This window comes from Mycobacterium sp. BMJ-28 (assembly GCF_054404835.1).
Genome location: NZ_CM136783.1, coordinates 3859545 through 3966878, shown reverse-complemented (window position 1 = coordinate 3966878; position 107334 = coordinate 3859545). Strand labels below are relative to the sequence as shown.

At 67.3% G+C, this 107334-nt stretch carries 123 protein-coding genes and 4 tRNA genes (1 of these 127 cut by a window edge); 65 read left to right on the top strand and 62 right to left on the bottom strand.

The window, feature by feature from the left end:
• Positions 1-1666: the 3' portion of an FtsK/SpoIIIE family DNA translocase gene (locus ACXPWS_RS19685; RefSeq protein WP_458708265.1), read on the top strand. 917 nt of this gene lie to the left of the window's left edge; only the last 1666 of its 2583 coding nucleotides appear in the window; its start codon lies off the left edge, out of view; it ends in the stop codon at positions 1664-1666.
• On the opposite strand, the gene ACXPWS_RS19680 is transcribed toward ACXPWS_RS19685, so the two are convergent.
• Positions 1663-2145 carry an amino-acid N-acetyltransferase gene (locus tag ACXPWS_RS19680; protein WP_458713611.1) on the bottom strand — a complete coding sequence of 161 codons (483 nt, stop codon included), beginning with the start codon at positions 2143-2145 and terminating at the stop codon, positions 1663-1665. The two genes, ACXPWS_RS19685 and ACXPWS_RS19680, sit on opposite strands and share 4 nt — an antisense overlap.
• A gap of 82 nt (positions 2146-2227) precedes the next feature.
• Between ACXPWS_RS19680 and pgsA the strand changes: the two genes are divergently transcribed.
• From pgsA to pspM, 4 genes are all read left to right on the top strand, one after another.
• A complete protein-coding gene (gene pgsA, locus ACXPWS_RS19675; RefSeq protein WP_458708264.1) occupies positions 2228-2815 on the top strand; it encodes a CDP-diacylglycerol--glycerol-3-phosphate 3-phosphatidyltransferase in 588 nt (195 codons plus the stop codon).
• A 72-nt stretch (positions 2816-2887) separates the two neighbouring features.
• The gene (gene clgR / locus ACXPWS_RS19670) at positions 2888-3211 is read left to right on the top strand and encodes a transcriptional regulator ClgR (RefSeq protein WP_458708263.1); all 324 of its coding nucleotides are present in this window, start codon (positions 2888-2890) and stop codon (positions 3209-3211) included.
• A 73-nt stretch (positions 3212-3284) separates the two neighbouring features.
• Entirely contained in the window at positions 3285-4097 is an 813-nt protein-coding gene (gene pspA, locus ACXPWS_RS19665; RefSeq protein ID WP_458708262.1) for a phage shock protein PspA, read from the top strand.
• 8 nt (positions 4098-4105) lie between these two features.
• A complete protein-coding gene (gene pspM, locus ACXPWS_RS19660) occupies positions 4106-4918 on the top strand; it encodes a phage shock envelope stress response protein PspM (RefSeq protein WP_458708261.1) in 813 nt (270 codons plus the stop codon).
• On the opposite strand, the gene ACXPWS_RS19655 is transcribed toward pspM, so the two are convergent.
• Both ACXPWS_RS19655 and ACXPWS_RS19650 read right to left on the bottom strand, forming a co-directional pair.
• Positions 4915-5334 carry a DUF5313 domain-containing protein gene (locus tag ACXPWS_RS19655; protein ID WP_458713610.1) on the bottom strand — a complete coding sequence of 140 codons (420 nt, stop codon included), beginning with the start codon at positions 5332-5334 and terminating at the stop codon, positions 4915-4917. The two genes, pspM and ACXPWS_RS19655, sit on opposite strands and share 4 nt — an antisense overlap.
• Complete coding sequence (locus ACXPWS_RS19650; protein WP_458708260.1) at positions 5331-5771, bottom strand: limonene-1,2-epoxide hydrolase family protein; 441 nt, start codon at positions 5769-5771, stop codon at positions 5331-5333. Before ACXPWS_RS19650 ends, ACXPWS_RS19655 begins: the two co-directional genes overlap by 4 nt.
• A gap of 42 nt (positions 5772-5813) precedes the next feature.
• Between ACXPWS_RS19650 and ACXPWS_RS19645 the strand changes: the two genes are divergently transcribed.
• The 4 genes from ACXPWS_RS19645 to recX all read left to right on the top strand — a co-directional run bounded on the left by ACXPWS_RS19645 (position 5814) and on the right by recX (position 8886).
• Complete coding sequence (locus tag ACXPWS_RS19645; protein WP_458708259.1) at positions 5814-6986, top strand: glycosyltransferase; 1173 nt, start codon at positions 5814-5816, stop codon at positions 6984-6986.
• 9 nt (positions 6987-6995) lie between these two features.
• Positions 6996-7187 (top strand): DUF3046 domain-containing protein, encoded by a 192-nt coding sequence (locus tag ACXPWS_RS19640; protein ID WP_458708258.1) that lies wholly within the window; start codon positions 6996-6998, stop codon positions 7185-7187.
• A 153-nt stretch (positions 7188-7340) separates the two neighbouring features.
• On the top strand, positions 7341-8384 hold the full coding sequence (recA, locus tag ACXPWS_RS19635; RefSeq protein ID WP_458708257.1) for a recombinase RecA: 1044 nt from the start codon (positions 7341-7343) through the stop codon (positions 8382-8384).
• Positions 8353-8886: a recombination regulator RecX gene (recX, locus tag ACXPWS_RS19630; protein ID WP_458708256.1), complete on the top strand. Its 534-nt coding sequence runs from the start codon at positions 8353-8355 to the stop codon at positions 8884-8886. Before recA ends, recX begins: the two co-directional genes overlap by 32 nt.
• On the opposite strand, the gene ACXPWS_RS19625 is transcribed toward recX, so the two are convergent.
• Positions 8883-9638, bottom strand: a complete 756-nt coding sequence (locus ACXPWS_RS19625) for a 3-oxoacyl-ACP reductase family protein (protein ID WP_458708255.1) — start codon at positions 9636-9638, stop codon at positions 8883-8885. The genes recX and ACXPWS_RS19625 overlap by 4 nt on opposite strands.
• A 120-nt stretch (positions 9639-9758) precedes the next feature.
• Between ACXPWS_RS19625 and ACXPWS_RS19620 the strand changes: the two genes are divergently transcribed.
• Entirely contained in the window at positions 9759-10352 is a 594-nt protein-coding gene (locus ACXPWS_RS19620; protein WP_458708254.1) for a TetR/AcrR family transcriptional regulator, read from the top strand.
• On the opposite strand, the gene ACXPWS_RS19615 is transcribed toward ACXPWS_RS19620, so the two are convergent.
• The 5 genes from ACXPWS_RS19615 to ACXPWS_RS19595 form a co-directional block, all read right to left on the bottom strand.
• Positions 10324-11052 (bottom strand): hypothetical protein, encoded by a 729-nt coding sequence (locus tag ACXPWS_RS19615; RefSeq protein ID WP_458708253.1) that lies wholly within the window; start codon positions 11050-11052, stop codon positions 10324-10326. The two genes, ACXPWS_RS19620 and ACXPWS_RS19615, sit on opposite strands and share 29 nt — an antisense overlap.
• Before the next feature lie 64 nt (positions 11053-11116).
• Positions 11117-11983 carry an amino acid ABC transporter permease gene (locus ACXPWS_RS19610; protein ID WP_458708252.1) on the bottom strand — a complete coding sequence of 289 codons (867 nt, stop codon included), beginning with the start codon at positions 11981-11983 and terminating at the stop codon, positions 11117-11119.
• The gene (locus tag ACXPWS_RS19605; protein WP_458708251.1) at positions 11980-12660 is read right to left on the bottom strand and encodes an amino acid ABC transporter permease; all 681 of its coding nucleotides are present in this window, start codon (positions 12658-12660) and stop codon (positions 11980-11982) included. Before ACXPWS_RS19605 ends, ACXPWS_RS19610 begins: the two co-directional genes overlap by 4 nt.
• 14 nt (positions 12661-12674) lie before the next feature.
• Positions 12675-13478 (bottom strand): glutamate ABC transporter substrate-binding protein, encoded by an 804-nt coding sequence (locus tag ACXPWS_RS19600; protein WP_458708250.1) that lies wholly within the window; start codon positions 13476-13478, stop codon positions 12675-12677.
• A gap of 17 nt (positions 13479-13495) precedes the next feature.
• Positions 13496-14224 (bottom strand): amino acid ABC transporter ATP-binding protein, encoded by a 729-nt coding sequence (locus tag ACXPWS_RS19595; protein WP_458713609.1) that lies wholly within the window; start codon positions 14222-14224, stop codon positions 13496-13498.
• A gap of 81 nt (positions 14225-14305) precedes the next feature.
• Here ACXPWS_RS19595 and miaB point away from each other — a divergent pair, with 81 nt between their 5' ends.
• Both miaB and ACXPWS_RS19585 read left to right on the top strand, forming a co-directional pair.
• The gene (gene miaB, locus ACXPWS_RS19590; RefSeq protein WP_458708249.1) at positions 14306-15844 is read left to right on the top strand and encodes a tRNA (N6-isopentenyl adenosine(37)-C2)-methylthiotransferase MiaB; all 1539 of its coding nucleotides are present in this window, start codon (positions 14306-14308) and stop codon (positions 15842-15844) included.
• The gene (locus ACXPWS_RS19585; RefSeq protein WP_458708248.1) at positions 15832-16410 is read left to right on the top strand and encodes an Rv2732c family membrane protein; all 579 of its coding nucleotides are present in this window, start codon (positions 15832-15834) and stop codon (positions 16408-16410) included. The genes miaB and ACXPWS_RS19585 overlap by 13 nt, the downstream gene beginning before the upstream one ends.
• Here ACXPWS_RS19585 and ACXPWS_RS19580 read toward each other — a convergent pair.
• Positions 16407-17738, bottom strand: a complete 1332-nt coding sequence (locus ACXPWS_RS19580; RefSeq protein WP_458708247.1) for a DUF349 domain-containing protein — start codon at positions 17736-17738, stop codon at positions 16407-16409. The two genes, ACXPWS_RS19585 and ACXPWS_RS19580, sit on opposite strands and share 4 nt — an antisense overlap.
• Before the next feature lie 279 nt (positions 17739-18017).
• Here ACXPWS_RS19580 and ACXPWS_RS19575 point away from each other — a divergent pair, with 279 nt between their 5' ends.
• From ACXPWS_RS19575 to hflX, 4 genes are read left to right on the top strand one after another with little or no spacing between them, the layout of a single operon-like run.
• The gene (locus tag ACXPWS_RS19575; RefSeq protein ID WP_458708246.1) at positions 18018-18698 is read left to right on the top strand and encodes a class III extradiol ring-cleavage dioxygenase family protein; all 681 of its coding nucleotides are present in this window, start codon (positions 18018-18020) and stop codon (positions 18696-18698) included.
• The gene (miaA, locus tag ACXPWS_RS19570; RefSeq protein ID WP_458713608.1) at positions 18698-19597 is read left to right on the top strand and encodes a tRNA (adenosine(37)-N6)-dimethylallyltransferase MiaA; all 900 of its coding nucleotides are present in this window, start codon (positions 18698-18700) and stop codon (positions 19595-19597) included. Before ACXPWS_RS19575 ends, miaA begins: the two co-directional genes overlap by 1 nt.
• Complete coding sequence (dapF, locus tag ACXPWS_RS19565) at positions 19594-20469, top strand: diaminopimelate epimerase (RefSeq protein ID WP_458708245.1); 876 nt, start codon at positions 19594-19596, stop codon at positions 20467-20469. The genes miaA and dapF overlap by 4 nt, the downstream gene beginning before the upstream one ends.
• A 52-nt stretch (positions 20470-20521) precedes the next feature.
• The gene (gene hflX, locus ACXPWS_RS19560; protein WP_458708244.1) at positions 20522-21925 is read left to right on the top strand and encodes a GTPase HflX; all 1404 of its coding nucleotides are present in this window, start codon (positions 20522-20524) and stop codon (positions 21923-21925) included.
• Positions 21926-21933: 8 nt separating this feature from the next.
• Here the strand turns inward: hflX and ACXPWS_RS19555 are convergent, their stop codons facing one another.
• Positions 21934-23460: a PE-PPE domain-containing protein gene (locus ACXPWS_RS19555; RefSeq protein WP_458708243.1), complete on the bottom strand. Its 1527-nt coding sequence runs from the start codon at positions 23458-23460 to the stop codon at positions 21934-21936.
• Between the two features lie 183 nt (positions 23461-23643).
• Here ACXPWS_RS19555 and ACXPWS_RS19550 point away from each other — a divergent pair, with 183 nt between their 5' ends.
• The 4 genes from ACXPWS_RS19550 to ACXPWS_RS19535 are packed head-to-tail and all read left to right on the top strand — an operon-like array spanning position 23644 to position 28116.
• Complete coding sequence (locus tag ACXPWS_RS19550) at positions 23644-24849, top strand: thiolase family protein (RefSeq protein ID WP_458708242.1); 1206 nt, start codon at positions 23644-23646, stop codon at positions 24847-24849.
• Positions 24850-25263, top strand: a complete 414-nt coding sequence (locus tag ACXPWS_RS19545; RefSeq protein WP_458708241.1) for a Zn-ribbon domain-containing OB-fold protein — start codon at positions 24850-24852, stop codon at positions 25261-25263.
• Between the two features lie 13 nt (positions 25264-25276).
• Positions 25277-27505 carry an acyl-CoA dehydrogenase family protein gene (locus ACXPWS_RS19540; protein WP_458708240.1) on the top strand — a complete coding sequence of 743 codons (2229 nt, stop codon included), beginning with the start codon at positions 25277-25279 and terminating at the stop codon, positions 27503-27505.
• Between the two features lie 5 nt (positions 27506-27510).
• Positions 27511-28116, top strand: coding sequence for a TetR/AcrR family transcriptional regulator (locus ACXPWS_RS19535; RefSeq protein WP_458713607.1), 606 nt, complete (start codon positions 27511-27513; stop codon positions 28114-28116).
• On the opposite strand, the gene ACXPWS_RS19530 is transcribed toward ACXPWS_RS19535, so the two are convergent.
• Entirely contained in the window at positions 28089-30371 is a 2283-nt protein-coding gene (locus ACXPWS_RS19530; RefSeq protein WP_458708239.1) for a molybdopterin guanine dinucleotide-containing S/N-oxide reductase, read from the bottom strand. The two genes, ACXPWS_RS19535 and ACXPWS_RS19530, sit on opposite strands and share 28 nt — an antisense overlap.
• Before the next feature lie 94 nt (positions 30372-30465).
• On the opposite strand from ACXPWS_RS19530, the gene ACXPWS_RS19525 reads away from it, so the two are divergent.
• Together ACXPWS_RS19525 and ACXPWS_RS19520 are read left to right on the top strand one after the other, a co-directional pair.
• A complete protein-coding gene (locus ACXPWS_RS19525) occupies positions 30466-31623 on the top strand; it encodes an acyl-CoA dehydrogenase family protein (protein WP_458708238.1) in 1158 nt (385 codons plus the stop codon).
• A 135-nt stretch (positions 31624-31758) separates the two neighbouring features.
• A complete protein-coding gene (locus ACXPWS_RS19520) occupies positions 31759-33801 on the top strand; it encodes an LGFP repeat-containing protein (protein ID WP_458708237.1) in 2043 nt (680 codons plus the stop codon).
• A 10-nt stretch (positions 33802-33811) separates the two neighbouring features.
• On the opposite strand, the gene lexA is transcribed toward ACXPWS_RS19520, so the two are convergent.
• On the bottom strand, positions 33812-34486 hold the full coding sequence (lexA, locus tag ACXPWS_RS19515; protein ID WP_458708236.1) for a transcriptional repressor LexA: 675 nt from the start codon (positions 34484-34486) through the stop codon (positions 33812-33814).
• 195 nt (positions 34487-34681) lie between these two features.
• Between lexA and ACXPWS_RS19510 the strand changes: the two genes are divergently transcribed.
• Entirely contained in the window at positions 34682-35260 is a 579-nt protein-coding gene (locus tag ACXPWS_RS19510; protein WP_458708235.1) for a LysM peptidoglycan-binding domain-containing protein, read from the top strand.
• A gap of 90 nt (positions 35261-35350) precedes the next feature.
• Positions 35351-35812, top strand: a complete 462-nt coding sequence (gene nrdR, locus ACXPWS_RS19505) for a transcriptional regulator NrdR (RefSeq protein ID WP_458708234.1) — start codon at positions 35351-35353, stop codon at positions 35810-35812.
• 3 nt (positions 35813-35815) lie between these two features.
• On the opposite strand, the gene ACXPWS_RS19500 is transcribed toward nrdR, so the two are convergent.
• From ACXPWS_RS19500 to ACXPWS_RS19490, 3 genes are read right to left on the bottom strand one after another with little or no spacing between them, the layout of a single operon-like run.
• Positions 35816-36511, bottom strand: a complete 696-nt coding sequence (locus tag ACXPWS_RS19500) for a PhzF family phenazine biosynthesis protein (protein WP_458708233.1) — start codon at positions 36509-36511, stop codon at positions 35816-35818.
• Between the two features lie 39 nt (positions 36512-36550).
• Positions 36551-37573, bottom strand: coding sequence for an alpha/beta fold hydrolase (locus ACXPWS_RS19495; RefSeq protein WP_458708232.1), 1023 nt, complete (start codon positions 37571-37573; stop codon positions 36551-36553).
• Between the two features lie 14 nt (positions 37574-37587).
• Positions 37588-38556, bottom strand: a complete 969-nt coding sequence (locus tag ACXPWS_RS19490; protein WP_458708231.1) for a proteasome assembly chaperone family protein — start codon at positions 38554-38556, stop codon at positions 37588-37590.
• Between the two features lie 144 nt (positions 38557-38700).
• Here ACXPWS_RS19490 and ACXPWS_RS19485 point away from each other — a divergent pair, with 144 nt between their 5' ends.
• Positions 38701-39471, top strand: coding sequence for a trypsin-like serine peptidase (locus tag ACXPWS_RS19485; protein WP_458708230.1), 771 nt, complete (start codon positions 38701-38703; stop codon positions 39469-39471).
• On the opposite strand, the gene sthA is transcribed toward ACXPWS_RS19485, so the two are convergent.
• A complete protein-coding gene (sthA, locus tag ACXPWS_RS19480) occupies positions 39468-40874 on the bottom strand; it encodes a Si-specific NAD(P)(+) transhydrogenase (RefSeq protein WP_458713606.1) in 1407 nt (468 codons plus the stop codon). The genes ACXPWS_RS19485 and sthA overlap by 4 nt on opposite strands.
• A gap of 171 nt (positions 40875-41045) precedes the next feature.
• On the opposite strand from sthA, the gene ACXPWS_RS19475 reads away from it, so the two are divergent.
• The gene (locus ACXPWS_RS19475) at positions 41046-42083 is read left to right on the top strand and encodes a DUF4192 domain-containing protein (protein WP_458708229.1); all 1038 of its coding nucleotides are present in this window, start codon (positions 41046-41048) and stop codon (positions 42081-42083) included.
• Here the strand turns inward: ACXPWS_RS19475 and ACXPWS_RS19470 are convergent.
• The 3 genes from ACXPWS_RS19470 to ACXPWS_RS19460 form a co-directional block, all read right to left on the bottom strand.
• Positions 42080-42784, bottom strand: a complete 705-nt coding sequence (locus ACXPWS_RS19470; protein WP_458708228.1) for a metal-dependent transcriptional regulator — start codon at positions 42782-42784, stop codon at positions 42080-42082. The genes ACXPWS_RS19475 and ACXPWS_RS19470 overlap by 4 nt on opposite strands.
• A gap of 129 nt (positions 42785-42913) precedes the next feature.
• On the bottom strand, positions 42914-43873 hold the full coding sequence (locus ACXPWS_RS19465; protein WP_458708227.1) for a sigma-70 family RNA polymerase sigma factor: 960 nt from the start codon (positions 43871-43873) through the stop codon (positions 42914-42916).
• 193 nt (positions 43874-44066) lie between these two features.
• Entirely contained in the window at positions 44067-44474 is a 408-nt protein-coding gene (locus tag ACXPWS_RS19460) for a DUF3099 domain-containing protein (RefSeq protein WP_458708226.1), read from the bottom strand.
• A 36-nt stretch (positions 44475-44510) separates the two neighbouring features.
• Here ACXPWS_RS19460 and ACXPWS_RS19455 point away from each other — a divergent pair, with 36 nt between their 5' ends.
• A complete protein-coding gene (locus ACXPWS_RS19455) occupies positions 44511-44747 on the top strand; it encodes a DUF3039 domain-containing protein (RefSeq protein ID WP_458708225.1) in 237 nt (78 codons plus the stop codon).
• Here the strand turns inward: ACXPWS_RS19455 and ACXPWS_RS19450 are convergent.
• Positions 44737-45681 (bottom strand): YihY/virulence factor BrkB family protein, encoded by a 945-nt coding sequence (locus ACXPWS_RS19450; RefSeq protein WP_458708224.1) that lies wholly within the window; start codon positions 45679-45681, stop codon positions 44737-44739. The genes ACXPWS_RS19455 and ACXPWS_RS19450 overlap by 11 nt on opposite strands.
• A 17-nt stretch (positions 45682-45698) precedes the next feature.
• Complete coding sequence (locus ACXPWS_RS19445) at positions 45699-45890, bottom strand: DUF7455 domain-containing protein (protein WP_458708223.1); 192 nt, start codon at positions 45888-45890, stop codon at positions 45699-45701.
• Between the two features lie 135 nt (positions 45891-46025).
• On the opposite strand from ACXPWS_RS19445, the gene ACXPWS_RS19440 reads away from it, so the two are divergent.
• A complete protein-coding gene (locus ACXPWS_RS19440) occupies positions 46026-46406 on the top strand; it encodes a DUF952 domain-containing protein (RefSeq protein WP_458708222.1) in 381 nt (126 codons plus the stop codon).
• On the opposite strand, the gene ACXPWS_RS19435 is transcribed toward ACXPWS_RS19440, so the two are convergent.
• Positions 46391-46762, bottom strand: coding sequence for a RidA family protein (locus ACXPWS_RS19435; protein ID WP_458708221.1), 372 nt, complete (start codon positions 46760-46762; stop codon positions 46391-46393). The two genes, ACXPWS_RS19440 and ACXPWS_RS19435, sit on opposite strands and share 16 nt — an antisense overlap.
• A 17-nt stretch (positions 46763-46779) precedes the next feature.
• Between ACXPWS_RS19435 and ACXPWS_RS19430 the strand changes: the two genes are divergently transcribed.
• The 3 genes from ACXPWS_RS19430 (at position 46780) to ACXPWS_RS19420 (ending at position 48972) form a co-directional block, all read left to right on the top strand.
• Positions 46780-47574 (top strand): SDR family NAD(P)-dependent oxidoreductase, encoded by a 795-nt coding sequence (locus ACXPWS_RS19430; RefSeq protein ID WP_458708220.1) that lies wholly within the window; start codon positions 46780-46782, stop codon positions 47572-47574.
• A gap of 26 nt (positions 47575-47600) precedes the next feature.
• Positions 47601-48389, top strand: coding sequence for a hypothetical protein (locus tag ACXPWS_RS19425; protein ID WP_458708219.1), 789 nt, complete (start codon positions 47601-47603; stop codon positions 48387-48389).
• 190 nt (positions 48390-48579) lie between these two features.
• The gene (locus ACXPWS_RS19420) at positions 48580-48972 is read left to right on the top strand and encodes a nuclear transport factor 2 family protein (protein ID WP_458708218.1); all 393 of its coding nucleotides are present in this window, start codon (positions 48580-48582) and stop codon (positions 48970-48972) included.
• Positions 48973-49047: 75 nt separating this feature from the next.
• On the opposite strand, the gene ACXPWS_RS19415 is transcribed toward ACXPWS_RS19420, so the two are convergent.
• Both ACXPWS_RS19415 and ppgK read right to left on the bottom strand, forming a co-directional pair.
• The gene (locus ACXPWS_RS19415; RefSeq protein WP_458713605.1) at positions 49048-50433 is read right to left on the bottom strand and encodes an RNA polymerase sigma factor; all 1386 of its coding nucleotides are present in this window, start codon (positions 50431-50433) and stop codon (positions 49048-49050) included.
• A gap of 196 nt (positions 50434-50629) precedes the next feature.
• A complete protein-coding gene (ppgK, locus tag ACXPWS_RS19410; RefSeq protein WP_458708217.1) occupies positions 50630-51427 on the bottom strand; it encodes a polyphosphate--glucose phosphotransferase in 798 nt (265 codons plus the stop codon).
• A gap of 75 nt (positions 51428-51502) precedes the next feature.
• Here ppgK and ACXPWS_RS19405 point away from each other — a divergent pair, with 75 nt between their 5' ends.
• On the top strand, positions 51503-52336 hold the full coding sequence (locus ACXPWS_RS19405) for an inositol monophosphatase family protein (protein WP_458708216.1): 834 nt from the start codon (positions 51503-51505) through the stop codon (positions 52334-52336).
• A gap of 3 nt (positions 52337-52339) precedes the next feature.
• On the opposite strand, the gene cei is transcribed toward ACXPWS_RS19405, so the two are convergent.
• Entirely contained in the window at positions 52340-52990 is a 651-nt protein-coding gene (gene cei, locus ACXPWS_RS19400) for an envelope integrity protein Cei (RefSeq protein ID WP_458708215.1), read from the bottom strand.
• 161 nt (positions 52991-53151) lie between these two features.
• On the opposite strand from cei, the gene ACXPWS_RS19395 reads away from it, so the two are divergent.
• Positions 53152-53454, top strand: coding sequence for a DUF4193 domain-containing protein (locus ACXPWS_RS19395; protein ID WP_090356478.1), 303 nt, complete (start codon positions 53152-53154; stop codon positions 53452-53454).
• Between the two features lies 1 nt (position 53455).
• Here ACXPWS_RS19395 and ACXPWS_RS19390 read toward each other — a convergent pair whose 3' ends face one another.
• Positions 53456-53932, bottom strand: coding sequence for a DUF3093 domain-containing protein (locus tag ACXPWS_RS19390; protein ID WP_458708214.1), 477 nt, complete (start codon positions 53930-53932; stop codon positions 53456-53458).
• Between the two features lie 25 nt (positions 53933-53957).
• Between ACXPWS_RS19390 and dut the strand changes: the two genes are divergently transcribed.
• Both dut and ACXPWS_RS19380 read left to right on the top strand, forming a co-directional pair.
• The gene (dut, locus tag ACXPWS_RS19385; RefSeq protein ID WP_458708213.1) at positions 53958-54422 is read left to right on the top strand and encodes a dUTP diphosphatase; all 465 of its coding nucleotides are present in this window, start codon (positions 53958-53960) and stop codon (positions 54420-54422) included.
• Positions 54422-55138, top strand: coding sequence for a DUF3710 domain-containing protein (locus ACXPWS_RS19380; protein ID WP_458708212.1), 717 nt, complete (start codon positions 54422-54424; stop codon positions 55136-55138). Before dut ends, ACXPWS_RS19380 begins: the two co-directional genes overlap by 1 nt.
• Here the strand turns inward: ACXPWS_RS19380 and ACXPWS_RS19375 are convergent.
• On the bottom strand, positions 55135-55842 hold the full coding sequence (locus ACXPWS_RS19375; protein ID WP_458708211.1) for a serine aminopeptidase domain-containing protein: 708 nt from the start codon (positions 55840-55842) through the stop codon (positions 55135-55137). The genes ACXPWS_RS19380 and ACXPWS_RS19375 overlap by 4 nt on opposite strands.
• A 122-nt stretch (positions 55843-55964) precedes the next feature.
• On the opposite strand from ACXPWS_RS19375, the gene ACXPWS_RS19370 reads away from it, so the two are divergent.
• The gene (locus ACXPWS_RS19370) at positions 55965-56336 is read left to right on the top strand and encodes an OB-fold nucleic acid binding domain-containing protein (protein ID WP_458708210.1); all 372 of its coding nucleotides are present in this window, start codon (positions 55965-55967) and stop codon (positions 56334-56336) included.
• A 74-nt stretch (positions 56337-56410) separates the two neighbouring features.
• On the top strand, positions 56411-57013 hold the full coding sequence (locus tag ACXPWS_RS19365) for a DUF3159 domain-containing protein (protein ID WP_458713604.1): 603 nt from the start codon (positions 56411-56413) through the stop codon (positions 57011-57013).
• Here the strand turns inward: ACXPWS_RS19365 and ACXPWS_RS19360 are convergent.
• Together ACXPWS_RS19360 and ACXPWS_RS19355 are read right to left on the bottom strand one after the other, a co-directional pair.
• Positions 57010-57675, bottom strand: coding sequence for a potassium channel family protein (locus ACXPWS_RS19360; protein ID WP_458708209.1), 666 nt, complete (start codon positions 57673-57675; stop codon positions 57010-57012). The two genes, ACXPWS_RS19365 and ACXPWS_RS19360, sit on opposite strands and share 4 nt — an antisense overlap.
• 5 nt (positions 57676-57680) lie before the next feature.
• On the bottom strand, positions 57681-58343 hold the full coding sequence (locus ACXPWS_RS19355; protein WP_458708208.1) for a potassium channel family protein: 663 nt from the start codon (positions 58341-58343) through the stop codon (positions 57681-57683).
• Between the two features lie 110 nt (positions 58344-58453).
• On the opposite strand from ACXPWS_RS19355, the gene ACXPWS_RS19350 reads away from it, so the two are divergent.
• Both ACXPWS_RS19350 and ACXPWS_RS19345 read left to right on the top strand, forming a co-directional pair.
• The gene (locus ACXPWS_RS19350) at positions 58454-60445 is read left to right on the top strand and encodes an APC family permease (protein WP_458708207.1); all 1992 of its coding nucleotides are present in this window, start codon (positions 58454-58456) and stop codon (positions 60443-60445) included.
• Positions 60433-61629 carry a class I SAM-dependent RNA methyltransferase gene (locus ACXPWS_RS19345; protein WP_458713603.1) on the top strand — a complete coding sequence of 399 codons (1197 nt, stop codon included), beginning with the start codon at positions 60433-60435 and terminating at the stop codon, positions 61627-61629. The genes ACXPWS_RS19350 and ACXPWS_RS19345 overlap by 13 nt, the downstream gene beginning before the upstream one ends.
• A 5-nt stretch (positions 61630-61634) precedes the next feature.
• On the opposite strand, the gene ACXPWS_RS19340 is transcribed toward ACXPWS_RS19345, so the two are convergent.
• Positions 61635-62894, bottom strand: coding sequence for an HNH endonuclease signature motif containing protein (locus ACXPWS_RS19340; protein ID WP_458708206.1), 1260 nt, complete (start codon positions 62892-62894; stop codon positions 61635-61637).
• A gap of 197 nt (positions 62895-63091) precedes the next feature.
• Here ACXPWS_RS19340 and ACXPWS_RS19335 point away from each other — a divergent pair, with 197 nt between their 5' ends.
• From ACXPWS_RS19335 to ACXPWS_RS19315, 5 genes are read left to right on the top strand one after another with little or no spacing between them, the layout of a single operon-like run.
• The gene (locus ACXPWS_RS19335; protein WP_458708205.1) at positions 63092-63649 is read left to right on the top strand and encodes a hypothetical protein; all 558 of its coding nucleotides are present in this window, start codon (positions 63092-63094) and stop codon (positions 63647-63649) included.
• 43 nt (positions 63650-63692) lie between these two features.
• Positions 63693-64688: an NAD(P)H-quinone oxidoreductase gene (locus tag ACXPWS_RS19330; RefSeq protein WP_458708204.1), complete on the top strand. Its 996-nt coding sequence runs from the start codon at positions 63693-63695 to the stop codon at positions 64686-64688.
• 56 nt (positions 64689-64744) lie between these two features.
• Positions 64745-66013 carry a Na+/H+ antiporter NhaA gene (gene nhaA / locus ACXPWS_RS19325; RefSeq protein WP_458708203.1) on the top strand — a complete coding sequence of 423 codons (1269 nt, stop codon included), beginning with the start codon at positions 64745-64747 and terminating at the stop codon, positions 66011-66013.
• A 27-nt stretch (positions 66014-66040) separates the two neighbouring features.
• Positions 66041-67951, top strand: coding sequence for a 1-deoxy-D-xylulose-5-phosphate synthase (gene dxs / locus ACXPWS_RS19320; protein WP_458708202.1), 1911 nt, complete (start codon positions 66041-66043; stop codon positions 67949-67951).
• A gap of 15 nt (positions 67952-67966) precedes the next feature.
• Entirely contained in the window at positions 67967-68857 is an 891-nt protein-coding gene (locus ACXPWS_RS19315) for an alpha/beta fold hydrolase (protein ID WP_458708201.1), read from the top strand.
• On the opposite strand, the gene ACXPWS_RS19310 is transcribed toward ACXPWS_RS19315, so the two are convergent.
• Complete coding sequence (locus tag ACXPWS_RS19310) at positions 68837-70084, bottom strand: HRDC domain-containing protein (RefSeq protein WP_458708200.1); 1248 nt, start codon at positions 70082-70084, stop codon at positions 68837-68839. The genes ACXPWS_RS19315 and ACXPWS_RS19310 overlap by 21 nt on opposite strands.
• Positions 70084-70620 carry a DUF3000 domain-containing protein gene (locus ACXPWS_RS19305; RefSeq protein ID WP_458713602.1) on the bottom strand — a complete coding sequence of 179 codons (537 nt, stop codon included), beginning with the start codon at positions 70618-70620 and terminating at the stop codon, positions 70084-70086. Before ACXPWS_RS19305 ends, ACXPWS_RS19310 begins: the two co-directional genes overlap by 1 nt.
• Before the next feature lie 124 nt (positions 70621-70744).
• Here ACXPWS_RS19305 and hemE point away from each other — a divergent pair, with 124 nt between their 5' ends.
• Genes hemE through hemQ form a run of 3 tightly spaced genes read left to right on the top strand, consistent with a single transcriptional unit; the run spans position 70745 to position 73844 of the window.
• Positions 70745-71794 carry a uroporphyrinogen decarboxylase gene (gene hemE / locus ACXPWS_RS19300; protein ID WP_458708199.1) on the top strand — a complete coding sequence of 350 codons (1050 nt, stop codon included), beginning with the start codon at positions 70745-70747 and terminating at the stop codon, positions 71792-71794.
• The gene (locus tag ACXPWS_RS19295; RefSeq protein WP_458708198.1) at positions 71791-73146 is read left to right on the top strand and encodes a protoporphyrinogen oxidase; all 1356 of its coding nucleotides are present in this window, start codon (positions 71791-71793) and stop codon (positions 73144-73146) included. The genes hemE and ACXPWS_RS19295 overlap by 4 nt, the downstream gene beginning before the upstream one ends.
• Before the next feature lie 5 nt (positions 73147-73151).
• A complete protein-coding gene (hemQ, locus tag ACXPWS_RS19290) occupies positions 73152-73844 on the top strand; it encodes a hydrogen peroxide-dependent heme synthase (protein ID WP_458708197.1) in 693 nt (230 codons plus the stop codon).
• A gap of 12 nt (positions 73845-73856) precedes the next feature.
• On the opposite strand, the gene msrB is transcribed toward hemQ, so the two are convergent.
• Genes msrB through ACXPWS_RS19270 form a run of 4 tightly spaced genes read right to left on the bottom strand, consistent with a single transcriptional unit; the run spans position 73857 to position 77943 of the window.
• The gene (gene msrB, locus ACXPWS_RS19285; protein WP_458708196.1) at positions 73857-74273 is read right to left on the bottom strand and encodes a peptide-methionine (R)-S-oxide reductase MsrB; all 417 of its coding nucleotides are present in this window, start codon (positions 74271-74273) and stop codon (positions 73857-73859) included.
• A gap of 9 nt (positions 74274-74282) precedes the next feature.
• A complete protein-coding gene (gene aftC, locus ACXPWS_RS19280; protein WP_458708195.1) occupies positions 74283-75542 on the bottom strand; it encodes an arabinofuranan 3-O-arabinosyltransferase in 1260 nt (419 codons plus the stop codon).
• A gap of 35 nt (positions 75543-75577) precedes the next feature.
• Positions 75578-77134 carry an alpha/beta hydrolase gene (locus tag ACXPWS_RS19275; RefSeq protein ID WP_458708194.1) on the bottom strand — a complete coding sequence of 519 codons (1557 nt, stop codon included), beginning with the start codon at positions 77132-77134 and terminating at the stop codon, positions 75578-75580.
• A gap of 20 nt (positions 77135-77154) precedes the next feature.
• On the bottom strand, positions 77155-77943 hold the full coding sequence (locus ACXPWS_RS19270) for a pyrimidine reductase family protein (protein WP_458708193.1): 789 nt from the start codon (positions 77941-77943) through the stop codon (positions 77155-77157).
• A gap of 35 nt (positions 77944-77978) precedes the next feature.
• On the opposite strand from ACXPWS_RS19270, the gene zapE reads away from it, so the two are divergent.
• Positions 77979-79016 (top strand): cell division protein ZapE, encoded by a 1038-nt coding sequence (gene zapE, locus ACXPWS_RS19265; protein WP_458708192.1) that lies wholly within the window; start codon positions 77979-77981, stop codon positions 79014-79016.
• Positions 79017-79048: 32 nt separating this feature from the next.
• On the opposite strand, the gene ACXPWS_RS19260 is transcribed toward zapE, so the two are convergent.
• The 5 genes from ACXPWS_RS19260 to ACXPWS_RS19240 are packed head-to-tail and all read right to left on the bottom strand — an operon-like array spanning position 79049 to position 81853.
• Positions 79049-79573, bottom strand: coding sequence for an N-acetyltransferase family protein (locus ACXPWS_RS19260; protein ID WP_458708191.1), 525 nt, complete (start codon positions 79571-79573; stop codon positions 79049-79051).
• Positions 79574-79578: 5 nt separating this feature from the next.
• Positions 79579-80112 (bottom strand): hypothetical protein, encoded by a 534-nt coding sequence (locus ACXPWS_RS19255; RefSeq protein WP_458708190.1) that lies wholly within the window; start codon positions 80110-80112, stop codon positions 79579-79581.
• 52 nt (positions 80113-80164) lie between these two features.
• Positions 80165-80590, bottom strand: coding sequence for a PPOX class F420-dependent oxidoreductase (locus ACXPWS_RS19250; RefSeq protein ID WP_458708189.1), 426 nt, complete (start codon positions 80588-80590; stop codon positions 80165-80167).
• An 8-nt stretch (positions 80591-80598) separates the two neighbouring features.
• The gene (locus ACXPWS_RS19245) at positions 80599-81327 is read right to left on the bottom strand and encodes a Clp protease N-terminal domain-containing protein (protein WP_458708188.1); all 729 of its coding nucleotides are present in this window, start codon (positions 81325-81327) and stop codon (positions 80599-80601) included.
• A gap of 49 nt (positions 81328-81376) precedes the next feature.
• Entirely contained in the window at positions 81377-81853 is a 477-nt protein-coding gene (locus tag ACXPWS_RS19240; protein WP_458708187.1) for an SRPBCC family protein, read from the bottom strand.
• 49 nt (positions 81854-81902) lie between these two features.
• Between ACXPWS_RS19240 and ACXPWS_RS19235 the strand changes: the two genes are divergently transcribed.
• Positions 81903-82088 carry a hypothetical protein gene (locus ACXPWS_RS19235; RefSeq protein ID WP_458708186.1) on the top strand — a complete coding sequence of 62 codons (186 nt, stop codon included), beginning with the start codon at positions 81903-81905 and terminating at the stop codon, positions 82086-82088.
• Here ACXPWS_RS19235 and ACXPWS_RS19230 read toward each other — a convergent pair.
• A complete protein-coding gene (locus ACXPWS_RS19230) occupies positions 82064-82579 on the bottom strand; it encodes a glycine-rich domain-containing protein (protein ID WP_458713601.1) in 516 nt (171 codons plus the stop codon). The genes ACXPWS_RS19235 and ACXPWS_RS19230 overlap by 25 nt on opposite strands.
• A 98-nt stretch (positions 82580-82677) precedes the next feature.
• Between ACXPWS_RS19230 and ACXPWS_RS19225 the strand changes: the two genes are divergently transcribed.
• The gene (locus ACXPWS_RS19225) at positions 82678-82956 is read left to right on the top strand and encodes a hypothetical protein (protein WP_458708185.1); all 279 of its coding nucleotides are present in this window, start codon (positions 82678-82680) and stop codon (positions 82954-82956) included.
• A 9-nt stretch (positions 82957-82965) separates the two neighbouring features.
• Here ACXPWS_RS19225 and ACXPWS_RS19220 read toward each other — a convergent pair whose 3' ends face one another.
• The 5 genes from ACXPWS_RS19220 to ACXPWS_RS19200 all read right to left on the bottom strand — a co-directional run bounded on the left by ACXPWS_RS19220 (position 82966) and on the right by ACXPWS_RS19200 (position 84381).
• The gene (locus tag ACXPWS_RS19220; protein WP_458708184.1) at positions 82966-83265 is read right to left on the bottom strand and encodes a hypothetical protein; all 300 of its coding nucleotides are present in this window, start codon (positions 83263-83265) and stop codon (positions 82966-82968) included.
• A gap of 344 nt (positions 83266-83609) precedes the next feature.
• Positions 83610-83684 (bottom strand) — tRNA-Val (locus ACXPWS_RS19215).
• 10 nt (positions 83685-83694) lie between these two features.
• Positions 83695-83768: transfer RNA gene (locus ACXPWS_RS19210), tRNA-Cys, on the bottom strand.
• Between the two features lie 28 nt (positions 83769-83796).
• A tRNA-Gly gene (locus ACXPWS_RS19205) sits at positions 83797-83869 on the bottom strand.
• A 95-nt stretch (positions 83870-83964) separates the two neighbouring features.
• Positions 83965-84381, bottom strand: coding sequence for a DUF6636 domain-containing protein (locus ACXPWS_RS19200; RefSeq protein WP_458708183.1), 417 nt, complete (start codon positions 84379-84381; stop codon positions 83965-83967).
• A 116-nt stretch (positions 84382-84497) separates the two neighbouring features.
• On the opposite strand from ACXPWS_RS19200, the gene ACXPWS_RS19195 reads away from it, so the two are divergent.
• The 4 genes from ACXPWS_RS19195 (at position 84498) to ACXPWS_RS19180 (ending at position 86440) form a co-directional block, all read left to right on the top strand.
• Positions 84498-84572: transfer RNA gene (locus tag ACXPWS_RS19195), tRNA-Val, on the top strand.
• A gap of 242 nt (positions 84573-84814) precedes the next feature.
• A complete protein-coding gene (locus tag ACXPWS_RS19190) occupies positions 84815-85249 on the top strand; it encodes a DinB family protein (RefSeq protein WP_458708182.1) in 435 nt (144 codons plus the stop codon).
• Between the two features lie 162 nt (positions 85250-85411).
• A complete protein-coding gene (locus ACXPWS_RS19185) occupies positions 85412-85885 on the top strand; it encodes a DIP1984 family protein (protein ID WP_458708181.1) in 474 nt (157 codons plus the stop codon).
• A gap of 222 nt (positions 85886-86107) precedes the next feature.
• Complete coding sequence (locus ACXPWS_RS19180; protein WP_458708180.1) at positions 86108-86440, top strand: alpha/beta fold hydrolase; 333 nt, start codon at positions 86108-86110, stop codon at positions 86438-86440.
• On the opposite strand, the gene ACXPWS_RS19175 is transcribed toward ACXPWS_RS19180, so the two are convergent.
• Positions 86401-87105, bottom strand: coding sequence for a VIT1/CCC1 transporter family protein (locus ACXPWS_RS19175; RefSeq protein WP_458708179.1), 705 nt, complete (start codon positions 87103-87105; stop codon positions 86401-86403). The two genes, ACXPWS_RS19180 and ACXPWS_RS19175, sit on opposite strands and share 40 nt — an antisense overlap.
• A gap of 253 nt (positions 87106-87358) precedes the next feature.
• Between ACXPWS_RS19175 and ACXPWS_RS19170 the strand changes: the two genes are divergently transcribed.
• From ACXPWS_RS19170 to ACXPWS_RS19160, 3 genes are read left to right on the top strand one after another with little or no spacing between them, the layout of a single operon-like run.
• Entirely contained in the window at positions 87359-87961 is a 603-nt protein-coding gene (locus tag ACXPWS_RS19170; RefSeq protein ID WP_458708178.1) for a helix-turn-helix domain-containing protein, read from the top strand.
• Complete coding sequence (locus ACXPWS_RS19165) at positions 87954-88232, top strand: hypothetical protein (RefSeq protein WP_458708177.1); 279 nt, start codon at positions 87954-87956, stop codon at positions 88230-88232. Before ACXPWS_RS19170 ends, ACXPWS_RS19165 begins: the two co-directional genes overlap by 8 nt.
• Positions 88226-88891, top strand: a complete 666-nt coding sequence (locus ACXPWS_RS19160) for an FMN-binding negative transcriptional regulator (RefSeq protein ID WP_458708176.1) — start codon at positions 88226-88228, stop codon at positions 88889-88891. The genes ACXPWS_RS19165 and ACXPWS_RS19160 overlap by 7 nt, the downstream gene beginning before the upstream one ends.
• Positions 88892-88906: 15 nt before the next feature.
• Here ACXPWS_RS19160 and ACXPWS_RS19155 read toward each other — a convergent pair whose 3' ends face one another.
• Positions 88907-89332, bottom strand: coding sequence for a three-helix bundle dimerization domain-containing protein (locus ACXPWS_RS19155; RefSeq protein WP_458708175.1), 426 nt, complete (start codon positions 89330-89332; stop codon positions 88907-88909).
• A 165-nt stretch (positions 89333-89497) separates the two neighbouring features.
• On the opposite strand from ACXPWS_RS19155, the gene ACXPWS_RS19150 reads away from it, so the two are divergent.
• On the top strand, positions 89498-90328 hold the full coding sequence (locus ACXPWS_RS19150) for an NADP-dependent oxidoreductase (protein WP_458708174.1): 831 nt from the start codon (positions 89498-89500) through the stop codon (positions 90326-90328).
• Positions 90329-90347: 19 nt separating this feature from the next.
• On the opposite strand, the gene ACXPWS_RS19145 is transcribed toward ACXPWS_RS19150, so the two are convergent.
• Positions 90348-90746 carry a DUF6319 family protein gene (locus ACXPWS_RS19145; protein WP_458708173.1) on the bottom strand — a complete coding sequence of 133 codons (399 nt, stop codon included), beginning with the start codon at positions 90744-90746 and terminating at the stop codon, positions 90348-90350.
• Positions 90747-90911: 165 nt separating this feature from the next.
• On the opposite strand from ACXPWS_RS19145, the gene ACXPWS_RS19140 reads away from it, so the two are divergent.
• Complete coding sequence (locus ACXPWS_RS19140; protein ID WP_458708172.1) at positions 90912-91241, top strand: DUF732 domain-containing protein; 330 nt, start codon at positions 90912-90914, stop codon at positions 91239-91241.
• A gap of 23 nt (positions 91242-91264) precedes the next feature.
• Here the strand turns inward: ACXPWS_RS19140 and ACXPWS_RS19135 are convergent, their stop codons facing one another.
• Positions 91265-92086: a lytic transglycosylase domain-containing protein gene (locus ACXPWS_RS19135; protein WP_458713600.1), complete on the bottom strand. Its 822-nt coding sequence runs from the start codon at positions 92084-92086 to the stop codon at positions 91265-91267.
• Between the two features lie 218 nt (positions 92087-92304).
• Here ACXPWS_RS19135 and ACXPWS_RS19130 point away from each other — a divergent pair, with 218 nt between their 5' ends.
• On the top strand, positions 92305-93123 hold the full coding sequence (locus ACXPWS_RS19130) for an enoyl-CoA hydratase/isomerase family protein (protein WP_458708171.1): 819 nt from the start codon (positions 92305-92307) through the stop codon (positions 93121-93123).
• On the opposite strand, the gene ACXPWS_RS19125 is transcribed toward ACXPWS_RS19130, so the two are convergent.
• Positions 93120-93875 carry a DUF1906 domain-containing protein gene (locus ACXPWS_RS19125; protein ID WP_458708170.1) on the bottom strand — a complete coding sequence of 252 codons (756 nt, stop codon included), beginning with the start codon at positions 93873-93875 and terminating at the stop codon, positions 93120-93122. The two genes, ACXPWS_RS19130 and ACXPWS_RS19125, sit on opposite strands and share 4 nt — an antisense overlap.
• Positions 93876-94017: 142 nt before the next feature.
• Between ACXPWS_RS19125 and ACXPWS_RS19120 the strand changes: the two genes are divergently transcribed.
• Positions 94018-95151, top strand: a complete 1134-nt coding sequence (locus ACXPWS_RS19120) for a glycoside hydrolase 5 family protein (protein ID WP_458708169.1) — start codon at positions 94018-94020, stop codon at positions 95149-95151.
• Here ACXPWS_RS19120 and ACXPWS_RS19115 read toward each other — a convergent pair.
• From ACXPWS_RS19115 to ACXPWS_RS19095, 5 genes are all read right to left on the bottom strand, one after another.
• Complete coding sequence (locus ACXPWS_RS19115; protein ID WP_458708168.1) at positions 95148-96044, bottom strand: alpha/beta fold hydrolase; 897 nt, start codon at positions 96042-96044, stop codon at positions 95148-95150. The two genes, ACXPWS_RS19120 and ACXPWS_RS19115, sit on opposite strands and share 4 nt — an antisense overlap.
• Before the next feature lie 45 nt (positions 96045-96089).
• Positions 96090-97109 (bottom strand): DNA-binding protein WhiA, encoded by a 1020-nt coding sequence (gene whiA / locus ACXPWS_RS19110; protein ID WP_458708167.1) that lies wholly within the window; start codon positions 97107-97109, stop codon positions 96090-96092.
• Positions 97110-97226: 117 nt separating this feature from the next.
• Complete coding sequence (locus tag ACXPWS_RS19105; RefSeq protein ID WP_458708166.1) at positions 97227-97820, bottom strand: LppU/SCO3897 family protein; 594 nt, start codon at positions 97818-97820, stop codon at positions 97227-97229.
• A gap of 151 nt (positions 97821-97971) precedes the next feature.
• On the bottom strand, positions 97972-98301 hold the full coding sequence (locus ACXPWS_RS19100) for a nuclear transport factor 2-like protein (RefSeq protein WP_458708165.1): 330 nt from the start codon (positions 98299-98301) through the stop codon (positions 97972-97974).
• A 43-nt stretch (positions 98302-98344) separates the two neighbouring features.
• Positions 98345-98722, bottom strand: coding sequence for a helix-turn-helix domain-containing protein (locus ACXPWS_RS19095; RefSeq protein ID WP_458708164.1), 378 nt, complete (start codon positions 98720-98722; stop codon positions 98345-98347).
• A gap of 377 nt (positions 98723-99099) precedes the next feature.
• On the opposite strand from ACXPWS_RS19095, the gene ACXPWS_RS19090 reads away from it, so the two are divergent.
• The gene (locus ACXPWS_RS19090) at positions 99100-99753 is read left to right on the top strand and encodes a hypothetical protein (RefSeq protein ID WP_458708163.1); all 654 of its coding nucleotides are present in this window, start codon (positions 99100-99102) and stop codon (positions 99751-99753) included.
• A gap of 106 nt (positions 99754-99859) precedes the next feature.
• On the opposite strand, the gene ACXPWS_RS19085 is transcribed toward ACXPWS_RS19090, so the two are convergent.
• Complete coding sequence (locus ACXPWS_RS19085) at positions 99860-100744, bottom strand: helix-turn-helix transcriptional regulator (RefSeq protein ID WP_458708162.1); 885 nt, start codon at positions 100742-100744, stop codon at positions 99860-99862.
• Positions 100745-100856: 112 nt separating this feature from the next.
• Here ACXPWS_RS19085 and ACXPWS_RS19080 point away from each other — a divergent pair, with 112 nt between their 5' ends.
• Positions 100857-102407, top strand: coding sequence for an MFS transporter (locus ACXPWS_RS19080; RefSeq protein WP_458708161.1), 1551 nt, complete (start codon positions 100857-100859; stop codon positions 102405-102407).
• 36 nt (positions 102408-102443) lie between these two features.
• Here ACXPWS_RS19080 and ACXPWS_RS19075 read toward each other — a convergent pair whose 3' ends face one another.
• Positions 102444-103814 (bottom strand): alpha/beta hydrolase family protein, encoded by a 1371-nt coding sequence (locus ACXPWS_RS19075; protein ID WP_458708160.1) that lies wholly within the window; start codon positions 103812-103814, stop codon positions 102444-102446.
• A gap of 9 nt (positions 103815-103823) precedes the next feature.
• Positions 103824-104573 carry an MBL fold metallo-hydrolase gene (locus ACXPWS_RS19070; protein WP_458708159.1) on the bottom strand — a complete coding sequence of 250 codons (750 nt, stop codon included), beginning with the start codon at positions 104571-104573 and terminating at the stop codon, positions 103824-103826.
• Positions 104574-104667: 94 nt separating this feature from the next.
• Between ACXPWS_RS19070 and ACXPWS_RS19065 the strand changes: the two genes are divergently transcribed.
• Together ACXPWS_RS19065 and ACXPWS_RS19060 are read left to right on the top strand one after the other, a co-directional pair.
• A complete protein-coding gene (locus ACXPWS_RS19065) occupies positions 104668-105579 on the top strand; it encodes a fumarylacetoacetate hydrolase family protein (protein ID WP_458708158.1) in 912 nt (303 codons plus the stop codon).
• On the top strand, positions 105576-106256 hold the full coding sequence (locus tag ACXPWS_RS19060; RefSeq protein WP_458708157.1) for a TetR/AcrR family transcriptional regulator: 681 nt from the start codon (positions 105576-105578) through the stop codon (positions 106254-106256). Before ACXPWS_RS19065 ends, ACXPWS_RS19060 begins: the two co-directional genes overlap by 4 nt.
• A 36-nt stretch (positions 106257-106292) precedes the next feature.
• Here the strand turns inward: ACXPWS_RS19060 and ACXPWS_RS19055 are convergent, their stop codons facing one another.
• Positions 106293-107321, bottom strand: a complete 1029-nt coding sequence (locus tag ACXPWS_RS19055; RefSeq protein WP_458708156.1) for an AraC family transcriptional regulator — start codon at positions 107319-107321, stop codon at positions 106293-106295.
• Positions 107322-107334: the final 13 nt, after the last annotated feature.

Below are 107334 nucleotides of genomic sequence, written 5' to 3'. Positions count from 1 at the left end.
GGGCACGCCGATGGAGAATTACCCGCTGCCGTCGGACGAGCCGACCCTGCCTGAGCCGCGTGCGATAGAAGCGCCCAAGCCGGTCCGCAAGAAGCTGGAAGCGCCGAAGAAGAAGAAACAGGACGACACCCTGGTACTCGACCGGGTGGTCGAGGGGCCGTACGTGTTGCCCTCGCTGGAGCTGCTGGTCGCCGGTGACCCGCCCAAGAAGCTGACCGCTGCCAACGAGACCATGAAGGACGCCATCACCTCGGTGCTGCAGCAGTTCAAGGTCGACGCCGCGGTGACCGGCTGCACCCGCGGCCCGACCGTCACACGCTATGAGGTGGAACTCGGCCCCGGCGTGAAGGTCGAGAAGATCACCGCCCTGCACCGCAACATCGCCTACGCGGTGGCCACCGAGAGCGTGCGCATGCTCGCACCGATCCCGGGCAAGTCGGCCGTGGGCATCGAGGTGCCCAACACCGACCGCGAGATGGTGCGATTGGCCGACGTGCTCACCGCGCCCACCACTCGCCGCGACCACCACCCGTTGGTGATCGGCCTCGGAAAGGACATCGAGGGCGAATACGTCTCGGCGAATCTGGCCAAGATGCCGCACCTGTTGGTGGCCGGTTCGACCGGCTCGGGTAAATCCAGCTTCGTCAACTCGATGCTGGTGTCGCTGCTGGCCAGGGCCACCCCGGAGGAGGTCAGGATGATCCTGATCGACCCGAAGATGGTGGAGCTCACCCCGTACGAGGGCATCCCGCACCTGATCACCCCGATCATCACCCAGCCGAAGAAGGCCGCGGCCGCGCTGGCGTGGCTGGTCGAGGAGATGGAGCAGCGCTACCAGGACATGCAGGCGTCCCGGGTGCGCCATATCGACGTGTTCAACGAGAAGGTGCGTTCGGGGGAGATCAGCGCGCCGCTGGGCAGTGAGCGGGTGTACAAGCCCTACCCGTACATCCTTGCCATCGTCGACGAGCTGGCCGACCTGATGATGACCGCACCGCGCGACGTCGAGGAAGCCATCGTGCGGATCACCCAGAAGGCCCGTGCCGCCGGCATCCACCTGGTGCTGGCCACCCAGCGTCCGTCGGTGGACGTCGTCACCGGTCTGATCAAGACCAACGTGCCGTCCCGCCTGGCGTTCGCCACGTCGTCGCTGACGGACTCCCGCGTCATCCTGGACCAGCCGGGCGCCGAGAAACTGATCGGCATGGGCGACGGGCTGTTCCTGCCGATGGGCGCGAACAAGCCGCAACGGCTGCAGGGCGCGTTCATCACCGACGAGGAGATCCAGGCCGTCGTCGAGGCCACCAAGGCCCAGGCCGAGCCCGAATTCATCGACGGCGTCACCAAGGCCAAGCCCACCGGGGAACGCACCGACGTCGATCCCGATATCGGTGACGACATGGACGTCTTCCTGCAGGCCGTCGAACTGGTGGTGTCCTCGCAGTTCGGGTCCACCTCGATGCTGCAGCGCAAGCTGCGGGTCGGTTTCGCCAAGGCGGGACGCCTGATGGACCTGATGGAGACCCGTCAGATCGTCGGGCCGTCGGAGGGGTCCAAGGCACGCGAGGTGCTGGTCAAGCCCGATGAGCTGGCCGGCACCCTGGCGCTCATCCGGGGCGGGGCGGACGCCAACGGCGCCGACGCGGACGACGAGGACGAGTTCTAGAGGTTGAGCAGCATCCGGGTGTTGCCGAGGATGTTGGGCTTCACGTAGGACAGGTCGAGGAACTCGGCGACACCGGTGTCGTATGAGCGGCACATCTCGTCGTACACCTCCGCGGTCACCGGTGTGCCCTCGATCTCGGTGAACCCGTGGCTGCCGAAGAAACCGGTCTCGAAGGTCAACACGAAGATGCGCCGCAGGTGCAGTTCGCGCGCCACCTCGAGCAGTTTGGCGACCACCCGGTGCCCGACGCCCTTGCCGCGCACCTTGGGGTGCACCGCGACGGTACGCACCTCGCCCAGGTCGGCCCACAACACGTGCAGGGCGCCGCAGCCGACGATCTCGCCGCCGAGTTCGGCGACCCAGAACTCCTGCACCGCCTCATAGAGGTTGACCAGGTTCTTCTCCAGCAGAATCTTGCCGGCATAGATGTCGATGAGCGCCTTGACGGCCGGTACATCGGACGTGCGCGCCCTGCGCACAGTCAGGGAATCGACCGGCTGATCAGGCGCCTCATTCACAGCAGCGAGAGTATCGGTTCGCACAACCGATATTGTGTTGCCCGTGCCGGGCCAACAAGACACTGATCCCACGGTGCCCCGTGCGTCCGTCGCGAATGTCGCCAATCTGCTGACGGGTGTGCGCCTGGTACTGGTCCCGGTATTCGTCTACGCGTTGTTCGTCGGCGACGGCCATGAAACGGTCTGGCGGACAGTTGCATTCATCGTCTTCACGGTGGCGGTCATCACCGACCACTTCGACGGCGCACTGGCCCGCAGCTACGGCATGGTGACCGAGTTCGGCAAACTGGCCGATCCGATCGCCGACAAGCTACTCATCGGTGCTGCACTCATCGGCCTGTCGATGCTCGGCGACCTGCCGTGGTGGATCACCGTGGTCATCCTGGTCCGCGAGGTCGGGGTGACGGTGCTGCGGCTGGCGGTGCTGCGCCACGGGGTCATCCCGGCCAGCCGGGGCGGCAAGCTGAAGACCCTGGTCCAGGCCGTTGCGATAGGGCTGTACATCCTTCCGCTGTCGGGGCTGTGGCTGACCACCGCGACGGTGATCATGTGGGTCGCGGTGGTACTGACGGTGTTCACGGGTATCGACTACGTGGTGTCGGCCGTCAAGGATTCCCGGACGCGTTCCTGAGATCGGGAACCGACGGCGCACCGGTCGCGTTGACCCAAGTAGGTCAGCCCGTTGACGTTGAAGGAGACCGCGATGACCACCACTTTGTTGCGCGAAGTGATCGGCGACGTGCTGCGGCATGCGCGGACCACTCAGGGCAGGACCCTGCGCGATGTGTCCGACGCCGCCAGGGTCAGCCTGGGCTACCTCTCCGAGGTCGAACGCGGCCGCAAGGAACCGTCGAGTGAGCTGCTCGCCTCGATCTGCGACGCGCTGGAGGTGCCGTTGTCCCGGGTGCTGTTCGATGCGGGCGAGCAATTGGCACGCCGTGAGGTGGGTGCAGGCCGGAGCGTCGGGCGCATCGATGCCACCACAAAGGTCGTCATTCCTCAGGTCGTCTCAATGGCGGTGGCCTGACATGTGCGCGAACCGATAGGTTGGCACCAAACAAAAGCGCAATCCCGACAGATTCGAAGGCGGAAACGTTCCCATGGCCAATCCGTTCGTCAAGGCGTGGAAGTACATCGCGGCGCTGTTCAACTCGAAGATCGACGAGTACGCCGACCCGAAGGTGCAGATCCAGCAGGCCATCGAGGACGCGCAGCGCCAGCATCAAGCCCTGACCCAGCAGGCCGCTCAGGTCATCGGCAACCAGCGCCAGCTGGAGATGCGGCTGAACCGCCAGCTGGCCGATATCGAGAAGCTGCAGGCCAACGTGCGCCAGGCGTTGACCTTGGCCGACCAGGCCACCGCCAACGGTGACACCGCCAAGGCCACCGAGTACACCAACGCCGCCGAGGCGTTCGCCGCGCAGCTGGTCACCGGCGAGCAAAGCGTCGAGGACCTCAAGTCGCTGCACGACCAGTCGCTGCAGGCCGCGGGGCAGGCCAAGAAGGCCGTCGAGCAGAACGCCATGGTGCTGCAGCAGAAGATCGGCGAGCGCACCAAACTGCTCTCGCAGCTGGAGCAGGCCAAGATGCAGGAGCAGGTCAGCAAGTCGCTGCAGTCGATGAGCGAGATCGCCGCTCCCGGCACCACCCCGAACCTCGACGAGGTGCGCGAAAAGATCGAGCGCCGCTACGCCAACGCGATGGGCGCGGCCGAGCTGGCGCAGAACTCCGTGCAGGGCCGGATGATGGAGGTTCAGCAGGCCAGCGTGCAGATGGCCGGGCATTCCCGGCTGGAGCAGATCCGGGCCTCGATGCGCGGTGACCAGCTGCCCGCCGGTGGTGCCGCCGCCGCGCCGTCGACCCCGGCGGTCAACCCGCCGGCCGCGGCCCCCGAAGATCGTCTCTCCCAGTAGGTTTCGACATGGCGGGGAGTTCGCATCAGGGCCGGCGGGACACCATGTCCGGGCTGATCCAGCGCGGCGTCGACACCGCCGCGGAATTCTCCGACGTGCTCGCCCAGAAGCTCGCGGCGGCGGCCGACCCCCGGGCAAAACTGCTGCGTAAGCGGCGTTGGGCCCGGCGGCTGGGCTGGTTCTTCGCGGCCACCACCGGGTTCTGGATTCTGCTGACTGCGCTGCTGGCGTCCTGGAGCACGCCGGTGTGGGCGCTGATCGTCACCGGTTGTATCGCGGCGGCGGCTGCGTTCCCGGCCACCCTGTTGTTCCTCCGGTATCGATGGCTGCGTCGTGAGTCGCTGCCGGAGACCCCGGCACCGCGCAGGCTCCCGCCCCGGGGGTCGGCGGCACGTCAGCCGATGGGCGCATTGGCATCATCGGAACGCGGGCTGCTGTCGCTGCTGGGCGTGCTGGGGCGGTCGCGGCTACTGCCGGCGGGCGAACTGCGGGAGATATCCGCCGTGGCGGCGCAGACGGCGTCGACGATGGCCGCGACGGCCGCCGAGGTGGTGGCAATGGAACGTGCGGCCGCGGCGTCACCGCAATCCCGCGCACATCTGACCCCGACCATCAACGCTTTCGCCGCCCAGTTGCATTCGGGCGCTCGACAGTATGACGACATGGTCACCGCGGCAGCCCAATTGGTGTCGACGGTGAATGCGGGACCGGTATCTCAGATCCCCGCCCAGCGCTACCGTGACGAGCTGACCGGGGCAACCGATCGGCTGCATGGCTGGGCAATGGCCTACCACGAGCTGGGCCGGTTACGCGGAGCCTAGATGTCGTGGGTGCCCTGCTCGGCCGAATCCGGACGGGGGCCGAACCGTTCGATGTACGACTGATGCTTGGCAGAGTCCTTCTGCCGTTGCAACTTGTCGATCAGGGCCGGGTCCAGGCCGTGCACCCGAAGCATGTGACGCCGCCAGATCTTGTTCAGCGCGTGTGAGAAGTAGATGAACGGGATCAGGATCGGGATCGTCATGCTGGCCCGGACCACGAAATCGGCGGGCACGAACCAGAACGGGGTCAGGATCAGCACCGCAGGAACCAGCACCCGGACCATCACCCGCCTGGTGGCGCCGGGACCCGTGAGGTCGTTGCGCACCCAGTCCAGCATGGAGTCGGGCAGTCGTGTGCCCAGGCAGTACCTGATCAGCTGAATCAGGTTCGGTTTGGTTCTGGCCACGGAGGTCAGAGCTTGGGCCGAAGGGCTGGGATCACCGCGCCGAGCACGCCGCGCACGATGGCCTTGGCGAAGTCGAACTGGTCGAAGTAATCGCGCCACAGGGTGATCCGGCCGTCGTGCACCTCGAACACGCCGCACACCCAGAACTGAAGTCGCACGGGGCCGAAGATCAGGACATCGGTGCGTTCGTTGAGCACGGACGCCCCGTCGGCGGCCGAGCGGTGAATCGCCACATCGAATCCGAGACCGGGCCGTTCCATGGCCCGGAATATCTTGATGGTGCGACGCCTGCCGTGCACGGTCGGAAAACCGACGTTCTGGTAGACGAGGTTGTCGTCCAGGAGTTCCGCGGCGGCATCCAGGTCGGGTGCACGCAACGAGTTCAGGAACGCCTCGACGGTGGCGATGTTGGCGGCCCCGACGGGGGCGACCTGCTGCTCGGTCATGTCCCTCAGGGTAGTTGGTGCAGCGTGTGGCAGGGTGGGCGCGTGCGTGTCGCGGTGGTTGCCGGGCCTGATCCCGGGCATGCGTTCCCGGCGATCGCCCTGTGCCTGCGGTTTCTCGCCGCCGGGGACACCCCGACGCTGCTGACCGGGGCGCAGTGGCTGGACACTGCACGCGCCGCCGGTGTGGATGCGGCGCCGTTGGCCGGACTCGATCTACAGGACGGCGACGACGACGGCGACGCCGGAGCCAAGATCCATCAGCGTGCGGCCCGGATGGCGGACCGCAATGTTCCCCTTTTGCGTTCGCTGGCAATGGATCTAGTGGTCTCCGACGTCATCACAGTGTGCGGCGGAATGGCCGCCGAATTGCTCGGGGTGCCCTGGGTCGAACTCAGCCCGCACCCGCTGTATCTGCCGTCGAAGGGTCTGCCGCCGCTGGGCAGTGGCCTGGCACCCGGCGTGGGAGTGCGCGGGCGGGCCCGCGACACGCTGATGCGGGCGCTCACCGCCCGATCGGTCCGCGATGGCGACCGGCAGCGGGCGCGGGCCCGGATCGGGATCGGGCTGCCCGGCGCGGACCCGGGTCCCTTGCGCCGGCTGATCGCGACCCTGCCGGCCCTCGAAGTGGCCCGGCCAGACTGGCCGGCCGAAGCCGTGGTCGTCGGGCCGCTGCACTTCGAACCGACCCCGGCCGTACTGGAACCCCCGCCGGGGGACGGCCCGCTGGTGGTGGTGGCGCCCTCGACGGCCACCACCGGAACCGGTGGGCTGGCCGAACTGGCGCTGCAGTGTCTGATCCCGGGCCGGACTGTGCCCGACGGGACGCGGGTGGTGGTGTCCCGGCTGAGCGGCCCCGCGGTGGAGGTGCCGCCGTGGGCGGTGGTGGGTCTGGGCCGCCAGGACGAACTGCTCGCGCGGGCCGACGTGATGGTGTGCGGTGGCGGGCACGGCATCGTGTCAAAGACGCTCCTGCACGGTGTGCCGCTGGTGACGGTGCCCGGTGGCGGCGATCAGTGGGAGATCGCCAATCGCGTTGTGCGACAAGGAAGCGGTGCGCTCGTCCGCCCGTTGGCCGCGGAATCGTTGGCGGCGGCGGTGTCCGGGGTGCTGTCCGGGCCGGCCCATCGCGCGGCGGCGCGGCGGGCGGCGCAGAGTCTTGCCGAGGTGGCAGATCCGGTACGGGTGTGCCATGACGCGTTGTCGGCTGCTGGGTAGGTTGGTGGCGTGCGGCTCACCGAATTCAACGAACGCGTCAGCGGTCAGTTCGGCGCAGCCTACGGCGCCTCGGTGTTGGTCGATCACGTGATGAGCGGGTTCGGGTGTACCGCCGCGCAGGCCATCGAGGCCGGAGTCGAGCCGCGCGAGGTCTGGCGGGCGCTCTGTGCGGACTTCGAAGTGCCCCGCGCCGAGTGGTGAATCGCGCCTCGGCGTGTCTGTCTTGCCATCGAACACCTGTTCGTTAATGTGGGTGCAGTTCGACCGCAGCCGACTTGTCGGTGGCCTGTCCTAGTGTCACGGCCAACCGATCGGAACACCGGTCAACCGCACGACTACCGGAGAGGTATCACCATGGCGCCACAGGCACCGGATCGCGAAAAGGCACTCGAACTGGCATTGGCCCAGATCGAGAAGAACCACGGCAAAGGCTCGGTGATGCGCCTCGGTGAGGAGGTGCGCCAGCCCATCTCGGTCATCCCGACCGGGTCGATTGCGCTGGACGTGGCGCTGGGCATCGGCGGGCTGCCGCGCGGGCGCGTCGTCGAGATCTACGGACCGGAGTCATCGGGTAAGACCACCGTCGCACTGCATGCGGTGGCCAACGCGCAGGCCGCCGGCGGTATTGCGGCGTTCATCGACGCCGAGCACGCCCTCGACCCCGACTACGCCAAGAAGCTCGGCGTGGACACCGATGCCCTGCTGGTCTCCCAGCCCGACACCGGGGAGCAGGCACTCGAGATTGCCGACATGCTGATCCGCTCGGGCGCGCTGGACATCCTGGTCATCGACTCGGTGGCCGCGCTGGTGCCACGCGCCGAGATCGAAGGCGAGATGGGTGACAGCCACGTCGGCCTGCAGGCCCGCCTGATGAGTCAGGCGCTCCGCAAGATCACGGGTGCGCTGAGCAACTCGAACACCACCGCGATCTTCATCAACCAGCTGCGCGAGAAGATCGGCGTGATGTTCGGGTCACCCGAGACCACCACCGGCGGTAAGGCACTGAAGTTCTACGCCTCCGTGCGTCTGGATGTCCGGCGGATCGAGACCCTCAAGGACGGCACCGACGCGGTCGGCAACCGCACCCGCTGCAAGATCGTCAAGAACAAGATGGCGCCGCCGTTCAAGCAGGCCGAGTTCGACATCCTGTACGGCAAGGGCATCTCCAAGGAGGGCTCGCTCATCGATATGGGTGTCGAGCACGGCTTTGTCCGAAAGTCCGGCTCGTGGTTCACCTATGAGGGTGAACAGCTCGGGCAGGGCAAGGAGAACGCCCGCAACTTCCTCCTCGATAACCCCGATACCGCCGCCGAGATCGAGAAGAAGATCAAGGAGAAGCTCGGCATCGGAGCCGTGGTGACCAACGATGACGTTCTTCCCGCCCCGGTCGACTTCTGAGACCGGGCCGGCTGAGGGTCTCAAGCGCGACGAGCAGGCGCGGGATGTATGTCTGCGCCTGCTCACCGTGCGAGCCCGCACCCGGGCCGAGTTGGAAGGGCAGCTGGCCAAGCGCGGCTATCCCGATGACGTCGCCGCCCGGGTGCTGGACCGGCTCGCGGAGGTCGGGCTGATCGACGACGTCGCCTTCGCCGAGCAGTGGGTGCGTGAGCGCCGGACCAACTCCGGAAAAGGCAAGCGCGCCTTGGCCGCCGAGCTTCGTACCAAGGGTGTCGACGCCGACGTGATCGCCGAGACACTGGGCAGTGTCGATGCGGGGGAGTGGCGGGTGCAGGCCGAGCAACTGGTGGCGGCCAAGCTGCGCCGGGAAAGCCTCGACGATGAAGTCAAGATCACCCGGCGGCTGGTCGGCATGCTGGCCCGCCGCGGTTATCACCAGACGATGGCCTTCGACGTGGTCAAAACTCAGCTGGCGCAGGAACGGGCCCGTCGGGCCGTCTAGATGACGAAACCGCCATCGATGTTCCAGGTCGCCCCGGTGACGTAACCGGCCTCTGGCGACGCGAGATAGGCCACCGCACTGGCGATATCGCGCGGCTGCCCGTAACGCCCGACGGCGATGAACGGACGCACCTGGTCGGAGAACCCACCCACCTCGGGGTTCATATCGGTGGATACCGGACCCGGCTGGATGGTGTTGATGGTGATACCGCGCGGCCCCAGCTCGCGGACCAGGCCACGGGTGAGTCCGGCCACGGCCGCCTTGGTGAGCGCGTACACCGACAGCCCGGTCATCGGTGCCCGGTCGGCGTTCACGCTGCCGATGGTGATGATCCGGCCACCGTCACCCAGATGCGGTACCGCCCGCTGGATCGCCGCGAAGACGCCGCGCACGTTGACCGCCACCAACCGGTCGAACTCCTCCAGCGGAAAATCCTCCAGCGGTGCGGCATAGGCGATGCCGGCATTGTTGACCAGAATGTCCAACCCGCCCAACCGCGACACCGTCTCGTCGACCGCGGTGTTGACCGCATCGGCGTCGGCGCTGTCGGCCCGGATCGCCACCACGGTCGAGCCGGAGGCCGAGAGTTCGGCCGCCAGTGCCTCGGCCGTTTCGGCCGACGACTGATAGGTGAAGGCCACCGCGGCGCCATCGGCCACGAGGCGGCGGACGATCTCGGCGCCGATGCCGCGCGATCCGCCGGTGACCAGGGCGCGCCGTCCGGCCAGCGGGGCGGTGGAAGTGGTGGTCATATCTGCTCCAGCTGATGGGGATAGGTCTTTCGAACCGATCGGTTACTAACTACGATCAGGTAAAGCCACCGTCGATCGGGTTCATTCCGGGTGTGGTGGGCATCACATCAGAGGTGGCACATGGCGATCGGCAGGCCGCGGGGATACGACTCGAATGCCGTCCTCGACACGGCGATGCGAATGTTCTGGCGGCACGGCTATGACGGCGTGTCCATCAGCGATCTGACATCCGCCACCGGAATCAACCGGCGCAGCCTCTATGACCGATTCGGGTGCAAGGAGCAGTTGTTCCGCGAGGTCGTGCAGCGCTACGTCGCCGGGCCCGGAGCCTATGCTGCTGCGGCACTGGCGCAGCCCACCGCGTGGGATGTCGCCCACGCGATGACCCACGGCGCGGCCGATGCGACATCCGCGCCGGACCGCCCACCTGGCTGCTTGCTGGTGCAGAGCGCACTGGCGGTAGGCGCGGAATCGGCAACGCTGCAAGCCGACCTGGCCCAGATGCGCGCGGCCGGCGTCGACGTGCTGGCCGAGCGGTTCGCCGAAGCCCAGACCGCGGGCGAGCTGCCCGGCGAGGACCCCGTCGCGCTGGCCCGCTGGATCGCGTCGGTCTGTCAGGGCATAGCCGTGCAGGCCGCCGGCGGGACCTCCCGCGACGAACTCCACGAGATCGCCGAGCGCGCGCTCAAGGCGTGGCCGCAACCACGCCCTTAGCGTTCTTCGGTGACGGTCCGCGCCGGTGCTCCCGCCCGGGCCCGGCCGCCTGGGCGTGTGCCGTGCCTGCCGAGTCATGTTTTCCGACATGGGGTTTCGGACGCCGCAGCGCGGGAGCCTGGTGCACCGGCCGGGGGCCGTCGAGCGCCGCTCGGGCGGACGTGCCGCCGGGATGCGCGACGGTCGAGCGCGGCAGTGACGTTGCCGTCGGAGCGCCCAGTGCACGGTGCAGCGCCGTCTGCGCAACGTCGACCACCTGCACGGCGACATCGGCGGCCCGCTGCACGAACGCGGTGGCCGCCGCCCCGGCCGCGACCACCAGGTCACCCAACCGGCCCGGCAACGCCGAGAGCAGACCGGTCACGAACTGCACCTGGAAAGCCGCGTAGTCGCGGGCGTACCCGACCAGGCGCCGCCCGGCGTCGAACTCGACATCGGCGAGGGTGACCAGGGCGTGGCGCAATGCGACCGGCGCAGGCGTGCCGGTGCCGACCTCACGGAACAAGGTCGCAGGTACCGGCAGGATCCGGCCGGTCAACGCGGCTCCGGTGACGATGAAGTCGACCGCCAGGTCGAGGTGGAAGTCCACCTGGCTGCGGATCAGTTCGCCCGGTGCGGGCGCCGGAGGTGGCGGCCCCGTCGACTCGGCGGACGCCTGCGCGGGCATGACCAGCGCGGCGGCCAGGAGCACGGGAACCATCACACGCACCAGGCGACCGGACACACTCACGACACGTGCCCGGCCGCGATCCGGTTCAACGCGCCTAGATCGCCGAGCCGTCCTGCACGAACGCCTTGGGCGCGACCGGTTCAGGACCCTTCTTGGACCTGCGCAGCCGCGCCTCCAGCCACGTCGCGAACGACGACAGCGCGAAGTTCAACGCGATCATCAGTGCCGCGATGACCATCAGAGCGGGAATCAGATTGCCGTAGGAGGTCCCGACGCTGGTGCCCTGCCGGACCATCTCGATGAAGGTGATCTGGTAGCCGATGGCGGTGTCCTTGAGCACCACCACCATCTGTGACACCAGTACCGGCAGCATCGAGGTGATGGCCTGAGGCAACAGGATGGACCGCATGGTCTGTAGCCAGGTCAGGCCGAGCGCCGAGGCCGCTTCCGCCTGGCCTCTGGGCAGCGCGTGCACGCCGGTGCGGACGATCTCGGCGATCACCGCGCTGTTGTACAGCGTCAGACCGGTCACCACGCCGGCCAGTGCCAGTTGCCTGGACGGGAACACGTCGTACGCGGCGAACAGCGAATACGCGAACAACATCATGATCAGCACCGGGACCGACCGGAAGAACTCCACGAACGTCGCACAGAACCAGCTCACCGCGCGCACCGGCGCCAGCCGGCCCACCCCGAGGGCACATCCGAGCGCCAGCGCCAGCACGATCGACAGCCCCGCCGCCGTCAGCGTGCCCTCGATACCCTCGAGTACGTAGTTCTTCCACAGATTGGCCGTCAGGAAGGGTTCCCATTTGGCCGCCGTGAACTGGTCGGCCGCCGCGAATTTCCAGATCACCCAGGCCAGGATCGCGGCGAAGACCAGGACCGTCAGCACGGCGGTGATCAGATTTCGCACCCGGGCGCGTGGGCCCGGCGCGTCGTAGAGAACCGATGCGCTCATCGCAGCACCGCCCAGCGCTTGCCCAGCCAGCCGAACAGCAGCCCCAGCGGCAGAGTCAGGATCACGAACCCGACCGCGAAGATGCTGCCCACCAGCAGAAGTGCCGCAGTGTTCTCGATCATCTCCTTCATCAGCAGGGCCGCCTCGGCCACACCGATCGCCGAGGCGATGGTGGTGTTCTTGGTCAAGGCGATCAGCACCGAGCCGAGCGGAATGATGACCGCGCGAAAAGCCTGCGGCAGCAAGATGATCCGCAGATTCTGGCTGAAGGTCAGGCCCAGTGACCTGGCCGCTTCGGCCTGTCCGATCGGCACGGTGTTGACCCCGGAGCGGATCGCCTCACACACGAACGACGCGGTGTAGGCGGTCAGCCCGAGCACCGCCAGCCGGAAACCGCTGTCGGCGATCGACGTGGGCGACATCGGGTCGGTCAGCGTGATGTGCAGCGTGTTACCCAGACCGAGCGAACAGAACACCAAGATCAGCGTCAGCGGCGTGTTGCGCACCACGTTGACGTAGCTGGTGCCCAACGCGCGCATCACCGGAACCGGGGAGAGCCGCATCGCCGCCAGAACGGTGCCCAGCACCAGCGCACCGATGGCGGAGTACACCGTCAGCTGGATCGTCATCCAGAACGCGGCGAAGATCCGGTCCTGGTATTCGCTGAAGATCTCCACAGATCGTGCGCGGTCTACTTGTCGACGGCCGGCGGCGCCGGCGTGGCGATCCCGGCCGGGCCGAGATTCTTCTCGAACGCCGACTTCCACGCGCCGTCGGTCTCCATCTTGGTGATCGCGGCGTTGATCTTGGTGCGCAGGTCGGTGTCGCCCTTCTTCAGGCCGATGCCGTAACGCTCCTCGGAGAACGGCTTGCCGACGATCTTGAAGGTGCCGGGACTCTGGGCGGCGTAGCCGGCCAGGATGACCTCATCGGTGCTCACCGCGTCGATCGCGCCGGTCTTGAGCGCCTCGACACACGCCGAGTAGGTGTCGTATTGCTGCAACTGCACACCGGGGTACTTGTCCTTGATGCGCTGTGCGGGGGTGGAGCCGCTCACCGAACACAGCTTCTTGCCGTTCTGCAACGACTCCGGGCCGGTGATCTCCGAGTTGTCGGCCTTGACCAGCAGACTCTGCCCGGTGATCAGGTAGGGCCCGCCGAAGTCGACCTTCTCCTTGCGGGCGTCGGTGATCGAATAGGTGGCGACGATGTAATCGACCTGGCCGTTCTGGATCAGCGTCTCGCGCTGTCCGGAGGGGGACTCCTTGAACTCGATGTCCTCCGGCTTGTACCCGAGCTGACCGGCGACGTAGGTGGCGACGTCCACGTCGAAACCGCTGAAGGTGCCGTCCGGATTCTTCAACCCGAGGCCGGGCTGGTCGAACTTGATACCGACGGTCACCTTCTTGCTGTCGTCACCGCCGCCGCAGGCGGCCAGGGACAGCGGTAGGGCGGCAACCAGCACAGCGGCGGCCATCCGGAATCGCAGAGACATTGAGCGCTCCTTTTGCATCAGTGGTTCAGGATCTTGCCGAGGAAGTCCTTGGCGCGGTCGGACTGCGGATTGCTGAAGAACTGCTCGGGTTCGGCATCCTCGACCACGGCGCCGTCTGCCATGAACACCACCCGCTGGGACGCCCGCCGGGCGAAACCCATCTCATGGGTGACGACCAGCATGGTCATCCCCTCGGTGGCCAGGTCGGTCATCACGGCCAGCACCTCTTTGATCATCTCCGGATCGAGGGCGCTGGTGGGCTCGTCGAACAGCATCACCTTGGGGTGCATGGCCAGCGAGCGGGCAATGGCCACCCGTTGCTGCTGGCCACCGGACAACTGCGCCGGGTACTTGTCGGCCTGGTTGGCGATGCCGACCCGTTCCAGCAGTGTCAGCGCCTCGGCGCGGGCCTTTTCCTTACCGGCCTTGCGCACCTTGATGGGCGCCAGGGCGACGTTTTCCAGGATTGTCTTGTGCGCGAACAGATTGAACGACTGGAACACCATGCCGACCTCGGAGCGCAACTCCGCGAGTTTGCGGCCTTCCGCAGGCAACACGACACCGTCGATCGAGATGGTGCCCGAGTCGATGGGTTCGAGGCGGTTGATGGTGCGGCACAGCGTGGACTTGCCTGATCCCGACGGCCCGAGGATCACCACCACCTGGCCGCGCGGTACGTCGAGATTGATGTCCTTGAGGACATGCAAGCTGCCGAAATGCTTGTCGACGCTCTGGATAGAGATCATCGGGACCGAGGCCGCGGTGGTCATGGGATCCGACCCTACCCAGGGAACGCTCAGCTTGGGGGATATCGGCGCCCCCGTAACATGATCGTCGTGACTTCCATGGTGGCGCGCGAGGGCTGGGCGCCCGCAGGCGCCGATTCGACCCCACGCACCTACCAGGTGCGCACGTACGGCTGCCAGATGAACGTGCACGACTCCGAGCGCCTGGCCGGCCTGCTCGACGCCGCCGGTTATGTGCGCGCCGAGGACGGCGCCGATGCCGACATCGTGGTGTTCAACACCTGCGCGGTGCGGGAGAACGCCGACAACAAGCTCTACGGCAACCTCAGTCACCTCGCCCCCCGGCGCATCGCGGACCCGAACATGCAGATCGCCGTGGGTGGGTGCCTGGCGCAAAAGGATCGTGACGCGGTGCTGACCAAGGCGCCATGGGTCGACGTGGTGTTCGGGACGCACAATATCGGTTCGCTGCCGGTGCTGCTCGAACGGGCGCGGCATCAGCGGGTGGCGCAGGTGGAGATCGCCGAGGCGTTACAGGAATTCCCGTCGGCACTGCCGGCCTCGCGTGAATCGGCTTATGCGGCATGGGTTTCCATTTCGGTGGGCTGTAACAACACGTGCACGTTCTGCATCGTCCCGTCGCTGCGCGGCAAGGAGGTGGACCGCAGGCCCGGCGACATCTTGGCCGAGGTGCAGACGCTGGTCGACCAGGGTGTCCTGGAGATCACCCTGCTGGGGCAGAACGTCAACGCCTACGGAGTCTCGTTCGCCGACCCGGACATCCCGCGCAACCGCGGCGCTTTCGCCGACCTGCTGCGCGCGTGCGGACGCATCGACGGCCTGGAACGAGTCCGGTTCACCTCGCCGCATCCCGCCGAATTCACCGATGACGTGATCGACGCGATGGCGGCCACCCCGAATATCTGCCCGACCCTGCACATGCCGCTGCAGTCCGGCTCGGACCGGGTACTCAAGGCGATGCGGCGGTCCTACCGGGCCGACCGCTACCTGGGCATCATCGACCGGGTCCGGGCCGTGATCCCGCACGCCGCCATCACCACCGACATCATCGTCGGGTTTCCCGGCGAGACCGAGGACGATTTCCAGGCCACCCTGGACGTGGTGCGTCAGGCCCGCTTCGCCGGCGCGTTCACCTTCCAATACTCCAAACGGCCCGGCACCCCGGCCGCGGACCTGCCCGACCAACTACCCAAAGCGGTTGTCAGCGAACGCTATCAGCGGTTGATCGACCTGCAGGAGGACATCTCCTGGCAGGAGAACAAGGCGCAGATCGGTGCCACCGTCGAAGTCCTGGTGGCCGCAGGCGAGGGGCGTAAGGACGCCGCCACCGCACGGATGTCGGGCCGGGCCCGCGACGGCCGCCTGGTGCACTTCGCCCCCGGTGCGGCGAATATCCGCCCGGGTGACGTCGTCACCACCGTGATCACCCGCGCGGCGCCGCACCACCTGGTGGCCGACGGCGCGGTGCTGAGCCACCGCCGCACCCGGGCCGGGGACGCCCACGCGGCGGGGCTACGGCCGGTCACCGGTGTCGGCCTGGGTATGCCAGGGGTGGGCGCACCGCCGGCCGCCCCGGCGGAATCGGGATGCTCACGATGAGCGACAAGGACTTCGACGCGTACAAGGACGATATCGAGGCCGCCGAGCGACGGGTCGCCTCCGAGATCGATCCCGGCGTACGGGCGATGGTGGTCGCCATCCTGGTGTTCGTGATCGCGCTGTCATTTGTGTTGCCGCACATGGGTTCCACCCGTGGGCTCGACGTGCTGGTCGGTGACCAGACCGCGATCTCGGATGGGGTGGCCCTGCCGTCGCGGGTGTTCGTTTGGCTGGCGCTGGTGTTCGGGGTGGGATTCTCGATCGCTGCGCTGCTGACCCGGCGCTGGACGCTGGCCTGGATCGCGCTGGCCGGTACGGCGGTTGCCTGCCCGGCCGGGATGTTGGCCGTGTGGTCGCGCCAGACCGCGACGCACGGTCATCCGGGACCGGGAATCGGGCTGATCGTCGGCTGGATCGCGGTCATCCTGCTGGCCTACAACTGGGCCCGGGTGGTGTGGGCGCGCACGGCGGTGCAGCTGGCCGCCGAGGAACAGCGGCGCCGGGCCGTCGCCAAGCGCCAGAGCAAGGGCCTGCTCGACGACTTCGGGGACGACCCGCCGGCCTAGCGCTTCTTGGTGACCGCCTCGGCGGCGGTCCCGGCCCATTCGCGCCACTGCGCGGCACTGGCCCGGGCCTGCTCGGCATCCTTGGTGCGGCCGGCCGCGGCAGCCTTCTCGGCCTGCTTCTCGAATTGCTCGGCCCGCTCGCGGAACTGGTTGGCGCGGGCGACGGCCTCGGCATCGACATGGCTGACCGCACCGGCGTCGCGAACCTTCTTCTCGACGGCGCGCAGCCGGCGCTCGAGCTCGGCGGAACGCTCGCGCGGAACCTTGCCGATGGCATCCCACTTGTCGCCGATGGCCCGGAATGCCGAGCGCGCCGCGTCGGCATCGGCGATGTCGAGCGCCTCGGCCTCGGCCAGCAGCGCCTCCTTGGCGGTTGCGTTCGCCTCGAACTCCGCGTCCCGCTCGGCGTTGACGGCGTTGCGGGCGGCAAAGAACTTGTCCTGCGCGGCTTTGAACCTGGCCCACAGCGCGTCGTCGACATCTTTGGCGGCGCGGCCAGCGGCCTTCCACTGCGCCAGCAGATCCCGGAAGGTGGCCGCGGTGGCCGCCCAGTCGGTCGAGTCGCTGAGCCGTTCGGCCGTCTCGCACAGGGCCTCCTTGGCCTGGCGGACACCGACGCGTTCGCGGTCCAGATCGGCGAAATGCGAGCCCCGGCGCCGGTTGAACGCCTCCCGGGCGGCCGAGTAGCGCTTCCACAGCGCGTCGTCGGTCTTGCGGTCCAGCCCGGTGATGGTGCGCCACTCGTCGAGGATCTCGCGCAATCGGTCCCCGGCGGCCTTCCACTGGCTGGAGGTCGAGGCGAGCTCCTCGGCCTCGGCGGCCAGCGCCTCCTTGCGGGCCGTCTGCGTGGCCCGGAGCTCTTCGCGCCGCGCCCGTTCGGCCGCCGCGGCATCCCCGGCATGCTCGATGATGGCGGTCAGCCGGGCGTGGATGGCATCCACGTCGCCGAGCACGGCGGCGGAGGGGAGCCCGTCCAGCAGGCCGGCCGCGGCCGTCTTGATCTTGCGGGCGTCACCGCTGCCCGACGCGAGCCGGGTCTCCAGCAGCGCGACCTCGGTGTGCAGATCGTCATACCGGCGCCCGAAGTGGGCGAACGCGGCCTCGACGTCACCGGCCTGCCACGAGCCGATCACCCGTTCACCGGCGGCGGTGATCAACACCACGGTGCCGTCGGCCTCGACGCGGCCGAACCGGTGCGGATCGACGCCGGGCGTGGTGGGCACCACCGGCGCCGCGGTCGCGGCGCTCGGATGGGGGCCCGGACGCGGACCTGGCCTCGGGCCGGGACGTGGTGCCGGCTTGGGGGTACCCGAATCGCTGGTCGTCATAAGAGTTCCTCACACCTCCGCGCGGTGTGACCCGCGCACCTGCCGCGCGACGCGGCGCCCGATAGCTTCCGCTCGCTATTGAAGCAGGTCACTGTCGGACGTGCGTACGCCTTGGCGATGCGTGCCCACTTCCCGGTTGCGATATTGCGTCGTCCGGCGGCACGCACGGGCCGTCGGTGACGTCATCCACCAGCGCGTCCCTGCCGGCGGGAGCGCTGGCCCGCGGCGCGGCGGGTTGGGCGCAGGAGCCGGCCAGGCGCTAGCGATAACGTGTTCGGGGTGTTGGCCGCCATCGCAGTGATCCCGTCGGCTCCTGTGCTGGTGCCCGAACTGGCCGGAGCGGCCGCGGCCGAACTGGTCGACGTGCGTACCGCGATGATGAGTGCCGCCGCGGCATTGCCGTCGCGCTGGATCGTGGTCGGCACCGGCGCCGAGACCGGGCTGATCGGGCCCGACGCGGCCGGCACGTTCGCCGGGTACGGGGTGGACCTGCGGGTGCAGTTGTCGCCGGGCGCGGGCGGTCCGCTGACCGGGCTGCCGCTGTGCGCGCTGATCGCGGGCTGGGTGCGCGGCGAGGCGGCGCGGGGCGCGCACGCCGAGGTGCACGTGTACCGCGACGATCTGGATGCCGACGCCGCGCTGGGTGCGGGCCGGGAACTGCGCGCCGCGATCGATGCGGCCGGCGACGCCATCGGGGTGCTCGTCGTCGCCGACGGGGCGCGCACCCTGACGCCGTCGGCACCCGGTGGCCACGATCCGGATTCGGTGGCCGTGCAGGCCTCGCTCGACGATGCCCTGGCCGCCGGCGACACCGCCGCGCTGGCCGCCACCGGCCCTGGCGTGGTGGGCCGGGTGGCTTTTCAGGTGCTGGCCGGGCTGGGCAATCCGTCCGGCGCCACCGAGTTGTATCGCGGCGCGCCGTACGGCGTGGGTTACTTCGTGGGTGTGTGGCAGCCGTGATCCGGCCTGTCGCGGTCATCGGGCCGACCGGGACGGGCAAGTCGGCGCTGGCGCTGGATCTGGCCGAGCGGCTGGGCGGGGAAATCGTCAACGCCGACGCGATGCAGCTCTACCGGGGCATGGACATCGGGACGGCGAAGTTGCCGGTCGAGCAGCGCCGCGGCATCCCACACCACCAGCTCGACGTCATCGATGTCACCGTCAACGCTTCGGTCGCCCGCTATCAGGAAGGCGCGGCCGCCGATATCGAGGCGATCATGGAACGCGGCGCGGTGCCGGTGATCGTTGGCGGTTCGATGCTGTACATCCAGTCGTTGCTGGACCAGTGGTCGTTCCCGGCCACCGATCCGGTGGTGCGGGCCCGCTGGGAGGCGCGGCTGGCCGAGGTGGGGGTCGCCGCACTGCACGCCGAACTGACCAGGGTCGATCCGCAGGCGGGTGCTTCGATCCTGGCCAGCGACGGCAGGCGCATCGTGCGCGCGCTGGAGGTGGTGGAACTCACCGGTGCGCCGTTCGCGGCGTCGGCACCCCGGATCGGCAGGCCGCGCTGGGACACCGTGATCGTCGGACTGGATTGGGATACCGAAATATTGGACGAGCGGCTGCGCCTGCGCACCGACACGATGTTCGATGAGGGCCTGGTCGGGGAGGTTACCGGACTGATCGCCGGCGGGCTGCGCGCCGGTGTCACCGCCTCCCGTGCGCTGGGCTACGCCCAGGTGCTGGCCGACCTCGATACCGGCGGTGACGGCGCGGCCGCCCGCGAACCCACGTTCGTGGGCACCCGCCGATATGTCCGGCGGCAGCGGTCCTGGTTCCGCCGGGACCACCGGGTGAACTGGCTGGACGGTTCGGCGCCGGACCTGGCCGACGCCGCGATGGCTATCCTGGACAAGTGAAGTTCGCGAAGGGACACGGCACGCAGAACGATTTCGTGCTGCTGCCCGACCTCGACGCCGCACTCGATCTGACACCGGCGGCTGTGGCCGCGTTGTGCGACCGGCGCCGCGGGCTCGGCGCCGACGGGGTGCTGCGCGTCACCACCGCGGGGGCGGCGCTGGCCGCCGAGGTCTTCCCGGCGCTCCCGGAAGGCGTGGCCGCGCAGGACTGGTACATGGATTATCGCAACGCCGACGGGTCGATCGCCCAGATGTGTGGCAACGGGGTGCGCGTCTTCGCCCACTACCTGCGTGCCGCCGGCCTGGAGCAGCGCGATGAGTTCGTGGTGGGATCCCTTGCCGGGCCGCGCCCGGTGGTGGTGCACGGATTCGATCCCGACGACGCCACCCGCGCCGAGGTGACCGTCGACATGGGTAAGGCGAACGTGCTGGGCGCCGGTTCGGCCGTGGTGGCCGGGCGCAGTTTCGACGGCGTGGCCGTCGACGTCGGCAATCCGCACCTGGCGTGTGTCACCGAGCTGAGCGCCGCGACGCTGGCGGTGCTCGACGTCGCGGCACCGGTTTCCTTCGACGCGGCGCAGTTCCCCGACGGCGTCAACGTCGAGGTGCTCACCGCCCCGGTGGACGGCGCCGTGTCGATGCGTGTGCACGAACGCGGTGTCGGCGAAACCCGTTCGTGCGGAACGGGAACCGTGGCCGCCGTGGTGGCGGCACTGCAGCACGTGGGGGAGAGCACCGGCACCTTGCGGGTGCGGATCCCCGGCGGTGAGGTGACCGTCACCATCACCGAGGCCACCAGCTTTCTGCGTGGCCCGTCCGTACTCGTTGCCACCGGCGAACTGGCCGACCGATGGTGGCGCGACCCGGCGTGACGAAATTCGGATGCATCGTCACCGGCCGGCATGACACCATCGGAAGTCGCTCATGACACGACCTGAAATCACCGTCCCCAGCACCGGCGAACTCGCGCTGGAAGACCGCGCGGCGTTACGCCGCGTCGCCGGTCTGTCCACCGAGCTGGCCGACGTCACCGAGGTCGAGTACCGCCAGCTGCGCCTGGAACGCGTGGTCCTGGTCGGGGTGTGGACCTCCGGCACCGCCGCCGCGGCCGACGCCAGCCTGGCGGAATTGGCCGCCCTCGCCGAGACTGCGGGTTCGGAAGTTCTCGAAGGCCTCATCCAGCGCCGCGACAAGCCCGATCCGTCGACCTATATCGGTTCGGGCAAGGCGCAGGAACTGCGCGAGACGGTGCTGGCCACCGGTGCCGACACCGTCATCTGTGACGGTGAGCTGTCACCGGCCCAGCTCAACTCGCTGGAGAAGGTCGTCAAGGTCAAGGTGATCGACCGGACCGCGCTGATCCTGGACATTTTCGCCCAGCACGCCACCTCGGCCGAGGGTAAGGCGCAGGTGGCCTTCGCCCAGATGGAGTACATGCTGCCCAGGCTGCGCGGCTGGGGCGAGTCGATGTCGCGCCAGGGTGGTGGCGCCGGCGGTAGCGGCGGCGGTGTGGGCACCCGTGGCCCCGGTGAGACGAAGATCGAGACCGACCGTCGCCGTATCCGCGAGCGGATGAGCAAGCTGCGCCGCGAGATTCGCGATATGAAGAAGATCCGCGACACCCAGCGCGGCAAGCGCCGCGCGGCCGATATGCCGTCGGTGGCGATCGTCGGCTACACCAACGCCGGCAAGTCCAGCCTGCTCAATGCGCTCACCGGTGCCGGTGTGCTCGTGGAGAACGCGCTGTTCGCGACCCTGGAACCGACCACCCGGCGCGGGCAGCTCGAGGACGGCCGCCCGTTCGTGCTGACCGACACCGTGGGGTTCGTGCGGCATCTGCCGACCCAGCTAATCGAGGCGTTCCGCTCCACCCTGGAGGAGGTCGTCGACGCCGACCTGCTGGTGCACGTGGTCGACGGCTCCGATGCGAACCCGATGGTCCAGATCAGTGCGGTGCGTGAAGTGGTGCGCGACGTGTACGCCGACCATGACCGTGGTGCGGCGCCGGAGTTGTTGGTGGTCAACAAGATCGACGCCGCCGGCGCGCTGGCCATGGCGCAGCTGCGCCGGGCGTTGCCGGACGCGGTGTTCGTGTCCGCGCACACCGGCGAGGGACTGGACCAGTTGCGGCAGCGGATGACGGCCATGGTCGAGCAGACCGATGCCGTCGTCGATGTCACTATCCCGTACGGCCGTGGCGATCTGGTGGCCCGGGTGCATTCCGAGGGGCGGATCGACAACACCGAGCACACCGCGGAGGGCACCAAGATCACGGCGCGGGTGCCCGCCCCGCTGGCTGCCAGCCTGCGCGACTACACCAGCGGTTAGGGCACGGTTCAGGCCGCGGCCTTGGCGGCCGCCGGGGTAGCGGACTCGCTTGTGCTGCTGGTTATTTCGGGCTTCGCTTCGGGCTCGGTGGCGGGATTGGCTTCCGGCTTGGTTTCGGGCTCGGTGGTCGTCTTGGCGGTGTCGGCCGATTTGGTGCCGTGCTTGCCCTTCAGGGCGTCGCCGAACTGACGCACCAGTTGGGCCAGCGGGCCCGCTCCGATGGGACCGCGCACCTTGGGCCGCGCCGCCACGGACTTGGTGGATTCCGGCGCAGGCGTTTCGTCGGTCTTGGTGCCGGCCACCACGGTCTCGGGTTCGGTCTTCTTGTTGTCCAGCACGGCCTTGGGGGTGTCCTGGGCGGTTGTTTTTGCCGCCGCCAGGTTGGTGGTCGTGGTGACCGGCTTGGCCGCCTTCGACGTCTTGACACCGATATCGGCCAGCGCGGCCTGGACGCCTTCGCCGAGGGCCTTGACCACATCGCCGGCCAGCTTGACCGGATTGATGTTCAACGGGATCAACCGGAACGGCGCGGGTGTGCCGGGGCTGAGGCTGCGGTCGTAGCCGGTGTCGATGAGCACGCGCAGTACGGGTGCGAGGAGATCCACGATCGGCTTGACGATGAAGCTGGTATGGGTGAACCCGCCGAATTCCAGGAACGGCCGCACCAGCGGCAGCGTGGTGGTGGGGATGGTGATGTAGCGGGTGTCGCCGTCGACGGTCTGATTGGCCGGGTCGGCGATTTCGGCGGCCAGTTGCTCCGGGGTGTACCCGTCGGGCAACTCGCCCGGATCGCTGCGGCCGTCGGGCGACAGGTAGCTGCCGTGCACGTACCAGAATCCGGCGATGGCGTTGAGGGTCGCCAGCGCATTGAGTGGGTACAGCGGGAAGTCGGAGACGCCGTCGTACTGGAAGGCGATATCGGTGGCGCAGATGGTGTTGCAGGTGGTCGTGGGTGCGGGCAGTCCGAAGGTGGCGTCCAGGATCGGCACGTGGCCCAGGAAGGCGAGTCGTTCGAACAATCCACCGTTGGGCCGGTTGGTGTTGCCGATCATCACGAAGGAGATGGCGGTCTGGTTGTCCGGCAACTTGCCGAGATTGCGCTTCTCCCGGCTGACGATATTGCCGCCCTGTGAGTAGCCGAAGATGACGACCGGCTCGTTTGCCGGGTCGGCGAGCGTGGTGTTCAGCGTCGTATCGAGGGTGGACAGTCCCTGTCCGGTCGACACGTCCCACTTGTCACCGGTCAGGCCGCCCCAGCCGGGCAAGGGGATCGGCCAGAACTGGGCGGGATAGTCGATCGGGGTGAGCGCGCAGTTGGCGGTCGTGGTGCACGACGAGTTGGACGGCGCGATGTAGTACTTGAGCGCGTTCGTCATGTAGTCGCTGACGTCGCCCGCCTTCGGGGTGCCGGTGCCGGGCACGATGAGCGCGGTCGCGGCCAGGGCCACGGCCATGCTCATGGCGGTGGCGACGCTGACGAATACCGCCGTCAGCAGGGCCAGCACGGTGACTGCCGATCGTCTTACTGTCCGCATCTGCCCACCTCGTCGTCAGACGGCCCCCGCCCCGCAGCGATCGTCGCACCGTGCGGGCATAACGGAGGCGTAAATACGAAATTCGACGGGCCTGTCTGCCCCGCTGACCGGCCCGCTTGGCCGACGAATTGAAAGTAGATTCTGATTCTAATATCGTCGCAGGGTCTCGGGAAGGGAGCGCCAATGGGGCTGCGGGGTGAAGCCGCGATCGTCGGCTTCCACGAATTGCCGGCCACGCGTAAGCCGACGGGCCCGCCGGAGTTCATCATCGAGCAGTGGGCCCGGCTGGCCGCGGCCGCCATCGCCGACGCCGGCCTGTCGGCCGACCAGGTGGACGGATTGGTGACCTGCGGGGTGATGGAGTCCCAGTTGTTCGTCCCGTCCACCGTCGCGGAGTATCTGGGCCTGCACGTCAACTTCGCCGAGATCGTGGACCTCGGTGGGGCGTCGGGCGCGGCGATGGTGTGGCGGGCCGCGGCGGCCATCGAACTGGGGATCTGCCAGGCGGTGCTGTGTGCCATCCCGGCCAACTACCTCACCCCGATGTCGGAGCACCGGCCCTACGATCCCGGGGACGCGCTGTACTTCGGGGCCTCCAGCTTCCGCTACGGCTCGCCGCAGGCCGAGTTCGAGATCCCGTACGGCTACCTGGGCCAAAACGGGCCGTACGCCCAGGTCGCCCAGATGTACGCCGCCGCTTACGGTTACGACGAAGCGGCGATGGCCAAGATCGTCGTCGACCAACGGGTCAACGCCAATCACACGCCCGGCGCGGTGTTCAAGGACAAGCCGCTGACCATCGCCGACGTGCTCGGCAGTCCCGTCATCGCATCGCCGCTGCACATGCTGGAGATCGTGATGCCGTGCATGGGCGGCTCGGCGGTGCTGATCACCAACGCCGAGTTGGCCCGGACCGGTCGGCACCGCCCGGTGTGGGTCAAGGGCTTCGGCGAACGCGTGCCCTTCAAGTCGCCCGTCTACGCGGCCGACCCGCTGCAGACCTCGATGGCCAAGGTGGCCGGGACGGCGTTCGGCATGGCCGGGCTGGGCCCCGCCGACATGGACATGGTGTCGATCTATGACTGCTACACCATCACCGCCCTGCTCACCCTGGAGGACGCCGGGTTCTGTGAGAAGGGCAAGGGCATGCAGTTCGTCACCGATCACGACCTGACCTTCCGCGGCGACTTCCCGATGAACACCGCGGGCGGTCAGCTGGGTTACGGCCAGCCCGGCAATGCCGGCGGCATGCACCACGTCTGCGACGCCACCCGCCAGCTGATGGGTCGCGCCGGGCAAACTCAGGTGGCCGACTGCCACCGCGCCTTCGTCTCGGGCAACGGCGGTGTGCTCAGTGAACAGGAAGCACTCGTGCTGGAGGGCGACTAGATGACCATCCCGCTGAGTAGACCGCTACCGCTGCCCACGCCAACCTCCGCGCCGTTCTGGGACGGGTTGCGCCGCCACGAGATCTGGATCCAGTTCTCGCCATCCTCGAACGCCTACGTGTTCTACCCGCGGGTACTTGCCCCCGGCACGCTGGCCGACGACCTGCAGTGGCGCCGGATCTCGGGTGCGGGGACACTCGTCAGCTTCGCCGTCGCGCAGCGGCCCGTCGCACCACAGTTCGCCGACGCGGTGCCGCATCTGCTCGGGGTGGTGCAATGGCAGGAAGGTCCGCGGCTGGCCACCGAGCTCGTCGACATCGCGCCCGGCGATCTACGGGTCGGCATGCCGGTGGCCCCGGTGTTCACTGATATCCCCGACGCCGGGGTGACACTTCTGCACTACACCGCAGGCTAGGAAGGTCCATATCGTGGCTTTGGCGCTGACCGACGAACAAACCCAGATCGCCGCTGCGATGGCGGGTTTCGCGGCCCGCCATGGCGCTCTGGAACTCACCAGGTCGCAGTTCGACGCGCTCGCGTCCGGCCGCCGGCCGGAATTCTGGGGTGCGCTGATCGATCAGGGCCTGCACGCCGTGCACCTCCCGGAGCGGATCGGGGGACAGGGCGGCGGACTGGCCGAGGCGGCGTGTGTCATCGACGCCGCCGGGTACGGGCTGCTGCCCGGACCGCTCACACCGACCGTGATCGCGGGCGCGGTGGCCGCCACCGCCGAGCCGGGTACCGCCGCCGAACGGCTGCTCGACGACATCGTGGCAGGCCGGACGGCGGCCCTGATCCTGCCGCAGGCGGGGCGGCTGCGCGCGACGGCCACCGAGGGCGGCTGGCTGCTGTCCGGGTCGGTGGGCCCGGAGATCGGCGTATGCGGAGCGGAGCGCATCATCGTCAGCGCGGCAACCGAATCCGGCCACCTGCTCTGGATTGCACTGGACGCCAACATGTCCGGGGTTCGGATTGCGGCGCAGACGCCCACCGACCTGACCCGCGATGTCGGGCTACTGCACGTCGACGGCGCGTTCGCGGCTGCCGATGGCGTGCTCACCGGCATCGACCCGGTCCGGGCGGGTGCCATTTCGATAGGCCTACTGGCCGCCGAAGCCGCGGGCATCGCCCGCTGGTGTGTGGACAACGTGGTGGCTTATCTGAAGGTCCGGGAACAGTTCGGCCGACCCATCGGATCGTTTCAGGCCCTGCAGCACAAGGCCGCAACGCTGTTCATCGACAGCGAGCTGGCCGCCGCGTCGGCGTGGGACGCGGTTCGCGCGGCCCATCAGCCGGTCGCCCAACACCACATCGCCGCGGCCGGTGCGGCCATCGTGGCGGTCGGCCGGCTGCCCGAACTGGTGGTCGACGCGCTCACCATGTTCGGTGCCATCGGCTACACCTGGGAACACGACCTGCACCTGTACTGGAAGCGTGCGATCAGCTTGGCCGCCACCGTCGGGTGCCGCACCGAGTGGGCGCACGCGCTCGGCGACCCGGCCGCGCCGGCACGCGATTTCACCATCGAGATGGCCGATGCCGAGCCGGAATTCCGGGCCGCCGTCGCCGCGACCCTGGACCACGCCGCGCAGCTGCGCAATGAGACGCCGGGCCGGCAGAATCCCGGCTACGCGCAGTTCTGCACCGGACCGCAGCGCACCGCCCTGGCGGCGGCCTGCCTGATCGCGCCCCACCTGCCCGCCCCATGGGGACTGGACGCCACTGCGGCCCAACAGCTGATCATCGACGAGGAATTCGAGAAGCGGCCGGATCTGGTCCGGCCGTCGCTGGGTATCGCACAGTGGATCCTGCCCACGGTGCTGGCGGCCGGCTCCGACGCGCAGCGGGCCCAGTTCGCCGAGCCGACGCTGCGTGGCGAGATCGGTTGGTGCCAGCTGTTCTCCGAGCCGGGCGCGGGTTCGGATCTGGCGTCGCTGTCCACCAGGGCCACCAAGACCGACGGCGGCTGGCTGGTGACCGGCCAGAAGGTCTGGACCTCCTCGGCCCAACTCGCCGACTGGGGGGCGTTGCTGGCGCGCACCGACCCGGACGCCAAGAAACACAAGGGCATCGGGTACTTCCTGGTCGACATGAGCACGCCGGGCATTCAGGTGAGGCCGCTGCGGACCGCCAGCGGGGACGCCCATTTCAACGAGGTGTTCTTCGACGAGGTCTTCGTCCCCGACGCCATGCTGGTGGGCGAGCCGACCGCGGGCTGGTCGCACGCGCTGGCCACGATGGCCAACGAGCGGGTGGCCATCGGCGCTTACATCAAGCTGGACAAGGAGAGCGAATTGCGGGCGCTGGCCGGGCGGCCCGGTGCCGAGCGGGTGGATGCCGTCCGGCAGGCGCTCGGCGAGATCAGGGCCGGATCCAATGCGATTGGCGCCCTTGCGGTCCGGGATACGCTGAACCGGCTGGCCGGGCACGGCCCCGGGCCGGCGTCCAGCGTCGGGAAGGTCGCCACCGCGCAGATCGTGCGGCGGGTCACCGCCGATGCGCTGGCGTTCAGCGGGCGTGCGGCACTGGTCGGCGGTGGCGAGCAGTCGGCGGTGGCGCAGACCTTGATGATGCCCGCCGAGGTCATCGGCGGTGGCACCATCGAGATCCAGCTGAATATCATCGCGACGATGATCCTGGGATTGCCGAGGAATTGAGCGTGATGATGACCGCGAGCACCGACCTGCCGGGTTACAAACAGGCCCGCCGGTCGCAGATCGTGGCCGCGGCGATGGCGGCGCTCAAGGAACACGACTACGAGCAGATCCAGATGCGTGACGTCGCAGTGAAGGCCGACGTGGCGCTGGGCACGCTGTACCGCTACTTCAGCTCGAAGGAGCATGTCTATGCGGCGGTGCTGACGGAGTGGGCGCAGCCGGTGTTCGACGAGGCGACCCACGACACCCGCCCGGCCGAACGCCGGGTGCGGGAGAAGGTGCGCGCGATCATCACCAGCTTCGAACGCCGGCCCGCGTTCTTCAAGGTGTGCATGCTGTTGCAGAACACCGCCGACGCCAACGCCCAGCCGCTGATGCAGCAGTTCGCCGAAACCGCCCAGCGGACCCTGGCCGCCGACTTCGCGACGCTGGGCCACCAGGAATCCGTCGACACCGCAATCATGTTGTGGGGCATCATCAGCACCATGCTGTCCGGCGCGATCCACAACGGTTACCCGATCGCCGATGCCTACCGGGTGTCCGACGCGTTCGTCGACCTGGTGGTACCCCGGCTGCCCGCAGATCAGCGTTCGGCGAACACCGGCGGCTGATGCGCCCGCACCGGCGGTAATTCACCGGTGAACTTCTCCACCTGCACCAGCACGTGCGCGCCGGTGCAACCCCGGGCCAGAGCCGATGTGCCGATATCTGCGGTCAGCACGTTGGGATTGCCGTGCACGCACATCGAATCCGGGTCGCTCGGGTCCAGCGGGTCGAACCATGCTCCCGTCGACAGTTGCACCACCGCGGGGCGCAGACCGGCATCGGTGACCACACCCGCCAGGCAAGCGCCCCGGTCGTTGAACACCCGCACCACGTCGCCGTCGGTCAGGCCGCGTTCGGCGGCGTCGCCGGGATGCATCCGGATCGGTTCGCGCCCGGCCACTTTCGACTGCTGACTCAATGCCCCGGCGTCGAGTTGGCTGTGCAGCCGGGAGGCCGGCTGGTTGGCCAGCAGGTGCAGCGGGAAGCTGGCGGCCCGCTCGCCGCCGAGCCATTCGGCCGGCTCGAACCAGGCCGGGTGGCCGATGCAGTCGGCGTAGCCGAAGCCGTCGATATCGGCGGAGAAGATCTCGATACGTCCGCTCGGGGTGTTGAGCCGATGGGTGTACGGATCGGCGCGGAAATCCGCCAGCAGGGTCAGGCCGGGTTCGGTCGGCAGCCGCAGCTGCCCGTCGGCCCAGAACTGGTCGAAGGACGGCACCGCGACATCCACTTCGGCCGACCACTTCTCGTACATGTGTGCCAGCCACTGCCGGGCGGTGCGGCCCTCGGTGAATTGCTCGCCGACACCAAGGCGTTCGGCCAGCGCGGCGAATGTCGCATAGTCGTCCCGGGATTGCGCGTAGGGCTGCGCCAGCGCGGGCATCGCCACCAGCAACGGGTCGTTGCGCGACCCGGAATAGTCGTCGCGTTCGTAGGCGGTGGTCGACGGCACCACGATATCGGCGTGCTTGGCCATCGCCGTCCAGTACGGATCGTGCACGACGACGGTGTCCGGCCGGGCCAGCGCGCGGCGCAGCCGGGGAATGTTCTGGTGGTGGTGGAACGGGTTCCCGCCGGCCCAGTACACCAGCCGGATATCGGGGAAGGTCAGCCGAAGTCCGTTGTAGTCGTATTCCTGGCCAGGGTGCAGCAGCATGTCGCTGACGGCGGCGACCGGGATGAAGGTCGACACCGGGTTGTGGCCCTGGGGCAGCACGGGCAACCGGACCCGCGACGGGGCCAGGCCCGGCTCGTTCATCGAGCCGTACCCGTGCCCGAATCCGCCTCCGGGCAGGCCGATCTGGCCCAGCATCGCCGCCAGCGTCAAGCCCATCCACGGTGCCTGCTCGCCGTGCCGGACCCGCTGCAGTGACCAGCTGATGGTGACCAGGGTGCGGGCGTCGGCCATCGCGCGGGCCAGGGCGGTCAGCTCGCCCGCGGGCAGCCCGCTGATGGCCGAGGCCCACTCCGGAGATTTCGGTACCCCGTCGTCGGTGCCGAGCAGATAACGTTCGAAGCGGTCATAGCCGATGCAGTAGGTGTCCAGGAAGTCACGGTCGGCGAGATTCTCGGTGGCCAGCACGTGGGCCAGCGCGAGCATGATCGCGACGTCGGTGCCGGGGACCGGTGCGTGCCAATCGCAGTCGCCCTCGACATCGTCGCGCAGCGGGGAGAACGAGACGATCCGCCCGCCGCGAGCGCGGAATCGCCGCAGCGCGTCGCGGGCCGGATGTGCCGTGGTACCACCGTGATTGATGCCGGTGTTCTTCAGCGCGATCCCGCCGAAGCACACCAGCAGATCGGTGTGCTCCACGATGACGTCCCAGTGCGTCGAACGTTTGAACAGGTCGTCGTGGGTGCCAACCACCCGCGGCATGATGGCGCCGGTGGCACCCAGGCTGTACGAATGGCGCGACGAGGTGTATCCGCCCAGCAGTTTGAGGAAGCGGTGCACCTGGCTCTGGGCGTGGTGGAAGCGCCCGGCGCTGGCCCAGCCGTAGGACCCGCCGTAGATGGCTTCGTTGCCGTGGGCGTCGATGACCCGACGCAACTCGCCGGCAAGCAGTTCGGTCAACTCATCCCAGGACACCGCGACGAACTCGTCGGCACCGCGGGTGGTGCTGGGCCCGGGGCCGTCGCGCAGCCAGCCGCGCCGCACGGCGGGACCGGTCACCCGCGCCCGCTGCCGCAGCGAGCCGGGCAGATTGGCCAGCAGCGGTGACGGGTCGGTGTCACCGATCATCGGTGTCACGGCCGCAATGTCGCCGTCGCGCACCTCGGCGGTGAAGGCACCCCAGTGGGAGTGGCTGGCGCGGGACACGCACCAATCCTAGGGCGGCGGGCGCGCTCCTCGACCAACCATCTGGTTGGTATGTTGGGCGCCACATCCAAAACCCAGTACCGGAGGTCACACCATGGGCGTAGTCAAGTTCGAGCGCACGCTGTTCGAACCGGAGCACGACCTGTTCCGCGAGTCCTACCGCGCGTTCCTCGACCGGCACGCCACGCCGTTCCAGGAGGAATGGGAGAAGGCCAAGATCGTCGACCGAGAGGTGTGGCGGGAGGCCGGTAAGCAGGGCTTTCTGGGGATGGCCGTGCCCGAGGAGTACGGCGGTGGCGGCAACCCGGACTTCCGCTACAACGTGATCGTCACCGAGGAGACCACCGCCGGACGGCACAGCGGCCTCGGTTTCACGCTGCAGAACGACGTGATCGCGCCGTATCTGCTCGAGCTCGCCGACGAGGAGCAGAAGAAGCGCTGGCTGCCCGGTTTCTGCAGCGGAGAATTGATCGCGGCGATCGCAATGACCGAACCGGGCACCGGGAGTGACCTGCAGGGCATCAAGACCCGCGCGGTCAAGGAGGGCGATCACTACATTCTGAACGGCTCGAAGACGTTCATCACCAACGGCATCCACGCCGACCTGGTGATCGTGGTCGCCTGTACCGACCCGGAAAAGGGTGCGCAGGGCTTCAGCCTGCTGATGGTCGAGCGCGGCATGGAAGGTTTCGAGCGGGGCCGCCATCTGGACAAGATCGGGCTGGAAGCCCAAGACACCGCCGAGTTGTCGTTCACCGACGTCAAGGTGCCCGTCGAGAACCTCCTCGGTCAGGAAGGTATGGGCTTCATCTACCTCATGCAGAACCTGCCCCAGGAGCGGATCAGCATCGCCGTGATGGCCGCCGCCGCGATGGAGTCGACGCTGGAGGCGACGCTGCAGTACACCAAGGAGCGCAAGGCGTTCGGCAAGCCGATCGGCAGTTTCCAGAACAGCCGGTTCGTCCTCGCCGAGCTGGCCACCGAGGCCACCGCGGTGCGGATCATGGTCGACGAGTTCATCCGGTTGCACCTGGACCGCAAGCTGACGGTGGACCAGGCGGCCATGGCCAAGTGGTATTCCACCGAAGCTCAGGTCCGCCTGGTCGACCGCTGCCTGCAGTTGCACGGCGGCTACGGATACATGCGTGAGTACCCCATCGCGCGGGCATTCCTGGACTCCCGGATCCAGACCATCTACGGCGGAACCACCGAAATCATGAAGGAGATCATCGGCCGCGGCCTCGGTGTCTGAGGTCCTGTGCCGACACGCCGTGGTTCCGACACGCATCCGGTACAGGTCGCGATATCCCACGAGATGGCACCCGGCTGACGCAAAGTTGACGAAAGCGATACTTTTTCCATGCTTTGCACGAGTTCGGGAGGACTGATGACCAGGCAGCGAACCCGGCTGCGCACCGCCGCCGGGCGTGCGTTGCTGGGGCTGGCAGCGCCGATGGTGGTGGCGGCCTGCGTGATGGCAATGGCGCTGGCCGCACCGGCCCACGCCACCCCCGAGAGCGACGCCGACGCGGCGATCAGCGCGGCATGGGATGGTGCCGGTGGCGACACTGGACCATTGGGGGCCAAGGACGGCGGCGTCTATGCCGCCGGCGCCGGATTCGGGCAGAACTTCGCCGGTGGCAAGATCTTCTTCACTCCCGAGACCGGCGCCCACGTCATGGCGGGCGCGATCCTGGACAAGTACGAGTCCCTGGGCGGTCCAGCGGACAGCGACCTGGGCTTTCCCACGATCGACGAGGGCCCGGGCCGGGCCCCCGACAGCCGCAACACCACGTTCAGCGCCGCGGACAAGCCCGTCATCTTCTGGACCCCGGACAACGGGGCCAGGGTGGTGCGCGGGCCGATCAATGCCGCATGGGACAAGCTCGGCGGCTCCGCCGCGGTGCTCGGGGTGCCGACCGGCGACGAGACATCACGCGGCGAGGTGATCTCCCAGCAGTTCACCGGTGGTGAGGTGTCGTGGGACCGCAAGACCAAAACCTTCACCACGACGCCTCCGGAGCTGGCCGACCAGCTCGCCGGGCTGGCGGTGCCCTCGGACGTCGCCTCGGAGATCGCGGCAGCGCGCCGGGCCGCCGGTGGTGCGCTCGGACCGCTGGGCGCCCAGGCCGGCGGGCAGTACGCCATCGGCACCGATGGAGCAGGCCAGAATTTCGCCGGCGGCAAGATCTTCTACAGCCCGGCCACCGGCGCCAATGTGGTCACCGGCCAGGTTCTCGCCAAGTACGAGAGCGTGGGCGGCCCCACCGGCGATCTCGGCTTCCCGACGGCCAGTGAGACCGACGGCGGGCTGGCCCCGGCCAGCCGCTTCGTGCCCTTCGCGGCCGCGGACAAGCCCGTCATCTTCTGGACCCCGGACTTCGGCGCCGTGATCGTCCGCGGCGCGATGAATGCCGCGTGGGACAAACTCGGCGGTGCCACCGGCGAGCTCGGCGCGCCCAAGGGGGATCAGACCCAGAGCGGCAGCGTCATCACCCAGCAGTTCAACGGCGGCAGCATCTCCTGGGATGAGGACGCCGACAAGTTCACCACCGAGCCGGCGAACCTGCAGTCGCAGCTGGCCGGGCTCGAGGTGCCGGGTGCCGATGCACCGAAGGCTCCCGCCGCAGAGCCCGCCGGTGGCAGTGGCGGCAAGTGGTACACCTGGAGTTGGTGGTGGCTGCTGGGCCTCATCCCGCTGCTGGCGCTGATCGGGCTGATCGCGGTGGCGGTGTTGCGCAACAGGCGTTCCGGCGATGAGCATTTCGATGCCGATCATTACGGTGACGAGGGCTACCAGTCCGAATTTCACGGCGGATACGGCGGCGGCTTCGATGGCCGGGCGGAATCACACGAGCCCGACGACTACGAGCACAGCCCGGCGGCATACGGCCAGGAGCCGGGCGGGTACTCACCGCAGAGTCCGTGGGCCGTGTCGGCGCCCCGGGCTGATGACCGGGACGATGACGATGACGACGCCGATGAAGTCGAGGAGCTGGCCGAACCGGCCGGGCACGATTTCCCGGAGTTCGACGCCGACGCCGACTCGGTGGACACGGCGCCCACCCGGATCCAGTCCGACGAGGCGGAGCACGCCGAGGAAGCCGGCCCCGATGACGATGCCGGACCCGACGCTGCGGCACCCCTCGCGGCGGACCTGCCGTCGATACCCCGGTCCACGTACGAACCGGACTTCCCCAGCGGCCGGCACGCGGCGATCCAGATAGAGGAGCCCGACCCGGCACGCACCTCGATGCGCCTGGCCGGCAGCGACCCGTACCGCGCGCCCGACGGATACGGGGTCAAAGCGGATACCGGTACCGGGCAATACTGGACGCCGGGCACGCCGGGCTATGACCAGGCGCGAGCCGAGATCTGGTTCGTGAGTGAGGAATTCGCGGTGACGAACGGGTTCGTCCGAGCCGACTGAGTGCGGTCGGTCAGATCTTGCGGATGACGGTCACGACCTTGCCCAGCACGACCGCGTCGTTGCCTGGGATCGGGTCGAACACCGGGTTGTGCGGCATCAGCCACACCTGTCCGCGGGTGCGCTTGAACGTCTTGACGGTGGCTTCGCCGTCGATCATCGCCGCGACGATATCGCCGTTGTCGGCAACGTTCTGCTGACGGATGACCACCCAGTCCCCGTCGCAGATCGCGGCGTCGATCATGGATTCGCCCACCACCTTCAGCAGGAACAGCGACCCCTCACCGACGAGCTCGCGGGGCAGCGGGAACACGTCTTCCACGGCCTCCTCGGCCAGGATCGGCCCGCCCGCGGCGATGCGTCCCAGCACCGGCACGAAGGTCGGTTCTGGCAGCGCGTCGGAGCCCGTGACATCGGTGCTCACGACCGGCGTCACCATATCGTCGGAGCCGCGGACATCCACCGCGCGCGGCCGGTTGGGATCGCGCCGCAGGTAGCCCTTCTTCTCCAGCGTGCGTAGCTGATGGGCGACCGATGACGTCGAGGTCAGCCCGACCGCATCGCCGATTTCGCGGATACTCGGCGGATAGCCGCGGGTGGTGACCGACGCGCGGATGACCTCAAGAATGGTGCGCTGCCGCTCGGTGAGTCCCGAACGCGCCTCTGGGGTGCCGATGCTGTCGCTCATGGCGCCGAATCTAGTCGTCCCGCACACATTAATCAAACATGTGTTCGAGGCGTGTCGCGTGGGCCGGACTTGTCGGTGGGTGCGTTTATCGTTTGCAACAGTTCGATCACGTGTTCTATCCATCGAACAGATGATCGACTATCTTCGAACACAAGAGCGAACGATTGGCAGCCTCACCCGGCGAAAGGCAGGACAATGACCATTCTGGACACCCGATTCGGTACCGAGTTCGACAGTGCGTTCGACGCGGCGTTCGAAACCGAGTTCGACACCGGTTCCGGCTCCAGGTCCGTGTCGAGGTCCGGAGCCCGGGCCGCAGGCCGCGCCCAGGTGGCGGTCCGGCGCCCGGCCGCGGCCGAGGTGTGGCCGCTGCCCCGGGATGTGGTGGTCCGCCGCCGCCGCCCGCAGGTCCGCCGGCCCGGCGGCACGCCGATGTCGCATCGCGGTACCGGTGTGCTGATGTCTCGCGCCTCGCACCGCCGTCGTCCCATCACGCCCGTCACCACCGTGGTGCTCGCCCTGATCGCGGCCGCGATCACGGTGTGGCTGGGTCTGGTCGCCCAGGTGGGCGGCGGGGTCGACGAGACCGCGGTGCAGGTGCCCACCCGGCTGTCGGTCGTGCAGGTCGAAGCGGGGGAGACGCTGGCGCACGTGGCAGAGCGGGTGGCGCCCGACGCCCCGGTCAATTCGGTGATGGACCGCATCAAGGAACTCAACAAGCTCGAGTCCAGCGCAGTGCTGGCCGGTCAAACGCTCATCGCCCCGATCGGCTGATCGGTGAGCGGCCACGGACGGCTTCGGTTGGTGCAGGTACGCTCGGAGACGTTCGAAGTGGTCGACATGCGGCGCGGCGAAGGAGCGGTGATGCACTGTCCTTTCTGCCGCCATCCCGATTCGCGTGTGGTGGACTCCCGTGAGACGGACGAAGGCCAGGCCATCAGGCGCCGCCGATCATGCCCGGAATGCGGTCGCCGGTTCACCACCGTGGAGACGGCCGTGCTGGCCGTCGTGAAGCGCAGCGGGGTCACCGAGCCGTTCAGTCGCGAGAAGGTCATCAAAGGTGTCCGCCGGGCCTGTCAGGGCCGTGCGGTCGACGACGACGCGCTCAACCTGTTGGCGCAGCAGGTCGAAGACGCCGTGCGCGCCGCGGGCTCACCCGAGATACCCAGCCATGAAGTCGGGCTGGCCATCCTGGGGCCGCTGCGCGAACTCGACGAGGTCGCCTATCTCCGATTCGCATCCGTGTACCGGTCGTTCAGTTCGGCCGAGGATTTCGAGCGCGAGATCGAGGCACTGCGCGCCCATCGCGTGACCAGTACCGGCTGAACCTCAGTCCAGCCGCGTGTTGCCGTCACGGGCTACGCGTCCGGCCACTTTCACCCAGCCCTGCGCATCCCACCAGGTGCGGATCTGCGAGCCCCTGCCCTGTGTGATGTGTAGATTCCGGCTCAGATATTCGGTCATCCGCACCGCCGCCGCGCCGGTTGCCTCGTCCTCGGTGATCCCGAGGTGTGGCGCGAACATCCGGGATCGCAGCTCCCCGGCCTCGGCATCGCTCCATGCCCACACGTAATGCCCGGAGTCGCCGGTGTAGTCGGTCGGGTCGGCGTCGAGCACGTCGGTCACCGAATCGAGGTCATAGATCGCGAATTGTGGTGCCCACTCGGCGCGCGCGCTGATCGCGGTGAGGCTCACGTCGTCGGCCGGGTACTCGACCTGCACCACGCCGGCGGGTACCTGCAGCGTCCGCACCGGGATGCCGCGTTCACGCAGCCACCATGCCGCACCCACGGTCGGATGCCCCGCGAACGGCATCTCGGTGGTGGGGGTGAAGATATGGGCGCTCGCGGTGCTCGCTCCCGGTTCCGGAACGTCCACGAAAATCGTTTCGCTGTAGCCCAATTCGGCGGCCACCCGGAGCCTGTCGGCTGGTGCGACGGTCGCGGCGTCAACCACGCCGAGCGGATTACCGAATTCGCCTTCGGTATTGGTGAACACTCGCAGCACGCTCACATCGACGGCCATGGTGTCGATGGTAAACGTGGCCGACGGGGTGAGCCGACGTCAGGTGGCGCTTCGTTCGTCGCCGCCGATTGCATCGAGCACCGCGACCCTGGTGTCCAGCGAGCCGCTGATCGCCTTCTCGCTGATGCCCGCGCGCAGCAGGTTCCGTAACAGTTCCTGGTCATACGGTGCCGGCTGGGTGGAGTCGATGAACCGTTCGACAACCTGGACGAAGCGGTCGGGGTCCTCGCGGAATGGGAAATGACCGGCGCCGTCGAAGATCTCGAGTTGTGCACCGGGCATCGCGGAATGGGCCAGATGAGCGTGGCTGACCGGGATGACCGAGTCCTGCTTACCCCAAACAAGTTGAACGGGAACCGATTCCGTCAAATAACATCGGTCGAGCATGGTCACCACCTGCCCGCGCCAGTCCACCACCGCGCGCAGCGTCCGGCCGAACGCTGCCGACGCAGTGGGCTCGGGCAGGTCGTTGAGCAGTCGCAATACCTCGGGCAGGTCACGCCCCACCCCGGTGGACCCGATCAGTGAACCGCCGATACGACCGGCGACCTGCAGCGCAGGCAGCACCATGGGCAACCGCAGCAATGCCAGCGCCTCGCTGCCCATCGGCAGCGAGGCGATCCGCAGCGCGATGTTGACATCCTTGGTGACGCCGCCGGCGCCCACCAGCACCAGGCGGTCCACCAGCTGGGGGAATTGATAGGCGAACTGCATGGCCACCCCGCCGCCCAGGGAATGGCCGATGACGGTGACGTGGTCGATGTCCAAGACCGACAACAGGTCACGCATGCCGTTGGCGTAGGCGGCCACCGAGTAGTCCGCGCGCGGCTTGTCGGACTGGCCGTGGCCGAGCAGGTCGGGAGCGATGACGGTGAACCGCTGGGCCAGTGCGGTCTGCACGGTGTGCCAGGTCGTCGAGTTGTCACCGATCCCGTGGATCAACAGGATCGCCGGCCCGGATCCGCAGATCCGGAACGCACGACGATAGCCGTGAATTGTGCGGAACTGCAGCGTCGGCGTGATCTGCCGCACCGTACGCAGCTTCGGTTTCCGTTCGGTCATCTCCGCCCAATCGGCTATGTGTCGTCTCCGTTGTTGTCCTCGGCCTGCTGGGCCAGGAAACGCTCGAACTCTGCGCCCAGTTCGTCACCGCTGGGCAGATCTTCGTCGCGGGCTAACAACGACCGGTTTTCCTGAGCCGCGACGAATGCATCGTACTGTCGCTCCAGGGCGGTCACCACCTGAGCGACTTCGTCGCTGGATGACACCTGCTCGTTGATCTTGGTGTGCACCTCAGCGGCGGCTTCGCCCAGGGCAGTCAACGGGATCTGCAGAGCGGCACTGCGCGCCACCTCTGCCAACAGCGTCTCGGCTGCGGGCGGGTAGGGCGTTTGCGCCAGGTAATGCGGCACATGCACGGTGAAGCCCATGGCGTCGTGGCCGTGCTGGCCCATCCGGAACTCCAGCAGGTTCGACACGCTGGCCGGCACCTGCACCTCCCCGACCCAGGGGGTGTACTCGCTGATCAGGTCCTTGTTGGTGGAGTGCGCGGTCAGTGTCACCGGCCGGGTGTGCGGCACCGCCATCGGGATGGTGCCCAATCCGATGACCTGACGCACGCCGAGGCGCTCGGCCAGCAACCGCACCGCCGTGATGAACCGCTCCCAACGTAGATCCGGCTCCATGCCGGCCAGCAGCAGGAACGGCGTGCCCGCGGTGTCGCGCAGGGCGTACAGGTTGAGTTCGGGCTGCTCGTAGCCGGTGAAGTGATCGGTCTTGAACGTCATCAACGGGCGTCGGGACCGGTAGTCCAGCAGCTCATCGACGGCGAACGAGGCCACCAGCTCGGTGTCGAGCGTGTCCTTCAGGTGCTGGGCCGCCAGCTTGACGGCGTGGCCGGCATCCGAGAACCCCTCCAGCGCATGGATCAGCACCGGACCACGCCCGTCCGAGGCGGACAACTGGGGAGCCGGGAATTCCAGCTCGTACATGCCGGTCTGCTCGGGCTGATAGCGCGGATCTGGTGTGCTTGACGAATCGACCATGTGCTTCACCTCCTCTTCACCTAAGTGTCTCGCAGTTTGTCGTCTGGCCGGCGTGCGGCCCCGGCTTCCGTGCCAACGTCCGACGGCCCGTCCGCCTTCCCAGCGCTTTCACCAGGTTTCTCGGGCAGGATTCATGTCGTGCGAATGACGGTACGGGTAACGGCGGTGGTGGCGCTGGTCGGCGCGCTGGCCGCCGGTTGTGCCGCCGTGCCCCAGATCCGTCGCAGCACACCGGTCGCGGCCAGTACCCCCGAAGCCGCCCCCGTCAGCCCCGACCGCCGCATCGGCGCGCTCTTCGTCGGCGGCGGCGACCTGCACGCGTGCACCGCGGCGGTACTCGATGCGCCGTCCGGGGATTTGATCCTCACCGCCGCGCACTGCCTCGACGGTGGCCCGGACGCACAGTTCGCGGCCGGATTCGCCGGGGCGGCGGCGGCTGGAGATCTGTGGCATGTCGACGCCATCTACCTGGATCCACGGTGGAGTGCGGACCAGAACCCGCGCGCTGACTTCGCGATCGCCCGGGTCAGCCGGGACGGCGGTGGGTCACTGGCCGCCTCGGTCGGTGGTGGACTTCGGCTGGGCACCGCGCCGGCACCGGGCACCGACGTCGCGATCACCGGTTATCCGATGGGGGTGGGCGGCGGCCCGATCGGCTGTCACGCCCCGACCAGCACCACCAAGGCCGGATTTCCGCTGCTGCGCTGTGGCGGCCTGGTGGACGGCACCAGTGGTTCGCCATGGTTGGTCGGCACCACCATCACCGGCCTGACGGGCGGACTCGACGGTGGCGGATGTGCCGAAAATCTTTCTTACTCACCACCTTTCGATCAGGCGGCGGAAGATCTGCTGGCCAGGGCCGAGGCTCAGGGCCCGGGGGACCAGGCTCCGGACTCCTCGGTGGTGGACTGCTAACGCTTGAACTGGCTCAACGCGCGCAGCTTGTTCATCACGTCCAGCGCCGCCACCTTGTACGCCTCGGAGAACGTCGGGTAGTTGAAGACCGCGTCGACGAGATATTCGACGGTGCCGCCGCAACCCATCACGGCCTGGCCGATGTGCACCAGCTCGGTGGCGGCGGTGCCGAAGATGTGGACACCGAGGATCTTCAGATCCTCGGTCGACACCAGCAGCTTGAGCATGCCGTACGAGTCGCCGGCGATCTGACCCCGGGCAAGTTCGCGGTAGCGCGACACCCCGACCTCGTAGGGGATGGAGTCCTTGGTCAGATCCACCTCGGTGGCACCGACATAGGACACCTCGGGAATCGAGTAGATGCCGATCGGCTGCAGGTCCATCATGCCCTTGGTGGGCTCGCCGAACGCGTGGTAGGCGGCCAGCCGGCCCTGCTCCATCGACGTGGCGGCCAGTGCCGGGAAGCCGATGACGTCGCCGACGGCGTAGATGTGCTCGACCTTGGTGGCGAAGTTGTCGTCGACGAAGATGCGGCCGCGGGCATCGGCCTCCAGGCCGGCGTTGGCCAGGTCCAGATGATCGGTCTGGCCCTGGCGTCCGGCGGAGTACATCACCGTCTCGGCCGGTATCTGTTTGCCGCTGGCCAGCGTGGTGACGGTGCCCGCCGAGCCGACGTCCACCGCGGTGACCTCCTCGCCGAACCGGAATGTCACCGCCAGGTCGCGCAGGTGGAACCGCAATGCCTCGACGATCTCGGGATCGCAGAACTCCAGCATCGTGCCGCGCTTCTCCACCACGGTCACCTTGGTGCCCAGCGCGGCGAACATCGAGGCGTACTCGATGCCGATCACGCCGGCCCCGACCACCACCATCGAGGTCGGGATGGCCTTCAGATCGAGGATGCCGTCGGAATCCAGCACCCTGTTCTCGTCGAACTCGACACCGCTGGGCCGGGCGGGTTTGGTACCGGTGGCGATGACGAAATAGCGGCCGCGCACCGTGATCTGCTCCGCGCGACCCGGGTCGTCGATCGCGACGGTGTGATCATCGACGAACCGGCCGCGCCCGACGTACAGCTCGACCCGGTTGCGCATCAGCTGTGACCGGACCACGTCGATCTCCTTGCCGATCACATGCTGGGTACGTGCCAGCAGATCGCCGGGGGTGATCCTCTCCTTCACCCGGTAGCTGGCGCCGTAGAGCTCGCGCTGGCTCATCCCGGTGAGGTAGACCACGGCCTCCCGCAACGTCTTTGACGGAATGGTGCCGGTGTTGACGCAGACGCCGCCCAGCATGGCGCCGCGTTCGATGACCGCGACCGACTTGCCCAGTTTGGCTGCCGCGATGGCGGCCCGCTGACCACCCGGCCCGGAACCGATGACGACGAGGTCGTACTCCTGCATGGAACCCATGTGTGAAGTCCTACGCCGGTTCCGGCGATCTCGCATGCCGACCACACCGAATTGAATGTGAACAACAGTCGATCGATGCACAGTTGCGGATTCATCCACAGCCGGCACGGCGCGGGCACTGTGCGGGCCGTCGGTGACGGTGGCGTCTGTGACCGTCTGGGTATGACCTCACAATCTCCGCTTTTCGATCTCGACCGACCGGCCGCGCTGATCGCGGCCCTGCCCGCCGTGCTCGGGTTCGTCCCCGAACAGTCGCTGGTGCTGATCACCATCGACCGTGGCGAAATGGGGCCCGTTCTGCGGGTCGATCTGAGTACGGCGCTGGCCGCGGGCACCGGGCAGTTCGCCGCGGTGGTGTCCGCGTCCAGCCCCGATGCGGCAATCGCCGTCATCGTCGACGACAACGCGATGGACTGCGGCGCGTGCGTCGGTGGGCATCTGGAACTCGCCGACCGGCTGGCCGAATCTCTCGACGATCACGCGATCGTGCTGCTGGCGGCGCTGGTGGTGAACCGGGTGACCCCGGGCGGGCAGTGGACGTGTGTCGACGGTTGCGGTGCCGGCGGGGTGATCGATGACCCCGGAGCCTCACCGCTGGCGGCGGCCGCGGTGCTCGAGGGGCGCCGGCTGTACCGCCGGCGCGAAGACCTGCAGGAGGTCGTCGGCGTCATCGATCTGGACCGCTCGATCGAGCTGCACCGGGAATTCCAGCGGCGCAACGGCACTGCGGCCGACCTGACGGCAGCGGACGCGGTGCGCCTGGCGCTCAGGATGGCGGAGCACGCGGGCGGTGGTGGCGACGTCGACGACGAGGACGTGGTCACCCTGGCGCGTGCGCTGCCCGATCCTCAGGTGCGCGACACCCTCTATGCGCTGGCGGTCGGGGGCGGCGCGACCGGCGCCGAGTCGCTGTGGACGCGGCTGGCGCGGATCCTGCCGGCTCCGTGGCGCGCCGAGGCGCTGGTGTTGCTGGCGTTCTCCGCCTACGTGAGAGGCGACGGCCCGCTGGCCGGGATCGCGCTGGAAGAGGCGCTGAACTGTCAGTCCACCCACCGGATGGCCGGCATGCTCGACCAGGCGCTGCAGTCGGGTGTGCATCCTCGTCAGATCCGCGAGCTCGCGGTCACCGGCTATCGGACCGCCTCCCGGCTGGGGGTGCAGCTACCGCCGCGGCGCGCGTTCGGACAGCGCCCCGGCTAGGCCTTCTCCACCTTGACGGCATGAGCCATGTGGTGCGGCAACTCGACTTCCTGGTGACCGGGAATCAGGATCAGAACGCCGCCCTGGCCGCCGGGCTCGTCGCTCACCTGGACGGTGACCCGGGCATTCGGAACGACGCCGGCGTCCTTGAGTCGGGTGATCAGCTCCACATCGCCCTGGACGTGCTCGGTGAGCTGGCGCACCACCACCGCGACCGGCGACCCGGCGGGTAACTCGGTGAGCCGCACCAGGTTTGCGTCCTCACGGGCGCCGCCGTCGCCGTAACCCAGCTCGAACAGCCCCGGGATGGGATTGCCGAAGGGGGAGGTGGTGGGGTTGTTGAGCACCTGAAGCAGACGGCGCTCGACGTCCTCGCTCATCACGTGCTCCCAGCGGCAGGCCTCGGCGTGCACTTCCTCCCAGGGCAGGCCGATCACATCGACCAGCAGCCGCTCGGCGAGGCGGTGTTTACGCATGACGGAGACGGCCAGATTGCGGCCCTTCTCCGTGAGTTCGAGGTGACGGTCGCCCGCGACGTGCAGCAGCCCGTCACGCTCCATGCGGGAAACTGTCTGGCTGACGGTCGGGCCACTCTGCTCGAGACGTTCGGCGATGCGGGCACGCAGCGGCACCACACCCTCTTCCTCGAGGTCGTAGATGGTCCGCAGGTACATCTCGGTGGTGTCGATCAAGTCATTCATGCGCTATCCAGGCCCTCCGTCACGCGCCGAGTCTACCGGTCTGGCCGCCTGAACAGGGCTGCAACATCCCTGCGTGGACAGTGTGATGCCCGCCGCTGGAAAAGCGACGGGCATCACCGGGTGGGAGTTCTAGCTGGCGTATGACCGCAGCCGCTCGGCACGTTCGCCGTTGCGCAGCTTGGACATCACTTCACGCTCGATCTGGCGGACCCGCTCGCGGGACAGCCCGAACAGTTTGCCGATCTGGTCGAGGGTGCGGGGCTGGCCGTCGTCCAAGCCGAAGCGCAGCCGGATGACCTGCTGCTCGCGCTCGTCGAGAGTGGCCAGCACGTACCGGATATCGGTGTGCAGCAGTTCGGAGATCACCGCGTTCTCCGCCGACATCGCCTCGGCGTCCTCGATGAAGTCGCCCAGCGGGGCTTCCTCGTCGGTGCCCACCGGCATGTCCAGGCTCACCGGGTCGCGGCTGTGCTCCAGCAGGTCGTTGATCTTCTCCACCGGGATACCGGACTCCTCCGCGAGTTCCTCGTCGGTGGCTTCCCGGCCCAGGTTCTGGTGCATCTCACGCTTGATCCGGGCCAGCTTGTTGACCTGCTCCACCAGATGCACGGGCAGCCGGATGGTGCGGCTCTGATCGGCCATCCCGCGGGTGATGGCCTGGCGGATCCACCACGTCGCGTAGGTGGAGAACTTGAATCCCTTTGTGTAGTCGAACTTCTCCATGGCACGGATCAGTCCGAGGTTGCCCTCCTGGATCAGATCCAGCAGCGGCATGCCGCGGCCGGTGTAGCGCTTGGCCAGCGACACCACCAGGCGCAGGTTGGCTTCCAGCAGATGCCTGCGGGCGGCGTCACCGTCGCGCACCACCGCGGCGAGGTCCTTCTTGCGGGCGTCGCCCAGACGCTTGCGAGTGTTGAGCAGATTCTGGGCGTACAGGCCCGCCTCGATGCGCTTGGCCAACTCAACCTCGTCTGCGGCGGTCAACAGCGCGGTCTTACCGATCCCGTTGAGATACACACGGACAAGATCAGCGGCTGGGCTCTGAGCGTCCAGATCGCTGTCGACTCGGCTTGCGTTGGCGATCGCCATTTACGGCCTCCTGATCGGCTGGAACTTTCACTGCGTTCAACGTCCATACAGTGCTCTGAGTTCCCGCTGGTTCCGGATGTCACACCTTTTGACCTGCGGTTTTTTGCCGACGACCTGAGATTCTCCTGAGAAGTGCTAAAGAACCGCGCTCAGGTGGGAACGCAGCGGCCAGAAACGGCCGATCACGCGACGGTCAGTGACCCGGTTCGGGGTCGCGCTCGGTGCGTGGCGCGTGCTCGATCAGCGCGGGGCGCTCGGCGGTGGGGGACAACTGCACATGGTGCGGCCCGGCCGCGTCGTACCGTCGCGGCTCGGTGGCCTTGCGCGGTGGACGGTCGTTGGCGATCAGCACGGCCATCCACGGCAGCGGGACGGACAGCACGATGATGCCCAGCGAGATGAGCCCGTTGTGCCAGATGCCGTAGGCGACGGCGGCAAGCACCAGCGCCGGGATCCGGAAGGCCATCAAGGTGAAGTACTTCCGCATCCTGGCGCGATGCTGTTCCTCATAGGGCAGGGCAGCACGGGTGATCAGGATCGGCCGACCTTCGTCGTCGAAACTCAGCTCCTGGCCGTGTTTCATATCTCCACTGTCCCACATCTTTGGCGGGGCGGGCCGGCCAGGCACAATGGATGAATGCAGACTCAGACGATCGAACGGCCGGATACCGACGAGCGCGTCGATGACGGGACCGACGACGACGCTCCCAAGGTCTTCCATTACGTCAAGAAAGAGAAGATCGCCGAAAGCGCCGTCATGGGCACGCACGTGGTCGCCCTGTGCGGCGAGGTGTTCCCGGTGACCAAGGCCGCCAAGCCGGGTTCGCCGGTGTGCCCGGACTGCAAGCGGGTCTACGAGCAGCTCAAGAAGTAGGCGCGTCGTCGCCGTTGCGGTTGTCGGCCTTGTCTTCGATCCACTCCCGCAGCCGGCGTGCATGCGTATCCGGTGCCGGCCATTCCTCTTGAACCGCCGCGTTCAGCTCGGCGCCGATCATGATGGCGAAACCGAGTAGGAACGCGAACAACAAGAACGCGATCGGCGTGGCCAGCGCGCCGTAGGTGTAGCCGGTCGCCGTGATCCAGGTCAGGTAGATCCGCAGCCCGACCGTCGCGATCAGGAAGACCGCCGCCGCCAGCACGGCCCCCACCACCAGTCGGTGCGTCGGGAGCGGTGCCGGCAACGACACCCGGTACAGCACCGTGACCACCAGGATCAGCCCCACCACCAGCACCGGGTAGTAGCCGTACTGCAGCACGTTGTCCCAGCTCTCCGGGATGCTCGCGGAGATCTTGCGCGGACCAAGTGCCACGAACGGCGCCGTCAACACGGCACACATCAGCATCACCACGTACAGACCCAACGCGAAGAAGCGCTGGCGCACCGGATGGCGCAACTCCGTTTGGTCGTGCGCCTCGACCACCGAGTCGACGAACGCCGAGATGGCCGACGAGCCCGCCCACAGCGAGATGACGAAACCCAGCGAGACCACCTCGCCGCGCGCACCCCGAACGATGTCGTAGATGGTCGGCGCGATGATCTCGCTGACGACGTTCTGTGAGAAGAACCGGCCCGAGGTACTGATCAGCTGTTCCTCGATGGTCGGCAAGGTGTCGGGCCCGAACAGCGGGGCCAGGTACGCCAAGCTGCCCAACATCCCCAGAAGCAGGGGCGGAAGGGACAACGCGCACCAGAAGGCTGCTTGGGCCGCTTCGGAGAAGATCGAGTCGTCCCACGCCTTGGACAGCGTGCGCCGGGTGATCGGCCAGATGTGGTGGCGCGTGGGTTTCGCGGGGGGCTGGTCACTCATGACCAGTCCAGCATTCCCTACGCGTCGACCGGCTTGACCTCCAGCACCGCGGCGAGCTCGATCAACCGTGCCTCGTGCTCGTTGGCGTGGTGCTGGCAGAACAGGAGTTCGGCGCCGGACGGCAGGGTGGCGCGCACTTGGGCGGCGGCACCGCAGCGGTCGCAGCGATCGGCCCGAGTCAGTTCCGGACTCTTCAGGATGGCGTTCACGGCACGTCCTCCGTTCTGCTTGATGCGTTGTTCTACTGTCTCAGACGTATTAGGTTCCGGCCTTGTTCCCTTGGGGTTTACCGGTGTGTCGTGTCTCACTGGCCGCTCGCGTTGCAGGGCGGGCAGGCTGGGCGCATGATCTCCGACCCTGGCGACATCGAGGTGCTGGTCCATCTGTGCGCCGACGCCGAGTGGCTCGATGCCTTGAATCTGGGTGAGCACCGGCCGCCGTCGCTCCAGGCGGTGGGCTTCGTTCATCTTTCGGCCCCTGAGCAGGTCCACCTGCCCGCCAATCGGCTCTACGCCGGGCGCACCGACCTGGTGTTGTTGAGCATCGATCCCGCCGCGTTGACCGATCCCGTGCGGTGGGAGCCGGGTGTGCCGACAGATCCGGAATCGATGCTGTTCCCACACCTGTACGGGCCCCTGCCGGTGGGTGCTGTGAGATCTGTCACCCCATACCGGCCGGGTGCGGACGGGCTGTTCGCGCAGTGGCCGGCTCAGCCGCCCACGTAGGCGTCGGCCTCGATCTCCACCAGCAGTTCCGGCGAGATGAGGGCGCTGACTTCCACCATGGTGGCGGCCGGGCGGATGGCGCCGAAGAACTCTTCGTGCACGGCGCCGACTTCCCGCCATTGGGAGATGTCGGTGACGTAGATGCGGGTGCGCACCACATCGCTCAACGCCGCGCCGGCCTCGCCGAGCGCGGTCTCGATCCGCTGCAGCGCCGCGCGGGTCTGGATCGCCACCGACTCACCGGCGGCGGTGGTCCCGGACACCGCCACGTGGTCACCGATCCGCACCGCGCGTGAATAGCCCACCGCGGCTTCGAATTCCGATCCTGACGAGATGGTGATCCGTGAGCCCGACACCGGTCTAGGTTAGGGGAGTGAGAGTCGCGGTGGTGACGGGTGCCAGCCGGGGTGCCGGGTACGGGATCGCGGCGGCGCTCGGCGCGCACGGCTGGCGCGTCTACGCCACCGGCCGGACCATCACCGAGGCTCCGCCGGGTGGTGTCGCGGTGCGGGTCGACCACGGCGACGACGACGCGGTCGGCGAGCTGTTCGCCCGTGTCGCTGCCGAGGAGGGCGGTCTCGACCTGCTTGTCAACAACGCCGCTGTCGTGCACGACGAGCTCACCGGTGCGAAACCGTTCTGGGAGAAGCCGATCGGGCTGGGCGACGTGCTTAACGTGGGGCTGCGATCGGCTTATGTCGCGTCCTGGCATGCCGCGCCGCTGTTGCTGAGCCGGCCGCGTGGCCTGATCGCGTTCACGTCGTCGCCCGGGTCTGTCTGCTATATGCACGGGCCCGCCTACGGCGCTCAGAAGGCCGGCATCGACAAGATGGCCGCCGACATGGCGGTGGATTTCCGCGGCACCGGGGTGGCATGCGTGTCGGTCTGGATGGGCATCCTGCTCACCGAACGGTTCCGGGCGGCGTTCGCCGGAAATCCGGACGCGCTGGCGCAGACGGCTCGGCACGCCGAGACGCCCGAGTTCACCGGCCATCTGCTCGATGCGCTGTACAACGACCCGGAGCTGGCCGGTCTCAGTGGGCGCACCGTGATCGGCGCCGAGTTGGCGGCCCGGTACGGGATCACCGACGAGGATGGCCGACGGCCGCCTTCGCACCGCGAAATGCTCGGGGCGCCAAGGGAACCTAGTACCGTGGTATTACGTTGACGCCGCATTTTGTAAACTGACCGATCGTGGCCATACTGTCGGGTTTCGCGCCGTGGATCGTCTACTGGGTATTGGTCGGCAACGTCCCGTTCGGTACCGCCGTGCTGGTCGCCCTGGCCATTGCGCTGGCGTCATACGCCATCGGAAGGATCCGGGGCAGTGCCGGACGCACCCTGGAGGTCGGCGCGATCGCCACCTTCGCGGTGCTGGCGGTGCTCACCCACACGGCGAGCCAGTCGTTCCTGGAGCGGTGGATTCAGCCGCTCAGTTCCGCCGGGATCCTGATCGTCGCGCTGGTCGGGGTGGTGATCGGGCGGCCGTTCATCCGGGAGTTCGCCGAGGTGGACCAGTCGCCAGAGGTGATCAAGAGCGATCTGTTCGCAACGATCACCACCGCGATCACGTGGGTGTGGGTCGGCGCATTCGCGGGGATGACGGTGTCGTCGGCCATCCCACCGATCGTGTACGGCGATGCCAGCATCGTCGACACCAGGACGCCGCTGTCGTTCGTCTGTTACTGGGTGGTGCCGTTCGCGCTGCTGGGTGCGGCCGTGCTGGCCGGGCGGATGCTGACCGAGCGCATGGTCGCCGAGGCGACCAGTCCGCACACGGTGCGCAGAACCACCTTCGTAGCCTTCAAGGAACTCGAAATCGACCAGCTCTACTACCTGGCCCGGGAGAAGGCCGGCCGCGAAGTGGGGGAGGCCATGGAGGCCTACGACGTCAAACTCGGCAGTCAGGGTGTGCCGCTCACCGGAGACGATTCCCGGGAGTCCTGGCCGATGACCTACAAGATGCGCGAACCGCGCCGGTAGGCGCTTTTAGCAGACACTCCTTTACTTGGCAAGCACCACTGCCATCTTCCCTGTACACGGTCATGCGCGCGGCCTACATTCGGTGTGGCGGTGTACGCGCCTGACTGACCTGAGAGCCGATTCTGCGTGACTTTCCCGAGCGGCCCGGCCCGTCGCGCCGGATCATTCGATCGGGTCGAAGGAGAGTGAAATGTCAGAGCAGCAGGACAACATCGAACTCATCAGGAAGGGCTACGAAGCCTTCGCCAATGGGGATGTGGAAACAGTGATGGGGTTGTTCGATGACAACGTCGAATGGGTGCAGCCGGGTAACAGCACCATCAGCGGCACCTACCACGGCAAAGGCGAGGTCGGTCAGTACCTCGCCCGGTTGGGCGAGAAATCCCCGACGGTGAAGGTGAACCGGCTGGTAGCCGACGGCGACATGGTGGTGGCACTCACCGAAGTTGCGGTGGGTGACGAAAAAGGCCGGGACGCAGACGTTTACACCATCCGGGCGGGCAAGACGGTGCGCGTCGAGGTGCACACCGACACCGCATTGATGGAGCGCGTGTACGGCACCAAGCAGCGCGCGGCACACTAGGGGCGCGCAAGGCCCAGAACAGCGAAATGGTCGCCGCCGGCAGTCCGGCAGCGACCATTTCGTCGTGTTGAGTGTCTAGTCCAGGTAGTCGCGCAGCACCTGGGAGCGGCTCGGGTGGCGCAGCTTGGACATGGTCTTGCTCTCGATCTGCCGGATACGCTCGCGCGTCACCCCGTAGACCTGGCCGATCTCGTCGAGGGTGCGGGGCTGACCGTCGGTCAGGCCGAACCGCAGCCGGACCACGCCGGCCTCGCGCTCGGACAGCGTCTCCAGCACCGACTGCAGCTGATCCTGCAGCAGGGTGAAGCTCACCGCGTCCACGGCCACCACGGCCTCGGAGTCCTCGATGAAGTCACCGAGCTGGCTGTCGCCCTCGTCGCCGATGGTCTGGTCCAGCGAGATGGGCTCACGCGCGTACTGCTGGATCTCCAGCACCTTCTCCGGCGTGATGTCCATTTCCTTGGCCAGCTCTTCGGGCGTGGGCTCGCGGCCCAGGTCCTGCAGCAGCTCGCGCTGGATGCGGCCGAGCTTGTTGATGACCTCGACCATGTGCACCGGGATACGGATGGTGCGGGCCTGGTCGGCCATCGCGCGGGTGATGGCCTGGCGGATCCACCAGGTGGCGTACGTGGAGAACTTGTAGCCCTTGGTGTAGTCGAACTTCTCCACCGCGCGGATCAGACCGAGGTTGCCCTCCTGGATCAGGTCCAGGAATGCCATGCCGCGGCCGGTGTAGCGCTTGGCCAGCGACACCACCAGACGCAGGTTGGCCTCCAGCAGGTGGTTCTTGGCCCGGTCGCCGTCGCGGCAGATCCACTGGTAGTCACGACGCTGCGCGGTGGTGAGCTTCTCGCCCTTCTCGACGAGCTCCACCATCAGCTGGGTGCAGTACAGCCCGGCTTCGATGCGCTTGGCGAGCTCGACTTCTTCCTCGGCGTTGAGCAGCGCGACCTTGCCGATCTGCTTGAGATAGGCACGCACCGAGTCGGCCGATGCGGTCAGCTCGGCGTCCTTGCGGGCCTGTCGCAGGGCCTCGGACTCCTCTTCGTCCCAGACGAAGTCGCCGGACGCCTTGTCCTTTTCGGTGGGCTCGGGGTGCTCTTCCTCGGCCTCTACCGCCTTGGCGGCGGGTTTGACCGCCGCATCCTCGGCGGCACCGGCGGGCTCGGCGTCTTCTTCGGCGTCGTCCTCGATCTCGACGTCCTCGATCTCGACATCGTCGACCTCGAGATCGTCACCGGGGCCCACTTCGAGGTCGTCGGCCTCCAGGTCTTCACCGAGGTCAACGGCCTCGGCCACGGTGTCGGCCTTGCCCGCTGCCTTTTTGGCGGGGGCTTTGGCTGCGCGCTTGGCGGGCGCCTTGGCGGCTGCGGCCTTGGCGGGCGCCTTTTTCGCAGGGGTCTTGGCGGCGGTGCGCTTCACCGGCTCGTCGGTTGCCGGGCTTGCTTTTGTCGCTGCCACGTACACCCTTTCGGTCTTGAGGATTCCGGTGCGCACGCATGCGTCACCGGAAAGCGTCGGCTGTGTCGAATATTGGCGATGATCTCTGCTCGGGAAACCCGCCGCTATCTCGGTAGGCGGCCGCCGTTGACCATTGTAACGACAGTGTGAGATAAGGCTGCACCGTGCGGCAAATTGGCCTCTTCAGCGCGTCGCTTCAGGCGCTGACGTGTGCGGTGTGGGCGGCCAGTGCGGCGCCGACGATCCCGGCCTCGTTGAGCAGAGTCGCCGCCACCACGGGGGTGCGGTTCTTCAGCAGCGGGATCCACTTGTCCGCCTTGCGGCTGATGCCGCCACCGGCGATGAACAGGTCGGGCCAGATCGCGTTCTCGATGGTCACCAGCACCTTGGTGACCTCCTCGGTCCAGCGCTCGTAGCTCCATTCCTTGCGCTCCTTGACCGAGGACGCGGCCCGGTGCTCGGCCTCTTTGCCGCCGACCTCGAGGTGGCCGAATTCGGTGTTGGGCAGCAGCACGCCGTTGTGGATCACCGCCGAACCGATCCCGGTGCCGAAGGTCAGCAGCACGATCACCCCGGTCTTGTCCTTGCCGGCGCCGAACCGTGCCTCGGCGATTCCGGCCGCGTCGGCGTCGTTCAGCACGGTGACCGCCTGCCCGTCGAGTTCCTTGCCGATGATCTCGACGGCATTCGCTCCGATCCAGCCCTTGTCGACGTTTGCGGCGGTGCGCACGACGCCGTCGGTCACCACGCCCGGGTAGGTGACACCGAGCGGCCCGGTCCAGCCGAATTCGCGGACCACGGTGGCCACCGTCTTGGCGACGGCTTCCGGGGTGGAGGGCTGCGGCGTGAGCAGTTTGACCCGATCGCCGATGAGCGCGCCGGTGTCCAGGTCGACGATGCCGCCCTTGATCCCGCTGCCGCCCACGTCGACGCCGAAACCGCGGCGTTCGGTGCCGGCGCTGGTTGCCGTATCGGGTGAATCGGTGGCGGTCATGAAGCGCTCCTCGTGCAAGGGCCGGCGGATGCGACGCGCCCCACACATTAGTGCCCTCGACCCGGCTGTGTTGCGATGGTGGGCGTGGAATCCAACAACTGTGATCCGGTGACATTGCGTGCCGTGGCGGAGCAACTGGCCACCGAGGCCGCGTCTTTCGTGGCGCGGCGCCGGACCGAGGTGTTCGCCACCGCGGCCACCGCGGCGGAATCCGTGCGGTCCAAGAGCACCCCGACCGATCCGGTGACGGTGGTGGACACCGAGACCGAGCGGCTGATCCGGGACCGGCTGGCGGTGCTGCGTCCCGGCGATCAGGTGTTCGGCGAGGAGGAGGGCGGTAGCGCGGACGTCGAGCCGGGCCGGCCGGTGTGGGTGATCGACCCCATCGACGGCACGGTGAACTTCGTCTACGGAATCGCCGACTATGCCGTCTCGGTGGGCGTGCAGATCGACGGCAGGTCGGTCGCCGGCGCGGTGGCCAATGTGCCCACCGGTGAGCTTTACTCGGCGGCACTCGGCCACGGCGCCACGGTGTCCCGGAGCGGGCAGTCAAAGGCGTTGCGGTGCAACAACATCGACGACCTCTCGGTTGCGCTGGTGGGCACCGGGTTCTCGTATGTGGCCGAGCGCAGGGCGCGCCAGGCGCAGGTGCTGGCCGGATTGCTGCCCGGTGTCAGGGATGTGCGCAGGATCGGCTCGTGTGCCCTGGATCTGTGCATGGTGGCCGCGGGCCAGTTGGATGCCTATTTCGAGGACGACGTGCACCTGTGGGACTGGGCGGCCGGGGTGCTGATCGCGACGGAGGCCGGTGCGGTCGTGCGGACGCCGGACCCGGACCTGCTGTGCGCCGCGGCCCCGGGGGTGTCCGCGGCGCTCCTGGATGCGTTGCGGGCGCTGGGCGCCGGCTAGCGCTCAGCAGGCCGCGCTGTGGATCTTGCGCAGCAGCGCCGGGTCCGGCGGTTGGGTGGCGTCCGGGCGCAGGCTGGCCAGCATGGCGTCGATATCGTCGTTGTGGCTGAATTCGGAGAACTCGGTGCCGATCGCCAGGTCGACGGAGTCATCGGCCCGTTGGTCCTGGAACAGCTCGGTGCATGGCGCCACCAGCCAGACCGCGGCGGCGGCGGCGCGGCCGGAGGGGCCGAACCGGATCTGGCCCTGGCATTCCAGCCGGGTGCCGGCGTAGACGGGGTCGTTGGACGCGGCCGGCTGGGCGAAGCCCATATCGCGTAGGGCGCCCGACACCTCGGCGGCCTGCCCGCCCTGGCCGCTGGCGTTGAGCACCTTGGCCTTGGTGTCGGCGAGTTTGGCCGGCACCACGTCGGTCATGGTCTCCCGGGACACCTGCTGGCCCAGAGTCGGCTGGTTGGGGTCGGTCGCGGCCGGGGGAGCGTTGCAGACGACCGCTTCGTGCACGTCGGTGGGCCGATTGAGCGCGATCACCCACACCACGCCGGTGGCGACGGCCAGCGCCAGGAACAGGCACAGGACGGGCACATGGTTCCGTCTGCGGAACGGGCGTCCGTGTTTGTCGAACGCCGTTCCTTCGGTGATGAGAGCGACCACCCCTGCACCTTAAAGGCACATCCCCGCAACGCGCCCTCGGCCCGAGAATCGAGCTGTGACGTAAATCACATGCCATCTGACTGTATTCGGGGCACGAATTATTTGGTGTAGGCGTTCGACGCTGGTACAAAGCTCTGCTGCAAGGTAACGGAGGGGATGAGATGGCTACCGACTACGACGCTCCGCGGCGTTCAGAGACCGATGACGTGTCCGAGGATTCGCTTGAAGAGCTCAAAGCACGACGTAACGAGGCCCAATCGGCCGTCGTGGACGTCGACGAATCCGAGTCCGCGGAATCGTTCGAACTGCCCGGCGCGGACTTGTCGGGCGAAGAACTCTCGGTGCGTGTCGTTCCGAAGCAGGCCGACGAGTTCACCTGCTCAAGCTGCTTTTTGGTGCACCACCGCAGCCGGCTCGCAAGCGAGAAGAACGGCGTGATGATCTGCACCGATTGCGCGGCCTGAACTACGAACGAAGGGCTGCCAGCACCCGATCCGGGTGCCGGCAGCTCACCAACCAGTACGGGGTCGGGTCGTCGGGATCATCGAGGACGACCAGGACCATGGGGCCGACCCAGGCCCGGTGCAACACATAAGCGGCGGGGTCGAGCTGGCGGCCCAATGCCGCCGACTTCGCCGATCTCGGCACTTCCGCAGACCGTGAGATGACACTGACCGGCAGGTGTGCCGGGCCGGCCCACAATTGCGCGCCGTGCGGTCCGTCGACGACCCGAACCTCCATCCGGCCCATCCAGACCATTGCCGCGGCGGCCACCGGGAGCAGCACCGCGAACGGCACCCAGTCCGCGATGGCGGCCACGCCCATGTTCACCTCGGTGGCGATCAGGGCGGCCAGGCCCAGTGCGGGCGGCCAGAACCACCACGGCACCCGCAGCCGTTCCCGATAACGCACCGATTGGGTGGTAGCGCGCGTGTCAGACACGTGCTCAAGGGTAATCTCTCGCGTCGTGCCCACTTCTCTGGCGGTCGTGCGTCTGGACCGCGATCTACCGTTGCCCAGCCGGGCCCACGACGGCGATGCAGGTGTGGACCTGTTCAGTGCCGTCGATGTGGACCTGGCGCCCGGCCACCGGGCCCTGGTGCCGACCGGGATCGCCGTCGCCGTTCCGCACGGAATGGTCGGATTGATCCATCCGCGTTCGGGTTTGGCCAGCCGCGTCGGCCTGTCGATCGTGAACAGTCCCGGGACGGTCGATGCCGGGTACCGTGGAGAGATCAAGGTGGCGCTGATCAATCTCGACCCCGAGCAGCCAATTGCGATACGGCGTGGTGACCGCATTGCCCAACTCCTGGTGCAGCGGGTCGAACTTCCCGAGCTGGTCGAGGTGTCGTCGTTCGACGAGGCCGGGCTGGCAGACACTTCCCGTGGCGATGGCGGCCATGGTTCCTCCGGCGGACATGCGAGTTTGTGATGGCTAACGACGTGGATATCGACAACGAATCGGACCAGGACTTCGACGGCCCCTTCGACATCGAGGATTTCGACGATCCGGAAGCGGCCACGGTGGCGCGGCTGGATCTCGGCTCGGTGCTCGTTCCGATGCCCGAGGCCGGCCAGGTGCAGGTCGAATTGACCGACCAGGGCGTACCCAGCTCGGTATGGGTGGTCACGCCCAACGGCCGGTTCACCATCGCGGCCTATGCGGCGCCGAAATCGGCCGGGCTGTGGCGCGAGGTCGCCGGTGAGCTGGCCGATTCGCTGCGCAAGGACGGCGCGAAGGTGCGGATCGAGGATGGCCGCTGGGGCCGCGAGGTCGTCGGCGTCAGTGCGGCCGCGCCGCAGGGTCAGACCCCCGGGGTGGTCCGCTTCATCGGTGTCGACGGGTATCGCTGGATGATCCGGTGTGTGATCAACGGTGCCCCGGAGACCGTCGAAGCCCTTGCGGCCGAGGCGCGGGAAGCGTTGGCGGACACTGTCGTTCGCCGAGGTGACACGCCGATGCCGGTCCGTACTCCACTGGCGGTGCAGCTGCCCGATCCGATGGCCGAGCAGTTGCGTGCCGCTGCGGCTCAGGCGCAGGCTCAGGCCGAAGCGCAGGCACCGGCGCCCGAGCCGCCCGGTCCGGACGCCCGCCGCACCGCCATGTCGGCGATGCAGCAGTTGCGCAGCACCATCACCGGCGGTTAGACGTCCAGCAGGGCGCCCACGCAGGCCGCGCCCAATACGGCCGGGTCGGCGCCCATTTCGTCGAGTGTGACGGTGCGCAGCGCGGCATGCGGCGCGGCGGCCACCCATTCCAGGGCCACGTCGACCGGATGGATCGGGTCATCGGTCGCCGCGGCCACCCCCATCGGGACGGCCAGGGTGGCCAGTTCGGCGCTGGTCGGCGACACGTGGTGGGCGGCCTCATCCATGGCATCGGGCAGGGCGGGCCATTGCGCCAGCCAGGACCGGGTGAGTTCGGCGCCCAGCCACGGCGGGCTGGACGCGCGCATCGCGGCCACCGTCGCGGCCAGCCCATCGGTGCGCAGCAACTGCGCGGTGTGGCGTGCCGACAACGCCGCCGTCGCATTGGCGGGCTCACCCGTCCATGCGGGCAGGGCGGCCAGCACCGCGACGGTGTGGGCCGGATGGGCCAGCGCCCACGCGGTGGCCACCGCGGCCCCGATCGACACGCCGCCGACCGCGATGGTGTTGCGTTCGTCACCCCGGGCGGCCTCGTCGAGGGCGGCCAGGTAGCCACCGATCAGTTGCGAGGGCCGTGGCGGCGGGGTCACCACGATGGCCCCGACGTCGTGCAACGCACCCGAAAATGCCCGGTACACATAGTCGTCGTCGGACCCGGTGCCGGCCAGCAGGACCGTGGTCACCCCGCGCAAATTCACTGCCATGCCACGATGGTGCACCCATCGGCGCGCCGCGCCCCACACGGCGTGGCGATTCGGACGTAACAGGTCTACCGTGGCGATGGTCAGGAAGTGAATCCACGACGGATTCGCGAAAGGGAGAGGCCATGGCTACGGCCGAAGGGTATCTGCGGCGGCTCACCCGCCGGCTCACAGAAGACCCGGAGCAGCTCGACGTCGAAGAACTCAGCGATGAGGCGGCCGGTACCGGCGCGCAGCGCGCGATCGACTGTCAGCGCGGTCAAGAGGTCACGATGGTCGGCACGCTGCGATGTGTCGAGACCAACGCGAAGGGCTGCGCCAGCGGAGTCCGTGCCGAGCTGTTCGACGGCACCGATTCGGTGCTGCTGGTCTGGCTCGGCCAGCGCCGCATCCCCGGCATCGAATCCGGGCGAACCCTGCGGGTGCACGGGCGGATGGGCAAGCTGGACAACGGATCCAAGGCGATGTACAACCCGCACTACGAGATTCAGAAGTGACCCACCCCGACCAGGGGACAGCCGAGCAAGACACACCGGACACCAGTAACAGTGCCCGCGCGATCCTCGACCAGATGGGCGGCATCAGCGGCCTGATCTATTCGTCGCTGCCGGTCGTCGTGTTCGTCCCGGTATCGACCACCGCGGGCCTGATGCCCGCCATTTTCGCCGCGCTCGGCGTGGCGGCCCTCGTTCTGTTCTGGCGGCTCTTCCGCCGTGAATCGCTGCAACCCGCGGTGTCCGGGTTCATGGGCGTCGGTATCAGCGCGCTGATCGCTTATCTGGTCGGAGCGTCGAAAGGTTATTTCCTGCTGGGGATCTGGTCTTCGCTGGTCTGGGCCGCAGTGTTCGCGCTCTCCGTACTCATCCGCAGGCCGGTCGTCGGCTACGTGTGGGGCTGGATCAACGATCACGGGCGCGGCTGGCGCGAGGTCCGCCGTGCCGTGCTGGCTTTCGATATCGCCACGCTGGTCTGGGTGGCGGTGTTCGCCTCACGATTCGTGGTGCAGCACCACCTGTACGACGCGGACCAGACCGGCTGGCTGGGCGTGGCCCGGCTCGCGATGGGCTGGCCGCTGACCGGGGTGGCTGCGATCATCACCTACTTCGCCATCCGGGTTGCCCAGCGCGCGGTGCATGCGCACCACGCCGCACAGAGCGCCGCGGCCGAAAGCTAAGCCTTCGCCGGCCGCAGCAGCAGCTCGCGCAGTTCGGCTTCCACTTCGGCGACGACCACGAAGACCAGCTCATCGCCGCCCTCCAGCGGTTCGTCGCTTTCCGGCACGATCACCCGGGGCCCGCGCAGAATCGTCACCAGCGAGGCGTCACGGGGCAACTGGAGGCGCTTGACGGCCTTGCCGCCCCACGGGGTGTCGTCGGGCAGCGTGATCTCGACCAGATTCGCCTGGCCCTTGCGGAAACTCATCAGCCGCACCAGATCACCCACGGCGACGGCCTCTTCGACCAGTGAGGCCAGCATCCGCGGCGTGGACACCGCGACGTCCACGCCCCAGCTCTCGTCGAACAGCCACTCGTTGCGCGGGTCGTTGACCCGCGCCACCACGCGGGGCACGGCGAACTCGGTCTTGGCCAGCAGGCTCAACACCACGTTGGCCTTGTCGTCGCCGGTCGCGGCGATCACGACGTCGAACTCCTCCAACTTCACCGATTCCAGCAGACTCAACTCGCAGGCGTCGCCGAGCCGCCACTGGGCGGCGGGAATGGCGTCGACGTCGATGTGCAGGGGATCACGTTCGAGCAGGGTCACGTCGTGGCTGTCGACGAGTTCGCGGGCGATGGAGCGGCCGACGGCACCGGCTCCGGCGATGGCTACCTTCATCAGTTCTAGTCCTCACTCGGCGGCAGTGCGGAGATCGCCAGGGCCTCGCCGATGTGTCCGGAGATGGCGGCCATGAAGACGTGGTCGCCGGCCTGGATGATGGTCTTGGCGTCGGGCAGCAGTCCGGTGCCCAGGCGCAGCATGAACGCCACCCGTCCGCCGGTGGCCGCTTCCAGGTCGGTGATCCCGCGACCGGCCCAGTCCTCGTGCAGCGGTAGTTCGGCCACACCCACGTTGCCGGAAGGGTCGCGCCACTTGGTGGTTTCGGTTTCCCTGGTCAGCACGTTGAGCAGCCGGTCGGTGGTCCACGGCACCGTCGCCACCGTCGGGATGCCGAGCCGTTCGTAGACGGCGGCCCGCTTGGCGTCGTAGATGCGGGCCACGACGCGCTCCACCCGGAACGTCTCCCTGGCCACCCGTGCCGAGATGATGTTGGAGTTGTCACCGGAGGACACCGCGGCGAATGCGCCCGCCTCCTCGATGCCTGCCCGCAGCAGCACGTCGCGGTCGAAACCCATGCCGAGCACGCGCTCGCCGGTGAATTCGGGGCTGAGCCGGTTGAACGCGCTGCTGTCACGGTCGATCACAGCTACCTCATGGCCGATCCGGGACAGCCCGTCCGCCAACGATGCGCCCACCCGGCCGCATCCCATCACCACTACCCGCACCCTGTGTCCTCTCGGCCGTCTGCCAGGAACAGCGTTTCATCCGAAGTCCATTCAACCCTGCGCACCCGGAACGCTACAGCCAATCGCCGGTGGGCTTAGTCTTGGCACTCGTGTCCAAGCTATCGACCGCCGCGCGCCGGCTGGTGCTGGGAAGACCCTTCCGCAGCGACAAGCTCGCGCACACGCTGCTGCCGAAGCGGATCGCGCTGCCTGTGTTCGCCTCCGATGCCTTGTCATCGGTTGCTTACGCCCCGGAAGAGATCTTCCTGGTGCTGTCGGTGGCCGGCCTGACGTCGTACTCGGTGGCGCCATGGGTCGGGCTCGCGGTGGCCATCGTCATGATGATCGTGATCGCCAGTTATCGGCAGAACGTGCACGCCTATCCGTCCGGCGGGGGTGACTACGAAGTCGTCACCACCAATCTCGGCGGCACCGCTGGGCTGACGGTGGCCAGTGCGCTACTGGTGGACTACGTGCTGACCGTTGCGGTGTCGATGGCCTCGGCGATGTCGAACATCGGGTCCGCGGTGCCGTTCATCGCCCAGCACAAGGTGTTGTTCGCGGTGGCGGCGATCCTGATTCTGGCCTCGCTGAACCTGCGCGGTATCCGCGAATCCGGCACCGCTTTCGCGATCCCCACCTATGCGTTCATGATCGGCATGTATTTGATGCTGGCCTGGGGCTTCATCCAGATCTTCGTGCTGGGCCATGAATTGCGGGCCGAGTCGGCAGGCTTCGAGATGCACTCCGAGCACGGTGACGTGCTGGGTTTGGCGATGGTGTTCCTGGTGGCCCGGGCGTTCTCGTCCGGCTGTGCGGCGCTGACCGGTGTGGAGGCCATCAGCAACGGTGTGCCGGCGTTCCAGAAACCGAAGTCGCGCAATGCCGCAACGACGCTGTTGTTGCTGGGCGGCATCGCCACCACGCTGTTCATCGGCATCATCCTGCTGGCCAAGGAGACCGGCGTGAAGATGGCCGAGAATCCCGACCAGCTTGTCGGGACGCCGCCGGGCTATCACCAGAAGACCCTGGTGGCGCAGCTCGCCGATGCGGTGTTCCACGATTTTCCGGTCGGTCTGTACGCCATCGCCGGTGTCACGGCGCTGATCTTGGTGCTGGCGGCCAACACCGCGTTCAACGGATTCCCGGTGCTGGGCTCGATTCTGGCGCAGGACCGGTATCTGCCCCGGCAGTTGCACACCCGTGGTGACCGGCTGGCGTTCTCCAACGGCATCCTGTTCCTGGCGTTCGCGGCGATCGCTTTCGTGGTGGCGTTCCGGGCCGAGGTGACCGCCCTGATCCAGCTCTACATCGTCGGGGTGTTCGTGTCCTTCACCCTGAGCCAGATCGGGATGGTCAGGCACTGGACCCGGCTGCTGCGCTTCGAGACCGATCCGTCGGTCCGCAGGCACATGATGCGATCCCGGGTGATCAACTCGATCGGCTGCGTGTGCACCGGCTCGGTGCTGATCGTCGTGGTGCTCACCAAATTCCTTGCCGGAGCCTGGATTGCGATCTTGGCGATGTCCTCGCTGTTCGTCATCATGAAGCTCATCCACAAGCATTACGACACCGTGGCCCGCGAGCTGGAGGCCCAGGCGGAGTCCGAGGGTGACATGGTGCTGCCCAGCCGCAACCACGCCGTGGTTCTGGTGTCCAAGCTGCACCTGCCGACCCGACGTGCGCTGGCATACGCGCGGGCCACCCGTCCGGACGTGCTGGAGGCCATCACCGTCAGCGTCGACGACGCCGAAACGCGCCAGTTGGTGCACGAGTGGGAGGACAGCGACGTCAGTGTCCCGCTCAAGGTCATCGCCTCGCCCTATCGTGAAATCACCAGGCCGGTGCTCGATTACGTCAAGCGGGTGACCAAGGAGTCACCGCGGACCGTGGTGACGGTGTTCATCCCCGAATACGTGGTGGGGCACTGGTGGGAGCAGGTGTTGCACAATCAGAGCGCACTGCGACTGAAGGGCCGGCTGCTGTTCGAACCCAACGTGATGGTGACGTCGGTGCCGTGGCAGCTGACGTCGTCGGAACGGCTCAAGAAACTGGAGCCGCAGTCCGCGCCCGGTGACGCGCGTAGAGGATTCCTGGATTGAGCGAGTCGACAGCCGAGTTGACCCTGACCACCGGGCCGGCGGCCAACGGCGGCAGCTGCGTGGCACGCCACGACGGCCGCGTGGTGTTCGTGCGGTACGCACTGCCCGGTGAGACGGTACGGGCGAAAGTCCGCTCCGAGCGCGGATCCTATTGGCACGCAGATGTTGTCGAGGTGGTCGAGGCATCGCCGGACCGCGTCGCGTCGCTGTGCCCGATCGCAGGCGTGCACGGCTCGGGTTGCTGCGACCTGGCCTTCGCCGAACCGGGGGCGGCCCGCAGACTCAAGGGTGAGGTGGTGGCCAACCAGCTGGCCCGGCTCGGCCATTACGAGTGGTCGGGGGTCGCCGAAGAAGTGGGCGTGGCGGGCCCGACCGGCTGGCGCACCCGGGTGCGTCTGGATGTCTCCGAGTCCGGGCAGGCGGGATTTCACCGCTATCACAGCACCGAGTTGTTTCCCGAGCTGAACTGCGGGCAGCTTCGCCCCGGCATGTTGGACGGCCTGGACGGATCACGCTGGCCGCCGGGCGCTGAACTTCATGTGGCGGTCGATGACGACGACGTGCGCCATATCGTTCAGACCGGGCCCGGTCGGAAGGCGCTGACCCAGGTGGTTGAGGGGCAGTATGAGGCGCTGCAGCGGATCGGTGGCCGGGAGTGGCAGGTGCCGGTGACGGCGTTCTGGCAGGCACATCGGGACGCGCCCGAGGTGTACAGCACGCTGATCCGTGCCGCGGCCGGGCTGCAGCCGGGTATGTCGGCCTGGGATCTCTATGGTGGCGCAGGGGTTTTCGCGGCGGCCCTTGCCGACGAGGTCGGTGAATCGGGGCAGGTGTTGACGGTCGACACGTCGCGCGGGTCGGCGCGTGCGGCACGCGCAGCGCTGGCCGATATGCCCTGGGTGTCCGTGGTGACCGACTCGGTGCGCCGGGCCCTGACGGGACGCCGGGATGGCGCCGACGTGGCGGTGCTCGATCCGCCACGAGCGGGCGCCGGTCGCGAGATCATCGACCTGCTTGCTGGTGCCGGCGTGCCGCGCATCATTCATATCGGTTGTGAGGCAGCGTCGTTCGCTCGCGACGTGGGGGAGTACCTGCGCAACGGTTACGCGGTTGAGCAGCTGCGGGTGTTCGACGCGTTCCCGCTGACGCACCACGTGGAATGCGTGGCTGTACTGACCCGGTGAGGGATTCACGCCGCCCGGTGCACGGTGACGATGTGGATGTCGCGGGTGAGTATCCGCATGCCGCCGGCGATCGGTGGTGCGGTGGATCGGTAGACCGCACCGGTGGGGGTGGTGTATTCGGTTGCGTGCCTGCCGGATTCGTCGGACACCACACGGACGGCCCAGCCGGCTTGTTCTTTGAGGTAGTTGCACTGCTCGCACAGCCCTTGGCCGTTGACCCCGTCGGTGTGTCCGCCCCGGCGGTCCGGGCGGGCGTGGTCGATGTGCCGGATCGGGGCGTTGCAGTACGGGGTGCGGCAGGTGCTGTCGCGGAACTTGACGAACTGCGCCAGCCCTTTCGGGAAGATGCGGGATTTCGATTCCATGGCGACCAGGGCGCCGCTGGCGGGAGTGGCGTACAGCCGGCGTAGGGCGACCTGACCGTCCTTGTCGAGGGTGTCGGTGATCAGGTTGCGCACGGTTTCGGCCGGAATCGGTCCGTAGCCCTGCACGGTGGCTGCGTCGTTGCCGCCGGCCAGGGCCTCGTCGGAGAGCACGACGTTCACCGTTTCGGGTACGGGTTCTTCGGCCGGCCGCCCGGTGACGCGCTCGACCAGGGTGTCGGCCATGACCTGTCCACGGGTGCGGTCATCGGTATTGGTCTTGACGGCCTTGTTGAGGGAGGCGAACACCGCAACCCCTTGTGTCATCGGTACCAGCGCGGTCACGTACGTCATGGCGTCCGGGGCCGGGCGGAACGAGACGTAGCGTTGTTTGGGGGCTTTGGCGGCGTGGTCGACGACGGCCTGCGGGTCCAGTCGGTAGGCGATCTTCTTGGCTTCGGCGGTGATTCGGTCGTTGCCGAATCCGTCCAGGGCATTCGGGTCGGCACACAGTTCCTTGTCCAATCGGCGGCGGTCGTCGATGGTCAGGCAGGCGGATTCCCGCACGATCAGGGTGGCCCGCCACTCCGAGAGCCGCCCGGCTTCCAAAAGGGCCATGGTGTGCGGCATTTCACGAACCAGCGCTTTGGCCAGCCCCAGGAGCTTGCCGCCCTGGTTCGGCGACTCGCGGCGTGCCAAAGCGATCTCGCTGCCCAGCCCGCAGCCGCGCTTGTTGGCCGGAACGCCGGCGGCAGCCTCGGCGGTGCGCCGCAACTTCTCCCATTCCACGGTCAGCCGGGCCTGCTCGGCCGCCGCGGCCGATTTCTGCCGTTCGAGCTCGGCGATCCGATCGCGCAACGCCGCTTCGCGGGGGTGCGGTTCGGTAGTCGACCGTTCGAACATATTTTCGATCATAGACCCTGCTGCCGACAAGTCGGACGACCAGGCGCCGCCGAGTGCTTTGGTGCTAGCACTACCTGCTCGGTCACGGCAGCGTCATTGTGTGCTCAACCTGAGCGCAGGGATGCTTGTCGTGTCGGCCCGGAAACACCCGAGAATGCGTCGGCAAACCCAAGTTTCAACGACGGCAGGAGCCAGGAATGAAAACCGCAGTTCGGGAGGATCTGGTTCTCTCACACGCGATTGTCACCGCGGATGTCGAGGTGCCCTTCAATCTGGTTGACATCGCGCAGTGGCTGAAAACTCTTCCCACACATGAGTATCAGCGGTGTGCACCCGGGGATCACAAGGCCGCAGGCTACACGGTCGACGACGACGGGACGCCGATGTCGATCAACGTCGAAATGATCGGGACGGGCTTGGTCATCCAGCAATATCGGTTCGAGGTCGCCGACGCCCACTATTGCAAGATGGTGTCGCTGTCAGACATTCTGACCCCGTCGGGCTGGACAACCACTCAGGTCATCTGGGAGTTGCGCATGGAGCAACTCGACGGAGACAAGTGCCGCTATACCAACACGGTGATCTCGCATCCCACTGAGCATTTCATGGAGTTCATCGCCGAGCACGGACAAACTTTCAGTGCGGCGGCTGCGGCCCGACAAGAGGCCTCGGGACGGCATTGCCTGCTCGAAACACCCCGGTACGCGCAGAGCATCGCACGGTGGGCATCCGCACGCTCCACCGCAATCTCCTGACCACACAACCGATCCCGGAACGATCTCTTCGAAGGGAAATTCGATGCCCTCAGCGGTGCTGTTCGATCACCCCGGCGCCCCCGACGTTCTCGGTTGGCGCCCAGTCGACCCCGTTCACCCCCGACCTCACGAGGTGGTCATCGGCGTGGCGGCCGCCGGGGTGAACAACGCCGACCTCTTGCAGCGCCGCGGACACTATCCGGTGCCCACCTGGGCACCGCGCCCATTGGGACTCGAGTGCGCTGGAACGATCACCGAAGTCGGTGCCGAAGTCACGGGCTGGTCGCCGGGCGATCGAGTCTGCGCGCTCCTCGACGGAGGCGGCTACGCCGATGAGGTCGCGGTCCCCGCCGCGCAAGTCATGCCGATCCCGGCCGGTCTGTCTTTGATCGAGGCGGCAGCCGTCCCGGAGGTCGCCGCCACCGTCTACTCCAACCTCGCGATGATCGCCGGCCTCGCCAAGGGCCAAACCGTCCTGATTCATGGCGCCGGCGGCGGCATCGGCACCTTTGCCATCCAGTGGGCCACCGCGATCGGAGCGCACGTCATCACCACCGCCGGAAGTGACGTCAAAGCACGCGCGGGCCTGGACCTGGGGGCCCAGACGGCGATCAACTATCGCAACGACGATTTCGTCGCCGTCACGCTTGCAGCCACTGACAATCGGGGCGTCGACGCCATCCTGGACGTGGTGGGCTCGAACTATCTCGGTCGCAATCTTGTGTGCCTCGCTCCGGACGGGCACTTGGTGATCATCGGAGGCGATACCACCCCCGCCGTTCTGGACATCGGCTTGCTGATGTCCAAGCGCGCCAGTGTGTCGGCAACGATGCTTCGGGCCCGACCGGTCGGCCAGAAGGCAGAAATCATCGCAGGTGTGGTCCGAGATGTCCTTCCCCTCTTCGAAGCCGGCGCCATCCGCGTCGTGGTCGACACCATCGTTCCGATCGCCGAGGCGGCTCGGGCCCATGAGCTCTTGGAATCCAAAGGGACGGTCGGCAAGGTCGTTCTCGACAATGGCAAGGGCGATGCGACGTAACCAGTCACCCTGGTCAACTCCGTGCGGGACCCGCACCGCGATACCGTTGATGCCTCATGATCAGACGCCGACTTCTCACCCGAGGCTCCTGGCCGGAAGCCAAGCGCCTCACCGAAACCCTGCGCAGCGAGACCGTCGGTGGGGTGCTGCTGCTCATCGCGGCCGGCGCGGCGCTGATCTGGGCCAATTCGCCATGGGCGCACACCTACCAAGAGTTGTCGAACTTCGCCTTCGGCCTGGAAAAGCTGCACCTGAACCTGTCCGTCGGTGCCTGGGCCGCCGACGGTCTGCTGGCGATCTTCTTCTTCGTCGTCGGCGTCGAACTCAAACGCGAATTCGTGGCCGGCGACTTGAGGGACCCGGCCCGCGCCGCCCTGCCCATCGCCGCGGCCGTCGGCGGCATGATCGTCCCGGCCGCCATCTTCCTGGCGATCAATGCCGGTCACCGTGAGAACCTCGGCGGCTGGGCGGTGCCCATCGCGACCGATATCGCCTTCGCGCTGGCGGTGCTGGCCGTTTTGTCCACACATCTGCCGACCGCGCTACGCACGTTTCTGCTCACCCTGGCGGTGGTCGACGATCTGCTCGCGATCACCGTCATCGCCGCCTTTTACACCGAGCACCTCGCGCCGGGGCCGCTGCTGGCCGCGCTGATTCCGATCGCGCTGTTCGGGCTGGCAGTACAGAAAGGCCTCCGGAACCCGCTGCTGCTGGTGCCGTTGGCGGTGACGGCCTGGGCGTTGGTGCACGCCAGCGGGGTGCACGCCACGGTGGCCGGGGTGCTGCTCGGGTTCACCATCCCGGTGCTCGGGCGCCACGCCGCCGCCGAATCCATCGAGCACGCCATCCGACCGCTGTCGGCCGGGGTGGCGGTGCCGGTGTTCGCCTTCTTCGCCGCCGGTGTCACGGTGGGCGGCCTGCACGGCTTCACCGACGCGCTGACCCATCCGGTGACGATCGGCGTCATCGCCGGTCTGGTGGTGGGCAAGCCGATCGGTGTGTTCTGCACCACATGGCTGCTGGCCCGGTTCACCGGGGCCAGCCTCGACGAGGAGCTGGCCTGGCGCGACGTGCTCGGCGTGGCATTGCTGGCCGGTATCGGGTTCACCGTGTCCCTTTTGATCGGGGAGTTGGCCTTCGAAGACGGCAGCGCGGCCGATGTCGACGTGAAGATCGCGGTGCTGTCCGGATCGGTGCTGGCCGGAGCGCTGGCGGCGGTCGTCCTGGTCAGTCGCAACGCCGCGTACCGGCGCATCCATCTGCTGGAGACCGCCGACGCCGACCATGACGGTGTGCCCGACATCTATCAGTCTCGACGGGACTGACGCGTGTTGCGTGCGTAAACTGACGGGATGCTTGAACAGATCCGCGGACCCGCAGATCTGCAGCACCTTTCCCAGTCACAGCTGAGCGATCTGGCCGGTGAAATCCGTGAATTCCTGATTCACAAGGTTGCTGCAACCGGCGGTCATCTCGGCCCGAACCTGGGCGTGGTCGAACTGACCCTCGCGCTGCACCGGGTGTTCGACTCGCCGCACGATCCGATCATCTTCGACACCGGCCATCAGGCGTACGTGCACAAGATGCTCACCGGCCGGTGCGCGGATTTCGCGAACCTGCGGATGAAGGGCGGCCTGTCGGGCTACCCGTCCCGCGCCGAGAGCGAGCACGACTGGGTCGAGTCCAGCCATGCCAGCACCGCGTTGTCCTACGCCGACGGACTGGCCAAGGCCTTCGAACTGTCCGGCCACCGCAACCGTCATGTCGTGGCTGTCGTCGGTGACGGCGCGCTGACCGGCGGTATGTGCTGGGAGGCGCTGAACAACATCGCCGCCGCCAAGCGGCCCATCGTCATCGTCGTCAACGACAACGGACGCAGCTACGCACCCACCATCGGCGGATTGGCCGATCACCTGGCCGGCCTACGTCTGCAGCCGGGCTACGAGAAGCTCCTGGAAGAGGGCAAGAAGGCCGTCCGCGGGGTGCCGCTGATCGGTGAGCTCTGCTACCAGTGCATGCACAGCGTGAAGGCGGGCATCAAGGACGCGTTGTCCCCACAGGTGATGTTCACCGATCTGGGGCTGAAGTACGTCGGCCCCATCGACGGTCACGACGAGCATGCAGTCGAGGCGGCGCTGCGCAACGCCCGCGGTTTCAACGCCCCGGTGGTGGTGCACGTCGTCACCCGCAAGGGCAACGGATACTCGTTCGCCGAGAACGACGAAGCCGAGCAGATGCACTCGACCGGCATCATCGATCCGCACACCGGGCAGGCCACCTCGGCATCCGCACCGGGGTGGACCGCGGTGTTTTCCGATGAGCTGATCAAGAAAGCCGCGCGGCGCCGCGATATCGTCGCGATCACCGCGGCGATGCCCGGCCCGACCGGTCTGAGTACCTTCCGCCAGCACTACCCGGACCGGTTCTTCGACGTCGGTATCGCCGAGCAGCACGCGATGACCTCGGCCGCCGGCCTCGCCATGGGCGGGATGCATCCGGTGGTGGCCATCTACTCGACGTTCCTGAACCGGGCCTTCGATCAGCTGATGATGGACGTCGCACTGCACAAGCTGCCCGTCACCATGGTGCTGGACCGCGCCGGTGTCACCGGAAACGACGGTGCCAGTCACAACGGGATGTGGGACATGTCGATGCTGGGCATCGTGCCCGGCATCCGGGTCGCCGCGCCCCGCGACGCGGCTCGGCTGCGGGAGGAACTCGGCGAGGCGCTCGAGGTCAAGGACGGCCCGACCGCCATCCGGTTCCCCAAAGGGGCAGTCGGCGAGGATATTCCGGCGGTGGAGCGGCGCGACGGAGTGGACGTGCTGGCGCTGCCGGCCGACGGCCTGTCGGCCGACGTGCTGTTGGTCGCGGTCGGATCGTTCGCCACGATGGCATTGGCCACCGCGCAGCGCCTGCAGGGGCAGGGCATCGGGGTCACTGTCGTCGACCCGCGCTGGGTGATTCCGGTTCCCCGTGCGTTGCACGCGCTGGCATCCGCGCACAAGCTCGTCGTCACCCTGGAGGACAACGGGGTGAACGGCGGGATCGGATCCTCGATTTCGGCCGCGTTGCGCCGCAACGAGATCGACGTGCCATGCCGCGACGTCGGGGTGCCCCAGCGGTTCCTCGATCATGCGTCGCGGTCAGAGATTCTCACCGAGATCGGACTCACCGATCAGCACATCGCCCGCGCGATCACCGGCTGGGTGGCTGCGTTGGGCAGCCCGGTAGGCGATCACGTCAGCGAACAGGTCGACTGATAGACGGGTCGGGTCATGGATGCCGAGCTTGCCCAATGGAAGGCCGCCGGGCAGTCGTTCGACTACCTGGGCTTCGACATCTTCTATCGGCATGAGGGCTCCGGACCCAATCTGCTTCTGATTCATGGGTATCCGTTCAACTCCTTCGACTGGACACTGATCTGGCCGGCGTTGACGGCCCGTTTCACGGTGATCGCCCCGGACATGATCGGGATGGGCTTTTCCGACAAGCCGGTGGCCTATGGGTACTCGGTGCCCGACCACGCCGACATGCACGAGGCGCTGCTCGCGCACCTCGGTGTCGAGTCAGCGCACATCGTCGCCCATGACCTCGGGGTGTCGGTGGGGCAGGAGTTGCTGGCCCGCCACGAGCGGGGCGATCAGGTCTACGGTTCGCTGCGCATCGACTCGATCACCTGGCTCAACGGCGGGCTGTTCGTCGAAGCGTATGAGCCCCGGCTGCTGCAGAAGTTGCTGTCCCGAACGCCGTTGGGCGACATCCTCAGTCCGTTGCAGGGTGGCCCGCTGTCCCGCCGGCTGATGGACCCGACCATCAACGAGATGTTCGGCGAACACACCAAACCGACCCGGGCCATGATGGATCAGTTCCACGAGATCCTGGATTATCACGACGGCAAACGCGTGCTGCACAAGTTGGGCCGCTTTGTGAATGACCGCTATCTGTACCGCAACCGGTGGGTGCGGGCCATGCGCGAAACCGCGGTGCCCATGCGTTTCATCGACGGCCCGGCCGACCCGAACTCGGGAAGGCATATGGCGCAACGGTATTCGGATATCATCCCGAATCCCGATGTGGTATTGCTCGACGATGCCATCGGGCATTGGCCGCAATTGGAGGCACCCGACGCGGTGCTCGAGGCGTTGTTAGCCCACGTCGGGCGTTAACGCCGCCGTCAGCACCGGCCCGGTCAACTCGCGCTGCCAGGGCCGGGCCCCGGCCTGCGCCAGGAACTCGTCGACGGCAGCGGCAACATCGGGCACCGGTTGCCAGTCCCAGCACAGCCTGCGCAACGTATCTGGGGTCAGCAGATTCTCCGCCGGCACCGACACCCGTTGGGACAGTTCGGCCAGTCCGGCGCGCGCCTTCTCCAGCCGCTCGGCGGCCTCGGGTTTGCGACGTGACCACCGCGACGTCGGCGGCGGACCGTTGACCGGTTCGGTGCCCGTCGGCGGATCGGGATCCTGGCGGGCCCGGGCCAGCGCGTCGAGCCACACCTGCGCGCTACGGCGCTGCCGGCTGCCACCGAAAACGGGTAGTGCGGTGAGCTTTTCGATGGTGTCCGGATCGGCGGTGGCGGCGCTGATGATCGCGGCGTCGGGCAGTATCCGCCCCGGCGCGATGTCGCGGCGGGAGGCGATGTCATCGCGGGTGGTCCACAACTCACGCACCGCGGCCAGCGCCCGCGGGTTGCGCACCTTGTGAATACCGGAGGTGCGGCGCCACCGGTCGCGCCGGGTGGGAGTCGCCTCCAGCGTGCGCAGGTACTCGAATTCCTGTGCGGCCCACTCCGTCTTGCCTTGTTCTTCGAGGACAGCGGCAACCGCTTCGCGCAGCTCGACCAGCACCTCGACATCGAGGGCGGCGTAGTTCAGCCATTCTGGAGGCAGCGGCCGTTTCGACCAGTCGGCCGCGCCGTGCCCCTTGACCAGACCCAACCCGAGTAGCCGGCGCACCTCCTCGGCGAGGTTGACCCGCTCGAACCCGGCCAGCCGGCCGCCCAGTTCGGTGTCGTACAGGCGCGGTGGGGCCATGCCGAGCTCGGCCAGGCACGGCAGGTCCTGATCGGCGGCATGCAGAATCCACTCGTCGGTGCCCAGCACCTTGGCCACCGGCGCCATCACGGCCAGCGGATCGCCGCCGTGGTTGACCGGGTCGATCAATACGGTGCCCGCGCCGGTGCGCCGGATCTGCACCAGGTAGGCCCGGTTGGAATAGCGGAAGCCCGACGCCCGCTCGGCGTCGATGGCGAATGGTCCGGTGCCGCCGGCCAGCTGCTCGGCCGCCCTGGCGATCTCGCTGGGATAGCTCGACAGCGGTGGTACGCCCTCGGCGGGCGCCAGGAGGGGTATCGCCTCGGGTTCTGGCTCGGGCTCGGGTGCAGAATCGGTCATCAGGCGCGGGTGCGGGAGCCCAGGCTGGTGACCCCAGCCGGCGGTAGGCCGGCCGCATGTTCGAGGACCTCGCAGAACGCCTGCACGTGGGGACCGAGCTCGAGGTTGGTGGCGGTCCACGACGCCCGCAGTTCCAGCTGGTGGGCCCGCGGCGGGCCGGAGATGTCGCCGTAGCGCACCGACGTGGTGGCGGTGACGGTCCCACCCAAGGCGGTGACGGCTTCGGCATGCGATTCCAGGGCATCCACCAGCCAGCTCCAGGCCACCTCGGGCAGTAGCGGGTCGACGGCCTCGGTGGAGTCCAGGTCGGCCTGGATGTAGGCGACCAGCCGCATGGTGCCGTCCCAGGCCTCGGCGCCCTCCGGATCGTGCAGCAGGATCAGCCGGCCGAACGCATCGCCTTCGGAACGTTCGGGGACGATCGCGGTGTCGGGATGGCGCACCTCGGCGCCCAGCGCGTAGCTGAACGGGGCAAGGCGCTGCGGCGGCCTGATCGGGCCCAGCTCGATCTCCGGCCGCACCGTCGCGGCATTCATCGCCGCGACCGCGGTGCGGAACTGAGCCGGTTCGGCGGACGTCACACCGAAAGACGCTAGACCCAACCGGCCCGGCGGGAGCGCAGGCGCGCCGGATTCGTCGCGCATGGCACGATGGATGCCGATGAATACCCGCCGTGACCTGCCCGAGTCGCCCTTTCTCGCCGCCGCCGAAGGCCGCCCGCCCGCGCGTATACCCGTGTGGTTCATGCGCCAGGCCGGTCGTTCGCTGCCCGAGTACCGGGAACTGCGCGCCAACCACAAGATGCTGGACGCCTGCTTCGACCCGGATCTGGTCTGCGAGATCACCTTGCAGCCGGTGCGCCGCCATGGTGTCGACGCCGCCATCCTGTTCTCCGACATCGTGGTGCCGCTGCGCGCCGCCGGGGTCGCACTGGACATCGTGCCCGACGTCGGGCCCGTCATCGACCACCCCATCCGCACCCGCGCCGACGTCGACGCCCTCAAACCCCTTGAGCCCCAACAGGTCGCACCCGTCGCAGAAGCGGTGTCGCTGTTGGTGGCCGCGCTGGGGGAGGTGCCGCTGATCGGGTTCGCCGGTGCGCCGTTCACGCTGGCGTCCTACCTCGTGGAGGGCGGGCCGAGCCGCAACCACGAGAAGACCAAGGCCATGATGCTGGGCGACCCGGACACCTGGCACGCGCTGATGACCGCGCTCACCGACCTGACCATCGCCTTCCTGCGCGAGCAGCTCGCCGCGGGCGTGGACGCGATCCAGGTGTTCGACTCGTGGGCCGGGACGCTGTCGCTGGCCGACTACCGGGCTTCCGTGCTGCCGCACAGCTCGCGGGTGTTCGACGCGCTCAAGGGCGAGGGCGTGCCGATGACGCACTTCGGGGTGGGTACCGCCGAATTGCTCGGCGCGATGGGTGAGGCCGGCGCCGGTGTGGTCGGTGTGGACTGGCGCACCTCGCTGGCCGACGCCGCCACCCGGGTACGGCCGGGCACCGTCTTGCAGGGCAACCTGGATCCCGTGGTGCTGCTGGCAGGCTGGCCGGTGGTCGATCGCGCGGCCCGCGCCGTGGTCGAGGACGGACGCCGGGCCCAGGCCGCCGGTGCGGGCGGGCACATCTTCAATCTGGGCCACGGAGTGCTGCCCGCCACCGACCCCGGCGTGGTCACCGACCTGGTGGAGCTGGTGCATTCATTGTGAGCTCGGCGTATTGCGTTGTCGGTGGCGGTATTTCGGGTTTGACCGCCGCGTACCGGCTGCGCATGGCGGCCGGCCCGGACGCGTCGATCACGCTGTTCGACCCGGCCGACCGGCTCGGCGGGGTCTTGCGTACCGAACAGGTCGGCGGCGTGCCGGTGGATCTGGGCGCCGAGGCGTTCATCACACGCAGGCCCGAGGTGCCCGCGTTGCTGGCCGAGCTCGGCCTGGCCAACCGGCAGGTCGCCAGCACCGGGGCGCGACCCCTGCTCTACAGCCAGGGCCGGCTGCATCCGGTGCCCACGGGCACGCTGCAAGGCGTCCCGGCGCAGGCCTCCTCGCTGGCCGGCCTGGTGGACGACGCGACGCTGGCCCGGATCTCCGCCGAACCGGCGCGTCCGATCAGTTGGCGTGCAGGAGCCGACCCGTCGGTCGCCGAGCTGGTCGGGGACCGGTTCGGCGAGCAGGTGGTGACCCGTTCGGTGGAACCGCTGCTCGCCGGCGTCTACGCCGGCTCGGCGGCGACCATTGGCGTGCGTTCGGCGCTGCCGCCGCTGGCCGCCGCGCTGGATCGCGGTGCCCGCAGTCTCACCGATGCGGTGCGCGACGCATTGCCGCCGCCGCGCGATGGCGCCTTGTTCGGCGCTGTCGCCGGCGGTTACGGCGTGCTGATCGACGAGCTGGCCCGGCGGGCCGGCGTGCGGTGGGTGCAGGTCGGCATCGGCGAGGTGAAGCGGTCGGCCCGCGGCTGGGACCTGGCCGACGACGACGGCTGGCACTGGGGCGCCGATGCGGTGGTGCTGGCGGTCCCGGCACCGCGGCTGAGTCGGCTGATCGACCATGTCGCGCCGCGCAGCGCGGCGGCGGCGCGGCGGGTCGCGGTCGCCTCGACCGCGCTGGTGGCCCTTGCCCTACCCGGCGGAACGCCACTGCCCAATCAGTCCGGCGTGCTCATCGCGGCCGGAGAACCGTTGCGCAGCAAGGCAATCACCCTGACCTCGCAGAAATGGGGACGGCGCGGCAACGTCGAACTGGTGCGGCTGTCCTTTGGCCGGTACGGCGATCAGCTAGCCCGCAGCGTCGGCGATGAGGATCTGCTGAGCTGGTCGCTGGAGGACCTGCAGAACCTGTTCTCCATCGCTGCCGAACCGGTGGACTGCCGGGTGCAGCGCTGGATCGACGCGATGCCGCAGTACGGGCCGGGACACGGCGAACTGGTCGCCGAGATCCGGGCCGGGCTCCCGCCGACGCTGGCCGTGGCGGGCGCCTACCTGGACGGGATCGGAGTGCCGGCGTGCGTGGCGGCCGCGACCCGGGCGGCCGGGCAACTGGTGAGTTCCGGCGTGGCACGATAGGAGCCATGGCCAAGCTCGATTACGACTCGCTCAACTCCATGACCCGCTACATGATGATCTCGGTCTTCGCCGTGCAGCCCGATGCGCTGGACCAGGACCGATCCGCGGTGATCGACGAGACGGCCACCTTCCTCAAACAGCAGGAAGAGCGCGGAGTCGTGGTGCGCGGGCTCTACGATGTCGCGGGTTTCCGGGCCGATGCCGACTTCATGATCTGGACCCACGCCGAGCGGGTGGAGGATCTGCAGGCCACCTACACCGCCTTCCGGCGCACCACGCTGGGCAAGGCCAGCGACCCGGTGTGGAGCGTGGTCGCGCTGCACCGCCCCGCCGAGTTCAACAAGAGCCATGTACCGGCGTTCATCGCCGGTGAGGACCCGGGCGACTACATCTGCGTCTACCCGTTCGTGCGGTCGCTGGACTGGTACCTGCTGCCCGACGACGAGCGCCGCAAGATGCTCGTCGAGCACGGCATGGCGGGCCGCGAGTACCCGGACGTGCGGGCCAACACGGTGCCGGCCTTCGCGCTGGGTGACTACGAATGGATCCTGGCGTTCGAGGGGCCGGACCTGGCGCGCATCGTCGAGCTGATGTGGAAGCTGCGATACACCGACGCCCGCAAGCATGTCCGCGAGGAGACCCCGTTCTTCACCGGTCCCCGCGTCGCGGTCGAAGAACTGCTGCCCCGGCTGCCCTGACGCCGGCAGTGCTCACTGCGCGGCGGTGGGCACCAGGCGCAGCGAGATCGAGTTGATGCAGTAGCGCTGATCGGTCGGTGTGGGATAGCCCTCGCCCTCGAAGACGTGACCAAGGTGGCTGTGGCAGTTGGCGCACAGCACCTCGACCCGCGTCATCCCCAACGTGTCGTCCCGGCGCAGGATGACCGCGTCGGAGTCCTTCGGGTCGAAGAAAGACGGCCAGCCGCAATGGGATTCGAACTTCTCGGTGCTGCGGAACAGTTCGGCCCCGCAGGCCCGGCATTCATACACCCCGGGGGTCTTGGTGTCGGTGTACTCACCGCTGAACGGTCGCTCGGTGCCCGCGCGACGCAACACCGCAAATTCGGCGGCGGTGAGCTTCTCGCGCCACTCGTCGTCGGTCAGCTGAATCGCAGGAGAGTCGCTCATGACGCCACGCTAGCGCGTGATCGGCGCCGGCGTCATCCACGGCGGATCGATGCCGGAATCGAGCCGGTCGTCGGCCTTGGCGTCCAGGTAGCGGTAGTACAGCACGCAGAACACCACCACCAGCAGCAGTGACCAGCCGTAGGTGATCTTCATGTATTCCAGGAACCGGCCGGTGGTCGGCCAGCGCCACAACAGCCAGCGGTCCATGGTCAGGAACCCGTAGACGCCCAGCCAGGCCGGCCAGTTGCGCACCACTGAATTCGGCAGCACGACCGTCATCAGGAACGGGAACAGCATCATCGAGTAGTAACCCTGTGCCAGCGAGAGCACCAGCCACGACGTGATCAGCAGGACGCCCGAGGACGTCAGCATCCAGAACAGGGGATCGCGCACCCGGTAGTAGCGGTACAGCAGCCACAGGCTGGCCGCGGCGAGTACCACCGCGGCCACCCGCAGCAGCAGGATCAGCCACATCGGCAGGCCGTAGTAGATGCCGTTGCCCAGGATCGAGGAGTTGAAGTAGTCGCGGGTCTCGAAGATGTAGGGCACGGTGTTGCGGATGAAACCCATCGGGTCCGCCGACAGCGGCCAGGCGACCGCGTTGAACACGATCGGGACCGCGGCCGCCGTCACCAGGGCCCGCCACTGCCGGTTCAGCAGCGGCAGCAACAGCAGCACGCCCAGCAGCGGTTTCACCACCAGCGTCAGGCCGATCGCCGCGCCGGCCCACCACTGATCGCTCACCTTGCCCGACAGCAGCCAGTGGAAGAACAGCACCTCGGCCAGCAGCAGGCAGCCGTTGATGTTGGTGAACACCAACGTATTGGTCACCGATTCGGTGCAGTACATGGCCAGCAGCAGCGCCGGCAGCGCCACCGAGGTCAGCGAGAACTTGAACAGCCGTACCAGAATGCAGGCGGCGACGATGACCGCCACCGAGTTGAATGCGACGAACCAGAAGCGTGACGCGAACTCCGGCAGGAACCCGAACGGGGCCAGCAGCAGGGTGCCGCCAGGCGGGTACAGGTAATGCGGGTCGACGTAGTTGAAGTGCTCGTTGTAGATGTCCCAGTGCCGCCGGAAGTTCGATACCGCCCGATACACCGGACCGAAATCGTCGGTGATGTAGCCATTGGTGCTGAGCACATAGCTGCGATGGATGATCGACATGATGGCGATCGGCCACAACGCCGCCCGAACCACATCGGCGGTGGTGGGGGCGGACCTGCGAGGCCGAAAGACGCTCAGGATGGTATCGGTTGGCGCCACCTGCGCACCCTATAACGGCGCGCGCCGGGGTCCGTTCAGGCGGGGCAGAACGTGTCGGTGTCAGGCAGCTTGCCGCTGTCGAGGTAGCCGAGCACCGGGGGCAGCGCGCACGGCGAGTAGATGGTCGCGCCATGGCCGATGCCCTGCCAGATCACCCGCTTGCTGTTGGCGCCGGCGTTGATGATCGTGGCGGCCACCGCGGCGACGCCCTCGTTGCCGATGATCGGGTCGTTCTGCACGCCGAGCAGCAGGACCGGGATCTTGAGGTCCTTGGGGTCTTTCGGCGCGTTGCCGCTGGGCCAGCTCAGGCAGTTCACCATGCGCAGCGCACCGACCGAGCCGAACTGCGGATAGAGCTTGGGCCAGGCGACGACGAGCTCGCGGACCCGGTCCGGGGTGGGACGGTTGAGCGCGTCACTGCAGCCGTTGACGAACTGGCCGTCGGTCTGGCGCATCGTGTCGGCCTGGGTGATCAGGCTGTTGAGGCCGGCTGCGTCACCGCCGCGGGCCGAGGCGAGCGCGCCGGCCAGCGCGTTGGTGGCCGCCACCCGGTCGCCGCGGGGAAAGGCCAGCGCCGTGCTGATGGCGTCGGCGATCGCGGCCACCGAGACACCGCCGGGACCGTTGCCGTCGCGGGCCGAGTTCAGGATCGCGTCGATGGCGCCCTTGGGGTCGGGACCCAGCGGGCAGTTGACCGCGGCGCACTGCGCGGCGAAGGCGTCCAGGGCGGCCTGCTGGCCCTTCACCTTCTGCTCGGCGGTGGCCTCGGCGTTGATGGCCAGCGGCAGCGGCGAATCGAGGACCAGGCGCGAGACCTTGTTCGGATGCGAGCCGGCGTAGGCGAGTGCCACCTGCGCCCCATTGCCGATTCCGAGCAGGGCGATGGTGTTGACGTCCCAGGTGCTGCGCAACCGCTCGATGTCCTCGGCGGCGTGGGCGTTGTCGTAAGCCGAATCGCCCGGGGCGATGGTGTCGGTGCAGCTGGTGGTGGCGGTCTGGGCGATCGCGCTCAGGTTGGCCACCGGGTCGTCGCCGGATTCGAACTGGGCCTGGTCGATCATCTCCTGGCGGTCGTAGGCGTCGCGGCAGTTGATGGCCGACGAGGCACCGATGCCGCGGCGGTCGACGGCCACGATCGGGCGGGCTTTGAGCACGTCGGTGCCGTTACGGGTCAGCCACACCGGCAGCTGGACCGACGACGGTAGGTCGGTGCCGGTGGTCATGACCAGGGGGCCGGCGTCGGCGGGGGTGCCGGTCGCGGTGGCCCGCACCACGCCGATGGGGATGCTGCCGCTGGCGCCGTTGATCGGGTCCAGATCGGCGTCGAAGGTGGCGCAGTCCAGTTTGACGCCGGGCAGCGGGGCCACCGAGGCGGTGCTGAACGTCTGCGCCGTGCAGTCCCGCCATGGCAGTGGGCTTTTGGGTGCATCGATCGGCGGCGGCCCGGCGACCGCGCTGGTGGAGGCCGGCGCGCCCTGCGGGCCGGCACCGGAGTCGGTGGCATAGCGCGGGTTTGCGGCCAGCAACGGAGCACACGACGTCAGCAGCAACACTGCGGCCGACAAACTCAAGGCCGGAACCAGACGACGCATGCCGACCACAGTAGCGATGGTCACTGCGGGTGCTCGTGCACCGCTCGGGTGTAGCGCGTGTACAGATAGCCCTCCGAATCGGTGAGCACATGTTGGCGCTGCAGCCGGTGCAGCGCTTCGACGGGGCTGTCGGTGACTCGTTTGGCGGCGCCGCCGACCACGAATGGCGCGATGGTGAGGCACAGCTCGTCGAGCAGGTCGGCGCCGATGAACGTGCCGAGCAGGCTGGGGCCGCCCTCGGTGAGCACCCGGGTCAGCCCGAGGCCGGCGAGCGTGGTCAGCATGGCCTGCGGGTCCACCTCGTCGGGGTTGTCGGCCGAGCAGTCGTGCACCGCGGCCAGGCCGGCCAGCCGGGTGCGTGCACCGACGGCCGCGTTGTGGGAGGTGAGCACCAGCGGGGGCACCTCGGTGTGGGTGAACACCAGCAGATCGCGGTCCAGGTGGCCAGACCTGGTGACCATCGCGATGGGCGGAAGCTCGGCTTGTCCGCGACCCTGGCGCCGGGCGCGTTCGCCGGCGCCCAGGTGTGCGCCCGAATAGTTCTCGGTGCGGACGGTGCCCGCGCCGACCACGATGACGTCGGCGAGTTCGCGCATCAGTCCGAACAGCGCCCGGTCGCCGGTGCCGCCCAGCCCGCCGGACCGTCCGCCGGCGGTGGCCGCGCCGTCCAGGCTGGTGACGAAATTGGCCCGCACCCAGCAGGCGGTGAGGTCCGTCGGATAGGCGTACTGCTCGGCGAGTTGGCCGTCGGTGGCGCTATCGCGGGGTTGCAGTGTTGTGAGTTCCGTCCCAGCGGTGGCATCCGGCATGGGGATCATTGCAGCACGTCGATAGGGTGCACGACATGCAAAGCGGCACAGGTGTCGAAGCTCTGGTTGATCGACATCCCAAGGTGACGCCGGAACAGCTGGTGGCGCGGCTGGTCCCGCCGCCCACCTTCGCCGATGTCAGCTTCGACACCTACCGACCCGATCCGGCCGAACCGTCCCAGTCCGAGGCCGTGGTCAAATGCCGTTCGTTCTGTGAGCAGGCGCTGGTGCGGCGCGCGGGCAAGAAGAAGCTCTTCGGCAAGCGTGAGGCGCTGCCGGGTGTCGGGGTCTACCTCGACGGCGGGTTCGGTGTCGGCAAGACCCACCTGCTGGCGTCGACGTATTACACGCTGTCCGGGGCGCAGGTGGCGCCCACCGCATTCGCGACCTTCGGCGAGCTGACCCAGCTGGCCGGGGTGTTCGGGTTCACCGAGTGCATTGACCTGCTGGCCGGGTACGTGGTGGTGTGCATCGACGAATTCGAGCTCGACGATCCGGGCAACACCACCTTGATCTCCCGGTTGCTGTCGGCGCTGGTGGAGCGCGGGGTGTCCATCGCGGCCACCTCGAACACGCTGCCCGAGCAGCTGGGTGAGGGCCGGTTCGCCGCACAGGACTTCCTGCGCGAAATCAATACGCTGGCTTCCATTTTCAGCACGGTCCGGGTCGAGGGCCCGGATTACCGTCATCGTGGCCTGCCGCCCGCGCCGGAGCCGCTGTCCGACGATGAGGTGCGGGCCCGGGCGGTCGGAGTTTCGGGGGCGACACTCGACGATTTCGATGCGCTGTGCGCACATCTGGCCACCATGCACCCGTCGCGCTATCACGCGCTGATCGACGGGGTCCGCGAGGTGTTCGTGACCGGGGTGCACCCGATCGACGACCAGAGCGTGGCCCTGCGTCTGGTGGCGCTGACCGACCGGCTCTACGACGCGGGCGTGCCGATCCTGGCGTCGGGCACCAAGCTGGACACCATCTTCAGTGAGGAGATGCTGGCCGGCGGGTTCCGCAAGAAGTACCTGCGCGCCACCTCGCGCCTGCTGGCCCTGACCGCTGCCGCGCAGTCTGCGTAGCGGAGGGCAGGAGCGCAGCGACCCGGGAATCGTTACAGCGGGCGCACCATCACGTAGTCGTTCTCGATGTGCCCGCCCAGCCGGAATGTCTTGGTGCCGCTGACCGTGAACCCGGATTTGGTGTAAAAGCGTTGGGCGCGTTGGTTTCCCTGGTTGACGCCGAGCCACAGGCAGGCCGCGCCGAGCGTCGCGCAGCGCGCCAGCACCTCGGTCATCAGAGCCACCGACACGCCGGCCCCGTGCACGTCGGGCAGCGCGTACATCTTGGACAGTTCCACCGCGGGCCGTAGCGTCACCGCGCCGGCCACCTGCGGGTCGTCGGGCACGCCACGAATCAGCATGGCGTAGCCCAGGATTCGGGTGTCGTCGCGGGCGAGCAGGATCACCCGGTCGGGGTCGTCGAGATACGTCGAGAACCGTGCCGCCGACAGGTTGTCGGCGATGAACGCCGCGACGTTGTCGGCGGATACGGCGGGCGGGCAGGCCAGCGGAAAGGTGGTGGCCGCGACCTCGGCCAGTTCGGGCAGATCGTGCGGGGTGGCCGGTTCGACGCGCATGCGCCTTACGGTAGTGGGGTGCCCGGCTGCCAGATGTTCCACTGGGCCAGGTGGGTGCCGGTCTGCGGGTTGAGCATCACCACGTTGGTGACCAGTCCGCGGTAGACGTCCCAGTACACCGCACCGTTGACCGTCGACCCGGGGGCGGCGTTCACAAGTGCGGTCTCCAGGGAGTCGGGGGCGTCGGTGTGCTTGGCGGTGTAGGCGTCGGCGTACGGAGTGACCCCGCTGAAGGTGGTGGCGATGGCCAGCTTGTACGGGTTGGGCGCCGAGATGACGTGAATGGTCACCGGTGCCTTCCACGGGCCACCGGTGGCCCGCCAGCGCGGCGACCCGTTCCAGCTCCAGCCCGGCGGCACGTCGGTGGGCACCACGTCGTGCACGGTGACGTCGGCGGCGAAATCGTCGTACTGCACGTGCAGGGTGTCACCCAGATTGCCGATCGGGGTGATGGCGTCGGTGATCTTCGGCGTTGCCCAGGCTTGCGGCGCCAGGCCGAACGCCATTACCGCTGTCAATCCGGCAATCACTGCCGACATCACCCGAAGCATGTCTGGCATCTTGGCACATGGCCCGGCGCTCGTCGGAGCTTTAGTCCACCCAGGGGCCGTGGCCGCCGACCGAGTCGATGCGGATACGGGTCAGGAAGCCGTCGGGCGCGTTCGGCGGCGGGAAGTGTTCGTCGGAACCGAGCAGTGCGGTGGCAAGCTGCTTGAGCAGCTCGGGCGCCCCGCCGTCGACGATGCGGGCGGTGCCGTTCACCGACAGGTACTCGCGCTGTTGGCCCGGTTTGGGCGGCGCGAGGATGGTCACCGCGACATCGGGGTTTCGGCGGACGTTGCGCACCTTCTTGTAGCCGTCGGAAAGATGCGCGGCGACCAGCTCGTCGCCGTCGGCGGTCGATTGCAGGGCCACCCACACCACGGAGACCTGCGGGCTGCCGTCGGGGTTGATGGTGACGAGCGTGGCGTCGGCGCCCGCTCCGATGAGTTCGCGTGCCGCGTCGTGGAGTGTCATGGCACTTTCTACTCCGTGGCGCCCTGTTTCATTCCCGGCAGCGCGGACAGCAGTTTCACCACGTCGGCTTCGGCGCGGACCTTGTCGATACCGACGCTGTGCAGCGGCCCGCTGCCGTCCTCGGATTCCAGCAATGCCAACAGCAGGTGCTCGGTGCCGATGTAGTTGTGGCCCAGCCGAAGTGCCTCCCGGAAGGTCAGTTCCAGCACCTTCTTGGCCGGTCCGCTGAACGGGACCAGATGGAGCTTCTCGCCGGTGTCGGCCGGCAACTGCACGGCATCCCGGATCTGGGCGGTGTCGATGCCCTGCGCCTTGATCACCGCGATGCCCAGTGATTGCTCGTCGATCAACAAGCCGAGGATGAGGTGCTGGGGGGTGATCTCGGTGTTGCCGGCGTCGCGGGCGGCATCCTGGGCGGCGACGACGGCCGTGCGGGCGCGCGGGGTGAAGCGGGCGAAACCCTCGTTGGGGTCGATGGTGTTGCCCTTGGTGACGAACCGCTTCTGCGCGGCCTGTTTGGTGACGCCCATCCGGGCGCCGATGTCGGTCCAGGAGGCGCCCGAACGGCGGGCCTGGTCGACGAAGTGGCCGATGAGGTGATCGGCCACTTCGCCGAGATGCTCGGCCGCCAGCATGGCGTCGGTGAGTTGATCGAGTGCGTCGTCGTGGACGGACTTGATGGCGCGGATGAGGGTGTCGAGGCTGACCGAAGACGTGGGGGAGGTGCTATCGCTCATGCGTCAACCGTAGGTTGACTTTCCGGCGTCGTCAACCACCGGTTGACGGTCAGCCGCGCGGATAGCCGCGCCGGACGGCGCGTTCCAGAATCCCCAGCGTGGCGCGCAGGGCTCCCTCGGAGAGCACCGGGAAGATTCCGGCTTCACGCCATTTCGGGTCGATCTGCGACCAGTCGTAGAAAGAGGTCACCACCGTGCCCTCCGGGCCGGGTTTCATGCGGTAGCCGTAGACGTGCCCGATCTGCGGTTTGAGCTGGCCCAGAATCGTCCAGGCGATCAGCCGGTCCGGCTCGAACTCGGTGATCCGGACGGTGACGTCGTAGCGGCCCAGCGGGAAATCGTTGAGGGATTCGCGATCCATGTGCACCGTGAAGGTGTCGCCCGCTGCGGTCACCCGTTCACCCTCGGCATCCTGCAGCATCCCGGATGAGTCGATCGCCACGTGGCCGTGCGGATCGGTGAGCACCGCGAAGATGGCGGACGCGGGCTCGGCGATGGTTCGGCTCACTTCGATGCGTTCTTCCATGGCTGCAGTCTGGCACCCCGGTTCTGTCGTTCGGGCCTACTGTGGAGCCGTGCGTTACTTCGTGATCGGTATCGGCGTGGTGTTGGCGTTCTTCGGAACGGTGTGGGCGCTGCAGGGCTTCGGTGCGTTACAGGGCAGCCCGATGAGCAACACCACCACGTGGTCGGTCATCGGGCCGATCACCGCGTTGGTCGGGATCGGCATCGCGGTTTACGCGTGGCGCCTGCGTAAATAGCGGTCGCCGGCCAGGGTCTGCTCCAGTTCGCCGGCCCGGGCGGGGTCAATACCCCATGGGTGCTCCACCCCGACGTGCTGGTCGAGGTCCCACAGCACGCACCGTTCACCGGGTGCGGCAACGAGTGACCACGCAATCACGGTGCGGCGCAACTGCTCTGACATCGAGTCGGTGCCAGCCGGCGTGTCCCCGTCCGGATGGTGGTGCAAGAAGCGGCCGTACGCCCGGTCGCAGAACGCCGCGTAGCGGGCGGTGCACAGAATCAGGCCATGCCAGGCTTCGTCCACCGCGTGTGACGGCATCCCGATCACCTGATCGTCACGCAGCGCGGCGCCGCAGCACCGAAGCCATTGCCGCAAACCGGTTTCGATCAGCTCGCGGGGCTGCCACGGGCAGGTCTTGAACACCGCGTCGGGCAGCTCCAGTGTCGCCGCTGCGGCACTGGTCCGCTCGAGGTCGTGTCGACGCCGGATTCGCACCTTGTTCACGATAGTGCTCACAACCGGGTATGGGACGCGGTGAACACAACGTGACACCGTGGTGAATCGACGGCTCTTTTAAGGCAATATCGTGCTGCCAAGGTGCACAGATGCAGATCCACTCCGCCGCGGCACGCGCCGTGCAGACCACCGCCGCCCACCGCGGCGACGTGCGCCAGGCCGAGTATTACGTGGACCTGCTCGATGAGCTGCGTGCGACGGTTGCCGAGGATCTGGCACATCAGCGTGCCTCGCTGGCCAGGCGAGAACTCGACGGTGTCGCGTTCGGCGTGAGCCGGCTGCAGCGGGCTATCAAAATCAAAGAGGCCGAACTCGCGACGCTCACCCGGCTGGCCGAAGCGCTCAGTTCGAGGTTTCCCTCGGTGTAGGCGCGGGAATCAGGCGATCGCGCGGTCGTCGGCGTATGCGTCACGCACCGTCCAGCCGACCATGCGAAGGCGGTGCGCAATCCGCCTGGACTGGCGGCGCACATCGCCGGCGCGGCCGAGGCTGGTGGCCCGGACGCTGATCAGCAGCGGCCAGTCGTCGGCCGCGTCGAACTGCGCCACCGCGAACACCGCCGCGTCGTCGAGCCAGAAGCTCGCGATCCGGCCCAGGGGCCGCGGTTGGCCGGGGGCAAGGGCAGACACCAGCGCAGCCAGCGACACGGGGCCGCTCACTTCGAGGAGATCTGTCATGGGTCAACTTTCTCGTGGATGGGGAACCGGATTCAACCGGTTTTCGCCGAGGTCGGGTACGTTGCCGCGATGATCGGCTCGGTGATGAGGAATTCGTCGCCGCCCCGGTGACTGAGCCGGCCTCGGGGCGCGGGTTGTACCCGGACTATGCCGAATACGCCGTCGCGACGAAGGCCATCGGACGGCAGATTCCGATCATTCACCTGGTTCCTCGCGCCGCCTGAATCGGCGGGCACGGAACTTGGACCGAGGGACCGGTCGAACCTCTTGGTTCGCGGCGCGTTTGAGTGCCGTCAACCGGTCGGGGAATTGGCATTGGTAATGCATGTGAGCTGCAAAGATTGTGGTGCGCGATACTGGGATTGAACCAGTGACCTCTTCCGTGTCAGGGAAGCGCTCTCCCGCTGAGCTAATCGCGCGGGTCCATCTTGGAGGTGGAGACGGGAATCGAACCCGTGTGCACGGCTTTGCAGGCCGTTGCCTCACCACTCGGCCACTCCACCGCTGGGGTTGATGCCATTCGCACCTTCGAGCGGATGACGGGATTCGAACCCGCGACCCTCACCTTGGCAAGGTGATGCGCTACCAACTGCGCTACATCCGCGTGCCTCGGGTGAGATCGTCACCCGGTGCGGGATGGAACATTAGTCCAACCATGCGACGAACTACAAATCACTTGGAACCGAACGGCAATCAAGATCAAAACAGCTGGTAAACCTCGCGTGCGATCGAGAACCCATGGCCGGTGCGCGCGTCGCGGCACGCGATCCCACCTTCGGAGCTGTCGCAACTGAGCCGCCCCCGAGTCAGTGACGTGCCATAGGTCAGCACGTGCGTGCCGCCGAGCGTGGTGTCCCCGGCGCAGACGAACGCCGCAGGTTCGCCGGGTGCGATGCCGATGCCTTGGCCGTAGTCGAACTCGCAGTCGGTGGGCCGGGGTGGCGGATTCCAGTCCCGGTCGACGATGTCGCAGCGGGCGTAGTCGCTGCCCAGGATGCAGCCGACGTTGCCGCTGGGTGAGATGAACGTCACCAGGTCGCCCGGCTCGGCGCCGGCCACGGGGGCAGGCCCCACCAGAAACGACGATATGAGGACGGCGGCGGTCCATCGGTTCACCGGCCAGACGCTACCGCCGCGACGGGCGGTGGGCTGGGCAACGGCTGTGAAGGCACGACCGCGGCGGCGATTCGGGGGCGCGGCTGCACCCGTGCTAATGTTCCACGTCGTTCCCCGGTCTCGTAGCTCAGGGGGAGAGCGTCCGCCTCACACGCGGAAGGTCACTGGTTCGATCCCAGTCGGGACCACCACAAAACCCCAGTTCATATGGGGTTTTTTGGGAATTTCGCCGCAGAGTTCGGCAAACCTATCGAGCGGCTCCGTCGAGAGCTCGCAATCTCGTTCAATTGTTCGGCGACCCTCCGGCAGCTTTGTGCCCGCGCGGTGTGCGTCGACGACCCTTTCGAACCGGACCGAGGAGTGTGATGTGACAGCTGTACTGAATCCGGGGCGTCCGTTCACCGGCGGTGAACGCGAACTCCTGGAAGACACTTTGAACCTGAATCGCAGCGAACTGGTGCGCGCGGTCGAAGGGCTTTCCGACGCCGAAGCGCGCGACAAGCGCGTCCCGTCGCTCACCACGCCCATCGCTCTGCTCAAGCATTGCGCGGTGGCCGAACGCATCTGGTTCCAGCGCACGCTCGCCGGCAGAAGTGTCGACGCATGCGATGGCCCAGCCGAAGGCGGAGACGTCAGCTTTGGCGTGGCCGACAACGAAACACTGGCCGCGGCGATTGCCGAATACCGCGGTGCCTGTCGGCGCTCGGACGAGTTGGCTGCAGGCCATGACCTCGACGACACCGCCGAACATCACATCGTCGGCGCGGTGAGCCTGCGGTTCATCTATCTGGGCATGATCGCCGAAGTCGCGCGCCATGCCGGTCACGCCGACATCCTGGCCGAGCAGATCCGGGCGAGTCGTCGATAGGTGGGGATTGCGTCCGGCGGCGGGGTAGATCGATTCACACCGTGAGCCCCAAAATCCCTTGCTCCGCAGCGCCCGCGCCCCCATCATGGTTGAGCGTTGTTGCGGCCCAAAGGTGTTCACCAGGGTCGCCCAAGCGCATTCATGGAGGGGAGGACAGACATCATGAAACTTGCTGAGGCGTTGTCGCTGCGCGGCACTGCGCTGCGGCACCTGGAGGCGCTGCGTACTCGCATCGCCGACAACGCCCGCTTCCAGGAAGGCGAGGAGCCGTCCGAGGATGCGGCCGCGCTGCTCATCGAAGCCGAAGCGGCGGTGGATGAATGGGAATCCCTGATCCAGGCGATCAACCGCACCAACGCGGTCACCGACATGGGGTCCGATGGCACCCTGACCGACGCGCTGGGCCGCCGCGATGCGTTGCGCTGGCGCCGGCACCTGCTGACCACCGCGGCCGACGCCGCCGCGGGCAGCGGCAAGCAGGGTTACACCCGCCAGCTGCGTTCGGAGCTGAAGATGCTCGCCGCGTTGCCGGTCGCCGAGCTGCGGGCACGGGCGGATCAGGTGGCGCGGGAACTGCGTGAGCTCGATGTGCGCATCCAGCAGAAGAACTGGGAGGTCGATCTCCGCGAGCGGTGAGGTGTAGCAGGTAGTCGTCACGGAGGCGTGCACAAGCCCCGATCGGCGGGTCAAGGCCGGTCACTTGTGGTGCGCGTAGGGCAGCGCTGAGGGTTCGACTCCCTCATTCACATCGCAGCCCCGCATCGTGCACCATTTATGGGGCACGGCACACAACGCATCACTACGTGCAGATCCATGACGACGAGGGCGGGAACGGGGCCTACACCTCTCAGGAGACGAATGAACGGGACGAGTGGCCTGCTCGATGTCGGTGACGGCAACCGGATGTACTGGGAGGCGCGGGGTAACCCGGACGGGCGGACGGTGCTCATCGTGCACGGTGGCCCAGGCGGCGGGCGGTCTCGCTCCGCGCATAAGACTTTCGACCACAATGTGTTTCACATCGTGTCTTTCGACCAACGCGGCTGCGGGGACAGTGTGCCCAGTGCCGCGGACCACAGCACCGACATGACCGTCAACACCACCGAGCATCTACTCGCGGGCAGTCTTTCCTGCCGCAGCTACGTCATTGTTCACGCTATGGCGGTGCCGACCAGCAATCCGATCATGTAGGTGACGGCAAGTGCGAGGGCACCGCCTACGATGTTGCGGACGATCGCACGACGAGGCGCGGCCCCGCCAAGGCGTGCCGATACGTAACCGGTGAGGGCAAGTGCCACAAGGACGGCCGCGACGGTCACCGGAATTCGCAGGCTCGGCGGCGGTAACAGAATTGCGAGCAGTGGCAGCAGGGCACCGACGGTGAAGGCGCCCGCCGAGGAGAACGCTGCCTGCCAGGGATTGGTGAGCTCATCAGGATCGAATCCGAGCTCTGCATCCACGTGCGCCGAAAACGCGTCATGCCCGGTGAGTTCGGCGGCGACCGTGCGTGCTGTCTGCTCAGACAGCCCTTTCGCCGCGTAGATCTGTGTCAACTCTTCGAGCTCGGCGGCAGGATCCTCGCTGAGCTCACGACGTTCCTTGCTCAGTAAGGCGCGTTCGGTGTCGCGTTGGGTGCTCACGGACACATACTCACCAAGCGCCATCGACACCGCGCCGGCGGCCAGTCCAGCGATTCCAGCAGTCAGGATCGGCCCGCGAGCCACCGTGGCCGCCGCCACTCCCACGACGATGCCTGCGGTTGAGACGATTCCGTCATTGGCGCCGAGCACACCTGCGCGCAGCCAATTCAGTTTCGAGGACACGGAGCCGACGTGCGGCTCTGCTGGATGAGACACAAAGGGTAGATTAAGCAACCGGACGTCTCACCGCCAGCAAATGTAGCCTCACCAAACCACGAGCATTCGGCCTGCGGTGCAAGTCAACTCGCGTTATCAGGGCCTGGATTTCGAACGACCGGGTTTGTCGGGGATTCGCTGTTCAAGGGGCCCGCGAGGTCGGACGGTGCGCTGCCGCATTTTTTTTCGGCATAGGGTGGCAATTCCACGCCAGGCTAGTAAACCGCCCGGTTAGCGCGTTATATTGCACTTCATGGATGAGGCCGCCGCCAAACTCGCGTGCGCGATCGGTGCCCGCGTCAAACAGGAACGACAGGCCCGGCGCTGGACGCTGGATCGCCTCGCCGAGGCCGCCGCCGTGAGTCGGCGCATGGTGGTCAGCGTCGAGCAAGGTGCGGTGAATCCCAGTGTCGGAACGCTTCTTCGGCTCAGCGACGCGCTCGGGGTGGGCTTGCCGGCGTTGGTGGAGCCGCCCGAACCGAAGGCGGTGAAGATCACCCGAAGCGGTGAGGGCGCCGAATTGTGGACCGGGCCGGCCGGTGGGCGCGGCATCCTGATGGCCGGGACGACTCCACCCGATGTCATGGAATTGTGGGACTGGACCTTGGGTCCAGGGGACCACCACGTCAGCGAGGCCCACAGCACCGGTACGCGGGAGTTAATGCACGTCCTGCAGGGGACCGTCACGGTGGCGGTCGAGGACCAAACGACCGTCCTCGAGGCCGGAGACGCGTTCGCCTTCCCCGGCGATGTGGACCACTCTTACGCCAATCGCGGAAGAAAACCTGCCCGGTTCTCCCTGGCGGTCTTCGAGCCCGGTGTGGGTGCCGGCGCCCCGGAGGGGCGTCATGGTTGACGACGAATCGCTTCGGCAGTCATTGGATGATGACCGCGGCGTCACCTGCAGGAGATGGAACTGGCGGCAGGCACGGCGCACGCAGTTGAACCCAGACATCACCACCGCGCTGTTCATCCTGGACGCCCTGGCGCCGATGACCGACGGCCAGCTCACCGACGCCGCCGATGAGCTGACCAAGCAGCTGCATCGCCTGGGCTCCGACATTCGCGTCGAACGACGTGTACTCTCGCTCAATTCGTCAGCACAGCAAGGAAAGTCGACATGTTGATTCACCCCTGGGACGCCGCACTGGATGCCGCCGAATGGCAGGACTGGCTGGCCGGGACCGATCACTTCGGCATACTGGCGGTCAACAACATCGATGCGGGGCAGGCTCCCGTCCTCGTGCCCACCCACTTCACGGTCGCCGGTGAACAACTGCTCCTCCACCTGGCCCGGCCGAACCCGGTGTGGCCGCACCTGGAAGCGGCCGCCGAGGTCCGGTTCGCGGTGATCGGCGACTATGCCTACATCCCGACCTATTGGCGGGCCAAGGCCGGCGGCGCCGACGAGGACGGCGTGCCGACAAGTTATTACGCCAGCGTGCAATTCGTCTGCACGCCGACCATCGTCGACGACCCGGACGGCAAGTCCGAACTGCTCAACGCCCAGCTGGCGGACTTCCAACCCGAGGGCGGGTTCTCGACGGTCGCGGCAGGCGAAGCCCCCTACGGGCGGATGCTCGGTGGCATCCGCGGGGTCCGATTGCACATCGTGCGGGTGGACGCCAAATTCAAATACGACGACCACAACCCCGTCGAACATCGCAAGCGGGTGACCGGCAACCTCGAACAGCGCGATCGCGGGCTCGACCCGGGCGCCGCCACCCAGCAGCGTCGCCGGCTGGCCGCGATCGATGACTGGAACACCTTCCGCCGCAAGTCATGACGGTGGCCGCAATCGTCAGGCCAGGCGCCTGAGCGCCTCTTGTTCGACGAACATCGTCACGAACTCGCGTTCGCCGACATCCGCGAAATCCCGGTGGATGCGCCGGATGACGGCGCCCACGGTTGCCGGATCGAGTTCGGGGCGAGTGATCCGGAAGTGGGCCACCAGGTTGTCGATCTCGGCGAACTCCGTGGCTTGTTGCGTCAGCGGGTCGGCGTGCTCAGATTCGCAAGCCTGCCGGTGTTCGTGCAGGAAGGCGTCGTGGGCCGTCACGACCTGATCGGGAGTCGCTTCGGGATGCTCACGGGCGACGACATCCAGCGCAACCCACGTGGTGGGCCCCAGTGCGGTGCTCTGATCGGGCCGGCGACCGTACGCGATGGCCGCCGTGAGCAGCTCGCGAAAGGTCAACTCGGCCGGATCGGTCGGTTCTGCGGGCATGTGCGCGACTGTACGTACCCACGATGAGAGGAAGCTGTTTAGCGCCGTGGGATTCGCGGGTACGCGGTCGAAATGGTCAAAGCATTCGGATACAGCCGTAACGGAGGACCCGAGGTCCAGGAATTTCTCGACGTGGACATGCCGACGCCACTGGCCGATGAACTGGTGGTCGAGGTGCGTGCCGCCGGCGTGAATCCGGTCGACTGGAAGCTCCGCTCCGGAATGCTGGGCCCGGCGAAGCCCAGCGATCTGCCGGCAGTGATGGGTTCCGAGGTCTCCGGCGTCGTCCGGGAGGTGGGCAAGGACGTCGACGGTTTCCAGGTCAATGACGAAGTCTTCGGCACGGTGGCGCCCGGCTCCGGCGGCTACGCCGAGTTCACGGTTCTACCGGCGAACGCCACCGCGAAGAAACCGCCGCAGGTCAGCTTCGCCGACGCCGCGACGCTCGGAGTGGCCGCGGCAACTGCCTACGACGGCGTCACGCAGCTCGACCTCAAGGAAGGGCAGACGCTGCTGATCAATGGAATAGGCGGCGGCGTGGGCGTCGCGGCAGCGCAACTCGCCCGCGGCCTGAATGTGAACGTCATCGGCACCGCGAGCGAGGCAAAGCGGGAGTTGGTGGAGTCCCTGGGCGCCACGCTGGTGCCCTACGGCGAAGGCGTCGCCGACCGGATCCGTGAGCTGATGCCCGACGGCGTCGACGCAATATTCGACCTGGCCGGCGGCGACGGCTTGCGCGCGGTCGTCAACCTGCTCGCCGACCGCGAAAAACTCATCAGCGCAGGTGATTTCGAGAACACGCCGCAACTGGGTGGGCATCTGATCGAACGCGATCGCACCTCCCGGGCGCTTGAGATCGTCGGCCAGCTGGTCGCCGACGGCAAGCTCGACCCGCATGTCGAAGACGTGCGCCCGCTGGATGAAGCGGCAGAAGCGGTGGCAGCGGTCGAAATCGGGCACGCGCGCGGCAAGGTCGTCATCGAGGTGAATGCCTGATCAGGCGGGCGGGTCGCGATCAGTCCAAGTCGGCCAGCACCTGACGAGCGGCCTGCAGTTCGGCTTCCAGAGCGGCGACCCTGGCGGCCTGCTGGGACCGCGCCTCCTCGATGACCTGGTCGATCGGGGAGGAGAGATCTTCGTGCAGTTCCTTGGCCGCCCGCGAGACGGCTGCCGCGGCGACGGCGAGGTTGCGCGCCAGATAGGTGGCGCCCTGCTTGAGTTCGGCATGCCATTCGCCGTCGGCGGTCCCTGTCACGGTGAGGGTCAGTTCCAGCGTCTTGGTTTTCTTGCCTGCCCTTTTCGCGGGAGCCTTGGCGGGCTTGTCATCGGGGACGGTGTCCGGCGTCGGCGCGACGGTGTCCGGTGAGGCGGGCAGCGTCGTCTCTGCGGCCGGAGTGTCTACAGTCATCGTCACGGCATGAGCTCCTAGTCATCTTCACCCGCAGTGCGGGCTGGCGGTGACCGTCATTAGAACACATGTTCGAGCTGTGATGGCGAAGCGCCGCGGCAACTTGGCACATTGCCGTGTCTCCTGGGTCATACTCGTCGCAGGGGTACATCGATCTGGGGGAGAGCTTCCATGGGTGACAAGAAATTCGTTCGGGCCGTGGCGGCCGTGCTCGGCGCCGGCGCCGTACTGGGCTTCGCGGCGGGCACCGCGTCGGCGTGGCCGATCCCGATCACGGGGGAGCAGCAGAACTTCATCAACCAAGCGCGCAACGCCGGGTTCCCCGGTGACGACGACCAGATTCTGCTCGCCGGCAATCAGGCGTGCCGCGCGTTGTACACCCGCCAAGGGGTGCAGGCCGCGATCGATACCGTGGCCGGCCCGAACGGGGCGACCCCGGAGCAAGCCGCCGCGTTGGTGCGTGCCGCCCGCGGCACGTTGTGCACGCAGGCGCCGGGCTGAGGAGCAATGGCGGGATCGGCGCCTCACTGGGGATGCGCGGCCAGGTACTCCTGCAGCGGCAGCGGCGAATCGGCGGAATAACCGACGGGCAGCATCACGTCGCCGGCGATGGTGAAGTAGTAGACCGCCCAGCGGTAGTACGCGCCGAACGCAGCGGGATCGGCGGCCATCACGGCCGCATACGCGTTCACCGCACGCACATACTCGTCGGCGTGGTTGTACCGAAACAGCGCCGAATCATGATCTGCTGCAAAGCCATTGGCGGCCAGATAGTGTCCGGCGGCCATGATGCTGTCGCGTGGTGAGCGGATGTCGCCGCCGTCACCGTAGGCCGCGAACGTGGACGGCAGGAACTGCATCGGTCCCTGGGCGCCCGCGGTGCTGTCGCCGGCAACGCTGCCGAAATGTGTCTCGATCAAGTTGATTGCGGCCAGGTAATTCCAGCCCACCCCAGAGGCCGCCTCGGATGCGCGGTAGGCAGCCATGAGCTCGTCGGCAGGTGGCGCCGCGTTGATATGCCAGGCCGGCAAGGTGCTCTTCGGGTGGGCCATCGCGGCAAGCTGCCGGCGGGCATCGACGTTGCGGTCATACCCCTCGAGCAATTCGGCGGGGATACGCGGGCGAATGATGCCGTCCCACTCAGGATGACGCCCGATGGCCCGGTAAGCCACCTGCTGCCGGCGCGCGGCCTGCATCGACGCCGGTTCCACCGTGGCGGGATCGCGCAGCGCACGTTCATCGGTGACCAGGTCGTCGGCAAGCTGGGCGGGGTCGGCCGCCAGGCGCGGCTGGGCGCCCGGTTCGGCGGTGGACTCATCGAGCATGGCCGCGCTCGGTGGCACCATGTCGGCCGACTGCGCGGGCGCCGGAGCGGACTGCGGAGTGGGCGTCGAGCAACCGGCCACGACCAGCGCGACGAGCGCGGCGATGACGACTCTGGGCACTTCCGAAGCCTAAACGGTCGGCGTGCCGCGAGATTGTGGATATTGCGCGCAAGTTCGAGTGCGCGTATCCATAGCTGCAAGCTCGAGGCTCGCATCCAATACGCAGGAAAGAGTGGGCAGTGGCCGACCGCATCATCTTGACCAGGCACACCGCGCAATTCTGGCGGGTGACCTTCGACATGCCGCCGTTGAACATCTTTGGGCCGCAGCATCTTCGGCCGCTGGCAGACATCGTCAACGCGCTGGAGACCGACGACGACGTGCAGGTGGTGGTCTTCGACAGCGCAGTCGAGGGCTTCTTCATCACGCACTACGACTTCCTGGCCAAGCCCGAGGACACCACCGACCTGCCGCCTGGCAAGACCGGCCTGCAGCTGCTACCCGACCTGTTCGCGCGCATCAGCCGGGCGCCGGTGGTGTCCATGGCGTCCATCCGCGGCCGGGCCACGGGAGTGGGCAGCGAGCTGGCCCTGGCCTCCGACATGCGTTTCGCCAGCCGGGAGAAAGCGGTTCTGTCCCAGTGGGAAGTCGGTGCGGGCCTGGTGCCCGGCGGCGGCCCGATGGCCCGGCTGCCGCGCCTGATCGGGCGCGGCCGGGCGCTGGAAGTCCTGCTCGGTGCCGACGACGTCGACGCCGACCTTGCCGAGCGCTACGGCTACGTGAATCGGTCGCTGCCCGATGCGGAGTTGGACGCGTTCGTCGACCGGCTCGCCCACCGGATCGCATCCTTCGACAAGCAGGCACTGACCGAAACCAAGCGCCTGGTCGACGTGAACAGCCTGCCCACCGACGCCGAGATCGCCCCCGAATGGGACGCCTTCCTCGGCGCGCTGGGGCGCCCGGCGGCGCAGGAGCGCATCAAGAGGCTCTTCGACCGCGGGTTCCATCGCCCCGGCGATGTGGAGACCCGGCTCGGGCACCACGTGGGCGAGCTCTAACTCCCGGCCCGCCCCCACTGGCCGAAGTCGGGCGCCAGCACCTGGTCCTCGTCGACATGGATCCCGTTCAGCGCGGCGCCGGGATCGGCGCCGGCCACGATGACCGACTGGTACAGCACCGCTGCCGGGGCTCGCTCGCCCCGTGACCAGGCCCTGGTCTGCCAGGCCCACCGGTGGCCGGCCGTGCCGGACTGCCCGATCACGTCGTCGTCCACCGCCCAGGTGCAGGCGCGGGCGTGGCCGTAGATGCCGGTGCGGCTCGCCCCCAGCACCGAGTTGATGCCACGAAACCATTGCAGCGCGGTGCTTTTCCAGGTGTCCCGATCGATGTCCTCGTCGATGCTGAAGAAGATCGGCGCCGCATCGGGGCCGCCTGCGGCCGCGTGCAGGCGGAGCGCGCTGGCAGCGTCCGCAACCCCGCCGTCGAAGCCGCGGGTGTAGTCCGACGGGTCGGGCCAGCCCGGCTTCCCATACTGGAAATTGCTGACGACGTGCAGCCCAGCGGCGCGCAGAGAATCGGCATAGGAACGGGTGACCGGTTTGAAGTCGAAGTTCGCGCCGGGCCGGGACTCGGACACGTACACGACCGCGCCGGCGTAGCCCGCGGCGGCGATCTGGTCCGCCGGGACAAGGTGCTCGGCGAAGTCGATCAGGGTGGCGGTATCGGCCCTGGCGGGTGCGGCGGGTGTAACGGCAAGGGCCGGCGCGGCGAGTAAATACCGGAGGACGTCACGGCGGGCCGGGTACCGCACACCGTGATCTTACGTACGTTTCGGGGGTGGGACGGTGGGAAACACTGAGCGCGGGCGTCCGGTTATAACGATTCTCACGCCCGTTGGTTGCTATTCGATAAGCGAGACTGATTAGAGAGTGTTGGCAAACTATGGTCGCCAAGTGGATCGTCGTACCGCCCTCAAACTGCCTCTTCTCCTGGCTGCCGGAGCGGCGCTGACTCAATTACCCTTTGCCTCGGCGGATTCCGCACGGTGGACCGCGGATAGAGCCAATGCCTGGTACAACGCTCAAGGCTGGCTGGTAGGCGCCAACTACATCCCGGCAAACGCCATCAACCAGATCGAGATGTGGCAGTCGGGCACCTACGATCCGCGCCGTATCGATGGCGAACTGCGGGTGGCCCAGCAGATCGGCTTCAACACCGTGCGGGTGTTCCTGCACGATCAGCTGTGGGTCCAGGACCGCCAGGGGTTCGCCCGCAAGCTGGCGCAATTCGTCGGCATCGCCGCCAGTCACGGCATCAAACCGCTGTTCGTGTTCTTCGACTCCTGCTGGGACCCGAACCCGAAGCTGGGCCCGCAGCATGCCCCGGTTCCCGGTGTGCACAATTCCGGATGGGTGCAGAGCCCGGGTGCCGCGCTGCTCAGTGACCAGCGGTACCGGAAAGTGTTGTACGACTACGTGACCGGGGTGATCGGTCTGTTCCGCAATGACAATCGGGTGCTGGGCTGGGATCTGTGGAACGAGCCGGACAATCCCGCCAAGGTGTACAGCAAGACCGAGCGGCCGGACAAAGTCGCGTTGGTGACGGCGCTGCTTCCGCAGGTGTTCGGTTGGGCACGCGCGGTCAATCCGGTGCAGCCCCTGACAAGTGGTGTCTGGCAGGGGAGTTGGGCGCCGGGGAAGGTCAGCGATATGGCCCGCATCCAGTTGGACAACTCCGATGTGATCAGCTTCCACTCCTACGGCAAGCCCGCGGATTTCGAGGATCGCGCAAATGAGTTGGTCCCGCTGGGCCGGCCGTTGCTGTGCACCGAATACCTGGCCCGGCCCGAGGGCAGCACCATCGAGACCATTCTGCCGATTGCCAAGCGCCGCAACATCGCCATGTACAACTGGGGATTGGTGGCAGGTAAGACACAGACCTACTTCCCGTGGGATTCCTGGGACCACCCGTCCGCCACGGAACCCAAATCGTGGTTCCACGACCTGCTCTACCCCGACGGCCGGGCCTACCGGGACAGCGAGATCCAGGCCATCCAGTCGCTGGCCGGCCGGGCTGGGCAGACCTAGCCGCGCAGGTGGCCCAGGATTGCGCCACACACGGCTTCGGGCCGGTCCACCTGCAGGAAATGTCCTGCGCCTTCGATGATCTGGACCTTGCTGCCGGGCGGTAGGAAGTTCATCGCCTGCGCCACGTAGCCGACCTGCATGGCCCCGTCGCGGTCACCGTGCAGCACCAGCACCGGGATGCGGGGCAGGTCCAGCCGGTACCGGTGCAGATGCGCATATGGCGCCGACGCGGCAGTGAATCGGGCGGTGGCGCGGTAGTACGCCAGGGCCGCCCGCCGGTGTGCGGGGGTCGGCAGCGCAGCCAGCGTGTTGTGCACGTTCGCCCGCACGTCCGTGCGCGGTGGCGACCAGTCCTTCCACAGCCGCGGGATCACGCGGTGCAACACGCGTTCGGGGAGGGCGGGCAGTTGGAAGAACATGATGTACCAGCTCATCCGGAGCTGGATCAGCGCCATCCGGGCCGTGCGCACCGGGCCGAACTTCGACTCGGCGATCGCGCGGATCGGTGGCAGTGCCATCGAGATGTGTTCGGCGAACGGCGAGTTTGGGGAGGCGGCCAGCGCGTTGACGGTCCAGCCGCCCCAGTCGTGACCGATCACCACGGCATCGGTGGGGGCGCCGAGTGCGCCGTGCAGGTCGACGACATCGGACATCAGCGCGCCCAGGGTGTAGTCCCCGTCGGGCGCCGGTCCGGTCGGCGCATAGCCTCGGGTGAACGGGGCGATTACCCGAAAACCCTTGGCTACCAACAGGGGAGCGAGATACCGCCAGCTGTGTGCACTGTCAGGGAACCCGTGTACGCACAGTGCCAGCCTGCCATCCTGAGGTCCCCATTCCAGGGCCGTCATGCGCAGCCGGGGCAGGTCCAATTCCAGGACGCGGGGGTCGGCCATCTGCTGACCATACAAGATGGCATAGCCGGGGTAGGCGGTGATCGTTCAGGCCGAAGACGGCCATCGGGCCCGTCCAGCGTGCAGGTCGCTGGACTGTGCCGTGCCTCGCGCACCTGCGCCGATGCTGGATCGGGTGTCGGGGACGCCACGACGGGCGGCTTCACGATCGGCCCGTGCTATCAGCCGCCGAATCCGTCCGGCGACCGTGTCTTTGGTCATCACAGGATGAGCGAGGCGTCCGAGCTCTTCGAGTGAGGCGTTGGGATAGGCCAGACGTACCCGCGCTGCCTCGGCGAACTGCGGGGCCAGTGGATCGTCTGTCAAGATTTCCAGTGCGCGTGCGATCCGGACTGTGGTGATGGCCGCGGCGTTCTCGGCCCGCCGTACATTGTGCTGTCCGAGGTTGAGGCCAGGATCTGCCGACGCTGGATCCGACCGGCTGAGGTGCCGCTGTTCCCATGCGCCCCAAGCCCGCTCGGCGCCCATGCGTGTGAGCAGCACACCGATCGAATGTGGGTCAGTCACCACCACGAGGTCGCGCCCGCGCAATTGGCGAAACCTGGCGTTCGCACCGAGCCGGCGCGCCGCCCCGACCAGCGCGGCTCCCGACTCTGGTCCGGGGCACTGCACGCTCATCGTCGTCGGCCGTCCGGGTGCGCGTAGGGAACCCGTTGCCAAGAAGGCGCCGCGCCAGGCGGCTTCCAGGTCGGGCGCGTTGCCCGCGACCACCTGTGGCGCCAACCCGCGTATAGGACGTCCCGCCCTGTCGAGCAGCCCTGCTTGGCGGCCCACTACCTCGGCGTCTTTGGATACCCGAACAACGAACACGGGCCGCCCGGCGGTCCGGTAGGTGTAGGCCTCGGCGGACGCGGCGAACAACTGGCCCAGATCGGTTCGTAGTCGCCCGACGGTCGATGCCAGATCCACCTGCGCCTCGACTACCAGCCGGCCATTGAGGATCCGCAGACCGCCACCACATCTGAGCAGTGCCGCCACCTCGGCCTTGCGGGCACTGGCCGATTCGCAAGTCACCCGGCCCAACTCTTCTTTCACCTCGATTGACATCACCGATACATATCCTTTCCGGAATGCTGTTCACGCCGCCTGTCGGCACCGTCGCGCAACGTCCGATAGGGCCTGTGCACCAACAGCGTTGAACAGCACCGAGGTCCTCGCGAGTGGTTAGTGCGCGGCATCGGCCTCAGCGGTGACCACGCAGTAGGTCCGAGGCGGGACGGGGTAGGTGTAGGTGTTCGCTGCTTGGGTGCATGGCGCCGCATTGAGATCATCGGTGCGCGCAGTGACTTCGAACGCCCTGGCATCGGAGGTGGTGCCTGCGCAATCGAGCTGTTCGATGACAAGGGCTTCCAGCGAGGTGCGGTAGCAATGGTCGGCGGTGAGGTTCTGCACCAGGCAAAGCCGGCCGGCGGGTTTGCCTTTCACTGTCCAGGTGTAATCGGCATAGTTGCCGTTCGCGCAGGACTGATCTCCCGCATAGACTGCGCCGACTGTGTAGCTGGGATCGGCAGTGCAGTCGGTGCGGTGCACGCCAGCCTCGACGTTGGAGGTGATGACGAGACAATCACCGACCACGAAGGCCGCCACGTTTGGTGTGCTGATCTGGCTGTCCTGCTGATGTTGGCGCTTCTGGTAGACACTCAGCGCCGCGCCGGCGATGACGAGTATGCCGATGAGGACAAATGCCAGGGGTGCGGTCCTGGTGTGCCACCAGCGGACCCGACGCCCCGGCCTACCTGCGTCTGTCTGGTTTGTCATCGGTGAGCTCCTCTGCCTCGGAGAGGGTTTCATGCGACGGCCACCGGCCGTTGCAACCCCTCGGTATATGAGGTGTAGTCGCGTGGAAGAGGCGAAACCGAACGGTGTCTCTGATCACACCGACCCCCGACGCATCGCCGCGTGCGAATCATCAAGCGGTGAGACGCATCTCGGCGACGTTGCCGTCGGTGACCCGGAAGGTGAACGTGCTGGGTCCGTTGAATCCTTTCCTGCTGACGTGGGCGATCACGACCTCTTCTGCCTCATCGGTCAGATAGAAGTGCACGACCCTCACGGTGACGCCATCGCCGATGAACTCGGCGTCACTCCATCGTCGGATATCGTTGGGTCCGTAGAACTTGCGACCCCAGTCGTCGACGACACCCTGGTACGGGGTGAAAGTGGCCAGGAACGCCTCAGTGTCGCCTCGGTTTGTGGCGTCGATGAGGTTGCGTACCTGCGGGGTCAGCTCTAAAGGCATTGCCGTCTCTCGGTGTCAGGGATGGTGGGGAGTGTGGGTGAATTCACGACACCGCCTCCAGGGCGGCTGCACGAACGTGAGGCGCCAACTCCAGCAGCGCGGTCGTCAGATGTCGAACAGTCGGATTGCGCGCCAGTTCAAGCCACCGCAACTCTGCGTCGAGGGTGCGGGTGTAGTCGGGATCCTCGCCGGTGAAGTACGCCGGGCGCACACCGAAGAAGTCGGCCAGCTCCACCACGACCCGATGCGAGGGCTGATTACGCTGCCCGGAACGCAGTTGGGAAAGGTACGGCTGGGAAACATCGGCGCCGCGCTTGTGCAGGGCGTAGGAGACTTCCCGCCCGGTATAGGGCCCGCGGTCAGGTGGATAGACCGTAGCGAATAGCCGATTCAATTGGTTGGCGAAGGTGACCGCATTCACCGGCGACACACGAGCGATGCGGCCGCGCCGCCATGCCCGGCATGAATCTTGATCCACGGCGTGGCGACCATCTGCGCACGCGGCAGCCGGAGGAACACTTGGCACGCTAAATCTCCATACTCGGTAGGTCTTGGGCCAATCCGTCATTGCCGGAACTGGCGAGCTGCCATGGTGTAGTCGAGAAACCACCGGGGATCCGAACGCACACCGACGGTGACCTGTGTCACAGCTGCCGGCGGACGTCGCTTCCACTGTGCGCCAGATCACCAATTGGTGGCGTTCGGTTGCGGGTCGGTTTGCCGACTACATCTGAGACAGCACCGAGTCCGCCGCGTGATGCGGGCATGAGACGTGGTGCGCATACGGGGGGTTTAGCAATGAAGTCGTTCAACCGCAGCATGTTGTGGGCCGGCGCGGTGATCGGGTCGATCGTCGTCGTCGTTGCGGGGTGCTCATCGAAAGCTGTCACCGCGAAGAGCGGCGAATCACCGTCATCAGTGGCGCAATCCACCTCAGCGGCTTCGCCTCATCCCGGCAAGGGATGTTCACCGGTGACCGTCACCCCCGATCATTGGCTGACGGTGAAGCTGCCCGGCGCCGAACCGCGCCCGGCACTGCGTGTTCCGGTGATGCCAGGCTGGATGAAAGGTGCGGCGAAGAGCGATACAGGCATACAAGCCATTTATGTCAACGATGCGCTGAGCGTTCCGGGCGCTCACACATCGATCGTCGTGAGCGTCTCTGACCCACAGGGCGATTTCGACGCCTACGTGCAAGGCATTAAAGGTGTCGGTGTGTCGGCATTTGCGGTGACACCGGCAGAAGTCTGCGGGTTCCAGGCGCGACACATCAATTACACGCAAGCGTTGTCCACGACATCAGCACCGCTGCTGGTGACCGCGTTGATGGTGCTGGTTCCCAACCCCACGGGAGCTGTCGTTGCCGGCGTGTTCAGTCAAACTGCAGATCCCAACAACAAGACCTACCAAGCAGACTCGGACTCGGTGTTCAACAACATCCAAGTCGTGTAGTCGACGAAAACTGGACACTGGCGCATGCCGATGGCGCGGAGTTCCTCAGCGCCACTGGGGGAGAGGCTCGGTACGCCACCAAGAAATGGAATCTAGCTGTTGCGGGTCAGGACGTTGTTGACGCGTCAGCGGATATCTCCTGTTTGTCTGCCATAGTCGCTGTCAGTCGGTTGAGGAGGTCCTGTTCTGGGCTGTGCGGCGCAGCCGTATAGATGACGAGCACTTGATGGTCGTCGGACGCTGGGATGTGGAAGGTCTCGTAGTTGAGGCTGATCTGCCCGATAATCTTGTTATTGAACTTCTTTGGGCCGTGAGTTTTCTCGTGGACATGTTGGGTGGACCACAGTTTGGCGAACGTCGGGTTTCCCACGGTGAGCTCACCGATGAGGTGCTTGAGTGCGGTATCGCGGGGGTGGCGTCCAGCAGCCATCCGCAAGATGCCGACCGTGGTGCGTGCCGCATCGTTCCAGTCCGGGTGAATCTCAGGTGCGTGCGGATTGAGAAAGATCTGCCAAGCCATGTTGCGTTGCGCCGGCGGCAGTGTAGGGAAGTCAGCGATCAGCGCGGTGGCGAGGCCGTTCCAGGCGAGGACGTCGCTGCGGTCGTTCATGATCATTGCGGGTGCGTCCTGGACACCGCAGACTGCGTGGCGCAGCGACGACCGCAGCGTGTTTCGGTGGTGATGTTGGGGCGAGTTGTTGGGCGTACTTGTGGGCGTTTGGGCCAGGTTGTACAGGTGTATGCGTTCGGCGGGTCCGAGAAGTAACGCGCGGCTCAGAGCGTCGAGAACCCCGCCTGAGGGGTGCACGGCGCGGCCCTGCTCGAGGCGCACGTAGTAGTCCGTGCTTAGACCCACGATCTCGGCGACTTCCTCACGTCGAAGTCCGCCGACGCGGCGCCGCGGCGTCGACGGCAGGCCCACGTCCTGTGGCGTGACCATGGCCCGACGGGCACGCAGGTAACGGCCGAGTTCGGTGCCTTGCTGTTTCACCCATCCAGTATCGGCCGTGCGGCGCGGGTAAGGGGTGCTGAAGGTGGACCTGTCAGTCCCAGGGTCTGGGGTTCTCTTCACCCCACAAGGCTTGAGTTCGACGATCGCTGTCATGACAGATCGAATCGCCCACGACCACGGTGTTGGCCGGCAGGCACCCTCCCATGACTACTGGTTCACAGTGGCGGCCATTGGATTGGCCAGCATGTTGCTGCCGTTCGCAGTGACCGGCGCTGCGCTCGCCTTGCCGCAGTTATCTCGTAGCCTGCACGCGTCGGTCGCCGATGCCCAATGGACCCTCAACACCTTCAACATCACCTTCGCCGCCCTGCCGCTGGCTGCCGGCACGTTGGCCGATCGCGTCGGACGGCGTCGCGTCCTGCTGGTCAGCATCGCGCTGGTCGGTCTTGCTGCGGTGCTCGTCACGGTTGCTCCGTCCATGGCGTTGGTCAACCTCGCACGGATGCTGCAGGGCTGTGGGGCGGCGGGTGTGCTGGCCTCCGGCGCGGCGATCCTGGCGTATGCCACCTCGGGTCATCGCCGCCAGGTCGCCTTCGGCATCTTGGGGATGTCGTTCGGTACGGGATTGGCGATCGGTCCGATGGTGGCAGGCACGTTGACCCAAACCTGGGGATGGCGATCGGTGTTCGTCCTGATAGCCGTGCTGGCGATCCCGGCATGGGTGTGCGCAACTCGTGCACCCGAGTCCCATAACCCTGAGCATCCCGGGCTTGATTGGCCAGGTCTGCTGACATTCACCGCGAGCCTGACCGTGTTGTCAGTGGCCTTCGTCGCGGCCGGTGCGCACGGATGGGCTCACCCCACGACGCTGGGCTTGTTCGGCGGTGCCGCCGCGTTGTTAGTCGGGTTTGCCTGGCTGGAGCTTCACCTGGGCCCACGCGCGATGTTCGACATACGGCTGTTCGGCAAACCGGCGTTCGCCGCGGTGGTCTGCCAGCCGTTCACGGTCACCCTGGGCTTTGTGATCTTGTTGGTCTACTTGCCGGCCTATCTGCAAGGCGCAGCAGGGCGTTCCATCACCGCAAGCGGGCTGCTGCTGCTACCGATGACCGCTCCGGTGCTCCTCTTGCCGCTGATGGCATCAGTTCTCGCGGCGCGAACCTCACTGCGCGCGGTGTTGACGGCAGCGTCGTTGCTGATCGCGCTCGGATCCGCGCTACTTACCACCTTGACCGACCACAGTTCGTGGCTGTTGCTCGCCATGCCGCTACTGCCGTTTGGTATCGGTGTCGGCCTGGCGTTCGGCGTCATGGACAACGCCGCCGTCAGCACCGTCCCGATCGCCAATTCCGGTGCCGCGGCGGGGATATTCAACACCATGCGCATCACGGGCGAATCCCTCGCGGTGTCGGCTGCGGCCGCACTTCTCACCACATTGACTGCCCGTCATCTCAGCGCAGACGACATCGATGCCAGCCGCATGGCAGGGCAAGCCATCCAAGGCCATATCGATTCCGCCCACCACGCAGTACTCGTCGACGGTGTGACCCACGCATTCCACACAGTAGGCATTTGTCTGACGGTTCTGTCGATGATCGGCGCCATCTTGACCCACATCGCCTTGGCCCCGGCACCTTCCGCCGAAAGCCCAGCACACGTCGCAATCCATCCAGCCGACGTGTCCGAAGGTGAAAAGCCATGACCCATGCCAACGAGTTCAGTTGACTCGCGGCATGTTTCAGGTGGCGCGTGTATGGGTCGCGGCCGCGAGGTGATCCAGGAGCCAGCGCTGCGAATAATCGAGCCATTGGCGGTAATGACCCATCGCGCAGTGATCGTCGTCGGGATACAGCAGCAGCGAGGCGTTCGGGGCGGCGTCGGCGAGGTCGACGCTGTCTTGTGTACTCAACAGGGTGTCGTGATCGCCATTGATCACGAGAAGAGGAATTGTGATGTGCCGGTATCGATCCCGGATGGATAGTGCTTTGAGCTTGCGCATCAGGTCGATCGGATTGGTCGCGCCGACGGTATCGGCCAGCGTGCGAAGGATGATCTGTGGAGTGCCCAGCGCGCCGCCGTGAAAGGAGCGGTGCGTGGGCGCCCCGCACGCGATGGCGCACGCCAGCCGATCGCTGGTCGCGGCGGTACGCGCGGTCCAGTAGCCGCCGAAGCTGACCCCGACCATGGCGATCCGCTGCGCGTCGAGCCGTTCATCGGCGGCCAGGTGATCGATCACCTGGTGGTAGACCGCCTCCGATGCCGGGCGCATCCGTTCCGAGTAGGCGTAGCTGCCGGGCATCTCCATCAGAAACATCGCCATCCCCGAATCGCGGTAGCGCAATTGCGGTATCGCCAATTCCTGCGCGGTGCCTTCCAAGCCGTTGGTGGTCAACACCACCGGATGTGGCCCCGGTCCGGGTGGCACGACGAGGTAGCCGCGGACAACGTCGCCGCCAGCTGCCGGGATGTCGACGTGTTCGACGGTGAGGCCCAGTGTGGGTGCCAATGCGCTGATCAACGCATCGAAGAGGTGCCGGGAGCGCCAGTAGGCCCGCATCCGCTGGGTGTCGTGTCCGTGGAAGGCGCTGACCTGGTAATAGGTGATCGCCTTGACCCACGCGTCAATCGCCCTCAACGCCAACGTGATCCGCGTGCGATCACCGGATGGTGCGTGCTCGTCGACGAGCGCGGCGAGCGTGCGGGTGTCCGGTTGCGGTCCGTGGTCGGCGAACAGCTGCGCAGCGGGGGCGATCCATGCGGTCACCCTGTCGATGTTGTCGGCGAAGCTCGCGGCGTCCGCGTTGGTGAGATCGAGGAGGTTGGTCGAGTCGGTACCGGCGAGGGTTCGCAGCAGCTCGGTGGCCCGCCTGGCATGGCCGTCGGCAATGGTGTTCCAGTGGCGGCACCAGCGGTCGTCGCGGAAGGATCGGACCGCGCGGATCTGCTCGGCGAACTCGGTCTGGTCGAGTCCGCCCATGTTGGCGTAGCGCAGGACGAACAAGGCGGGCAGGAACGGCGCCGCCCCGGTCCAGCGGGTAGCCAGATCAGTGCTGCGGGTGATCGCGCACGCGGTCACGAGAAGCTTCTGCGCCAGGGTGGCCTCGGCCATGGGGTCCTCTCAGAGTGCGTTGGTGATGCTGGCCCAGTGACGGGCTTGCTCGGCGGCGGCGGCGGGGGTGCCGCGCCACGGCAGCCCGTGCCCAGGAATGAGTACCTCGGCGCCGATACCCGCCAGTGTCGCCAGCGCGGCTTCGGCATCGGCGGGTGCATGAGCGAAGAACGGCGGCAGAAGCTGAGGACCGGTGACAGGTGAGAGTGGATGACCGGTGACCAGCGCATCACCGGTGATCAGGATGCCCTTGTCGGGCAGGTGGAACGAACTGTGACCGGAGGTGTGGCCTGCGCAGGGGACCGGTATCGGAGCGCCAGGCAGGTCGAGGGCGCCCGCGCGCGGGTAGGGCTGGGCATGCGGAATTTTCACAGGTTTCAGCGCGCCGGCAGCCATGACCCGTGCAGCCCAGTGCAATGCGGAGGGCCGGTAGCAGCGTTTGATGATGTCAGCGGGTCGAGCTTGTTCGAGATGCCCGTCCCGGGCATGGATGACTTCGGCGCTGCTCATGAACACCGGTGTGCCGTAGTGCTTGTGGAAGTGGTTGATCGCGCCCATGTGATCCACATGGGCATGAGTCAGCAGGACCGCCCGGACGTCGAGGGGGTGCCGCCCCAAGGCTCGGATCGAGTCCTCCACCCGGGAGGTGTCTCCCGACCAGCCCCCGTCGATGAGGGTGAGCTCCGTTTCGTCGCGCAGCAACACCCAGTTGACGGCGGTGCCCTCGACCCAGAACACGTCGGCGGCAACCTCCTGCATGCGCAAACTCCTCAGCAATTTCGGAACAACTGTTCCGACACTAACATCGATCTGCGCTAGAGTGGAACGACTGTTCGGCTTCGGAAGGATTTCGGTGAGGCTGAGACGCGTGCGCACACAGAGTGGCCTGGAGGTGCAGACCCAGGGCGCCAGCGGTTCCTGGCTGACGTGCGATGACATCGGCTCGCTGGGCGGTCAGGTTTTCGATCGAGATTGGGAACTGTCCCGCGCCGATGAGCACCTGCGGCACAGCACCGTGCTGTTACCGTTTCAGCCGGTATCGTTTCGCGACTTCATGCTCTATGAACAGCATGTCCTGGACGCCAGCCGTGGTCTGATCCGGCGTTTCCATCCCGGGCAGTACCGACTCGTCAAGACGGTCGAATCGCTGACTCGGCGCACGTTCCCGTTACTCAAGCCCAAGCCGCTGTTCTACGCCCAGCCCATCTATTACATGTCCAACGCGATGACGTTCGTGCCCTCGGGCACACCGATCGCCGCACCGTCCTACGCCCGCGCGTTGGACTACGAACTGGAGATCGGATTCGTCTTGGCCCGTGGACTTTTCAATGCCACCCCCGCCGAGGCGCTGGACGCGATCGGCGCGTTCGTCGTGCTCAACGACCTCAGCGCCCGCGACGTGCAGCGTGCCGAGATGGACAGCGGGTTCGGACCGCAGAAGGCCAAACACTTCATCAACTCGTTGTCAGAGGTGGCCGTCACCGCCGACGAGATCCTTCCCCATATCGACGATCTGCATGGAACCGTCACCGTCAACGGCGTCACGGTCACCACCGTGTCCAGCGCCGGCATGCAACACACCCTGGGCGAGGTCCTTGCGCACGCCTCACGCAGCGAACACCTGTGTCCCGGTGAACTGTTCGGCACCGGCACATTGCCCGGTGGCAGCGGCATGGAGACCGGGCACTGGCTGCAACCCGGAGACACCCTGCAGCTCTGCATCGACGGCATCGGCAGCATCGAACACACCATCATCGCCTCGTGACCAAGCCCGCACCCGATAGCCAACAGAACCGGACCTCGCGTGAGGTCAACCGAGCCGTCCTGCGAAACCGACTGCTCGACAGTGCCGAAGAGCTGTTCGCCGCCCGTGGTTACTTCGGCGTCAGCGTTCGCGACATCACCGAGCATGCCGACACCCGGCTGGCCGCGGTCAGCGAGCAGTTCGGCGGCAAAGAAGGCTTGTTCCGCGCGGTCCTGGTTCGCCGCATTCAGCCCCTCAACGATGACCGCCGCGCCCGCCTCGCGGCGCTCCCCGCCCGAGGGCCCCGAGCCCGGCGCCTGCGTGCGGTCATCGAAGCGTTCACCGAACCGATGCGCCAGCGAGCCGGTAATCCCGGATGGGACAACTATTTCCGGTTCATCGCCCAATTCGCCAATTCAGGGCATCCCATCGGGCGCTTCGTCGCCGAGGACTTCAACCCCACCGCCGCGGACTTCATCGCCCACCTACACGCACTGTTCCCCGCCGCCGGCGAAGAAGCCATCTACGACGCCTATCTGCACCTGGTCGCCGCCACCATGCATACCTACTCCAACAACCTTCGCCTGGACAGCCTCACCGAAGGCCGCTTGCATACCCACGACATCGAAGAGCGCCACCAGGCGCTACTGCGCTTCGTCGAAGGCGGCATCCACGCCCTGGTCACGACACCGTCGTGACCCCGAGACACACTGGCACCTGACGCACCACCGCAGTCACAATTTCGGCTTTGTGGCGATCATCGCCCGATAGTCGCGCGGCCCGACACCCTTCCATCGGCGAAATGCCTGCGAAAAGCTTGACAGCTCTCGGTATCCGAGACGGTTCGCGATTTCGGAGACTGGCATCCCATCCGCGAGGAACTCCTCGGCCAAGCGACTGCGAACCTCCTCGACCAACACGCGAAACGAGGTTCCCTCGGCGGACAGGCGCTGCCGCAGCGTTCTGTCACTGATGTGGAGACTTTGGGCGACGACTCTGGCGTCGGGCGGGTTGGCCAGGTTGCGCACCAGAAAGTCACGCACGAGTCGGCCGGTTTCCCGGCGCGGCCTGCGTTGTTCTAACAAGTCACTGCACTGCGCCAGAGCCAGCGCCAGGACTTGTTCGTTGGCTTGTGGCATCGGCAGGTCGAGAAGAGCGTTGTCCGCCACAATCATCGACTCGTCATCCCCGAATCGGGGTCGGGTACCGAACGCGTCGTCGTAGCGGCCGACGTCTGCTGCGGCAGGCTCTGGGAAGGCGAAGCCGACCGGCAGCGGCGGAGCGGCGGGAAAGATCTCGCAGTGCAGTCGTCGCACCCCCGCGATATCGCGTTCGACGACGAAGCGTCGCAGCCGCTGCGGGATGCCGGGTGCAGTGAAGACGAAGTTCGTCTGCCCACGGCACGGCGTGCTTGTCACGCTGGTGAAGGCGAAAGTGAGGCTCAGCGAGCGCAACACGGTGTCGATCGCCGATCGAACAGTGGCGCTGCTGATGAGAGCGAACGCGAACGTACCGTACAGCGGCAGTTGGAAGCGCATGCCGGCCTCGATACCGAGGCCGGGCGGATCGCCCAACGCGTCCACGACGTTGCTGACCACCGTGAATTCCTGCCCCGTGTAGATCTGACTTCCGCCGTCCGCGAGCTGCGACATGCTCAAGCCGGTGCCCCGAAGCGCGTCCTGCACCGACAGCCCACGGGCGAGGCCGAGTTCGACCATCACCCGGGCGCCTGAACCCGATCGCGGAACGTCCCACTCGACCATCCAGCTACCTCCG

What these genes read in the sequence shown, in the direction of transcription:
- clgR (WP_458708263.1), top strand. Translation starts at nt 2,888, where the DNA reads ATGACCACCACTTTGTTGCGCGAAGTGATCGGCGACGTGCTGCGGCAT.
- pspA (WP_458708262.1), top strand. Translation starts at nt 3,285, where the DNA reads ATGGCCAATCCGTTCGTCAAGGCGTGGAAGTACATCGCGGCGCTGTTC.
- pspM (WP_458708261.1), top strand. Translation starts at nt 4,106, where the DNA reads ATGGCGGGGAGTTCGCATCAGGGCCGGCGGGACACCATGTCCGGGCTG.
- ACXPWS_RS19650 (WP_458708260.1), bottom strand. Translation starts at nt 5,771, where the DNA reads ATGACCGAGCAGCAGGTCGCCCCCGTCGGGGCCGCCAACATCGCCACC.
- recA (WP_458708257.1), top strand. Translation starts at nt 7,341, where the DNA reads ATGGCGCCACAGGCACCGGATCGCGAAAAGGCACTCGAACTGGCATTG.
- recX (WP_458708256.1), top strand. Translation starts at nt 8,353, where the DNA reads ATGACGTTCTTCCCGCCCCGGTCGACTTCTGAGACCGGGCCGGCTGAG.
- ACXPWS_RS19625 (WP_458708255.1), bottom strand. Translation starts at nt 9,638, where the DNA reads ATGACCACCACTTCCACCGCCCCGCTGGCCGGACGGCGCGCCCTGGTC.
- ACXPWS_RS19620 (WP_458708254.1), top strand. Translation starts at nt 9,759, where the DNA reads ATGGCGATCGGCAGGCCGCGGGGATACGACTCGAATGCCGTCCTCGAC.
- ACXPWS_RS19615 (WP_458708253.1), bottom strand. Translation starts at nt 11,052, where the DNA reads ATGGTTCCCGTGCTCCTGGCCGCCGCGCTGGTCATGCCCGCGCAGGCG.
- ACXPWS_RS19610 (WP_458708252.1), bottom strand. Translation starts at nt 11,983, where the DNA reads ATGAGCGCATCGGTTCTCTACGACGCGCCGGGCCCACGCGCCCGGGTG.
- ACXPWS_RS19600 (WP_458708250.1), bottom strand. Translation starts at nt 13,478, where the DNA reads ATGTCTCTGCGATTCCGGATGGCCGCCGCTGTGCTGGTTGCCGCCCTA.
- ACXPWS_RS19595 (WP_458713609.1), bottom strand. Translation starts at nt 14,224, where the DNA reads ATGATCTCTATCCAGAGCGTCGACAAGCATTTCGGCAGCTTGCATGTC.
- miaB (WP_458708249.1), top strand. Translation starts at nt 14,306, where the DNA reads ATGATCGTCGTGACTTCCATGGTGGCGCGCGAGGGCTGGGCGCCCGCA.
- ACXPWS_RS19585 (WP_458708248.1), top strand. Translation starts at nt 15,832, where the DNA reads ATGCTCACGATGAGCGACAAGGACTTCGACGCGTACAAGGACGATATC.
- ACXPWS_RS19580 (WP_458708247.1), bottom strand. Translation starts at nt 17,738, where the DNA reads ATGACGACCAGCGATTCGGGTACCCCCAAGCCGGCACCACGTCCCGGC.
- hflX (WP_458708244.1), top strand. Translation starts at nt 20,522, where the DNA reads ATGACACGACCTGAAATCACCGTCCCCAGCACCGGCGAACTCGCGCTG.
- ACXPWS_RS19555 (WP_458708243.1), bottom strand. Translation starts at nt 23,460, where the DNA reads ATGCGGACAGTAAGACGATCGGCAGTCACCGTGCTGGCCCTGCTGACG.
- ACXPWS_RS19550 (WP_458708242.1), top strand. Translation starts at nt 23,644, where the DNA reads ATGGGGCTGCGGGGTGAAGCCGCGATCGTCGGCTTCCACGAATTGCCG.
- ACXPWS_RS19545 (WP_458708241.1), top strand. Translation starts at nt 24,850, where the DNA reads ATGACCATCCCGCTGAGTAGACCGCTACCGCTGCCCACGCCAACCTCC.
- ACXPWS_RS19535 (WP_458713607.1), top strand. Translation starts at nt 27,511, where the DNA reads ATGATGACCGCGAGCACCGACCTGCCGGGTTACAAACAGGCCCGCCGG.
- ACXPWS_RS19525 (WP_458708238.1), top strand. Translation starts at nt 30,466, where the DNA reads ATGGGCGTAGTCAAGTTCGAGCGCACGCTGTTCGAACCGGAGCACGAC.
- ACXPWS_RS19520 (WP_458708237.1), top strand. Translation starts at nt 31,759, where the DNA reads ATGACCAGGCAGCGAACCCGGCTGCGCACCGCCGCCGGGCGTGCGTTG.
- lexA (WP_458708236.1), bottom strand. Translation starts at nt 34,486, where the DNA reads ATGAGCGACAGCATCGGCACCCCAGAGGCGCGTTCGGGACTCACCGAG.
- ACXPWS_RS19510 (WP_458708235.1), top strand. Translation starts at nt 34,682, where the DNA reads ATGACCATTCTGGACACCCGATTCGGTACCGAGTTCGACAGTGCGTTC.
- nrdR (WP_458708234.1), top strand. Translation starts at nt 35,351, where the DNA reads ATGCACTGTCCTTTCTGCCGCCATCCCGATTCGCGTGTGGTGGACTCC.
- ACXPWS_RS19500 (WP_458708233.1), bottom strand. Translation starts at nt 36,511, where the DNA reads ATGGCCGTCGATGTGAGCGTGCTGCGAGTGTTCACCAATACCGAAGGC.
- ACXPWS_RS19495 (WP_458708232.1), bottom strand. Translation starts at nt 37,573, where the DNA reads ATGACCGAACGGAAACCGAAGCTGCGTACGGTGCGGCAGATCACGCCG.
- ACXPWS_RS19490 (WP_458708231.1), bottom strand. Translation starts at nt 38,556, where the DNA reads ATGGTCGATTCGTCAAGCACACCAGATCCGCGCTATCAGCCCGAGCAG.
- ACXPWS_RS19485 (WP_458708230.1), top strand. Translation starts at nt 38,701, where the DNA reads ATGACGGTACGGGTAACGGCGGTGGTGGCGCTGGTCGGCGCGCTGGCC.
- sthA (WP_458713606.1), bottom strand. Translation starts at nt 40,874, where the DNA reads ATGCAGGAGTACGACCTCGTCGTCATCGGTTCCGGGCCGGGTGGTCAG.
- ACXPWS_RS19475 (WP_458708229.1), top strand. Translation starts at nt 41,046, where the DNA reads ATGACCTCACAATCTCCGCTTTTCGATCTCGACCGACCGGCCGCGCTG.
- ACXPWS_RS19470 (WP_458708228.1), bottom strand. Translation starts at nt 42,784, where the DNA reads ATGAATGACTTGATCGACACCACCGAGATGTACCTGCGGACCATCTAC.
- ACXPWS_RS19465 (WP_458708227.1), bottom strand. Translation starts at nt 43,873, where the DNA reads ATGGCGATCGCCAACGCAAGCCGAGTCGACAGCGATCTGGACGCTCAG.
- ACXPWS_RS19460 (WP_458708226.1), bottom strand. Translation starts at nt 44,474, where the DNA reads ATGTGGGACAGTGGAGATATGAAACACGGCCAGGAGCTGAGTTTCGAC.
- ACXPWS_RS19455 (WP_458708225.1), top strand. Translation starts at nt 44,511, where the DNA reads ATGCAGACTCAGACGATCGAACGGCCGGATACCGACGAGCGCGTCGAT.
- ACXPWS_RS19450 (WP_458708224.1), bottom strand. Translation starts at nt 45,681, where the DNA reads ATGAGTGACCAGCCCCCCGCGAAACCCACGCGCCACCACATCTGGCCG.
- ACXPWS_RS19440 (WP_458708222.1), top strand. Translation starts at nt 46,026, where the DNA reads ATGATCTCCGACCCTGGCGACATCGAGGTGCTGGTCCATCTGTGCGCC.
- ACXPWS_RS19420 (WP_458708218.1), top strand. Translation starts at nt 48,580, where the DNA reads ATGTCAGAGCAGCAGGACAACATCGAACTCATCAGGAAGGGCTACGAA.
- ppgK (WP_458708217.1), bottom strand. Translation starts at nt 51,427, where the DNA reads ATGACCGCCACCGATTCACCCGATACGGCAACCAGCGCCGGCACCGAA.
- ACXPWS_RS19405 (WP_458708216.1), top strand. Translation starts at nt 51,503, where the DNA reads ATGGTGGGCGTGGAATCCAACAACTGTGATCCGGTGACATTGCGTGCC.
- ACXPWS_RS19395 (WP_090356478.1), top strand. Translation starts at nt 53,152, where the DNA reads ATGGCTACCGACTACGACGCTCCGCGGCGTTCAGAGACCGATGACGTG.
- ACXPWS_RS19380 (WP_458708212.1), top strand. Translation starts at nt 54,422, where the DNA reads ATGGCTAACGACGTGGATATCGACAACGAATCGGACCAGGACTTCGAC.
- ACXPWS_RS19375 (WP_458708211.1), bottom strand. Translation starts at nt 55,842, where the DNA reads ATGGCAGTGAATTTGCGCGGGGTGACCACGGTCCTGCTGGCCGGCACC.
- ACXPWS_RS19370 (WP_458708210.1), top strand. Translation starts at nt 55,965, where the DNA reads ATGGCTACGGCCGAAGGGTATCTGCGGCGGCTCACCCGCCGGCTCACA.
- ACXPWS_RS19365 (WP_458713604.1), top strand. Translation starts at nt 56,411, where the DNA reads ATGGGCGGCATCAGCGGCCTGATCTATTCGTCGCTGCCGGTCGTCGTG.
- ACXPWS_RS19360 (WP_458708209.1), bottom strand. Translation starts at nt 57,675, where the DNA reads ATGAAGGTAGCCATCGCCGGAGCCGGTGCCGTCGGCCGCTCCATCGCC.
- ACXPWS_RS19340 (WP_458708206.1), bottom strand. Translation starts at nt 62,894, where the DNA reads ATGTTCGAACGGTCGACTACCGAACCGCACCCCCGCGAAGCGGCGTTG.
- ACXPWS_RS19335 (WP_458708205.1), top strand. Translation starts at nt 63,092, where the DNA reads ATGAAAACCGCAGTTCGGGAGGATCTGGTTCTCTCACACGCGATTGTC.
- ACXPWS_RS19330 (WP_458708204.1), top strand. Translation starts at nt 63,693, where the DNA reads ATGCCCTCAGCGGTGCTGTTCGATCACCCCGGCGCCCCCGACGTTCTC.
- nhaA (WP_458708203.1), top strand. Translation starts at nt 64,745, where the DNA reads ATGATCAGACGCCGACTTCTCACCCGAGGCTCCTGGCCGGAAGCCAAG.
- dxs (WP_458708202.1), top strand. Translation starts at nt 66,041, where the DNA reads ATGCTTGAACAGATCCGCGGACCCGCAGATCTGCAGCACCTTTCCCAG.
- ACXPWS_RS19315 (WP_458708201.1), top strand. Translation starts at nt 67,967, where the DNA reads ATGGATGCCGAGCTTGCCCAATGGAAGGCCGCCGGGCAGTCGTTCGAC.
- ACXPWS_RS19310 (WP_458708200.1), bottom strand. Translation starts at nt 70,084, where the DNA reads ATGACCGATTCTGCACCCGAGCCCGAGCCAGAACCCGAGGCGATACCC.
- ACXPWS_RS19305 (WP_458713602.1), bottom strand. Translation starts at nt 70,620, where the DNA reads ATGAATGCCGCGACGGTGCGGCCGGAGATCGAGCTGGGCCCGATCAGG.
- hemE (WP_458708199.1), top strand. Translation starts at nt 70,745, where the DNA reads ATGAATACCCGCCGTGACCTGCCCGAGTCGCCCTTTCTCGCCGCCGCC.
- hemQ (WP_458708197.1), top strand. Translation starts at nt 73,152, where the DNA reads ATGGCCAAGCTCGATTACGACTCGCTCAACTCCATGACCCGCTACATG.
- msrB (WP_458708196.1), bottom strand. Translation starts at nt 74,273, where the DNA reads ATGAGCGACTCTCCTGCGATTCAGCTGACCGACGACGAGTGGCGCGAG.
- ACXPWS_RS19275 (WP_458708194.1), bottom strand. Translation starts at nt 77,134, where the DNA reads ATGCGTCGTCTGGTTCCGGCCTTGAGTTTGTCGGCCGCAGTGTTGCTG.
- ACXPWS_RS19270 (WP_458708193.1), bottom strand. Translation starts at nt 77,943, where the DNA reads ATGCCGGATGCCACCGCTGGGACGGAACTCACAACACTGCAACCCCGC.
- zapE (WP_458708192.1), top strand. Translation starts at nt 77,979, where the DNA reads ATGCAAAGCGGCACAGGTGTCGAAGCTCTGGTTGATCGACATCCCAAG.
- ACXPWS_RS19260 (WP_458708191.1), bottom strand. Translation starts at nt 79,573, where the DNA reads ATGCGCGTCGAACCGGCCACCCCGCACGATCTGCCCGAACTGGCCGAG.
- ACXPWS_RS19255 (WP_458708190.1), bottom strand. Translation starts at nt 80,112, where the DNA reads ATGTCGGCAGTGATTGCCGGATTGACAGCGGTAATGGCGTTCGGCCTG.
- ACXPWS_RS19250 (WP_458708189.1), bottom strand. Translation starts at nt 80,590, where the DNA reads ATGACACTCCACGACGCGGCACGCGAACTCATCGGAGCGGGCGCCGAC.
- ACXPWS_RS19245 (WP_458708188.1), bottom strand. Translation starts at nt 81,327, where the DNA reads ATGAGCGATAGCACCTCCCCCACGTCTTCGGTCAGCCTCGACACCCTC.
- ACXPWS_RS19240 (WP_458708187.1), bottom strand. Translation starts at nt 81,853, where the DNA reads ATGGAAGAACGCATCGAAGTGAGCCGAACCATCGCCGAGCCCGCGTCC.
- ACXPWS_RS19225 (WP_458708185.1), top strand. Translation starts at nt 82,678, where the DNA reads ATGCAGATCCACTCCGCCGCGGCACGCGCCGTGCAGACCACCGCCGCC.
- ACXPWS_RS19220 (WP_458708184.1), bottom strand. Translation starts at nt 83,265, where the DNA reads ATGACAGATCTCCTCGAAGTGAGCGGCCCCGTGTCGCTGGCTGCGCTG.
- ACXPWS_RS19185 (WP_458708181.1), top strand. Translation starts at nt 85,412, where the DNA reads ATGAAACTTGCTGAGGCGTTGTCGCTGCGCGGCACTGCGCTGCGGCAC.
- ACXPWS_RS19180 (WP_458708180.1), top strand. Translation starts at nt 86,108, where the DNA reads ATGAACGGGACGAGTGGCCTGCTCGATGTCGGTGACGGCAACCGGATG.
- ACXPWS_RS19170 (WP_458708178.1), top strand. Translation starts at nt 87,359, where the DNA reads ATGGATGAGGCCGCCGCCAAACTCGCGTGCGCGATCGGTGCCCGCGTC.
- ACXPWS_RS19165 (WP_458708177.1), top strand. Translation starts at nt 87,954, where the DNA reads ATGGTTGACGACGAATCGCTTCGGCAGTCATTGGATGATGACCGCGGC.
- ACXPWS_RS19160 (WP_458708176.1), top strand. Translation starts at nt 88,226, where the DNA reads ATGTTGATTCACCCCTGGGACGCCGCACTGGATGCCGCCGAATGGCAG.
- ACXPWS_RS19155 (WP_458708175.1), bottom strand. Translation starts at nt 89,332, where the DNA reads ATGCCCGCAGAACCGACCGATCCGGCCGAGTTGACCTTTCGCGAGCTG.
- ACXPWS_RS19140 (WP_458708172.1), top strand. Translation starts at nt 90,912, where the DNA reads ATGGGTGACAAGAAATTCGTTCGGGCCGTGGCGGCCGTGCTCGGCGCC.
- ACXPWS_RS19135 (WP_458713600.1), bottom strand. Translation starts at nt 92,086, where the DNA reads ATGGTGCCACCGAGCGCGGCCATGCTCGATGAGTCCACCGCCGAACCG.
- ACXPWS_RS19115 (WP_458708168.1), bottom strand. Translation starts at nt 96,044, where the DNA reads ATGGCCGACCCCCGCGTCCTGGAATTGGACCTGCCCCGGCTGCGCATG.
- whiA (WP_458708167.1), bottom strand. Translation starts at nt 97,109, where the DNA reads ATGTCAATCGAGGTGAAAGAAGAGTTGGGCCGGGTGACTTGCGAATCG.
- ACXPWS_RS19105 (WP_458708166.1), bottom strand. Translation starts at nt 97,820, where the DNA reads ATGACAAACCAGACAGACGCAGGTAGGCCGGGGCGTCGGGTCCGCTGG.
- ACXPWS_RS19100 (WP_458708165.1), bottom strand. Translation starts at nt 98,301, where the DNA reads ATGCCTTTAGAGCTGACCCCGCAGGTACGCAACCTCATCGACGCCACA.
- ACXPWS_RS19090 (WP_458708163.1), top strand. Translation starts at nt 99,100, where the DNA reads ATGAAGTCGTTCAACCGCAGCATGTTGTGGGCCGGCGCGGTGATCGGG.
- ACXPWS_RS19080 (WP_458708161.1), top strand. Translation starts at nt 100,857, where the DNA reads ATGACAGATCGAATCGCCCACGACCACGGTGTTGGCCGGCAGGCACCC.
- ACXPWS_RS19075 (WP_458708160.1), bottom strand. Translation starts at nt 103,814, where the DNA reads ATGGCCGAGGCCACCCTGGCGCAGAAGCTTCTCGTGACCGCGTGCGCG.
- ACXPWS_RS19070 (WP_458708159.1), bottom strand. Translation starts at nt 104,573, where the DNA reads ATGCAGGAGGTTGCCGCCGACGTGTTCTGGGTCGAGGGCACCGCCGTC.
- ACXPWS_RS19055 (WP_458708156.1), bottom strand. Translation starts at nt 107,321, where the DNA reads ATGGTCGAGTGGGACGTTCCGCGATCGGGTTCAGGCGCCCGGGTGATG.